This is a genomic window from Siccibacter colletis (assembly GCF_025914095.1).
GTDB lineage: Bacteria > Pseudomonadota > Gammaproteobacteria > Enterobacterales > Enterobacteriaceae > Siccibacter > Siccibacter colletis.
The window spans coordinates 3,949,628-4,064,970 of record NZ_CP074352.1 but is presented as its reverse complement, the minus strand read 5'-3'; the positions used below and the strand labels follow the sequence as shown (position 1 = coordinate 4,064,970).

The window sequence follows — 115,343 nt, the reverse complement described above, 5'->3', positions numbered from 1 at the left end:
CGCGATACCGGCAGCAGCAACTTTGCGCTGCATACCTTCCGCGGCGCGGCGTACTCCACGCCGGACGAGAAGTATGAGAAATATAAATTCGACACCATTGCTGATAACGAAAACCTGAACGTCAACGCCAGCAACGGCTGGGTGGCGATGCTTCAGCAGTATTTCGCTACCGCATGGGTTCCACGCACTGCGGGCACCAACAATTTCTATACCGCAAATCTGGGTAACGGCATTGCGGCGGTTGGCTACAAATCTGCACCGGTACTGGTACAGCCAGGCCAGACAGGCGCGCTGAACAGCACCCTGTGGGTCGGCCCGGAAATCCAGGACAAAATGGCGCAGGTTGCACCGCACCTTGACCTGACCGTTGATTACGGCTGGTTGTGGTTCATCTCTCAGCCGCTGTTCAAGCTGCTGAAATGGATCCACGGCTTCCTGGGCAACTGGGGCTTCGCGATTATCGCTATCACCTTCATCGTACGTGGTGTGATGTACCCGCTGACGAAAGCGCAGTACACCTCGATGGCGAAGATGCGTCTGCTGCAGCCGAAGATTCAGGCCATGCGCGAGCGTCTGGGTGATGACAAGCAACGTATGAGCCAGGAGATGATGGCGCTCTATAAAGCAGAGAAAGTGAACCCGCTGGGTGGTTGCTTCCCGCTGCTGATTCAGATGCCGATCTTCCTTGCGCTGTACTACATGCTGATGGGCTCAGTTGAGCTGCGCCATGCGCCGTTCGCCCTGTGGATCCACGACCTGTCCGCGCAGGACCCATACTACATCCTGCCGATCCTGATGGGCGTGACCATGTTCTTCATCCAGAAGATGTCACCGACCACCGTGACCGACCCGATGCAGCAGAAGATCATGACCTTTATGCCGGTCATCTTCACGGTCTTCTTCCTGTGGTTCCCGTCCGGTCTGGTGCTGTACTATATCGTCAGCAACCTGGTGACCATCCTTCAGCAGCAGCTGATCTACCGCGGTCTGGAAAAACGTGGACTGCATAGCCGCGAGAAGAAAAGCTCCTGATAGCTTGATTCTTTAAGCTGAAACAAGGCGGTCATTTGACCGCCTTGTTTGTTTTTGTCGCCCTGTATTTCGCGCCTAACCCGAAGAGATAATCATGAACCACAACGACACCATCATCGCTCAGGCTACTCCTCCGGGACGTGGCGGCGTGGGTATCCTGCGTATTTCTGGCCTCAAAGCCCGCGAGGTAGCCCAGGCCGTGCTCGGCAAGCTGCCGAAACCGCGCCATGCCGACTACCTGCCGTTTAAGGACGCCGACGGCACGGCGCTGGATCAGGGTATTGCGCTGTGGTTCCCCGGCCCGAACTCCTTCACCGGCGAAGACGTGCTGGAGCTGCAGGGTCATGGCGGCCCGATGATCCTCGACCTGCTGCTTAAACGCATTCTGGCGCTGCCCGGCGTGCGTATCGCTCGCCCCGGTGAGTTCTCCGAGCGCGCGTTTCTTAACGATAAGCTCGATCTGGCTCAGGCAGAAGCCATCGCCGACCTGATCGATGCCAGTTCTGAGCAGGCGGCCCGCTCGGCGCTTAACTCGTTGCAGGGAGCGTTTTCCGCGCGAGTAAACCACCTTGTGGAAGCACTTACTCACCTGCGCATCTACGTCGAAGCGGCTATCGACTTTCCGGACGAGGAGATCGACTTTCTGTCAGACGGCAAAATTGAAGCGCAGCTTAATGCCGTAATGGGCGATCTCGATGCGGTACGCGCCGAAGCGCGACAGGGCAGTCTGCTGCGCGAGGGCATGAAGGTGGTAATTGCCGGGCGTCCAAACGCCGGCAAATCAAGCCTGCTGAATGCGCTGGCGGGCCGCGAGGCAGCGATCGTTACCGATATTGCCGGCACCACCCGCGACGTATTGCGCGAGCATATTCATATCGACGGTATGCCGCTGCATATCATCGACACCGCCGGTCTGCGTGAAGCCAGCGATGAAGTGGAGCGTATCGGCATCGAACGCGCGTGGAACGAGATCGAACAGGCGGACCGCGTACTGTTTATGGTAGACGGAACCACCACCAGCGCCGTTGACCCGGCTGACATCTGGCCGGACTTTATCGCTCGACTGCCAGCGAAGCTGCCGATAACCGTGGTGCGTAACAAAGCGGACGTCACCGGCGAAACGCTGGGCCTCAGCGAAGTGAATGGTCACTCACTGATTCGCCTGTCGGCGCGTACCGGTGAGGGCGTGGACGTGCTGCGTAACCATCTCAAAAGCAGTATGGGCTTTGATACCAATATGGAAGGCGGCTTCCTGGCCCGCCGTCGTCACCTGCAGGCGCTGGAGCAGGCTGCGGCGCATCTCGAACAGGGTAAGGCACAGCTGCTGGGTGCCTGGGCCGGCGAACTGCTGGCCGAAGAGCTGCGCCTGGCGCAGCAGAGCCTGAGTGAGATCACCGGGGAATTTACCTCCGACGATCTGCTGGGCCGCATCTTCTCCAGCTTCTGTATAGGTAAGTAATCACTCACGAACCGCTCCGCCAGCGTGGCGGAGCATCAGGAGGACTGCGATGACGCCCGAGGCGCTGGATGCCCTCTATACGCAAACCTCACGCCAGACGCTGGCAGCGTGGCAGGCACAGCCGGGCAGCGGCGAGGCGATGACCGGTCACTACTACGATACCGACACTCTCGCACCGGTCACAGGTATTCTTCCGGCACCGGGCGAGGCGCTGGCGACGCTGCTGTCAGAGATTAACGCGATGAGTGACGGCGATGCGCTGGCCGACGCGATGCCGGTCAACGGCCTGCATTTCACCTTCCTGCCCATCATGCTGCCGCACTACCGTCCCGGGGAGCTTCCCGAACACCTCGATCTGTTGAAGCGTCTGTGGCAGGAATACTGTACCGCTCAGCCGCTGACCATTTCCCGCCTGCGGCTGGTGGCGCTTCCGTCACAGCTGCTGCTGGCGGGCATTCCGGACCCGCACAGCCTGCGCCAGCGCAGCGCGTTTGCCGATGCATTGCTGAAAACGCCCCTGGCACCGGGCCTGCTGGCGCGGCATGCATCGACATCGCTACCGGCACCTTTCTGGCACAGCACGCTGTTACGCTATCGGGCGCAGCGTCTTCCTGGACCGCTTCGCAGCTACTTTATCCGCCATCAGCATCGTGAATTCGGTAGCGTTAGCGCGCCCGTCAGGCTGGTCATGGCCAACTATAACTGGACGGTGATGCAGCGCATTGCATGATCAATTTTTGTTCGCATTTTATAATTAAAGAATATATATAATACCCTTTTGTAAAGCTGACCCTTGGGTCTTCCCTTCGCGGAGATTCCGCATTAAAAGAAAGCAGGGATTGCAGCATCATCGGCAATCATGGTTTCACAGCATCATCTGACCCAGTCATTCACCGACCATTATCACGGAGCGACAAATGGCAACGCATTTTGCACGAGGGATTATTAACGGCGGGCACCTCGATTCCACCCGGCTCTCTGCCGCTAGCCTGCAACAGGCGCAACAGATGCCGGAGCATCGCCGCGCACGCTTTCTGGCGTCCCGCTCGCTGCTGGCCGAGCTGATGTTTATGCTGTACGGCGTGCACGAGCTGCCGGAGATCGTGGTCGCCAGCAACGGGCGTCCCAGCTTTAGCGATCCTTCGCTGGCCGATTTTTCTCTCGCCTATGCCGGAAATATGGTGGGTGTCGCGATCACCACCGAAGGACGCTGCGGTCTGGATATGGAGTTGCAGCACGCCACCCGTGGATTCCACCATCCACAATCCCACCGCAATCACCACTTCACCAGCAACGAAACCATCTGGATTAACAATCAGAACGATCCGCACGAAGCCGGGGCGCAGCTGGTCACCTTACGTCAGAGCGTGCTGAAGCTGTGCGGGCGCTGTCATGATGAGAGCCAGCCGCTGCAGCTGTTGCCCGGCTCTGGCCGTCTGCGCATGGCCGGCGAGCCTGAAATCGAAGCGCTGAGCGATGCCGAAGATATACTTATCTGGGCGATAGCCGTGACTCCGGCCATTGAGCACGTCAAACTCTGGGAGTTCGACGCGCATAAAGGCTGGAGCAACCTTAGCGAAGTGTTGAAGCAGCGCCCGTCTGCCGAGACGCGCGTGATGCGTTTCACCAGTCTACCGCTGGAAAAAACGCCGATCGCGAACTGATTTTTAACTGACAACATCAGGACGTTTTCTATGGCCGAAAGCATGAAAGTTGTGACGTTACTGGGAAGCCTGCGCAAAGGCTCGTTCAACGCAATGGTCGCTAATACGCTGCCAAAAATCGCGCCGGAAGGCATGACCGTTTCCGCCCTGCCGTCGATCCGCGACATCCCCATTTACGATGCCGACATTCAGCAGGAAGAGGGTTTTCCCGCGTCGGTGGAGGCCATCGCCGAACAGATCCGCGCGGCGGATGGCGTAGTGATCATCACCCCGGAATATAACTACTCGGTGCCTGGCGGCCTGAAAAATGCTATCGACTGGCTCTCACGTCTGCCGGAACAGCCGCTGGCGGGTAAGCCGGTCCTGATCCAGACCAGCTCAATGGGGGCTATTGGCGGCGCGCGCTGCCAGTATCACCTGCGTCAGATCCTGGTGTTCCTCGATGCAATGGTGATGAACAAGCCAGAGTTTATGGGCGGCGTGATCCAGAATAAGGTTGACCCGCAGACCGGCGAGGTCGTGGACCAAAGCACGCTCGATCACCTCTCCGGCCAGCTGACGGCCTTCAGTAAATATATTCAGCGCGTAAAAGCCTGAATCCGGGCCTCCTGCAGGAGGCTTTTTTATTCTCGTAAGATGTGTAAATTTATTTCCTGAATGAATTGTGATTTGTTATAACATCACACTTTATTTTTATCAGGATAGTTTTGTTATGTCTGGGGTTTTATCGCGTCGTCTCGTTGCTATTGATGCGCTGCGTGGTCTGGTGATGCTGCTGATGCTGCTCGACCACGTGCGTGAAACGTTCTTTCTGCATCGTCAGGTGGGCGATCCGATGGACGTCACCACCACCGAACCGGCGCTGTTTATTGGCCGCACGCTGGCGCACCTGTGCGCACCGGTTTTCGTCTTCCTGACCGGCCTCTCGGCGGCACTTTACTGGCAGAAAACCTCATCGCTGAAGAAGACCGCAGAGTTTCTGTTCAAACGCGGTCTCGTGCTGATCCTGCTGGAAATCACGCTGGTTAACTTCGCCTGGACCTTCCAGTTTCCGCCGTCGGTGGTCTATCTGCAGGTGATCTGGGCGATTGGCCTGAGCATGGTGGCGCTGAGCGCACTGATTTGGCTGCCAGCGGGCGTTCTGCTGCCGTTAGCGGTAGTGATTATCGCCGGGCATAACCTGCTGGACGGCATTCATGCCGCGCCGGGCTCTTTCTGGGCCATTCCCTGGGCGATTCTGCACGACCGCGGCTGGATTGAACTGGGTGATGCGATGCGCGTGCGCACCTCCTATCCGGTGCTGCCGTGGATCGGCGTTATTTCGCTGGGCTTCCTCGCCGGGCGCTTCTATCGCGCGGAGATAACAACCCACCAGCGTCAGCGCTTGCTGGCCATGACCGGCGTTGCCGCGCTGGCGGCGTTTGTGGTGCTGCGTCTGATTAACGGCTACGGCGAAAAGCCGTGGGTGAGCGGTGAAAACAGCGTGCAGACGGTGATGAGCTTCTTCAACATCACTAAATACCCGCCGTCGCTGATGTTCCTGCTGCTGACCCTCAGCCTCGGCCTGCTGCTGCTGGCGCTGTTTGAGCGCTTCCAGGATAAACAGCTGCTGGTATGGATTGGCCTGTTTGGTGCGGCACCGATGTTCTTCTATCTGCTGCATCTCTACGTGCTGAAGGCGCTGTATCTGATGGCGGTGGCTATCTGGGGACTGAACCACGGCGAATTCTTCGGCTTCGACACCGTGTGGCAGGTGTGGCTGGGCACCATCGCCCTTGCTGCTGCGCTGGTGGTGCCGGTGCGCCGCTTTGCCGCGTTCAAAGCGCGCCGCCGCGATATCACCTGGCTTAAATACTTCTGATAAAAAAAGCCAGTCGGCAGACTGGCTTCTTCGATATGACGGGCAGCGCAGGCTGCCCTTTTTTATGCCTGATTAATGCGCGTCGATAAACACGATTTTCAGGATGAACAGCAGGGCAACCACCACCACGCACGGACTGAGTTCGCGCAGACGGCCGGTGCCGATCTTCATCACGCAGTACGAGATAAAGCCCAGCGCGATCCCTTCGGTGATGGAGAAGCTGAACGGCATCATGACGGCAGTGATAAACGCCGGCACCGCTTCGGTTAAGTCATCCCACTTCACGCGCGCCAGGCTTGAGGTCATCAGCACGCCGACGTAGATCAGCGCGCCTGCGGCCGCGTACGGCGGTACCATGCCCGCCAGCGGTGACAGGAAGATCACCAGCAGGAACAGCAGGCCGACGACAATGGCGGTCAGACCGGTACGGCCACCGACGGAGACGCCGGAGGAGCTTTCGATATAAGCGGTTACGGAAGACGTCCCGATAAACGAGCCGGCGACTGACGAGACGCTGTCGACAAACAGCGCCTGCTTCATACGCGGGAATTTCCCTTTCTCATCAGCCAGGCCGGCTTTATCGGTGACGCCAATCAGCGTGCCGGAGGAGTCGAACAGGTTTACCAGCATGAAGGAGAAGATCACGCCCGCCAGACCCAGATTGAAAGAGCCAGCCAGATCGACGTGTCCCACCACCGACATCACGCTCGGCGGCGCGGAGACGACGCCCTGGAACTGCACATCGCCCAGCAGCCAGGCCAGCAGCGTGGTCACCACGATAGAAACCAGAACCGCAGCATGAATGTTACGCGACGCCAGAATCGCAATAATGAAGAAGCCCAGCACGCCCAGCAGCACGCTGTGAGAGGTCAGGTTGCCGATGGTTACCAGCGTATCCGGGTTCGCGACGATAACGCCGGCGTTTTTCAGGCCCATCATGCCGATAAACAGACCAATACCGCTGGTGATGCCGACGCGCAGGCTGAGCGGAATATTGGCAATCATCCAGTAGCGCACCTGGAAAATGGTGAGCAGTAGTAAGCCTACCGCGCCCCAGAAAATAGCACCCATCCCAATCTGCCACGGCAGGCCCATCGCACCGACCACCACAAACGCGAAGAAGGCGTTCAGGCCCATTGCCGGTGCCAGCGCTACCGGCAGGTTAGCAAACAGCCCCATCAGGATGCTGCCGCCCGCGGCGATAAGGCAGGTGGTGACAAATACCGCGCTGGTATCCATGCCCGCTGCACCCAGAATCTGCGGGTTAACGAACACGATGTACACCATCGTCAGGAAGGTGGTGAACCCGGCGATCACTTCCGTACGCGCGGTAGTGCCGTGGGCGCGTAATTTAAACACGCGTTCGAGCAGCCCCTTTGAAGCCTGGGCAGTGGGTTGTTGGCTCATTGGTTGGTTCCGAAATCAGGAGGGAAATTGGTCGCTATCCTATACCAAAATGCGACAATAGTGCTGTCTGTCACAGACTTTTTTTCATTGATTTTGCTTATACGGCATCGATTGCGCGGGCCAAAACCGGCTGCGTAAACGTTAAACTTTCGATATCAGGAAAAAACATGTCCAGCATTGATGCACTATTTTTTGATTGCGATGGCACGCTGGTAGACAGCGAAGTGATCTGCTCCCGCGCGTATGTGCATATGTTTGCCCGCGCCGGCATCACGCTCGATCTTGAGGAAGTGTTCAAACGCTTCAAAGGGATAAAACTCTACGAGATCATCGATACCATCAATAATGAACATGGCGTTAACCTGCAAAAAGCAGAGCTGGAACCCGTCTATCGCGCCGAGGTCGCACGGCTGTTCGACAGCGAGCTGGTGGAGATCCCCGGCGCTGCGGCGCTGCTCGATCGCGTAACGATACCGATGTGCATCGTCTCCAACGGCCCGGTCAGCAAAATGCAGCACTCGCTGGGTAAAACCGGCATGCTTGGGCATTTCCCTGACAAACTCTACAGCGGCTACGATATCCAGCGCTGGAAGCCCGATCCGGCCCTGATGCACCACGCGGCAGATGCGATGCGCGTGGACGTAACGAAGTGCATTCTGGTGGATGATTCGGTGGCCGGAGCGCAATCCGGCATCGCGGCGGGAATGCAGGTGTTTTACTTCTGCGCCGATGCGCACAATCCGCCACTCGATCACCCGAATGTGACGCCGTTTACCGACCTGAGCCAGTTGCCTGAGCTGTGGCGCGCGCGCGGATGGAATATCACCCGCTAATGTTGCCCGGCGGGTGCGCAAGCTTACTCGCCCTGCAGCACTGCATCACAGGCAAAAAAAACCTCTCCTGTAGGAGAGGTTTATTGTGGCGCGAGCGCGATGCTTACTCTTTCGGATCTTTGCCCGCCAGCAGCTTGTCCAGCTCGTCGCCGCCAACGTGACGGAAATCCTGCCCCTTCACGAAGTAGAAGATGTATTCGCAGATGTTCTGGCAGCGGTCGCCGATACGCTCAATAGAGCGTGCGCAGAACAGCGCGGTTAATACGCTGGGGATGGTGCGCGAGTCTTCCATCATGTAGGTCATCAGCTGACGCACGATGCCTTCGTACTCCTGGTCCACCTTCTTGTCTTCGCGGTAGATGCGGATGGCTTCATCCAGATCCATACGTGCAAAGGCGTCGAGCACGTCGTGCAGCATCTGCACGGTGTGGCGGCCCAGCGACTCCAGGCTCACCAGCAGCGGCTGATGCTGCTGGGAGAATTTCTCCAGCGCGGTGCGGCAGATTTTGTCTGCCACATCACCGATACGCTCCAGCTCGGCGATAGTTTTGATGATCGCCATCACCAGACGCAGGTCGCTCGCGGTCGGCTGACGTTTGGCAATGATGCGCACGCAGGCTTCATCGATCGCCACTTCCATCATGTTGACCTTCTGGTCACCGTCGATGACGCGCTTCGCCAGCTCGCTGTCCTGATTGTGCATCGCCGTGATGGCGTCAGACAGCTGCTGCTCCACCAGCCCGCCCATGGTCATCACCTGGGTGCGGATGTGCTCCAGCTCAGCGTTGAACTGGCCGGAGATATGTTTATTCAGATTCAGGTTATCCATGATTCCTCCCGTTGCCCGGACGCGTGGTGCCTGTCACAGCGTGGCGACAGGCAGTAGCATCAGAGCCGATCAACCGTAGCGGCCAGTAATGTAATCTTCAGTTTGCTTCTTCTTCGGACGGGTAAAGAGTTCGTCGGTATTGCTGAACTCGATAAGCTCGCCGAGATACATAAACGCGGTGTTATCAGAACAACGCGCAGCCTGCTGCATGTTGTGGGTAACGATAACTACGGTGTAATCCTGCTTCAGCTCGGTGATCAGCTCTTCGATGCGCCCGGTAGAGATCGGATCCAGCGCCGAGCAGGGTTCATCAAGAAGCAGCACTTCCGGGCGAATCGCGATACCGCGGGCGATGCAAAGACGTTGCTGCTGACCACCGGAGAGAGAATACCCGCTCTGGTGCAGCTTATCTTTGGTTTCATTCCATAATGCGGCTTTGGTCAACGCCCACTGCACGCGCTCGTCCATATCGGCACGGGAAAGCTTCTCGAACAGGCGCACGCCAAAGGCGATGTTGTCATAGATAGACATCGGGAACGGCGTCGGCTTCTGGAACACCATGCCCACTTTGGCGCGCAGCAGCGCGATGTCCTGGCTGTGGGTGAGGATGTTCTCACCGTCCAGCAGGATTTCACCTTCGGCGCGCTGCTCCGGGTAAAGCGAATACATTTTGTTAAAGGTACGCAGCAGGGTGGATTTACCGCAGCCCGATGGCCCGATAAACGCCGTCACCTGATTCTTTGCGATATCCAGACTGATGTTCTTCAGGGCGTGGAATTTGCCGTAGTAGAAGTTCAGATCGCGAACCTGAATTTTGTCCGCTGGGGTATCAACAATACTCATCTCAATCTTTCCTCATCCGACGCAGCCTGTGCAGCGCCGCAAAATTAACCGTGTTTACCTTTGGCGAACAGCACGCGCGCCAGGATATTCAGCAACAGGACGCACAGCGTAATAATCAGCACCCCGGCCCAGGCCAGCTGTTGCCACTCGGCAAACGGACTCATGGCGAATTTAAAAATGGTTACCGGCAGGTTAGCGATAGGCTGCATCATGTCCGTGCTCCAGAACTGGTTGGAGAGCGCGGTAAACAGCAGCGGTGCGGTTTCGCCTGCGATACGGGCTACGGCCAGCAGCACGCCGGTGATAATCCCGGAAACGGAGGCTTTCAGCGTAATGGCGGAGATCATCTTCCACTTCGGCGTACCGAGAGCGTAAGCCGCTTCACGCAGGCTGTCCGGCACCAGCTTCATCATGTTCTCGGTGGTACGGATTACGATAGGCACCTGCAGCAGCGCCAGCGCAATCACACCCGCCCAGCCGGAGAAGTGCTCCATCTGCGCCACCACGATGGTGTAGACGAACAGGCCCACCACGATAGACGGGGCAGAGAGCAGAATATCGTTGATGAAGCGGATGACTTCAGCGAGCCATGATTTACGCCCGTACTCCGCCAGATAAATACCCGCCAGGATACCTAACGGCGTACCGATAACCGTGGCCCACAGGATCAGCAGGCCGCTGCCCGCAAGGGCGTTCGCCAGACCACCGCCTGCGGTGTTCGGCGGCGGCGTCATCTCGGTGAACAGCGCCAGCGACATGCCGTCGATACCGCGCGTGACGGTAGAGAACAGGATCCACACCAGCCAGAACAGACCAAACGCCATGGTCGCCATAGAGAGCGTCAGGGCGAGACGGTTCTTCATGCGGCGCTTCGCCTGCATTTTACGGCGCGACTCCGCCAGACCGGCGGTATGTTGAAGTTCTAAGGTAGCCATTAGCGCGCCCCCTCGTTTTTCGCCAGACGCATGATCATGAATTTAGAAATCGCGAGTACGATGAAGGTGATCACGAACAGGATCAGACCCAGTTCCATCAGCGCGGCCACATGCAGACCGGATTCCGCTTCGGCGAACTCATTTGCCAGCGCGGAGGTGATGCTGTTACCCGGCATATAGAGCGAGGCACTGTCGAGCTGGTAGGTGTTACCGATGATGAAGGTCACTGCCATGGTTTCCCCCAGCGCACGACCGAGGCCCAGCATCACGCCGCCGATAACGCCGTTTTTGGTGAACGGCAGCACAATGCGCCAGATCACTTCCCAGGTGGTGCAGCCGATGCCGTAGGCCGACTCTTTCATCATCACCGGAGTTTGTTCAAACACATCGCGCATTACCGCCGCGATGTAAGGGATGATCATGATGGCGAGAATGACGCCCGCCGCCAGGATACCAATCCCGAATGCCGGACCAGAGAACAGCGCGCCAACAAACGGAATATTGGACAGCACGTTGCCGACCGGCTCCTGGAAATACGTCGCGAACAGCGGGGCGAAGATAAACAGCCCCCACATGCCGTACACGATACTCGGAATAGCCGCGAGCAGTTCAATGGCAATACCCAGCGGGCGTTTCAGCCAGGCCGGGGCCAGTTCCGTCAGGAACAGCGCAATACCGAAGCTCACCGGGACGGCGATCAGTAGCGCAATAAAGGAGGTCACCAGCGTGCCGTAGATCGGCACCAGCGCACCGTAGATGTCGTTAGGCGCATCCCACTCTTTGGTCCAGAGGAAGGAGAAGCCAAACTTCTGAATACTTGGCCAGGAGGAGATGATAAGGGAGATGATAATGCCGCCCAGCAGCAATAGCACAATCAGCGCAGCCAGTCTTACCAGCGCGCTGAATATCATGTCACCTTTTTTGCCTGGAGGCGTAAATGCAGGCTTGGTTGCAGCCATAAGTTACTCTTTAGGTTTAGGTACTGACTCTAACAAACTGCCCGGTTGCGTGAGCGTACCGGGCCTGAAAATCAACTATAACATCCTGTTATGCGGGCGGATAACGCATTGTCATCCGCCCCGATACGCTTAGTACAGTGCTTTACCGCTGCTGTCTTTTACGTTGGTTTTCCATGCTGCACGAATCTGCTCAACAACGCTGTCCGGCAGGCTGGCGTAATCCAGGTCGTTCGCTTCTTTGGCGCCGTCTTTGAAGGCCCAGTCGAAGAACTTCAGCACTTCAGCGCCCTGCTCAGGTTTCTTCTGCTCTTTGTGAACCAGGATGAAGGTGGTGGAGGTAATCGGCCACGCATCGTCACCTTTCTGGTTAGTCAGGTCCTGTGCGAAGGATTTGCTCCAGTCCACTTCTTTCGCGGCGTTGGAGAAGCTCTCTTCGGTCGGGCTTACCGGCTTGCCGTCAGCAGAGATCAGCTTGGTGTAAGCCAGGTTGTTCTGCTTAGCGTAAGCGTATTCAACGTAACCGATAGCACCCGGCAGACGCTGTACGAAGGCTGCGATACCGTCGTTACCTTTACCGCCCAGACCGGTCGGCCAGTTAACGGTAGAGCCAGAGCCTACTTTAGATTTCCACTCTTCGTTCACTTTGGCCAGGTAGCCGGTGAAGACGAAGGAGGTGCCTGAACCGTCAGCACGACGCACAACAGCGATGTTCTGAGAAGGCAGTTTCAGACCCGGGTTGAGTTTGGTGATTGCCGCGTCATCCCATTTTTTGATTTTGCCCAGGTAGATGTCACCCAGGGTTTTGCCGTCCAGCACCAGCTCACCGGTTTTGATGCCCGGAACGTTGATGGCCAGCACCACACCACCGATAACGGTCGGGAACTGGAACAGGCCTTCCTGCTGCAGTTTCTCGTCAGACAGCGGGGCGTCAGAGGCGCCGAAATCAACGGTGTTAGCGATAATCTGTTTTACACCACCTGAGGAGCCGATACCCTGGTAGTTCACTTTGCTACCGGTAGCTTTCTGATAGGTATCTGCCCATTTGGCATACACCGGCGCAGGGAAGGTTGCACCCGCGCCAGTCAGGCTTGCCGCTGCGTTAACAGCGAAAGCGCTCAGGGAGAAGGTCGCGGCGACAACAGTTGCGACAGTGGTACGCATGATGTTCATAATGTCTCCTGCAAGGTGTTCGTAAGGTGTTGTTTAGTTTCCACGATGAGCAAAATAGGACAAACAGGTGACAGCTAAATGTACGAAATATGACAGTTTTGTGACAACGGGATCTTGTCGATAAGATTTTTCGTAAAACTATGTCTTTTCAATCAGATAACGAGAAAGATGACGACAGGATGTCGGTAAAATTTTATTTTTATTACAGTGAAAAAATAGCCGAATATGACAGAAAGTCATTTCTGAAGCGCATCTGATGGTGAGAATTGCGGGCGGGGATAAAGATAAAATGCCCCGCTTATTATCAAGCGGGGCGTGAGAATTACTCGACGGTCACCGATTTTGCCAGGTTGCGCGGCTGATCGACGTCGGTGCCTTTAATAAGCGCGACGTGATAGGCCAGCAGCTGCAGCGGAACGGTATAGAAGATCGGGGCGATGCTCTCTTCCACATGCGGCATCTGGATAATGTGCATGTTATCGCTGCTGGTGAAACCGGTATCCTGATCGGCGAAGACAAACAGCACACCGCCGCGGGCGCGTACTTCTTCGATGTTGGATTTCAGTTTTTCCAGCAGCTCGTTGTTCGGCGCCACCACGATCACCGGCATGTCAGCGTCAATCAGCGCCAGCGGGCCGTGTTTCAGCTCCCCTGCCGCGTAGGCTTCAGCGTGGATGTAGGAGATCTCTTTCAGCTTCAGCGCGCCTTCGAGGGCAATCGGATATTGATCGCCACGGCCAAGGAACAGCGCGTGATGCTTGTCAGAGAAGGCCTCCGCCAGCGCCTCGATGCGTTTGTCCTGAGAGAGCATCTGCTCGATACGGTTCGGCAGCGCCTGCAGGCCATGCACGATGTCCTGTTCAATCGCCGCGTCCACGCCTTTCAGACGGCTCAGTTTCGCCACCAGCATCAGCAGCACGGTCAACTGGGTGGTAAACGCCTTGGTAGACGCTACGCCAATTTCGGTGCCCGCTTTGGTCATCAGCGCCAGGTCAGATTCACGCACCAGCGAGGAGCCAGGCACGTTGCAGATCGCCAGCGAGCCCAGATAACCCAGCTCTTTCGACAGACGCAGCGCCGCCAGAGTATCTGCGGTTTCGCCGGACTGCGACAGGGTTATCATCAGGCTGTTACGGCGCACGGCGGATTTACGGTAGCGGAACTCAGAGGCGATCTCCACGTCACACGGCACGCCAGCCAGCGATTCAAACCAGTAGCGCGACACCATACCGGAGTTATATGACGTGCCGCACGCTACGATCTGGATGTGCTCTACCTGCGACAGCAGCGCGTTCGCCTGCGGGCCCAGTTCGCTGAGATCAACCTCACCGTGGCTGATGCGCCCGGTCAGGGTATTTTTGATAGCGTTTGGCTGCTCGTAAATCTCTTTCTGCATGTAGTGACGGTAGATACCTTTATCGCCCGCATCGTACTGCAGGTTGGATTCGATCTCCTGACGCGTGGTTTCCGCGCCAGACTTATCGAACACCTTCACGCTGCGGCGGGTCACTTCGGCAATATCGCCCTCTTCAAGGAAGATAAAGCGGCGGGTCACCGGGAGAAGCGCCAGCTGATCGGAGGCGATAAAGTTTTCCCCCATGCCGAGGCCGATAACCAGCGGGCTGCCGGAACGGGCCGCCAGCAGGGTGCTCGGGTCGCGGGTATCCATGATCACCGTGCCGTAGGCACCGCGCAGCTGCGGGATAGTACGCAGCACCGCTTCGCGCAGCGTACCGCCCTGGGCCAGCTCCCAGTGCACCAGGTGAGCGATAACTTCGGTGTCGGTTTCGGAGACGAAGGTGTAGCCGCGCGCTTTCAGCTCTTCACGCAGCGGTTCGTGGTTTTCGATAATGCCGTTGTGCACTACCACGATATGTTCAGAAACATGCGGGTGCGCATTCCCTTCTGACGGTTCGCCGTGGGTCGCCCAGCGGGTATGGGCAATCCCCGTACCGCCGTGCAGGGCGTGCTCTTCTGCCGCCTGAGCCAGCATCTGGACTTTGCCAAGACGGCGCAGACGCGTCATCCTGCCTTCACTGTCCACCACCGCCAGACCCGCAGAGTCATAGCCGCGATACTCCAGACGACGCAACCCCTCGAGAAGGATCTCAGCAATATCACGTTGCGCGACCGCGCCAACAATTCCACACATAGTTTTTGATTCCTGATTCTGGCATTACGCCACGCGTTGTCTGACGACCTTGTTGCCCTTTTACCGGGCGCCCCGAGCCTTGTAGAGAGTGGGGTTATTATTCTGGTACTGCTGGTGGGCGGGAGATTATGTTATCCCCTCATCCCGGCACGTCGCAGACGCTTTCACATCCCCGACGTGCAAAACGTTCAGCGGGCAGCAAAATGCCGCCCGCCGCGTATTACTTTTTCTTCACCGGACGCTGCCAGCCCTGCTTGTGCACCTGCGGAACGCGGCTCAGCACCAGCTCGTGCTCTGCAACATCGCGCGTCACGGTGGTGCCTGCGGCGATGGTGGCGCCGTTGCCGACGCTAACCGGGGCCACCAGCTGGGTATCGGAGCCGACAAACACGTCATCGCCAATCAGCGTTTTATGCTTGTTCGCGCCATCGTAGTTGCAGGTGATAGTGCCCGCGCCGATATTTACGTTATCGCCAATCTCGGCATCGCCCAAATAGCTGAGATGACCCGCTTTGGAGCCTTTGCCCAGGCGCGCTTTTTTCATCTCAACGAAGTTGCCGACGTGGGCGCCTTCTGCCAGCTCTGCGCCCGGGCGCAGACGGGCAAACGGCCCGATGGTGCAGGCGGCGTCGAGGCGCGCATCTTCCACCACGGTATAAGGGCTGATTTCGCAGTCATCACCGATGACGCTGTTTTTAATCACGCAGCCGGTACCGATCTTCACGCGGTGGCCGAGGGTGACCTGACCTTCGATGATGACGTTAGTGTCGATCTCAACGTCGCGGCCATGCGTCAGCTCACCGCGCAGATCGAAACGGGCCGGATCGAGCAGCATCACGCCGGCAAGCAGCAGTTTTTCCGCCTGCTCTGCCTGATACACGCGCTCAAGACGGGAGAGCTGCAGGCGGTTATTCACGCCTTCCACTTCACTCAGGCGATCCGGGTGCGCAGCAACCACCTCACGGCCTTCCTGATGCGCCATCGCGATCACGTCCGTAATGTAATATTCGCCCTGCGCATTATTGTTGTTCAGCTTGCCCAACCAGCGCTTCAGGTCGGCCCCGTTGGCCACCAGAATTCCGGTGTTGATTTCGTTAATCTGGCGCTGCACGTCGGTGGCGTCTTTATGTTCGACAATGCCGACGACCGCGCCATTCTCACGCACGATGCGGCCATAGCCGGTCGGGTCGTCGAGTTTGACGGTCAGCAGACCAATGCCGCCCTGCGGCTTCGCCTCACGCAGGCGCGTCAGCGTCTCTAAGGTAATCAGCGGCACGTCGCCGTAAAGCATCAGGATGTCTTCGTCATCGGCAAAGAACGGGGCGGCCTGCTGCATCGCGTGTCCGGTACCCAACTGTTCGGCCTGCAATACCCAGTTCAGCGCGTCGCCGCGCAGCGTCTGCTTCAGCAGTTCACCGCCGTGGCCATACACCAGATGCACGTTTTTCGCGCCTGATTTAGTAGCGGTATCAATGACATGCTGAACCATTGGTTTCCCGGCGATACGGTGCAGCACCTTCGGCAGATCGGAATACATGCGGGTCCCTTTGCCAGCGGCGAGGATCACCACGCTTAATGCACTGTTTGACATACGCGTCCTGATTCAAAATTTGGTAAGAAGTAAAACGGTTTCACGTTGAAAATTCTACATATTTTTCAGCATGAAATGGCACCACTGAAAGCGACATTTTTTCGTTATCCACAGGCGTTTTCAGCCCCATCTCAGGCCTTTTCTGCCTGTTCTGAGCGGATAACAAACCGTCCGGGCCGTGAAATTCTCCACAGTGTAGCGCTTTTTTAATTGTCTGAAATTAAGTGCTGCATCCGGAATGAGAAGAAGGGGCAGGTGACGACGGGTTTTATGCAGGCAGAACGCCCGTAGCGCGACGAATAACGGACAAAAAAAATGCCAGTCATCAGACTGGCATTTTCACGTTCAAGCCGGTGTTACATCGCTTTTTTGGTCAACTCGATAACGCGCAGTTTCGCGATCGCTTTAGCCAGTTCAGCAGAAGCCTGGGCATAGTCCACGTCACCGTGGGAGCTACGCACCTGCTCTTCAGCCTTACGCTTCGCTTCCAGGGCTCGCGCTTCGTCGAGATCCTGACCACGAATCGCGGTATCAGCCAGAACGGTCACGCTGCCGGGTTGTACTTCAAGTACCCCGCCGGACAGGTAGATATACTCTTCATGACCGTGCTGCTTAACGATGCGGATCATACCAGGCTTAATGGCAGTGAGCAGCGGGGCGTGGCCCGGGTAAATACCCAGCTCACCTTCGCTACCCGTTACCTGGATTTTTTCCACGGTGCCGGTAAACATCTGTTTCTCAGCACTCACGACATCCAGGTGGTAAGTCATAGCCATGTCACCCTCCGATTAAGGCGTTAAAGTTTTTTGGCTTTTTCCACGGCTTCGTCGATGGAGCCAACCATGTAAAACGCCTGCTCCGGCAGATGGTCGAATTCACCGTCCATGATGCCTTTAAAGCCACGGATAGTGTCTTTCAGCGACACGTACTTGCCCGGAGAACCGGTGAAGACTTCCGCTACGAAGAACGGCTGGGACAGGAAGCGCTGGATTTTACGCGCACGCGCTACAACCAGTTTGTCTTCTTCAGACAGCTCGTCCATACCGAGGATCGCGATGATGTCTTTCAGTTCCTGATAACGCTGCAGGATGGACTGAACGCCACGCGCGGTGTCGTAGTGCTCCTGACCAACCACCAGCGGATCGAGCTGACGGCTGGTGGAATCCAGCGGGTCAACGGCCGGGTAGATACCCAGAGACGCGATCTGACGGCTCAGTACCACGGTTGCGTCTAAGTGCGCAAAGGTGGTGGCTGGTGACGGGTCAGTCAGGTCATCCGCAGGTACGTATACCGCCTGAACGGAGGTGATAGAACCGGTTTTGGTCGAGGTGATACGTTCCTGCAGAACGCCCATTTCTTCCGCCAGCGTCGGCTGATAACCTACCGCGGAAGGCATACGACCCAGCAGTGCGGATACTTCAGTACCGGCCAGGGTGTAACGGTAGATGTTATCGACGAACAGCAGTACGTCACGACCTTCTTCACGGAATTTCTCAGCCATGGTCAGGCCGGTCAGTGCAACGCGCAGACGGTTTCCCGGCGGCTCGTTCATCTGGCCGTAAACCAGGGATACTTTGTCCAGAACGTTGGAGTCGGTCATTTCGTGGTAGAAGTCGTTACCTTCACGGGTACGTTCGCCCACGCCTGCAAACACGGAGTAACCGGAGTGCTCAATCGCGATGTTACGAATGAGTTCCATCATGTTTACGGTTTTACCTACGCCCGCACCACCGAACAGACCCACTTTACCGCCCTTCGCGAACGGACACATCAGGTCGATTACTTTGATGCCGGTTTCCAGCAGTTCCTGAGAGCTGGACAGCTCTTCGTAGGACGGTGCCGGACGGTGAATAGCCCAACGCTCTTCTTCGCCGATGTCGCCTTTCATGTCGATCGGCTGACCCAGCACGTTCATGATACGGCCCAGGGTCGCTTTACCTACCGGGACTTCAATCGGGTGAGCGAGGTCGGCAACATCCAGACCACGACGCAGACCGTCGGAAGAACCCATTGCGATGGTACGTACGATACCGCCGCCGAGCTGCTGCTGCACTTCAAGCACCAGACGCTCATCACCATTTGTTACCTCAAGGGCATCGTACACCTTTGGTACGGCATCCTGAGGGAACTCGACGTCGACCACGGCGCCGATTACCTGGACAATCTTTCCAGTAGCCATCTTGAATCCTCTACGAAATAACCTGGTTAAACCGCGGCGGCCCCCGAGACAATCTCGGTGAGTTCCTGAGTAATGCTGGCCTGACGAGCTTTGTTGTATACCAACTGCAGCTCTTTAATCAGGCTGCCGCCATTATCGGTTGCGGCTTTCATCGCCACCATTCGTGCGGCCTGCTCGCTGGCCAGGTTTTCTACCACGCCCTGATAAACCTGAGATTCCACATAACGACGCAGGAGAGTATCCAGCAGCGCTTTCGGATCTGGCTCATACAGGTAATCCCAGGATTTGCGATTCAACTCTTCATCTTCTGAAGCCGGTAACGGCAGCAGCTGAGTGATGGTTGGAGCCTGAGACATGGTGTTAATAAATTTGTTGCTGACAACGTACAGCTTGTCCAGACGGCCTTCATCATAGGCCTGCAACATCACTTTTACCGGGCCGATCAGTTCGGACAGGGAAGGGTTATCCCCCATGCCAGTTACCTGAGCGACAATGTTGCCGCCTACGGAGTTGAAGAATGACACGCCTTTGGAGCCGATCATTGCGATGTCGCACTGAACGCCTTTATCAGACCACTCTTTCATATCCGCCAGCAGTTTTTTGAACAGGTTAATGTTCAAGCCACCGCACAGACCACGGTCGGTAGACACCACCAGGTAGCCCACGCGTTTTACGTCGCGCTCTTCCAGGTAAGGGTGCTTATATTCCAGATTACCGGTGGCAAGGTGACTGATCACTTTGCGCATGGTATCTGCATAAGGACGGCTGGCCGCCATGCGATCCTGCGATTTACGCATTTTGGAAGCGGCGACCATCTCCATCGCTTTAGTGATCTTTTGCGTGTTCTGGACGCTTGCGATCTTACTACGTATCTCTTTTGCGCCGGCCATGAGCTTCTCCTCAATGCCTTGCGGCTTGCCTTACAGCAAGCCGCCAGACGTTACCAGGACTGGGTTGCTTTGAAGGAATCGAGGATGCTTTTCAGCTTGCCTTCGATTTCATCGTTATAGCCACCGGTCTGGTTAATCTCTTGCATCAGCGGAGCGTGGTCACGGTCAACGTAAGCCAGCAGAGCGGCTTCGAAGCTACCGATTTTCGCCAGTTCCACATCTTCGAGGTAACCGCGTTCAGCCGCGAACAGTACCAGACCCTGCTGAGCAACAGACATTGGCGCGTACTGTTTCTGCTTCAGCAGCTCGGTCACTTTCTGACCGTGGCTCAGCTGTTTACGGGTTGCTTCGTCCAGATCGGATGCGAACTGAGAGAACGCAGCCAGTTCACGATACTGTGCCAGCGCGGTACGAATACCACCGGACAGTTTCTTGATGATCTTGGTCTGAGCAGCACCACCTACACGGGATACGGAGATACCCGGGTTAACCGCCGGACGAATACCGGAGTTAAACAGGTTGGTTTCCAGGAAGATCTGACCATCGGTAATGGAGATTACGTTGGTCGGAACGAACGCAGAAACGTCACCCGCCTGGGTTTCGATGATCGGCAGCGCGGTCAGAGAACCGGTTTGGCCTTTCACTTCACCGTTGGTGAAACGCTCAACGTACTCAGCGCTAACGCGAGATGCACGCTCCAGCAGACGGGAGTGGAGATAGAACACGTCGCCCGGGAATGCTTCACGTCCTGGCGGACGGCGCAGCAGCAGGGAAACCTGACGGTAAGCAACAGCCTGTTTAGACAGGTCATCGTAAACGATCAGTGCATCTTCACCGCGGTCGCGGAAGTATTCGCCCATCGCGCAGCCGGCGTACGGAGCCAGGTACTGCAGCGCAGCGGATTCAGACGCGGTAGCAACCACAACGATGGTGTTAGCCAGCGCGTTGTGTTCTTCCAGCTTACGTACCACGTTAGAAATAGTGGACGCTTTCTGGCCGATAGCGACGTACACGCATTTGATGCCGGAGTCGCGCTGGTTGATGATCGCATCGATTGCCATCGCGGTTTTACCGGTCTGACGGTCACCGATGATCAGCTCACGCTGGCCACGGCCGATTGGAATCATCGCATCGACGGATTTGTAACCGGTCTGTACCGGCTGATCAACGGACTGACGATCGATAACGCCCGGTGCGATAACTTCGATTGGTGAGAAACCATCGTTGTCGATCGGACCTTTACCATCAATCGGCGCACCCAGGGTGTTAACCACACGGCCCAGCAGGCCACGGCCAACCGGAACTTCCAGGATACGACCGGTGCACTTCACTTTCATGCCTTCGGCGAGGTCAGAATACGGACCCATTACCACAGCACCTACGGAGTCGCGCTCCAGGTTCAGTGCGATAGCGTAACGGTTACCCGGCAGTGCGATCATTTCGCCCTGCATTACATCGGCCAGGCCGTTGATGCGGATAACACCGTCACTTACAGAAACAATAGTACCTTCGTTGTGAGCTTCGCTCACAACATTGAACTGAGCAATGCGCTGCTTGATCAGTTCGCTGATTTCGGTGGAATTCAGTTGCATGCTCCAGTCCCCTTAAGACTGCAAGACGTCTGCAAGGCGCTCAAGACGGCCGCGTACGCTACCATCAATGACCATATCACCCGAGCGGATGATTACGCCTGCCATTACAGACTTATCGATTTTGCAATTCAGCTTCACTTTGCGTGACAGACGTTTTTCCATCGCGGCGCTGATTTTCGAGAGCTGGTCTTCACTCAGTACGTTTGCAGAAGTGACTTCAACTTCCGCAGTAGCCTCGCTGGCTTCGCGTAACTCAATGAAAAGCTCAAGAACGTCAGGGAGCGCTTTCAGACGACCATTAGAAGCCATCACCTTGATCAGGTTCTGGCCATTGGCGTCCAGCTGCTCACCACAAATTGCGATAAACGACTCGGCGAGCGTTTCCGGTGCCAGGGCACCGGAGATAAGCTCTGCCATGTAGTCGTTTTTCGTCACCTCGGCGGCGAAAGCCAGCATGTCCTGCCAGCGATCGACACTCTGGTGTTCGACGGCAAAGTCAAAAGCTGCTTTGGCGTAGGGGCGAGCTACAGTTACAAATTCAGACATCAGCCCCTCCCTCCTTACAGTTCAGCGACCAGTTTATCGACGATGTCGCTGTTAGCAGCTTCATCCACGGAACGTTCGATGATTTTCTCGGCGCCAGCAACAGCCAGCACAGCGACCTGCTTACGCAGCTCCTCGCGAGCACGTTTACGCTCGGCGTCAATTTCCGCCTGAGCCTGCGTCACGATTTTGTTACGTTCCTGTTCTGCTTCAGCTTTAGCTTCGTCCAGGATCTGAGAGCGACGCTTGTTCGCCTGCTCGATGATTACCTGGGCTTCCGCTTTCGCTTTTTTCAGCTGGTCGGTCGCGTTGGCCTGTGCAAGGTCCAAATCCTTTTTAGCTCGTTCTGCGGAAGCCAGCCCGTCAGCAATTTCTTTTTGACGTTTTTCGATGGCAGCCATAATTGGCGGCCATACGTACTTCATGCAGAACAGAACGAACAGGACAAACGCGATGGCCTGGCCGAGGATTGTTGCGTTAAGATTCACAGCACAATGCCTCTTTATTAGTTAACGTTCTGATATTGCTTGTAAAAAGCAACGCTCACTACGCGACAGCAAACATCACGTACAGACCCAGACCTACAGCGATCATCGGGATTGCGTCCACCAGACCCATTACGATAAAGAACTGAGTACGCAGCAGAGGAATCAGATCAGGCTGGCGCGCAGCGCCTTCCAGGAATTTACCCCCGAGGATGCCGATACCGATCGCAGCACCGATTGCCGCAAGACCCATCATCACAGCGGCAGCCATGTACAGCAGATCCATATTCAGGTTTTCCATGACAGTCTCCAGTTTGTTTCAGTTAAAACGCAGTAGTGTTGTTTAAAAATTAATGCTCTTCAGACGCCATCGACAGATAGACGATCGTCAGAACCATGAAGATGAAGGCTTGCAGCGTAATGATCAGGATGTGGAAAATGGCCCACGGCACATTCAGGATCCACTGTGACCACCACGGCAACAGACCAGCAATCAGAATGAAAATCAACTCACCGGCATACATGTTGCCGAACAGTCGCAGACCGAGTGATACCGGTTTGGACAGCAGGCTTACCCCTTCAAGGATTAAGTTGACAGGAATAAATGCCCAGTGATTGAACGGCTGCAGCGTCAACTCTTTCGTGAAGCCGCCAATGCCTTTCATTTTGATGCTGTAGAACAGGATGAGGACGAATACGCCCAGCGCCATGGAGAGGGTGATGTTCACGTCAGCAGACGGCACCACACGCATCGCAGGCAGACCAAGGACGTGCTCAGCAAACAGCGGCAGCAGGTCGATTGGCAGTAAGTCCATCAGGTTCATAAGGAATACCCAGACGAAAATCGTCAGGGCCAACGGCGCGATGACCTTGCTCTTGCCGTGGTACATGTCTTTAACGCTGCCATGTACGAAGCCGACAATCAGTTCAACCGCGGTCTGGAATTTGCCCGGAACGCCGCTGGTTGCATGCTTCGCCACACGACGGAACAGCACCAGGAACAACAGGCCCAATACCACCGAGAAAAACATGGAGTCGATGTTGAGCGTCCAGAAGGTGGCCGGGGGGTTATGCGGATCCACCAGTGAGAAGGTACGAAGATCGATCTGAAGGTTATTCAGATGGTGACCTATGTACTCCTGAGGTGATGAGATTTCTCCTGCGGACATGATGCCTCTTACCCTTTGTTGTTAATTACAGCCGGCGCAAGTATCTGAACCACCAGCACCGATAACCAGGTCACAATCAGCGGCAGAAAAACCGCCTTAAAATACACCAGCGCCACCACCAGCAGGGTGAAGGTCGCAATCACCTTTAGCACTTCCCCGATGGCAAATGACCATGCCACGCGGCCCTGTGCGGGTGTTTGCGCCTGATGACGCCAGGCAAAAATCATAAACAATACGTTCGGCAGCCAGACTGCCAGGCCCCCGTAAACTGCAGAGGCGCCCCAGAAAGGGTCTTTGAGGCAAAATAGCACTCCTGCAATCAGCACAGCCAGAAACTGCACCATCAGAAGTTTGCGAGCAACGTTTCCGCTTAATAGCGACACAGCCATAATTTGCTCCTGCTCCCTTTGGGGTAGGTTGCGTGTCGTATAAAACGTTCTTTAACGCTCTGAGTCAAGCATCAAAAAGCGGTCAAATTATACGGGGCGGACTCGTGATTTCAAACAATAAGTAGCAAAAAGGTGAACAAATGTTTAATTAAATTTCGACAGCGCTATTTTTGAAGTTTTCGTGAATCGCAAAATCAGTGCGATAAACTGCAAACTTCATTGAATACCAGGCTACAAAGCGTGCTTAAGATCACATTATAAACACTTAACGGGCATGTTTATTAACATCTCTTCAGAAAGCGTCCGCACCATGCTTTTGATTATTAAGTGAAATATCGAGTACTCTTTTTAAAATACCTCAATACAACATTAAAACGTTTTATTGACATCACTGACAAAGTTTTAACATTTAACTGCAGTTGAATATTTCAATTTTTAGCAGCATGATATTTTCAGAGTTTACTATTTGGTTGATTAGCAAAAAGAGCCACGTTACCTTCTCGAAAAATCACAGTAACAATAAGGTTAATAGCAAAAAGCGTAATCAATGAGAATTAATGTCATTGTTAACATTTTACCAACAACCTTATTTTGTCGATTTATTGACGCGAATTAATTTCTGTTTGCCTTAATTATCACCAGATGGCGATCGCCTTCGAGCTGCGGCACGTTCAGTTTAACGATAGTTTCCACTTCGAACCCGGCAGGAAGCTGGCTGATTTCATCGTCAGGACGCTGGCCTTTCAGCGCATAGAAGCGGCCCTGCTCGCCCGGCAGATGATGACACCAGGTCACCATATCCGTCAGCGATGCGAAAGCACGGCTTATCACGCCATCAAACGGTGGTTCAGCAGGGAAATCTTCAACGCGGCTCTGCACCGGGGTAACGTTCTCCAGCTTCAGCTCGTGCTGCACCTGCTTCAGGAAGCGTACGCGTTTGCCAAGGCTATCCAGCAGCGTGAAATGCGCCTCAGGACGCACAATGGCCAGTGGGATACCCGGCAGGCCCGGTCCGGTACCCACGTCAATGAAGCGCGTACCGTTCATATGCGGCTCAACGACGATGCTGTCCATGATGTGACGGATCAACATCTCGTTCGGATCGCGTACCGAGGTAAGATTATAGGCTTTATTCCACTTGTTCAGCATTTCGACGTAGGCCACCAGCTGCTGCTGCTGATTTTCAGGAAGCGTGATGCCCGCGGCGCTGAGCAGACGGGAGAGTTTGTTTAGCACGTTCGGTACCTGTTGGAAGAGAGATCAGAGTGGAAGCACTCCCCTCACCCGCAGGCGAGGGGACGCGCAATCAGGCGCTACGACGCAGCATGCCTTGTTTTTTAAGCCAGACCAGCAAAATCGAGATCGCAGCAGGTGTGACGCCGGAAATACGTGACGCCTGGCCGATCGAGGACGGTTTATGATCGTTAAGCTTGGCGATCACTTCGTTCGACAGCCCGGATACCTGACGGTAGTCCAGCGTGGCAGGCAGCAGCGTGTTCTCGTTGCGCTGCTGTTTTTCAATTTCGTCCTGCTGACGGGCGATATACCCCTCGTATTTCACCTGGATTTCAACCTGCTCTGCGGCCTGCGCATCGTCCAGACCCGGTGCGAACGGCGTAAGGCCGATCAGCGTCTCGTAGGTCATCTCCGGACGGCGCAGCAGATCTTCGCCGCTGGCCTCGCGTGACAGCGGCGCAGTGAGGTGAGCATTCACTTCTGCAACGTTCTCCGAGGCCGGGTGCAGCCAGGTTGCTTTCAGACGTTGACGCTCGCGCTCGATGTTTTCCAGCTTCTCGTTGAAGCGCGCCCAGCGTGCGTCATCCACCAGCCCGAGTTCGCGGCCAGCTTCCGTCAGGCGCAGGTCAGCGTTGTCTTCACGCAGCATCAGACGATATTCCGCGCGGGAGGTAAACATGCGGTACGGCTCTTTAGTGCCGAGCGTAGAGAGGTCGTCCACCAGCACACCGAGATACGCCTGATCGCGACGCGGCGCCCAGCCCTCTTTCTCGGCAGAGAAGCGCGCAGCGTTAAGGCCAGCCAGCAGACCCTGAGCGGCCGCCTCTTCGTAACCGGTGGTGCCGTTGATCTGCCCGGCAAAGAACAGACCTTCAATGAATTTGCTTTCCAGCGTCGGTTTCAGATCGCGCGGGTCGAAGAAGTCGTACTCGATCGCATAGCCGGGACGCACGATCTTCGCGTTTTCCATCCCTTCCATCGAGCGGACAATCTGCATCTGCACGTCAAACGGCAGGCTGGTAGAGATGCCGTTCGGGTAAATCTCGTTGCTGGTCAGCCCTTCTGGCTCCAGGAAGATCTGATGCGCGTTGCGATCGGCAAAACGCATCACCTTGTCTTCAATGGACGGGCAGTAACGCGGGCCGATCCCTTCGATGATCCCGGCATACATCGGGCTACGATCGAGGTTCTGGCGGATCACATCATGGGTTTTCTCATTGGTGTGCGTGATGTAGCACGGCACCTGACGCGGATGCTGAGAGGCATTACCCATGAATGAAAACACCGGCATTGGGTTATCGCCATGCTGTTGTCCAAGCACGCTGAAATCAATCGTACGGGCGTCAATGCGTGGGGGCGTACCGGTTTTCAGACGATTCACGCGCAGCGGCAGTTCGCGCAGACGACGCGCCAGCGGAATGGACGGCGGATCGCCGGCACGGCCACCGCTGTAGTTGTCCAGTCCGATATGGATTTTGCCGTCCAGGAAGGTGCCTACGGTCAGAACCACCGCTTTGGCGCGGAACTTGAGGCCCATCTGGGTTACGGCACCGACCACACGATCGTTTTCCACAATCAGATCGTCAACCGCCTGCTGGAAGATCATCAGGTTAGGTTGGTTCTCCAGGGCGGTGCGTACTGCCTGACGATAGAGCACGCGATCGGCCTGTGCGCGGGTAGCGCGAACAGCCGGGCCTTTGCTCGCGTTTAGTATCCTAAACTGAATGCCTGCCTGATCGATGGCCTGTGCCATCAGACCGCCGAGCGCATCCACTTCCTTCACCAGGTGTCCTTTCCCAATACCGCCGATCGCCGGGTTGCAGGACATCTGCCCCAGGGTGTCGATATTGTGTGTCAAAAGTAGGGTCTGTTGACCCATACGGGCTGCGGCCATCGCGGCCTCTGTGCCTGCATGACCCCCGCCAATGATGATGACGTCGAAAGGATCCTGATAAAACATGGTTGCCGAACCTCTGCGGTGTTGCGAATTGAGGGTAATGATCCCGGGCCGTGGATTCTACTCAACTTTAGCCCTGCGAGAAAGCAGCGGGATCATCGGGTATTAAAAAGAAGATCTATATATATGGAGATCTTTTCTATTATGATCTCTTATTACGATCGCCTTTCCCTGTGGATAAGCTTGATCCCACGTTGTAGATCAAGCAGATAGTAAGGATCATTTACTGTGAATGATCGGTGATCCCACACCGTATAAGCTGGGATCAAAAATGAGGGTTATGCACAGCTCAAAAATCATACTGCGGTTGTTATTGGGATAACTACGGGTTAATCCAAGCTTTCCAGCAGAGTTATCCACATTCAAACGCCTGGTTATTGTTCGTTTTTGAGTAAATTAATCCAGGATCCCACCCATTCTTCTGCCGGATCCTCGGGAATGTCATGATCGAGGACGTTGATCCTCAGCGTTTCCCCCACCGTTTTTGCCCCACATCCTTTCATCAGCGTCTCGATTTTGTCGATCGCACCGCAGAAGGTGTCATATTCGCGACTGCCAATACCGATTGCACCAAAACGTACGTTGCTCAGATCCGGACGCTGAGCGTCGAGATCATCATAGAAAGGCTGGAGGTTATCCGGTAGATCGCCTGCACCGTGGGTAGAGGTGATGACCAGCCAGGTACCGCTTAGCGGGAGATCTTCAAGCAGCGGGCCGTGCAGCGTCTGGGTGGTAAATCCGGCATCTTCCAGCTTCTCTGCCAGATGCTCTGCTACATACTCTGCGCCGCCAAGGGTGCTGCCGCTAATAAGGGTGATCTCAGCCATGGATACCTGCCTTTGAAGAAACGACGCATAGTGTACTCTGTGAATCGGCTGGGATCTACCTGTGGATAATATGGGTATAGTAAGCAGCGGACGGGATCGAACCGCTGCTGTCGTATTGCAGGAAAGGCTTGTGCTGTCAGGGTTTGATGGTGCGCATGATCGGATTTTGCAGCGAGATCAGCGTCTCCGTTGACTGGATTTCATCAATGGTCTGGATCTTGTTGATAAGTACCTGCTGAAGCGCATCGATGGATCGGCACATCACCTTAATAAAGATGCTGTAGTGCCCGGTGGTGTAGTACGCCTCGGTAACCTCATCCAGACTTTCCAGCTTTGCCAGCGCCGAGGGATAGTCTTTTGCACTCTTAAGGATAATGCCGATAAAGCAGCAGACGTCATACCCAAGCTGCTTCGGGCTGATATCAATGCGCGCTCCGGTAATAATCCCCGCCTGCTTCATTTTTTCAACACGCACGTGAATAGTGCCCGGACTGACGCCGAACTGCTTGGCCAGTTCGGCATAGGCAGTACGCGCATTTGCCATTAACGACTCAAGGATGGCGCGGTCCAGATTATCGATCTGATAATTTTCCATCGGATTTCCTTATGGATAATGTCGATTCATGAATTTAATGGCCTTTAATTTAGCGTATTTAAATGCGATAAGCCTTTTTTATTAATGATTATTGAATGTCAGTGGTTATTTATTGCTTAATCATTGGCAACAGACATCAGGAGTCAATGAAAATGAAATCCGCTTACATCGCAACCCAACGTCAGATCAGCTTTGTTAAATCACACTTCTCTCGCCAGCTGGAAGAGAAGCTGGGGCTGATTGAAGTCCAGGCGCCTATCCTCAGCCGTATCGGCGATGGCACCCAGGACAACCTGTCTGGCTGTGAAAAAGCGGTGCAGGTGCGGGTGAAAACCCTGCCGGAGGCGCAGTTCGAAGTGGTGCACTCCCTGGCAAAATGGAAGCGCAAAACCCTCGGGCAGCATGACTTCAGCGCTGGGGAAGGGATCTATACCCATATGAAAGCCCTGCGCCCGGATGAAGATCGTCTGACACCGGTTCACTCTGTCTATGTGGATCAGTGGGACTGGGAGCGCGTGATGGGCGACGGCGAACGCGATCTGGCTACCCTGAAGCGTACCGTGGAAGCGATCTGGGACGGGATCAAAGCGACCGAAACAGCCGTGAGCGAGCAGTACGGTCTGACGCCGTTCCTGCCGGCGCAGATCCATTTCGTGCACAGCGAAACGCTGCAACAGCGCTACCCGGAACTGGATGCCAAAGGCCGCGAACGCGCCATTGCAAAAGAGCTGGGTGCCGTATTCCTGATCGGCATCGGCGGTAAGCTGGGCGACGGCAAGCGTCACGATGTACGCGCCCCGGATTATGATGACTGGACCACCGCGACCGCTGAAGGCTTTGCCGGGCTGAACGGCGATATTCTGGTGTGGAACCCGGTGCTGGAAGATGCGTTCGAGATCTCGTCGATGGGGATTCGCGTCGATGCGCAGACGCTCAAACGCCAGCTGGCCATCTCCGGCGATGAAGATCGTCTGGCGCTGGAGTGGCACCAGTCGCTGCTGAAAGGGGAGATGCCGCAGACTATCGGCGGGGGCATCGGCCAGTCGCGCCTGACCATGCTGCTGCTTCAGCTGCCGCACATCGGCCAGGTGCAGTGTGGCGTGTGGCCGGCTCAGGTAACAGAGAGCGTCTCCGGCCTGCTGTAATCACCCCCTGATGCGTCGCAGCAGACGGCTTCTCAACCCGGTATCGAAGCGCCAGATATGATCGAAGATGCGCATGATGCCGGGTTTTCCATAGGACGACATCGCCACCGCATGAAAACGGTGCTGCTGCACCCGCTGTAATGTCTTTACGTTCTGCACTACCTCATCCGGCAGCCGCTGGGCAATAAAGTCCGAGATCACCACCGCGTCGGCATCCACGCCGTCACCGCTCTGCATCTTTTCACTGATTGCGCGAAAACAGCTGGCGAGATCGGTACCGCCACGAAAGCGCTGGCTGAGAAAGCGGATCGCCTGTTCCAGCCCATCTTCTCCCGTCAGCTCGTAGCGCACCACTTCGCTGGAGAACAGCATAATGAAGCAGCGTCGGCGATCGGCGAGCGCAATACGCATCAGCGCCAGACAGAACGCTTTGGCGCACTGCTCGTTGAAGCCGCCCATTGAGCCAGAGGTATCCACACAGACGATAAAAGGCCCGCGCGGCTGCTCGTCCATGTCCTGATGCACTACCGGCCGCTGCGAGACTTTTTCACGCCAGGCGTCACCCGCGAGGCGGTAGGTCAGAAGTTGTTTCTCCACCAGCCGGCGATAAAACTCATACTCCAGCTCGGTAATGCCGAGCGTGGCAAGTTCCGGCGGCAGCAGGCGCAGGATGTCATCGCTCTGGTGTAAGCCTTCCACCTGCTCCGGGACGTTCGCCGGCTCGCGCACCAGCGTGCGAAAGGTTTCCATTGGCGCATCGCGAACCGGCACCGATTTCGCCTCGCGGGAGCGCCCCAGCTGCTCGGCCAGCTTCATCAGCTCCGGCTGGTTAGCCAGAAACTCGCCGTACTTCACGATCAGCTGATAATCACCGCGTTTGAGCTTACCGGCGCTCATGTCCCACAGCCTGCCAGCAGCGTGATCGTTCTCGTTCAGCGTGGCATCCAGCTGGCCGCTCAGCGTCATCCGCTCCTGCACTTCGCTGAGCAGCTGTTCGCGCTCCTCTTCTAAAACCTGCTGGCTGAGAGAGGTGGCCTGAACGATGAGACTCAGGCGCCAGCGCTGTAAAAAGAGCGTATGCAGCGCCGGGGTAAAGTGAGGGTTGTTGCCCACCAGCTGTTCTGCCTGCTGGAAAAACGGTGAACCGGTCTGACGCAGCGCGCGCAGCGTCTCGGGGATCTGCACGATAAACTGGCTGGTGGAGAGCAGCTGCACTTTCTGATAGCTCATCACCTCCTGCGCCAGCTCCTGCGGCACGCGGGCGTCGCGCAAGCGGCTTTTTAACTGCTCGCGCCAGCGGGGCAGATCCTGGGTCACGGCATGCTTTAAGCGTGGAAACTTCTCGAAAAACAGCGCCAGTTGCGGAGAGGCGAGCAGGGCGATGATGATCTCCTCAATCATCTCGCCTTCGCTGATGGCCAGAACCACGTTGAGCGTATCAACGGTGATCATTGCCGCGCCTGTTTAATCTGCACCGCCACGTCCTGCAGGCTGGCCTCGATACGCCCCAGCCACTCAGGATGAATAAACAGGCACTTCTGCTGCTCGCTGAAGCTCAGGTGCTGCTGGTGCCAGAGCGTATCCAGCTCGTCCAGTTGCTGGCTGATCTCCTGCGGCAGGTTCTCCGGCGTCTGATGGCCCGGCAACGCCAGCCGCGTACTCTGCAGGCTGACATCGCGGATCACCAGGTACTGTGCGCTGTCCACCTCGAGCGTCAGAAGTTGAGCAAAGCCAATGCCGTTGAGCTTGCCGCGGATCTCACCGCCTTTTTGCAGCCACTGGTTTAACGCTTCACGGGGGAGAGTGATATGGATGACTTCCATATCGTGCAGTTTAAGCGGCTGCTGTAACAACAGCGTCAGGATCTCGCCCTGCACCTCATCGGGCAGAAGGTACTGTGCCCGGCGGGCGAACATGCCGCCCTGCTTCACGACTTTCAGCGCATCGCGATCGCTCTGCTGCTGCTGGAGCTGCATCCGGCGCTGCTGAATGGCACCCAGCCGGGAAAGCATCGCGTGCTGCTGCCATCCATGTCCGGTCATCAATAATTCGAGCTGCTGCTGCATCAGCTGCAGGGTCTCAGCGTCATGCCACAGACAGTCTTTCAGCAGAATAAGATCAATGGGCGCGACGGCGCTGCGGCCCGAGAAAAAGGCGCTCGCCTGCAACAGGTGGATAGCCTTTTTCCAGCGACGGTCAGATACGTAGGGCGCGCCCGGCAGCTCGTTAAGCTGCTGGCGCAGCGTAAAGATCAATTCAAAGACGTGATCCGGCAGGGCAACCTTGCCGATATCCTGCTGCCACTGGTGATATTCCTCGTCGCTAATCTGCAGACCGGGCACCATCGGGATGGCGTTTTCATCCTGCTGGCTTATCAGCATTGAACGGAAATTGCCTTTCTCCTGCACGTTGTCGAGCCACAGACGGATCAGCATCCGGTCATACAGCGCCTCAAGACTGTTGTCGGCTTCCGGCAGTTCGTTGGAAGCGGCAACCAGCAGGCGCATCGGGATTTTCTCCTCGTGCGCGCCGTTGCGAAAACGCCGTTCGTTGATGGCGGTCAGCAGGGTATTCAGAATGGCCGGGCCAGCTTTCCATATCTCATCCAGAAACACGATTTCCGCTTCCGGCAGATAACCCGCCGTCAGGCGCTCATAGCGGCCTTCATCTTTCAGCGCCTGGATAGAGAGTGGACCGAACACTTCTTCCGGCGTGGAGAAACGGGTCATCAAATATTCAAAAGCGCGGGCATGCTGGAAGGCAAATTTGAGGCGGCGGGCAATCAGGCTTTTGGCGATGCCTGGCGGCCCGAGCAGGAACACGCTTTCGCCGCTGAGCGCGGCCAGCAGGCAAAGGCGAATGGCGTGGCTACGCTCAAAAAGCCCCTTCTCCAGCGCCGCGCTGAGACGAGAAATTCTTTCCGCCAGCAAATGTGATTGAGCCATAATGAAATTGCGTCCTTACCCGGTTATAACCTGTGAAAATAAGTATAAATGTTTTGAATTTGAGCAGGTAACAGATTGATGCGACAACAGAGTCTGACGCAGCCACATTAACCATGCCGCACGAAGGGGTACGATTTTTTTACCAATCGTGCATACTGTGCGCCTTTTTGTGGGTTCAGTGGCAACGCATCCACAGCTTTATTACTAAAAGACGGGTCTATGAGTACTGATAAGAAACAATCACTCTCTGCGGTCACGCTTGCGGCTATTGGGGTGGTATATGGCGATATTGGCACCAGCCCGCTTTATACCCTGCGTGAATGTTTGTCCGGCCAGTTTGGCTTCGGCGTAGAACGCGAGGCGGTATTCGGCTTTCTGTCTCTTATTTTCTGGCTGCTCATCATTGTCGTCTCAATTAAATATCTGAGCTTCGTGATGCGTGCTGATAACGCCGGAGAAGGCGGGATCCTGACGCTGATGTCGCTGGCCGGGCGTAATACCTCAGCGCGGATGACCTCGGTGCTGGTGATCATGGGCCTTATCGGCGGCAGCTTCTTCTATGGTGAGGTGGTGATAACCCCCGCAATCTCGGTAATGTCGGCCATCGAAGGCCTTGAAATCGCCGCCCCCTCCCTCGACCCCTATATCGTTCCGCTCTCTATTATTGTTCTCACCCTGCTGTTTATGATCCAGAAGCACGGCACCGGCATGGTGGGCAAACTGTTCGCCCCGATCATGCTGGTCTGGTTCCTGGTGCTGGCGGTACTGGGTGTGCGCAGCATCATGGGCAACCCTGAAGTGCTGCAGGCGCTGAACCCGGCGTGGGCGATTGGCTTCTTTATGGAATACAAAGCCATCTCCTTTGTGGCGCTGGGGGCAGTTGTGCTGTCGATCACCGGGGTGGAAGCGCTCTACGCCGATATGGGTCACTTCGGTAAATTACCGATTCGCGTGGCCTGGTTCTCGGTGGTGCTGCCGTCGCTGGTGCTGAACTACTTTGGTCAGGGGGCGCTGCTGCTGAAAACCCCGGAAGCGATCAAAAACCCGTTCTTCCTGCTGGCACCGGACTGGGCGCTCATTCCGCTACTGATACTGGCGACGCTCGCCACGGTAATCGCCTCTCAGGCGGTTATCTCCGGCGTATTCTCCCTGACCCGTCAGGCGGTACGTCTGGGCTATCTTTCGCCGATGCGCATCATTCACACCTCTGAAATGGAGTCCGGGCAAATCTACATCCCCGCCATTAACTGGATGCTCTATTTCGCGGTGGTGATTGTCATTATCAGCTTTGAGCACTCCAGCAACCTGGCCGCCGCCTACGGGATTGCCGTTACCGGCACCATGGTGCTGACCACTATTCTGTCGACCACCGTGGCGCGTAAAAACTGGCACTGGAACAAGCTGCTGGTGGGGCTGATCCTGGTGGCATTTATGTGCATCGATATTCCGCTGTTCTCCGCGAACCTCAGCAAGCTGTTCTCCGGCGGCTGGCTGCCGCTGAGTCTCGGCCTGGTGATGTTCATCATCATGACCACCTGGAAAAGCGAACGCTTCCGCCTGCTGCGTCGGATGCACGAGCACGGCAATTCCCTGGAAGCGATGATTGCTTCGCTGGAAAAATCTCCGCCGGTGCGGGTGCCGGGTACTGCGGTGTATATGTCGCGCGCGCTGAACGTTATTCCGTTTGCCATGCTGCACAACCTCAAGCACAACAAGGTGCTGCACGAGCGCGTGATTTTCCTGACGCTGCGTACCGAAGATGCGCCTTACGTGCACAACGTGCGCCGCGTAACGATTGAACAGCTGTCGCCCACCTTCTGGCGCGTGGTTGCCAGCTATGGCTGGCGTGAAACGCCAAACGTGGAAGAGGTCTTCCACCGTTGCGGTCTGGAGGGACTGAGCTGCCGCATGATGGAGACCTCGTTCTTTATGTCGCACGAGTCGCTTATCGTCGGCAAGCGCCCGTGGTATCTGCGTCTGCGCGGCAAACTGTACCTGCTGCTTCAGCGTAACGCCCTGCGCGCCCCTGACCAGTTTGAGATCCCGCCGAACCGGGTTATCGAGCTGGGAACCCAGGTCGAAATCTGACGCCTCAACGCCTCCCCTGCGGAGGCGTTTTCATTTGTTAGCACCTTGTTTCACGCCTTAAGGTAAACGTGAGCGAAACGTTTCGATGGCGATCACATTTTCACATTCTGGTGATTGTTTAGTGCGCACCGCTTTCTCTACACTGCCGCCAGCGAAACGTTTCGCTAGTGGAGTGAAAAATGAAAAAAGGCACAGTACTTAACGCAGAAATTTCTTCTGTCATCTCACGTCTTGGCCACACCGATACGCTGGTGGTTTGCGATGCCGGGTTACCCATTCCTCGCGGCACCGATCGTATCGATATGGCATTAACTCAGGGCGTACCTTCCTTTATGCAGGTAGTGGAAGTGGTGACGGCGGAAATGCAGGTTGAGGCTGCTGTTCTTGCCGCGGAAATCAAACAGCATAATCCGCAGCTCCACGAAACGTTGCTTGGTCATATCAGGCAACTGCAGCAACACCAGGGAAACACCATTGATATTCGTTACATCAGTCATGAGCAGTTCAAACAACAAACCGCAGATAGCCAGGCGGTGATTCGCAGCGGGGAGTGTTCCCCGTATGCGAATATCATTCTCTGTGCCGGCGTAACCTTCTGAGGCCGACATGGACGCATTACTGCAACTTAAAGGGATCGATAAATCCTTCCCGGGCGTGAAAGCGCTTTCCGGCGCGGCACTCAACGTCTATCCGGGCCGCGTGATGGCGCTGGTAGGCGAAAACGGTGCCGGCAAATCCACAATGATGAAAGTGCTGACTGGTATCTATCAGCGTGATGCCGGCTCGCTGCTGTGGCTGGGGAATGAAACCACCTTCAGCGGCCCGAAAGCCTCTCAGGAAGCAGGCATCGGCATCATTCATCAGGAACTCAACCTGATCCCTCAGCTCAGCATTGCCGAGAACATCTTCCTCGGGCGTGAATTCGTTAACCGCTTCGGCAAAATCGACTGGAAAGCAATGCATGCCGAAGCCGACAAGCTGCTGCTGAAACTCAACCTGCGTTTCAACAGCCACCGCCTGGTGGGCGATCTGTCGATAGGCGACCAACAGATGGTCGAGATCGCGAAAGTGCTCAGCTTCGAGTCTCAGGTCATCGTTATGGATGAACCGACCGATGCGCTGACCGACACCGAAACCGAATCGCTGTTCCGGGTGATCCGCGAGCTGAAGGCCCAGGGGCGCGGCATCGTGTATATCTCGCACCGCATGAAAGAGATCTTCGAAATCTGCGATGACGTCACGGTGTTCCGCGACGGGCAGTTTATCGCCGAGCGCGACGTCGCCAGCCTGACCGAAGATTCGCTGATCGAGATGATGGTAGGCCGCAAGCTTGAAGATCAGTATCCGCATCTGGATAAAGCACCGGGCGCGGTGCGCCTGAAGGTCGACCACCTGTGTGGCCCAGGCGTGCACGACGTGAGTTTCAGTCTGCGCCAGGGGGAAATCCTCGGCGTCGCGGGCCTGATGGGCGCGGGGCGTACTGAATTGATGAAGGTGCTGTACGGTGCTCTGCCGCGCGCCAGCGGGCACGTAACCCTCGACGGCCGGGAAGTAGTAACCCGCTCTGCGCAGGATGGCCTGGCGAACGGCATCGTCTACATCTCCGAAGACCGCAAGCGCGACGGCCTGATCCTCGGCATGTCAGTGAAAGAAAACATGTCGCTGACCGCGCTGCGCTACTTCAGTCACAACGTCGGTCACCTGCGCCATAAAGATGAACAGCAGGCGGTGAGTGATTTTATCCGTCTGTTTAACGTGAAAACCCCGTCCATGGAGCAGGCGATTGGTCTGCTGTCCGGTGGCAATCAGCAGAAAGTGGCGATTGCCCGCGGCCTGATGACGCGCCCGAAGGTGCTGATTCTGGACGAACCGACGCGCGGCGTGGACGTGGGCGCGAAGAAAGAGATTTATCAGCTCATTAACCAGTTCAAGGCAGAAGGGCTGAGCATCATTCTGGTGTCATCCGAAATGCCGGAAGTATTAGGTATGAGCGATCGCATTATTGTGATGCATGAAGGGCATCTCGGTGGAGAATTCACACGCGAGCAGGCCACCCAGGAAGTGCTGATGGCTGCGGCCGTCGGCAAGCTTAATCGCGTGAATCAGGAGTAAAATGATGACAACCCAGACTGTTTCCGGTCGCCGTTATTTCACCAAAGCATGGCTGATGGAGCAGAAATCGCTGATCGCCCTGCTGGTGCTGATCGCGATTGTCTCCACCATGAGTCCGAACTTCTTTACCGTTAATAACCTGTTCAACATTCTGCAGCAGACCTCGGTGAACGCCATCATGGCGGTAGGGATGACGCTGGTTATTCTTACCTCGGGTATCGACCTGTCCGTCGGTTCCCTGCTGGCGCTCACCGGGGCGGTTGCCGCCTCGCTGGTGGGCATGGAAGTCAACGCGCTGGTGGCCGTGGCGGCCGCGCTGGCAGCCGGTGCGGCAATCGGCAGCGTGACCGGTGTGATTGTGGCGAAAGGGCGCGTCCAGGCGTTTATCGCCACCCTCGTCATGATGCTGCTGCTGCGCGGCGTCACCATGGTGTACACCGATGGTAGCCCGGCGAATACCGGCTTTACTGAGAACGCGGATCTGTTCGGCTGGTTCGGTATCGGACGCCCGCTGGGTATCCCGACCCCGGTCTGGATCATGGCGATTGTCTTCCTCGCGGCCTGGTACATGCTGCACCACACGCGTCTGGGTCGCTATATCTATGCGCTGGGTGGGAACGAAGCGGCGACGCGTCTGTCCGGTATCAGCGTTAATAAAGTCAAAATCATTGTCTACTCCCTGTCCGGCATGCTGGCCGCGCTGGCGGGCGTTATCGAAGTGGCGCGTCTCTCGTCAGCACAGCCGACGGCGGGAACGGGTTATGAGCTGGATGCCATCGCAGCGGTCGTGCTGGGCGGTACCAGTCTGGCCGGTGGGAAAGGCCGCATCGTGGGTACGCTTATCGGTGCGCTGATCCTCGGCTTCCTGAATAACGGTTTGAACCTCTTGGGTGTTTCTTCCTATTACCAGATGATCGTCAAAGCTGTGGTGATTCTCCTGGCGGTGCTGGTTGATAACAAAAAGCAGTAACTCACTACTTCACAGGATCTCTTAACATGAACATGAAAAAGCTGGCTACACTGGTTTCCGCCGTTGCACTGAGCGCCACCGTAAGCGCAAATGCGATGGCAAAAGACACCATCGCTCTGGTTATCTCTACCCTGAACAACCCGTTCTTCGTGTCGCTGAAAGACGGCGCGCAGAAAGAAGCTGACAAGCTGGGCTACAACCTGGTGGTGCTGGATTCTCAGAACAACCCGGCAAAAGAGCTGGCGAACGTGCAGGACCTGACGGTTCGCGGCACCAAACTGCTGCTGATCAACCCGACCGATTCTGACGCCGTCGGTAACGCGGTGAAAATGGCGAACCAGGCCAACATTCCGGTTATCACCCTCGACCGCGCTGCGAACAAAGGCGACGTCGTCACTCACGTTGCTTCTGATAACGTGCTGGGCGGCAAAATTGCCGGTAACTACATCGCTAAGAAAGCGGGCGAAGGCGCGAAAGTGATTGAACTGCAGGGCATCGCCGGGACGTCCGCAGCGCGCGAGCGTGGCGAAGGCTTCCAGCAGGCGGTAGCGGCACACAAATTCAACGTGCTGGCCAGCCAGCCGGCTGACTTTGACCGTACCAAAGGCCTGAACGTGATGCAGAACCTGCTGACCGCCCATCCGGACGTGAAAGCCGTGTTCGCACAGAACGACGAGATGGCGCTGGGTGCACTGCGTGCGCTGCAGACTGCCGGTAAAACCGACGTTATGGTTGTTGGCTTTGACGGCACGCCGGACGGTGTGAAAGCGGTAGAAGACGGTAAACTGGCTGCCACTATCGCGCAGCTGCCGGAGCAGATTGGCGCTACCGGCGTTGACGCGGCAAACAAAGTGCTGAAAGGCGAGAAAGTGACGGCGAAGATCCCGGTTGACCTGAAGCTGGTTATTAAGCAGTAATACGGCGTACTCCTCAGGCGAGCGCTAAATGCCCCGCCTGATAAGACATAAAGAAAAGCATGGCACGCGCCACCGTCCGGTGGCGCATTTCGACTGGATATCCCCATGACCAAAACCGCAGGCAAGCTTGTCGTTCTCGGCAGTATCAATGCCGACCATATCCTTAATCTGCCAGCCTTCCCCACCCCGGGTGAAACCCTGACCGGAAGCCAGTATCAGGTGGCGTTTGGCGGTAAGGGCGCAAACCAGGCGGTTGCCGCCGGGCGCAGCGGGGCGGATATCGCTTTCATCGCCTGCGTGGGAGATGACGATACCGGCGAACGCGTCTGCCAGCAGTTAGTTAATGACAGGATTGATATCGCGCCGGTCAGCACCATTAGCGGTGAATCGACGGGCGTAGCGCTGATTTTTGTGAACGCCGAGGGCGAAAACGTGATCGGCATTCATGCCGGTGCCAATGCCGCACTTTCTCCGGCGCTGGTGGAGGCGCAACAGCCACTGATTGCCAGTGCGGGCGCGCTGCTGATGCAGCTTGAATCCCCGGTCGAGAGCGTGCTGCGTGCTGCGCAGATCGCTCATCAAAATAACACCACCGTGATCCTCAACCCGGCACCGGCGCAGGCACTGCCGGATGAACTGCTGGCGCTGGTGGACATCATCACCCCGAACGAAACGGAAGCCGAAAAGCTGACCGGCATTCGCGTATCGAACGATGAAGAGGCTGCACGAGCCGCACAGGTGCTGCATGCCAAAGGCATCGACACGGTCATCATTACGCTGGGCAGCCGCGGCGTCTGGGCCAGTGTGCAGGGCCAGGGCGCTTGCGTTCCCGGCTTCAAAGTCACAGCCATTGATACTATTGCGGCGGGCGACACCTTTAACGGCGCACTGGTCACCGCGCTGCTGGAAGAGAAACCGCTGCAGGAGGCGATTCGCTTCGCCCATGCCGCTGCGGCCATTGCCGTCACGCGTAAAGGGGCGCAGCCCTCGGTGCCGTGGCGCAGTGAAACCGACGATTTTTTGCGTCAGCAGGGGTAAACCTTGGCCACCATGAAGGATGTCGCCCGCCTGGCGGGTGTCTCCACCTCTACCGTTTCCCACGTCATCAATAACGACAGGTTCGTGAGCGATGCCATTCGGGAAAAGGTGGAGGCTGCGGTTATCAGCCTCAACTATGCGCCTTCAGCCGTAGCGCGCAGCCTTAAGCTGAATCAGACGCGCACCATCGGCATGCTGCTTACCGCCAGCTCCAACCCCTTCTATTCCGAGCTGGTGCGTGGCGTGGAGCGCAGCTGCTTCGAACGCGGTTACAGCCTGGTGCTGTGCAATACCGAAGGGGATGAGCAGCGCATGAACCGCAACCTTGAGATGCTGATGCAGAAACGCGTCGATGGATTGCTGCTGCTCTGTACCGAAACGCATCAGCCTGCGGCAGATATTATGCGGCGCTACCCGGGCATTCCGACGGTGATGATGGACTGGGCACCGCTGGAAGGGCAGTGCGATTTGATTCAGGATAACTCGCTGCTGGGCGGCGATATCGCGACGCAGCATCTTATCGACAAGGGCTATACCCGCATCGCCTGTATTACCGGCCCGCTGGATAAGACGCCTGCACGCCTGCGGCTGGAAGGGTATCGCACCGCCATGGCGCGCGCCGGACTGGCTATCCCCGCAGAGTATGAAGTTACCGCTGACTTCGAGTTTGCCGGAGGCTTCCGGGCGATGGAAACCATTCTTGCCTTACCGGAACGGCCTCATGCGGTGTTTATCAGCAATGATGCGATGGCGGTGGGCGCTTATCAGGCGCTGTGGCACGCCGGCATCGCCATTCCCGGCGATATGGCGCTCATTGGCTACGATGACATTGAGCTTGCCCGCTATATGACCCCGCCGCTGACCACGATTCACCAGCCAAAAGACGAACTGGGTGAACTGGCGATCGACGTGCTTATCCATCGCATGGCGCAGCCTGAACAGGCGCAGCAGCTACTGCAGCTTACGCCGGAGCTGATAGAGCGAGGCTCCGCTTAACTGCGGTGCCGCTCCTTAATCAGATTTCGCCCGTCTTTCGGACGCAGCAGCATAAATACCAGCGACGACACCAGCGTAATGCCACCCATCGTAATAAAGGTGTAGTGAAACTGTTCGATGGTGTTGGCGCTCTCAAAGCCCTCATAAAAGCGCAGTACTGCCGCGCTGACCGCCACCCCGAGACTGATTGAAAGCTGCTGCGTAACCGCCAGCATACTGTTGCCGCTGCTGGCGTTCTCATCGGTAAGATCGGCAAGCGTGATGGTGTTCATCGCCGTGAACTGCGTGGACATCGCCATTCCCAGCACAAACAAGGGCACGAGAAGCATCCAGATAGTCATACCCGGCGACTGCAATGAGAACTGGGCAATCATCAGCCCGATAAAGACCGTAATGCCGACCAGCGTGGTGCGGTAACCGAGCCGGCGCAGCACCTGGGTTACCACTGACTTCGCCAGAATCGACCCCACCGCCGTCGGTGCCATCATGCAGCCCGCGATCAGCGCCGGATAACCAAAACCAACCTGCAGCATCAGTGGCATCAGGAATGGCACGCAGCCGGTGCCCAGCCGCGAAGCGATGTTCCCGGCGATCCCCACGGAGAAGGTGCGGGTCTTAAACATGGGTAGCGAGATCAACGGCGATGGATGGCGACGGGCATGGCGGATATAGGCAAACATCAGCAGTATGCCGCAGACGATGATGGTTAATGCCAGCCAGCTGGCAACCAGCTTCTCCCCGAACAGCTCCATGCCGCTGGAAAACAGCACCAGGCTCAGACCAAACAGCACGAATCCGCTCATGTCGAATTTACGGCGCGGTGTGGTGAAATCCGGCATGTATTTGCGGGCGTAGAACAGGCCTGCCACACCAATCGGGATATTAATCAGGAAGATCCAGTGCCAGCTGGCCCAGGTAACCAGTACCCCACCCAGCATCGGCCCGAGAATCGGACCAACCAGACCCGGCATGGTGACGAAGTTCAGCACGGGGAGCAGTTCACTACGCGGATAAGCACGCAGTAGCGCCAGGCGTGCGACCGGCATCATCATCGCCCCGCCGATGCCCTGAATAATGCGGAAAACGACCAGCTCACCCAGGGAGCTGGAAAGGGCGCAGGCCAGCGATCCCAGCGTAAACAGCGAAACCGCCGTCATAAATACTTTGCGCGTGCCGAAGCGGTCAGCCAGCCAGCCGCTGACCGGAATGAGCATCGCCACCGTCAGGGTATAGCTGATAATGGCGGACTGCATGGCCAGCGGCGAGCGGTTAAGACTCTGGGCGATAGCGGGTAGGGCGGTATTCAGAATGGTGGCGTCCAGCGCCTGCATAAAAAAAGCCATTGCCGCAATCCACGGCAGACCAGACATACTTCGTGCTTTTTTTAAACTCATGCGACTCCTGCCTTTAATGGGAAGGTGTTATCCCTTCAGTAATGGGTTCCTGCAATAATGCCTGACACGCCTTCAACGCGGCTTCACTGTTTCCTTCATTAATAGCATCGACCACAGCGCGGTGCAGATCGAGCTTTATCACGGTGTCCGCCGTGATGGCGGTAAAGTAGTTATAGTAAACGGGGCGGAACAGGCTGGCGAAAGAGGAAAGAAACGGGTTGCCGCTCATGGCATAGATCTGCTCGTGCCACGCCATGTCCACTTCAATCCAGCGGTCGCGTACGAAGGCGTTCTCCAGCGCGGCCATCTCCGCCTGCGTCGTGGTCAGTGCGGCTTTCTGTATCGCTGTACCATTCTGCGCGGCCAGCGCGCAGGCCTGCGGCTCCAGACTATGGCGCATAACCAGGAAGTTTTTCACTACTTCATCAAACTGGGCGTCTGCCATCCACCATGACAGCAACTCTTTATCGAGGAAGTTCCACTGGGCTTCTGGCATGACGCGTGTGCCAATACGTGGCCGCGGAAGGACCATGCCTTTTGCGGTGAGGGTCTTAACCGCTTCCCTGACCGCTGTACGACTGACCCCAAACATCTCTCCCAGCTCTATTTCGCCAGGCAGAATAGTGCCGGGGGCGTAGTCTCCTTTCAGGATCAGGCGAGCCAGTTTCTCCGCCAGCATATAAGAAAGGTTCTTCTGTGCGGCGAGCTGTTGTTCTGAGAGCGACATGAATGCTGGTCCTTAAGCCGTATTTAACGGCGCTAGTATGCCATCAAGGAACTGCGATGGTTGAAGAAACAGCAATAATCACGTTTATGGGCTGTTTTATGACTGAATTGGCGAAAAAAGAAACGAACGAAAACTTTTTTCAGAATAGGGGTTGTCAGGGAAAAAGAACTCCCTATAATGCGCCTCCACTGACACGGAACAACGGCAAACAGGCCGGCCTGTCAGGTGAAGGCAAGCGAAATAAATGCTTGACTCCACAGCGGGATAGCGTAGTATACGCAGCCCGCGCCGCTGAGAAATAAGCGAAGCGGCACTGCTCTTTAACAATTTATCAGACAATCTGTGTGGGCACTCGGGGCACTGATATCTTTCACGTCGAAAGACGAAAAAGCATTATCAAGTCTCAAGAGTGAACACGTAATTCATTACGAAGTTTAATTCTTTGAGCATCAAACTTTAAATTGAAGAGTTTGATCATGGCTCAGATTGAACGCTGGCGGCAGGCCTAACACATGCAAGTCGAACGGTAACAGGAAGCAGCTTGCTGCTTCGCTGACGAGTGGCGGACGGGTGAGTAATGTCTGGGGATCTGCCTGATGGAGGGGGATAACTACTGGAAACGGTAGCTAATACCGCATAACGTCGCAAGACCAAAGAGGGGGACCTTCGGGCCTCTTGCCATCAGATGAACCCAGATGGGATTAGCTAGTAGGTGGGGTAACGGCTCACCTAGGCGACGATCCCTAGCTGGTCTGAGAGGATGACCAGCCACACTGGAACTGAGACACGGTCCAGACTCCTACGGGAGGCAGCAGTGGGGAATATTGCACAATGGGCGCAAGCCTGATGCAGCCATGCCGCGTGTATGAAGAAGGCCTTCGGGTTGTAAAGTACTTTCAGCGAGGAGGAAGGTGGTGAGCTTAATACGCTCATCAATTGACGTTACTCGCAGAAGAAGCACCGGCTAACTCCGTGCCAGCAGCCGCGGTAATACGGAGGGTGCAAGCGTTAATCGGAATTACTGGGCGTAAAGCGCACGCAGGCGGTCTGTCAAGTCGGATGTGAAATCCCCGGGCTCAACCTGGGAACTGCATCCGAAACTGGCAGGCTTGAGTCTCGTAGAGGGGGGTAGAATTCCAGGTGTAGCGGTGAAATGCGTAGAGATCTGGAGGAATACCGGTGGCGAAGGCGGCCCCCTGGACGAAGACTGACGCTCAGGTGCGAAAGCGTGGGGAGCAAACAGGATTAGATACCCTGGTAGTCCACGCCGTAAACGATGTCGACTTGGAGGTTGTGCCCTTGAGGCGTGGCTTCCGGAGCTAACGCGTTAAGTCGACCGCCTGGGGAGTACGGCCGCAAGGTTAAAACTCAAATGAATTGACGGGGGCCCGCACAAGCGGTGGAGCATGTGGTTTAATTCGATGCAACGCGAAGAACCTTACCTGGCCTTGACATCCAGAGAACTTAGCAGAGATGCTTTGGTGCCTTCGGGAACTCTGAGACAGGTGCTGCATGGCTGTCGTCAGCTCGTGTTGTGAAATGTTGGGTTAAGTCCCGCAACGAGCGCAACCCTTATCCTTTGTTGCCAGCGATTCGGTCGGGAACTCAAAGGAGACTGCCGGTGATAAACCGGAGGAAGGTGGGGATGACGTCAAGTCATCATGGCCCTTACGGCCAGGGCTACACACGTGCTACAATGGCGTATACAAAGAGAAGCGACCTCGCGAGAGCAAGCGGACCTCATAAAGTACGTCGTAGTCCGGATTGGAGTCTGCAACTCGACTCCATGAAGTCGGAATCGCTAGTAATCGTGGATCAGAATGCCACGGTGAATACGTTCCCGGGCCTTGTACACACCGCCCGTCACACCATGGGAGTGGGTTGCAAAAGAAGTAGGTAGCTTAACCTTCGGGAGGGCGCTTACCACTTTGTGATTCATGACTGGGGTGAAGTCGTAACAAGGTAACCGTAGGGGAACCTGCGGTTGGATCACCTCCTTACCTTAAAAGATACAACTCCGCAGTGCTCACACAGATTGTCTGATGAAAAGTAACGAGCAAGACGGCTACGAAGTCGTGACACTCCGTGTCCCCTTCGTCTAGCGGTTAGGACTCCGCCCTTTCACGGCGGCAACAGGGGTTCGAATCCCCTAGGGGACGCCACTTGCTGGCTGTGGGTGAAAGACACAACCAACCGATATCTCAAAACTGACTTTCAAGTCACGTTTGAGATATTTGCTCTTTAACAATCCGGAACAAGCTGAAAATTGAAACGACACACTGTTTCTGTTCTCCGTAAACAAGAACAGAAAAAGGTGTGTTCGAGTCTCTCAAATGCTTACAGCACGACGATGAATCGAAAGAAACATCTTCGGGTTGTGAGGTTAAGCGACTAAGCGTACACGGTGGATGCCCTGGCAGTCAGAGGCGATGAAGGACGTGCTAATCTGCGAAAAGCGTCGGTAAGGTGATATGAACCGTTATAACCGACGATGTCCGAATGGGGAAACCCAGTGCAATTCGTTGCACTATCATGTCATGAATACATAGTGACATGAGGCGAACCGGGGGAACTGAAACATCTAAGTACCCCGAGGAAAAGAAATCAACCGAGATTCCCCCAGTAGCGGCGAGCGAACGGGGAGCAGCCCAGAGCCTGAATCAGTTTGTGTGTTAGTGGAAGCGTCTGGAAAGTCGCAGGGTACAGGGTGATACTCCCGTACACAAAAACACACTTGCTGTGAGCTCGATGAGTAGGGCGGGACACGTGGTATCCTGTCTGAATATGGGGGGACCATCCTCCAAGGCTAAATACTCCTGACTGACCGATAGTGAACCAGTACCGTGAGGGAAAGGCGAAAAGAACCCCGGCGAGGGGAGTGAAACAGAACCTGAAACCGTGTACGTACAAGCAGTGGGAGCACCTTTGTGGTGTGACTGCGTACCTTTTGTATAATGGGTCAGCGACTTATATTCTGTAGCAAGGTTAACCGTATAGGGGAGCCGAAGGGAAACCGAGTCTTAATTGGGCGTTAAGTTGCAGGGTATAGACCCGAAACCCGGTGATCTAGCCATGGGCAGGTTGAAGGTTGGGTAACACTAACTGGAGGACCGAACCGACTAATGTTGAAAAATTAGCGGATGACTTGTGGCTGGGGGTGAAAGGCCAATCAAACCGGGAGATAGCTGGTTCTCCCCGAAAGCTATTTAGGTAGCGCCTCGTGAACTCATCTCCGGGGGTAGAGCACTGTTTCGGCTAGGGGGCCATCCCGGCTTACCAACCCGATGCAAACTACGAATACCGGAGAATGTTATCACGGGAGACACACGGCGGGTGCTAACGTCCGTCGTGAAGAGGGAAACAACCCAGACCGCCAGCTAAGGTCCCAAAGTCATGGTTAAGTGGGAAACGATGTGGGAAGGCACAGACAGCCAGGATGTTGGCTTAGAAGCAGCCATCATTTAAAGAAAGCGTAATAGCTCACTGGTCGAGTCGGCCTGCGCGGAAGATGTAACGGGGCTAAACCATGCACCGAAGCTGCGGCAGCGACACTATGTGTTGTTGGGTAGGGGAGCGTTCTGTAAGCCGTTGAAGGTGGACTGTGAGGTCTGCTGGAGGTATCAGAAGTGCGAATGCTGACATAAGTAACGATAAAGCGGGTGAAAAGCCCGCTCGCCGGAAGACCAAGGGTTCCTGTCCAACGTTAATCGGGGCAGGGTGAGTCGACCCCTAAGGCGAGGCCGAAAGGCGTAGTCGATGGGAAACAGGTTAATATTCCTGTACTCGGTGTTACTGCGAAGGGGGGACGGAGAAGGCTATGTTGGCCGGGCGACGGTTGTCCCGGTTTAAGCGTGTAGGTGTGTGCTCCAGGCAAATCCGGTGCACTTTAACACTGAGGCGTGATGACGAGGCACTACGGTGCTGAAGCAACAAATGCCCTGCTTCCAGGAAAAGCCTCTAAGCATCAGGTAACATCAAATCGTACCCCAAACCGACACAGGTGGTCAGGTAGAGAATACCAAGGCGCTTGAGAGAACTCGGGTGAAGGAACTAGGCAAAATGGTGCCGTAACTTCGGGAGAAGGCACGCTGGTGCGTAGGTGAAGCGACTTGCTCGCGGAGCTGAAACCAGTCGAAGATACCAGCTGGCTGCAACTGTTTATTAAAAACACAGCACTGTGCAAACACGAAAGTGGACGTATACGGTGTGACGCCTGCCCGGTGCCGGAAGGTTAATTGATGGGGTTATCCGTAAGGAGAAGCTCTTGATCGAAGCCCCGGTAAACGGCGGCCGTAACTATAACGGTCCTAAGGTAGCGAAATTCCTTGTCGGGTAAGTTCCGACCTGCACGAATGGCGTAATGATGGCCAGGCTGTCTCCACCCGAGACTCAGTGAAATTGAAATCGCTGTGAAGATGCAGTGTACCCGCGGCAAGACGGAAAGACCCCGTGAACCTTTACTATAGCTTGACACTGAACATTGAGCCTTGATGTGTAGGATAGGTGGGAGGCTTTGAAGCGTGGACGCCAGTCTGCGTGGAGCCAACCTTGAAATACCACCCTTTAATGTTTGATGTTCTAACCTGGCGCCGTGATCCGGCGTGGGGACAGTGTCTGGTGGGTAGTTTGACTGGGGCGGTCTCCTCCTAAAGCGTAACGGAGGAGCACGAAGGTTAGCTAATCCTGGTCGGACATCAGGAGGTTAGTGCAAAGGCATAAGCTAGCTTGACTGCGAGAGTGACGGCTCGAGCAGGTGCGAAAGCAGGTCTTAGTGATCCGGTGGTTCTGAATGGAAGGGCCATCGCTCAACGGATAAAAGGTACTCCGGGGATAACAGGCTGATACCGCCCAAGAGTTCATATCGACGGCGGTGTTTGGCACCTCGATGTCGGCTCATCACATCCTGGGGCTGAAGTAGGTCCCAAGGGTATGGCTGTTCGCCATTTAAAGTGGTACGCGAGCTGGGTTTAGAACGTCGTGAGACAGTTCGGTCCCTATCTGCCGTGGGCGCTGGAGAATTGAGGGGGGTTGCTCCTAGTACGAGAGGACCGGAGTGAACGCATCACTGGTGTTCGGGTTGTCATGCCAATGGCACTGCCCGGTAGCTAAATGCGGAAGAGATAAGTGCTGAAAGCATCTAAGCACGAAACTTGCCCCGAGATGAGTTCTCCCTGACCCTTTAAGGGTCCTGAAGGAACGTTGAAGACGACGACGTTGATAGGCCGGGTGTGTAAGCGCAGCGATGCGTTGAGCTAACCGGTACTAATGAACCGTGAGGCTTAACCTTACAACGCCGAAGCTGTTTTGGTGTTGTGTTTGAGAGATTTTCAGCTTGAGACGGATTACGCTTATGGCCGCGAGGCGGTAAGCGAACAGAATTTGCCTGGCGGCTGTAGCGCGGTGGTCCCACCTGACCCCATGCCGAACTCAGAAGTGAAACGCCGTAGCGCCGATGGTAGTGTGGGGTCTCCCCATGCGAGAGTAGGGAACTGCCAGGCATCAAATTAACATACCTGACCAGAACTTCAGGGCAGTTCACTACTCGACAGAGAGTAGGACAAAAGCGAAGCTTTTGAACGTTGCGCAGCAACGGCCCGAAGGGTGAATCGCACAGCGATTCATAAACTGCCAGGCATCAAATTAGCAGTAAACCGGAGTGACATCCGGTGCAGTGACGAAATTCGGTGGAGCGGTAGTTCAGTTGGTTAGAATACCTGCCTGTCACGCAGGGGGTCGCGGGTTCGAGCCCCGTCCGTTCCGCCACCCTTATTTAGGGGCGTAGTTCAATTGGTAGAGCACCGGTCTCCAAAACCGGGTGTTGGGGGTTCGAGTCCCTCCGCCCCTGCCAGAAAATAATCCTTAGCTTAACGGCTAAGGATTTTTTTTGTCTGCGATTTACCTGCCTGACGGGGAGTTAACCCCCGTCCTGTACGTTCAACTCATTGATCCAGAATCGATGTCTTCAGTAATTCTTTGATCTGCGTTTGCTTATCGCTGTTTTGTAACCAGATAGCGTACAACGGTCGAGAAAGCGTCGTGCTGTCCGTTACGCTACGTAATTCTGCTTTCTCGTTGGCCCAGGTGGTCGGTAACCACGTACATCCATTGAGTTCGCTGAGAAACTTAACAGCTATTTCTGCTGAACTGGTTGTTAATACGGGAATGTCGTCGCCGGGGAGCAGCGAAGTTTCGTGCTGCTGAAAATCCGGCCCCCACTCTAAACGCAGGTAGTTCAGATCCGCTTTATTACGTGCCGGTATCGCGCAGTAGAGTGCCAGCGAGAAATGCCCAAGCAGTTGGCTATTAAATTCATCCATCTTGGGCGCTTCTGAAGTGATGAGCAGATCCAGCTGACGTTCATGGAGCTGTTTCACCAGCGACTGACGCTGCGCGATCCGTGCCTCAAACTGCATGCCAGTGTGGGACGTATATAATCGCGTTAACCATTGGGACAACATACACTCCCAAAGGGATGCGCTCGCCCCTATCGACAGTTCATTATGGCGCGAGGTGTGGGCGACCTCTTTTCTTGCCGCCTGCCAGGTGCTCATTAAGGTTTCTGCATACGGCAACAGACGCTCCCCGGCAGTGGTAAGACGTATGTTATTGCGATGCCGGGTAAAGAGATTAACTCCCAGCTGATTCTCAAGTTGGCGAATGCGAAAGCTTACCGCGGATTGGGTCAGGTAGAGCGCTTCTGCTGCCCGCCCGAAATGGCGTGTTCTGCTTACTTCAAGAAACGTTTTCAGCAATTCCGTATCCACAACTCTCTCCGCAAAATTATTTGTCGTTATGATTTAAATGTTTTGTTTTACACTCTGTCAAGCGTAACTAATACTCCGCGCCATAAATAGCCCGGCCAAGAGAATTAGGAGCGTGTAGGATGGCGGAAAGCTTTACGACGACTAATCGATTTTTCGACAACAGATATTATCCACGCGGGTTCTCTCGACATGGTGATTTCACCATTAAAGAGGCGCAGCTGCTGGAACGTCATGGTTATGCTTTCAATGAGCTGGATCTGGGTAAGCGCGAACCCGTAACGGAAGAAGAAGTTCTGTTTGTTGCGGTGTGCCGTGGTCAGCGTGAGCCCGTGACCGAAGCAGAACGCGTGTGGAGTAAGTATATGACGCGTATCAAGCGTCCTAAGCGTTTCCATACCCTGTCTGGTGGCAAGCCACAGATGGAAGGTGTGGAAGACTACACTGAAAGCGATGATTAAAAGAAAGGGCCGAAAGGCCCTTTTTTACGTCATCATCTTTTGCAGGTGGAGCAGCATTCTGTCAATCGCGCGGTAACTCAGCGCTTCCTGCAGGTGAGGGCGACGTATATCACCTTCCAGATTAAGATCGGCAATAGTACGCGCTACCTTAAGTAATCGCTGCCAGGCTCTGACTGATAATCCAAGACGGATGAGCGTCTCTTCAAGCCACTCGGCGTCGGCAGCTTCAAGGCGACAGAATTGCTTGATTCCGGCATTGTCGAGCAAAGCATTAAGGCACTGCTGGCGTGCAAGTTGCTTTGAACGCACCTTTGTTACCCGCAACCTGATTTCAGCGCTACTTTCCCCCCCGTCGCCCGGCTTACTTAACATCCCAGGCGGTAGCAGAGGGATCTCAAGGGATAAATCGAACCGATCCAAAAAGGGTCCGGACAGACGCCCAAGGTAACGCAGAGTCTGTTCAGGGCTGCAACGATTATGATTTCCCTGATAGTGCCCTGTTGGACTGGGATTCATTGCGGCAATGAGTTGGAAGCGCGCGGGATAGCTGACTTTTGCGCGCGTGCGTGAAATATGAACTTTCCCTGACTCGACGGGCTCTCTTAATGCATCCAAAGCCCGGCGCTCAAACTCCGGTAACTCATCCAGAAACAGCACGCCATTGTGCGCCAGTGAAATCTCTCCGGGCATGGGAATAGCTCCACCGCCTACCAGAGCCGTCAACGATGCGCTGTGGTGAGGTGCTCTGAATGGCCGTTGACGCCATTGCCGCTGTAACGCGACCGGATTCACCAGACTCATGATGGCGGCGCTCTCAAGCGCCTCTTCATCGCTCAATGGTGGCAAGATCCCGTTAAGCCGACTCGCCAGCATTGTTTTACCGGTGCCGGGAGGACCAATAAAGAGCAGGTTATGACCGCCAGCGGCTGCAATCTCCAGGGCTCGCTTGCCTTGTTGTTGCCCATACACTTCATTGATATCTTCACAACACGCTTCAGTGCTCAGCGCTGGGGAAACCGGCCTCTCAAGTGAGCCTTTGCCTTCAAGAAACGCGCATACCTCCAGCAGATGTGCTGCAACCATACAGCCGGGTTTATCAATCAGGCCCAGTTCCGATGCGTTTTCCTGAGCGACAACGATCTGCCGCTGTTGCTGGAGTGCCTCCATGGCACATGAGATCGCACCGGGAACGCCGCGCAACGCGCCGGTAAGCGCCAGCTCACCGACAAACTCTGTCTGGCTTAACAGTGAGGTGCTGAGCTGCTCCGAGGCGGCCAGTAACGCGACAGCGATGGGCAAATCGTAACGCCCGCCCTCTTTAGGTAAATCGGCCGGCGCGAGGTTGATGGTGATTTTACGGGCCGGGAATTCATAACCACTGTTGATAATGGCGCTACGCACACGATCGCGCGCTTCCTTTACAGTCGTCTCAGGCAGGCCAACAATAGTCAGGCCCGGCAAACCTGCACTCATATGTACTTCAACGGTAACCAGTGGGGCCGTTACGCCCAACGCAGCTCTGGTAAACACAATGGCGAGAGACATATTCACCTCCTTGTAGCCAATAGCCTGCCTGCCTCTTTTCCTGAAAGATAACTGCATTTATGCGATTTTCTATGGGCATTCCAGTATTAAGAAGTCTATGTTTGCATTTTCAGTGCAATGTGGAATCAACCTCGTAAGAACATAAAAACCAGATTTAGCTCTGCCTACGTCAGGCGAGAAGCAGGCGCCTGGTGATACGTTTTTTTTATGTCTACATTAGACATTGAAAAATAATAGTTTTTCTGTGAATTATTCATGCGTATTGGTTTTTTTCTTGAAAATAATCCTTGTCACTCTGTCAGACACTGTGATAACTCTTTAGACATTACTTCGAACAAGATATGTGACGAACTGAAAATGACAGCCCTTCTACGAGTGATTAGCCTGGTCGTACTAAGCGTGGTGGTGATTATTATCCCACCGTGCGGGGCTGCACTTGGACGAAGAAAGGCTTAGAAATCAAGCCTGAATCAACGAGAACCCCCGCACCGAAAGGTCCGGGGGTTTTTTTATGACCTTAAAACGTAAGTGAGGAGCAGAATATGAGTAGTAGCATAAAACACTGTTTCTCCCGTTGTAGAGCGGGGAACTAACTATGAATGGGGCACAGTGGGTAGTACATGCGTTGCGAGCACAGGGTGTTAATACGGTATTCGGTTATCCTGGTGGCGCAATAATGCCGGTCTATGATGCGCTCTATGACGGCGGCGTGGAACACCTGTTGTGCCGGCACGAGCAGGGCGCAGCGATGGCGGCGATTGGCTACGCGCGGGCTACTGGTAAAACCGGCGTCTGTATCGCTACCTCTGGCCCAGGCGCTACCAATCTCATCACCGGCCTGGCCGATGCGCTACTCGATTCTGTTCCCGTTGTTGCCATCACCGGCCAGGTGGCTTCGCCGTTTATCGGCACCGATGCCTTCCAGGAAGTTGACGTGCTGGGTATGTCGCTCTCGTGTACCAAACACAGTTTCCTCGTACAGTCGCTGGAAGAACTGCCCCAGGTCATTGCTGAAGCGTTCACCATCGCTAACAGCGGTCGTCCGGGGCCGGTACTGGTTGATATTCCGAAGGATATTCAGATTGCCACAGGCGAACTTGAACCGTGGTTATCCACCGTTGAAGATACCTTCTCGCTGCCGCTGGAAGCGATTGAACAGGCCCGGCAGATGCTGACCCAGTCAACCAAACCCATGCTCTATGTAGGCGGCGGTGTAGGGATGGCTCAGGCCGTTCCGGCGCTGCGTGAATTCATCGCGGAAACCGGCATCCCGGCTACCGCAACCCTGAAAGGCCTGGGCGCAGTCGAACCGAATTATCCGTTCTATCTCGGCATGCTGGGCATGCACGGTACCCGGGCGGCAAACCTTGCGGTTCAGGCATGCGACCTGTTGATCGCCGTCGGCGCACGTTTTGATGACCGGGTGACCGGCAAACTTAATACTTTCGCACCGCATGCCAAAGTCATTCACATGGATATCGACCCGGCGGAGATGAATAAGCTGCGCCAGGCTCATGTGGCCTTACCGGGCGATCTCAACGTTATGCTGCCAGCACTGCAGCAGCCGCTGCCAGCTATCGCCGACTGGCGTAACGAGGTGGCGACGCTGCGTGAAGAACATAGCTGGCGCTACGATCATCCGGGGGACGCAATCTACGCCCCGCTGCTGCTCAAACAGCTGTCCGACCGCAAACCTGCCAGTGCGGTTGTGACCACTGACGTGGGTCAGCATCAGATGTGGGCCGCGCAGCATATGTCGTTCACCCGGCCGGAAAACTTTATTACGTCCAGCGGTCTCGGAACGATGGGGTTCGGCCTGCCAGCGGCGGTGGGTGCACAGGTTGCTCGCCCGGATGATACGGTGATCTGCATCTCCGGGGACGGCTCTTTCATGATGAACGTGCAGGAGCTGGGAACCGTAAAACGCAAGCAGCTGCCGTTGAAAATTGTTCTGCTGGATAACCAGCGCCTGGGCATGGTGCGCCAGTGGCAGCAGCTCTTTTTCCAGGAGCGTTATAGCGAAACCACCCTGACCGATAACCCGGATTTCCTCACCCTGGCCAGCGCATTCGGTATTCCTGGTCAGCACATTACCCATAAAGATCAGGTTGAGGCTGCCATCGATACGCTGCTCAACAGCGATGGCCCATACCTGCTTCACGTATCCATCGATGAACTCGAAAATGTCTGGCCGCTGGTTCCACCCGGTGCCAGTAACGCTCAAATGCTGGAGAAATTATCATGACGCAACATCAGATAGCTGTTCAGGCCCGCTTTCGCCCCGAGACCCTGGAGCGCGTACTGCGTGTGGTGCGTCACCGTGGATTCGAAATCTGCGCCATGAATATGGAATCCGCCTCGAGTTCCGGAAATATAAATATCGAATTGACCGTTGCCAGCCCTCGCCCAGTCGAATTACTGTTTAGTCAATTGCGAAAACTGGTCGACGTGGGTCACGTTGAGATCCAGCAACAAACATCATCATCACAACAAATAAGCGCCTGAGCGCAATAGGAATAAAAATGACGACGAAAAAAGCGGATTACATTTGGTTCAATGGCGAGATGACTCCCTGGGGCGAGGCGAAGGTGCACGTCATGTCGCACGCCCTGCACTACGGAACGTCCGTCTTTGAAGGTATCCGTTGCTATGAGTCTCACAAAGGGCCGGTGGTGTTCCGTCATCGTGAGCACATGCAGCGTCTGCGCGACTCCGCGAAAATCTATCGCTTCCCGGTTACTCAGAGCGTCGATGAGCTGATGGAAGCTTGCCGTCAGGTAATCCGTAAAAACAATCTAACCAGCGCTTATATCCGTCCGCTGGTGTTCGTCGGCGATGTGGGCATGGGCGTTAACCCGCCGGAGGGTTACTCCACCGACGTCATCATTGCAGCGTTCCCGTGGGGCGCCTATCTCGGTGCCGAAGCGCTGGAGCAGGGCATCGATGCGATGGTCTCCTCCTGGAACCGCGTTGCACCGAATACCATCCCTACCGCGGCAAAAGCAGGCGGTAACTACCTCTCCTCACTGCTGGTGGGCAGCGAAGCGCGTCGTCACGGCTATCAGGAAGGTATCGCGCTGGATGTAAACGGCTATATCTCGGAAGGCGCGGGCGAAAACCTGTTCGAAGTGAAAGACGGCATCCTGTTTACCCCGCCGTTCACGTCCTCTGCACTGCCGGGCATCACCCGCGATGCCATCATCAAGCTGGCGCAGGATCTGGGTATCGAAGTGCGTGAGCAGGTGCTGTCCCGCGAATCGCTCTACCTGGCGGATGAAGTGTTTATGTCGGGTACCGCGGCGGAAATCACCCCGGTACGCAGCGTGGATGGAATTCAGGTTGGCGAAGGCCGCTGCGGCCCGGTGACCAAACGCATTCAGCAAGCATTCTTCGGCCTGTTTACCGGTGAAACCGAAGATAAATGGGGCTGGCTGGATCAGGTAAACCCATAACCACACTTTCCCGACGTCATCCCTACGGGGATGACGTGATAAGGGATACGGGGCGGCAATGTACCGCCCGGCACAACGACAGACTGGAGTAAAGACATGCCTAAATACCGTTCCGCCACCACCACGCATGGCCGCAACATGGCGGGAGCCCGTGCGCTGTGGCGCGCCACTGGAATGACCGACGCCGACTTTGGTAAGCCCATTATCGCTGTCGTTAACTCCTTTACCCAGTTCGTGCCGGGCCACGTCCATCTGCGCGATCTGGGTAAGCTGGTGGCTGAGCAGATCGAAGCCGCAGGCGGCGTGGCTAAGGAGTTCAATACCATTGCGGTGGATGATGGTATCGCCATGGGCCACGGCGGCATGCTTTACTCGCTGCCATCGCGTGAGCTGATTGCCGACTCTGTAGAGTACATGGTCAATGCTCACTGCGCTGACGCCATGGTCTGTATCTCCAACTGCGACAAAATCACTCCCGGCATGCTGATGGCCTCTTTGCGCCTCAACATTCCGGTCATTTTCGTTTCCGGCGGCCCGATGGAAGCCGGGAAAACCAAACTGTCCGATCAGATCATCAAACTGGATCTGGTGGATGCGATGATTCAGGGCGCGAACCCGAACGTCAGCGACGAGCAGAGCGATCAGATTGAACGCTCCGCCTGCCCGACCTGTGGTTCCTGCTCCGGTATGTTCACCGCCAACTCCATGAACTGCCTGACCGAAGCGCTCGGCCTGTCACAGCCGGGTAACGGCTCACTGCTGGCGACCCATGCTGACCGTAAATCGCTGTTCCTGAGCGCGGGCGAACGCATCGTTGCCCTGACCAAACGCTATTATGAGCAGGACGATGACTCGGCGTTGCCGCGAAATATCGCCAACAAAGCCGCCTTCGAAAACGCCATGACGCTGGATATCGCCATGGGTGGCTCGACCAATACCGTGCTGCATTTGCTGGCTGCCGCGCAAGAAGCCGAAATCGACTTCACCATGAGCGATATCGACAGGCTCTCCCGTAAAGTGCCGCAGCTGTGCAAGGTGGCGCCAAGCACCCAGAAATACCATATGGAAGACGTGCATCGCGCCGGTGGCGTTATCGGTATCCTTGGCGAGCTGGATCGCGCCGGCTTGCTGAACCGGGACGTGAAAACCGTACTGGGCCTGACGCTGCCGGAAACACTGGCGCGCTACGACGTTATGCTCACCCAGGACGAGTCGGTAAAAAGCATGTTCTCCGCCGGCCCGGCGGGCATCCGCACTACCCAGGCATTCTCCCAGGATTGCCGCTGGGATTCGCTGGATACCGACCGCGCCGAAGGCTGCATTCGCTCGCTGGAGCATGCGTACAGTAAAGATGGCGGTCTGGCCGTGCTGTACGGCAACTTTGCCGAAAACGGCTGCATCGTAAAAACCGCTGGCGTGGATGACAGCATTCTTAAGTTCACCGGCCCGGCCAAAGTGTATGAGAGCCAGGACGATGCGGTCGAGGCAATCCTTGGCGGCAAAGTGGTGGCGGGTGATGTAGTAGTGATCCGTTACGAAGGACCAAAAGGCGGCCCGGGCATGCAGGAAATGCTCTATCCGACCACCTTCCTGAAATCGATGGGGCTGGGCAAAAGCTGCGCGCTGATCACCGATGGTCGCTTCTCCGGCGGCACATCCGGTCTTTCGATTGGTCACGTTTCGCCGGAAGCGGCAAGCGGCGGTAACATTGCGCTGATTGAAGATGGCGACATGATTGCCATTGATATTCCGAACCGTGGGATTCAGTTGCAGGTGAGCGACCAGGAGCTGGCGGCCCGCCGTGAAGCTCAGGACGCGCGCGGAGCCGATGCCTGGACGCCGAAAGCGCGTGAGCGTCAGGTTTCCTTTGCGCTGCGCGCCTATGCCAGCCTCGCCACCAGCGCAGATAAAGGCGCAGTACGCGATAAATCGAAGCTGGGGGGCTAAGTATGGCCGAGCCGCAACCCCTTCCCGACGCGCCCGGTGGCGCAGAATACCTGCGCGCCGTGCTGCGCGCGCCGGTATACGAGGTGGTGCAGGTCACCCCTCTGCAAAAAATGGAAAAACTCTCGTCCCGCCTGGAGAACGTCATTCTGGTGAAGCGAGAGGATCGCCAGCCGGTGCACAGCTTCAAGCTGCGCGGTGCCTACGCCATGATTGCCGGCCTGACCGAAGAGCAGAAAGCGCGCGGCGTGATCACTGCCTCGGCGGGAAACCATGCGCAGGGCGTAGCGTTCTCTTCTGCGCGTCTTGGTATCAAAGCGCTGATCGTGATGCCGGTGGCAACCGCTGACATCAAAGTTGATGCGGTGCGCAGCTTCGGAGGGGAAGTATTGCTCCACGGGGCAAACTTTGACGAGGCGAAAGCGAAAGCGGTTGAGCTGGCGCAGCAACAGGGCTTCACCTGGGTGCCACCATTTGATCACCCGGCGGTGATCGCCGGACAGGGCACGCTGGCGCTGGAACTGTTGCAGCAGGACGCGCACCTCGATCGCGTCTTTGTGCCTGTGGGCGGCGGTGGCCTGGCTGCAGGCGTGGCGGTGCTGATCAAGCAGCTGATGCCGCAGATCAAAGTCATTGCCGTCGAAGCCGAAGAGTCTGCGTGCCTGAAAGCGGCGCTGGATGCCGGGCATCCGGTGGAGCTGCCGCGTGTTGGGCTGTTCGCCGAAGGGGTGGCGGTGAAGCGTATCGGGGAAGAAACCTTCCGTGTTTGCCGGGAGTACATTGATGACATCATCACCGTAGACAGCGATGCTATCTGTGCCGCGATGAAAGATCTGTTTGAGGATGTGCGTGCGGTAGCAGAGCCGTCTGGCGCACTGGCACTGGCGGGGATGAAGAAATACATCGCCCGGCACAACATCCGCGGTGAGCGGCTGGCGCACGTGCTCTCTGGCGCTAACGTTAATTTCCACGGCTTGCGCTACGTCTCTGAGCGCTGCGAGCTGGGCGAACAGCGCGAAGCCTTGCTGGCCGTCACCATCCCGGAAGAGCAGGGCAGCTTCCTGAAGTTTTGCCAGTTGCTGGGCGGTCGCTCGGTGACCGAGTTCAACTACCGTTTCGCCGATGCGAAAGATGCCTGTATTTTCGTCGGCGTGCGCCTGAGCCGCGGCCTTGAGGAGCGCCGGGAGATCCTTGCATTGCTCAACGACGGCGGCTACAGCGTCGTGGATCTCTCGGATGATGAAATGGCGAAGCTGCACGTGCGTTATATGGTGGGTGGCAGGCCGTCGCGCCCGCTGCGCGAGCGGCTTTACAGCTTCGAGTTCCCGGAGTCCCCAGGTGCGCTGTTGAAGTTCCTGCACACCCTGGGCACGCACTGGAACATCTCGCTGTTCCACTATCGCAGCCACGGTACCGACTATGGCCGCGTGTTAGCCGCGTTCGAACTGGGCGAGCACGAGCCGGACTTCGAAACCCGGCTCAACGAACTGGGGTATGACTGCCACGACGAAACCAGTAATCCGGCATTTCGTTTCTTCCTGGCATAGCTGGCAAAGCCAAAAAAGGGCGTAAGCCCTTTTTTGTTATGCGCTCTCTTTCCGCTCCTGCACAATCTTCCAGAACGCGCTGACGATCGGCTCATGCAGCTGCTTTTTCTGCACGCATACCCCCAGTTCAAACGGCGTTTTTTCATCGCTGCGCTCCAGAATCATCACGCGATTGCGCACCGGCTCCGGGCTGTTCTCCAGCACCACTTCAGGGATAAGCGCCACGCCGCAGCCCAGCGCCACCATTGAAACCATCGCTTCGTGGCCGCCCACCGTGGCATAGATCGACGGATTGCTGAGCTTCTGGCGGCGGAACCACAGTTCGATACGTCGCCGCACCGGCCCCTGATCCGGCAGGATAAATGGCACCTTTGCCCAGTCGGGCGACGGTTCGGTCACCTGATGGCGCACCGGGCAGGGCAGCGCTGGCGCAATCAATACCACGGCGAGATTCTCCAGCATGGCGAAACCGATGCCCGGCGGCAGGCTCTCCGGTTTACCGGCAATCGCCAGATCGGCTTCGCCGGAATCCACTTTCTCCACCGCATCGGCGGCATCACCGGTAATCAGCTTAATTTCTACCGAGGGATGTTCGGCGCGAAAACGGTCCAGTATCGGCGGCAGGTGGCTGTAGGCCGCTGTCACCGAACAAAACAGGCGCAGCTCCCCGGTCAGGGAGGGGCCTTGTTGCCCAAGGGTGTGACGCATCTGCTGATACTGCAGCAGCGTATGCTGAGCAAACTGGCGCAGCTGCTCTCCGGCCTCCGTCAGTGTTACGGTGCGGTTATCGCGCACGAACAGCGTCTGGCCGAGATCTTCTTCCAGCCGCTGGATCTGGCGTGACAGCGTCGACGGGCTGACGTGCATAGCCCGCGCGCTCCGCCCGAAGTGGCGGCTCTCCGCCAGATGTAGAAAGGTTTTCAGATCGCGTAAATCCACGGCGCAGTTCTCCGGTTTTATGTTGCGTTTTTTGCAATGCCACGTTGTTAATATATCAATTTCAGCAACGAGTTTCCTGTCTTATGATGGGGTCATTCTCGTGAGCACAGACAGGGCTTACGAACCGAACAACAAAGACAACACAACACCCGGAGTACGCGATGGCTAACTACTTTAATACGTTGAACCTGCGCCAGCAGCTGGCACAGCTGGGCAAATGCCGCTTTATGGGCCGCGACGAATTCGCCGATGGCGCAAGCTATCTCAAAGGCAAAAAAGTGGTCATCGTCGGCTGCGGCGCCCAGGGCCTGAACCAGGGTCTCAACATGCGTGACTCCGGCCTCGACGTTTCCTATGCCCTGCGCGCAGAGGCCATCGCCGAGAAACGCGCTTCCTGGCGTAAAGCGACTGATAACGGTTTTAAGGTTGGCACCTATGAAGAGCTGATCCCGCAGGCGGACCTGGTAGTTAACCTGACGCCGGACAAACAGCACTCTGACGTTGTTCGCGCCGTTCAGCCGATGATGAAAGACGGCGCCGCGCTGGGGTATTCCCACGGCTTTAACATCGTTGAAGTTGGCGAGCAGATCCGTAAAGACATCACCGTTGTAATGGTGGCGCCGAAGTGTCCGGGCACCGAAGTGCGCGAAGAGTACAAGCGCGGCTTTGGCGTACCGACCCTGATCGCCGTACACCCGGAGAACGATCCGAAAGGCGAAGGCATGGCGATTGCCAAAGCCTGGGCTGCCGCAACCGGTGGTCATCGTGCCGGCGTGCTGGAGTCCTCTTTCGTGGCGGAAGTGAAATCTGACCTGATGGGCGAGCAGACCATTCTGTGCGGCATGTTGCAGGCGGGTTCCCTGCTCTGCTTCGACAAGCTGGTGGAAGAGGGTACCGACCCGGCTTACGCTGAGAAACTGATCCAGTTCGGCTGGGAAACCATTACCGAAGCGCTGAAACAGGGCGGTATCACCCTGATGATGGACCGCCTCTCTAACCCGGCGAAACTGCGCGCTTATGCACTTTCCGAACAGCTGAAAACCATCATGGCACCGCTGTTCCAGAAGCACATGGACGACATCATCTCCGGCGAGTTCTCCTCCGGTATGATGGCGGACTGGGCGAATGACGATAAGAAACTGCTGACCTGGCGTGAAGAGACCGGCCAGACGGCGTTTGAGAATGCGGCGCAGTATGACGGCAAAATCACCGAGCAGGAATACTTCGATAAAGGCGTACTGATGATCGCGATGGTGAAAGCGGGCGTTGAGCTGGCGTTCGAAACCATGGTGGATGCCGGTATTATTGAAGAGTCCGCTTACTACGAATCGCTGCACGAGCTGCCGCTGATCGCTAACACCATTGCCCGTAAGCGTCTGTACGAGATGAACGTGGTCATTTCCGATACCGCCGAATACGGTAATTACCTGTTTGCTAACGCGGCAGTACCGCTGCTGAAAGAGTTCATGACCACGCTGCAGCCAGGCGATCTGGGCAAAGCCATTGAGAGCGGCGCGGTGGATAACGCCCAGTTGCGCGACGTGAACGATGCCATTCGCCGCCATGAGATCGAGAAAGTGGGGCAGAAGCTGCGCGGGTATATGACCGATATGAAGCGTATTGCTATTACGGAATAATTCCCCGTCGTCTTTTGACCCGCAGCGGTGTTGGCTGCGGTCATACACCCCACCCGTCAGAAGATGCCAGAAACAAAAAGGCCTTCTCTCAGAGAAGGCCTTTTTATTAGTTACGGTACAGCACCTTGATGATGTGATAACCGAACTGGGTGTGCAGCGGGCCGGTCGGCTCCAGCACCGGGCAGGAGAACACTACTTTATCAAACGCCGGCACCATCGCACCCTGCTTGAATTCGCCCAGATGACCGCCCTTTTTACCCGACGGGCAGATTGAGTGCTTTTTCGCCAGCTTCTCGAAGTCGCCGCCGTTTCTGATTTGCTCCAGAAGGTCGTGTGCCAATTTCTCTTCTTTAACAAGGATATGCAGTGCTGCCGCTGTTTTTGCCATGATCGTGCCTTGAGTGGTGTGGATTACGCTGGCTATACTACCACGCTCTTTTTCCCCGTCGTACTTCTGTACCGCCTGAGGGGGACACGCCATTTTCTGACCTTCATCGAGCGACCTTATGCGTTTAAATCCTGGCCAACAACAAGCCGTCGAATTTGTCACCGGACCCTGCCTGGTCCTGGCGGGTGCTGGCTCGGGTAAAACCCGTGTGATCACCAATAAAATCGCCCACCTGATCCGCGGCTGCGGTTATCAGGCGCGTCATATCGCGGCGGTCACCTTTACCAATAAGGCGGCACGCGAGATGAAAGAGCGTGTCGGGCAGACCCTGGGGCGCAAAGAGGCGCGCGGGCTGATGATCTCTACTTTCCATACCCTGGGGCTGGAAATCATTAAGCGTGAGTTCGTCGCGCTCGGGATGAAATCCAACTTCTCGCTGTTTGACGACACCGACCAGCTGGGGCTGATCAAAGAGCTGACCGAAGGCATTATTGAAAACGATAAGGTGCTGTACCAGCAGCTGCTTTCGACCATTTCCAACTGGAAAAATGATCTGCTGACGCCGGCACAGGCCGCCGCGCAGGCGAAAGGCGAGCGCGACCGCATTTTTGCCCACTGCTATAGCCTGTACGATGCGCACCTGAAAGCCTGTAACGTGCTCGATTTTGATGATCTGATTGCGCTGCCCACGCTGCTGCTTCAGCGCAATGAAGAGGTGCGCGAGCGCTGGCAGAACCGCATTCGCTATCTGCTGGTGGACGAATATCAGGATACCAACACCAGCCAGTATGAGATGGTAAAGCTGCTGGTGGGTAACCGGGCGCGCTTTACCGTGGTAGGCGATGATGACCAGTCGATTTATTCCTGGCGCGGCGCTCGTCCGCAGAACCTGGTGCTGCTCAACCAGGATTTCCCGGCGCTGCAGGTCATCAAGCTGGAGCAAAACTACCGCTCCTCTGGCCGCATTCTGAAAGCGGCAAATATCCTGATCGCCAACAACCCCCACGTGTTCGAAAAACGGCTGTTCTCCGAGCTGGGTTACGGGTCAGTGCTGAAGGTGCTCACCGCTAATCACGAAGAGCACGAGGCGGAGCGCGTGACCGGCGAGCTGATCGCCCACCATTTCATCAATAAAACCCAGTACAAGGATTACGCCATCCTGTACCGCGGCAACCACCAGTCGCGGGTATTTGAAAAATTCCTGATGCAGAACCGCATCCCGTATCGTATCTCGGGTGGCACCTCATTCTTCTCGCGTCCGGAGATTAAGGATCTGCTCGCCTATCTGCGCGTGCTGACCAACCCGGATGACGACAGCGCCTTTTTGCGCATCGTTAATACGCCGAAACGTGAGATTGGCCCGGCGACGCTACAGAAGCTGGGCGAATGGGCGATGCAGCGTAACAAAGGTCTGTTTGCCGCCAGCTTCGATATGGGGCTGAGCCAGACGCTGACCGGACGGGGTTATGAGTCCCTGACGCGCTTCACCCACTGGCTGGGTGAAATCGCCCGCCTGGCGGAGCGTGAGCCGGTAGCGGCGGTGCGGGATCTGATCCGCGGCATCGACTACGAATCCTGGCTCTACGAAACGTCGCCCAGCCCGAAAGCGGCCGAAATGCGTATGAAGAACGTCAATCAGCTGTTCAGCTGGATGACGGAAATGCTGGAAGGCAGCGATCTCGACGAACCGATGACGCTGACCCAGGTGGTCACGCGCTTCACGCTGCGCGATATGATGGAGCGCGGTGAAAACGAGGAAGAGCTGGATCAGGTTCAGCTGATGACGCTTCACGCGTCAAAAGGCCTGGAGTTTCCGTATGTTTTCCTCGTCGGCATGGAAGAGGGGCTGTTGCCGCACCAGAGCAGCATCGACGAAGACAACATTGAGGAAGAGCGTCGTCTGGCCTACGTGGGCATCACCCGTGCGCAGAAGGAGCTGTTCTTCACGCTGTGCAAAGAGCGTCGTCAGTACGGCGAGCTGGTACGTCCGGAGCCGAGCCGTTTTCTGCTGGAGCTGCCGCAGGACGATCTGGAGTGGGAAACCGAACGCAAAGTGGTGTCGGCCGAGGAGCGAATGCATAAAGGGCAGGCTAACGTTGCCAATATCCGGGCGATGCTGGCGAAGGCGCGCGATAAAAGCGCCTGACCGAAGTAACGAATGAAACAGTGATAAGCGGCATGCCAGGACGGCGTGCCGTTTTTTATTCGACGTCTAACTGCCAGTGAACGTAGCTCTGCCACAGAGTTTCCTGTAGCAGCAGCTCTTTACCCAGCGGGTGTGCAGCCATCCAGCCTGCGGGCAGCGTCAGGTGCAGCGTGTCGCCATCGGCGTTCAGATCCACTACCGGCAGCGTATCGTCGCGACGGCGGTTGGAAAAGAGGATCGCCAGACGCAGCAGGCGGCAGAGTCGTTCGGCAATGCGCGGCGGCACTGCATTCTGCTGATGCAGGGATGAAATATCGATGGTGTTGGTCTGGTTAAGCAGCAGTGTTGCCAGCAGCTTTTTCTGCGCGGGCGTAAAACCCGGCAAATCAAGGTTACGTACCAGCCAGGCGGCATGAACGGGAGCCTGCTTAAAATCAACGCTCAACCCCATTTCATGCAGTTCACAGGCGTTTTGCAGCATTTCACAGCTAAATTCGTCCAGTTCCCAGGGCTGCTCAACGCTATCAGCAAATTGTGAAGCAAGTCGGGCAACGCGATTTGCCTGTTGCGTGTCGACCATAAAGCGATGCTGAACATTACGCAGGGTGCGGGTACGAATGTCCTGATCTACCGCCAGGTGCAGCATGCCATAGACCAGCCCTTCACGTAATGCACCGCCAGCCAGGGTCATACAGGAAATTTCCAGCTCGGTAAAAATGGCGATGAGAATAGCCAGGCCGCTGGGGAAAACCAGCGCGCGCTCAAGGGTTAAACCCTCGATCTCCAGCTCTTCCAGACGCCCGCACTGGATAGCGCGCTGTTTCAGCTGTTGTAGCTTGGCAAGCGTAATACGCTCATCCATGCCCTGCGCCATCATGATTTCCTGCAGCGCCTGTACGGTTCCTGACGCCCCCACGCACGCTTCCCAGCCGTGGCGACGCAGCTCGTCAGCAACCGGACGAATAACATCACGCGCAGCCTGCTCAGCAGCGGCAAAGTTTTCCTGGGCAAGATGACGATCGGTAAAGAAGCGCTCCAGCCAGGTGACGCAGCCCATCGAAAGGCTAAACAGGGCCGTGGTCTGCGCGCCGTTACCGGTTACCAGCTCAGTACTGGCTCCGCCGATGTCGACTACCAGCCGCTTGTCGGAACCACCGGTGGTATGGGCGACGCCCTGATAAATCAGGCGCGCCTCTTCTTCACCGCTGATGACCTGAACCGGGCAGCCAAGGATGGTTTGTGCCTGTTCCAGAAAAACATCGGCATTTACGGCGAGACGCAGCGTAGCCGTGGCGACGACACGAATGTGGGCGGGGGGAATATCCTGAAGACGTTCAGCAAAGAGACGCAGACACTGCCAGCCACGCTCCATCGCTTCCTGAGAAAGATGGTTTTCGTGGTCCAGCCCGGCGGCCAGACGCACTTTGCGTTTAATGCGAGTCAGTGTCTGGATGCTGCCAGCCACTTCGCGTACCACCAGCATATGAAAACTATTCGAACCAAGATCAATAGCGGCGTACAACGAGGCGGAACTGTGCATAGCGTTTTTTAACCTGTGCGGCGACGGTTACGTGGCGGTCCTGAACGGCGCGGGCCATTACCAGAGCGCGGCGGGCGCGACAGGCGTTTCGGCGGCGGTAGCTCGCTCATCAGCGCATCCGGATTGTATTTGCTCACCGGAATTGAGTGGCCAATGTAGGTCTCAATCGCTGGCAGGTTAAGCGCATACTCTTCGCAGGCGAGGCTGATTGAGTGACCGCTTGCCCCGGCACGGCCAGTACGGCCAATGCGGTGCACGTAGTCTTCGCAGTCGTCCGGCAGATCGTAGTTGAACACGTGCGTTACTGCCGGGATATGCAGGCCGCGGGCGGCTACGTCAGTTGCTACCAGAATATCGAGATCGCCGCGGGTGAACTCTTCCAGGATACGCAGGCGTTTTTTCTGCGCCACGTCGCCGGTCAGCAGACCTACGCGATGGCCGTCAGCTGCCAGATGGCCCCAGATATCTTCACAGCGATGCTTAGTGTTCGCGAAGACGATCGCGCGGTCCGGCCACTCTTCTTCAATCAGCGTCTGCAGCAGGCGCATTTTTTCTTCATTAGAAGGGTAGAACAGCTCTTCTTTAATACGGTGCCCGGTTTTTTGCTCCGGTTCGACTTCCACGTATTCGGCGTTGTTCATCTGTTCGAACGCCAGTTCACGCACGCGGTAAGAGAGCGTCGCGGAGAACAGCATGTTCAGACGTTGGGTAACCGGCGGCATACGACGGAACAGCCAGCGAATGTCTTTAATAAAGCCGAGATCGTACATGCGGTCGGCTTCATCCAGCACCACAACCTGGATTGCGCCAAGGTTGATGTGGTTCTGCTTGGTATAATCAATGAGACGGCCAGTGGTGCCGATAAGAATATCGACGCCGCTTTCCAGCACTTTCAACTGCTTATCGTAGCCGTCGCCGCCATAAGCCAGACCGATTTTCAGGCCGGTTGCCTCGGCCAGCGGTTCGGCATCAGCGTGGATCTGAACGGCCAGCTCGCGGGTTGGCGCCATGATCAGGGCGCGCGGTTGGTTCACCTTGCGGTCTTCGGCCGCCGGGTGAGAGAGTAAGTAATGAAACGTTGACGTTAAAAACGCCATCGTTTTGCCGGTGCCGGTTTGCGCCTGCCCCGCAACGTCACGTCCTGCCAGGGTCAGCGGAAGCGCCAGTGCTTGAATGGGCGTGCAGTTATGGAAGCCTTTCTTTTCAAGGGCTTCGATAACTTTTGCGTGCAGGGCGAAGTCGGCAAACTTCTGTTCAGTCAAGTGTGTTTTGCTCATAGTGCGGTAGAATATCAGCTAACTATTGCTTTACGAAAGCTTATCCGTTGAAATAAAGTCAACCTTTTGTTGGTTTGACTGTGCCATATTATGCGGTTTCGTGTTGCTGTTTTAACCAGAACGGCAGGCGTAACGAGATGGTGCACGGGTTACCAGCCTCTATCTTTACCAACAAGCCAGGCTTATTCCTGTGGAGTTAAATATGAGCGATAAAATTATTCACCTGACTGACGACAGTTTCGACACGGACGTACTTAAAGCTGATGGGTTGATTCTCGTTGATTTCTGGGCAGAGTGGTGCGGTCCGTGCAAAATGATCGCCCCGATTCTGGATGAAATCGCTGATGAATATCAGGGCAAACTGACTGTTGCCAAGCTGAACATTGACCAGAACCCAGGCACCGCGCCGAAATACGGCATTCGCGGTATCCCGACTCTGCTGCTGTTCAAAAACGGTGAAGTGGCCGCCACCAAAGTCGGTGCGCTGTCTAAAGGCCAGCTGAAAGAGTTCCTGGACGCTAACCTGGCGTAAGTAATTCTCTCGTCGGTGCGTGCAGCGTTCCTAAATTATGGGGACCGCTGGACGCCCGGCGTCAGTCGTGCTAACTTAACTTTGACTTCGTTGTAAACATATCTTGTAGTTTGAATCTTGTTTTAGCCGAGACTTCTACCGTCATACCATCAGCGCCTCTGCTGATAAGGCAGAAGTAAGATTCCTGGCTCATCACTCAATCCGTTTTGTCGTTTCAGTTCTGCGTTTTTCCAATGACCAGGCAGCGCAAGGCATGAGCAGATGACCGTTAAACAGGCATGGATGACCCTGCCATACCATTCACATGAATTAGTTCGAGATTTACCCCGAGTTAAAGAACCCACCATTATGAATCTTACCGAATTGAAGAATACGCCGGTTTCTGAGCTGATCACTCTCGGCGAAAATATGGGGCTGGAAAACCTGGCCCGTATGCGCAAACAGGACATCATTTTTGCCATCCTGAAGCAGCACGCGAAGAGTGGCGAAGATATCTTTGGCGACGGTGTGCTGGAGATACTGCAGGATGGATTTGGTTTCCTCCGCTCCGCAGACAGCTCCTACCTCGCCGGTCCCGACGACATCTACGTTTCTCCCAGCCAAATCCGCCGCTTCAACCTCCGCACAGGGGACACTATCTCCGGTAAGATTCGCCCGCCTAAAGAAGGCGAACGTTATTTTGCGCTGCTGAAAGTTAATGAAGTTAACTACGACAAACCTGAGAACGCGCGTAACAAGATTCTGTTCGAAAACCTAACCCCGCTGCACGCAAACTCACGTCTGCGTATGGAACGTGGTAACGGTTCAACAGAAGACCTGACGGCTCGCGTTCTGGATCTGGCATCGCCGATCGGTCGTGGTCAGCGTGGTCTCATTGTCGCGCCGCCAAAAGCGGGTAAAACGATGCTGCTGCAGAACATCGCGCAGAGCATCGCTTACAACCATCCGGACTGCGTGCTGATGGTGTTGCTGATCGACGAACGTCCGGAAGAAGTTACCGAGATGCAGCGTCTGGTGAAGGGCGAAGTGGTTGCGTCTACCTTTGACGAGCCGGCTTCCCGCCACGTTCAGGTTGCTGAGATGGTGATCGAGAAGGCCAAGCGCCTGGTTGAGCACAAAAAAGACGTTATCATTCTGCTCGACTCCATCACGCGTCTGGCGCGTGCCTACAACACCGTGGTACCGGCCTCCGGTAAAGTCCTGACCGGTGGTGTGGACGCCAACGCCCTGCATCGTCCGAAACGCTTCTTCGGTGCGGCACGTAACGTCGAAGAGGGCGGTAGCCTGACCATCATCGCGACAGCGCTGATTGATACCGGTTCTAAGATGGACGAAGTGATCTACGAAGAGTTTAAAGGCACCGGTAACATGGAGCTTCACCTCTCGCGTAAAATCGCAGAAAAACGCGTCTTCCCGGCTATCGACTACAACCGTTCCGGTACCCGTAAAGAAGAGCTGCTCACCACTCAGGAAGAGCTGCAGAAAATGTGGATCCTGCGCAAAATCATTCATCCAATGGGTGAAATCGACGCGATGGAGTTCCTTATTAATAAGTTGGCCATGACCAAGACCAACGACGAGTTTTTTGACATGATGAAACGCTCGTAATATAAAGAAACTCGGGGAACGCCACGCTTTGACGTGGCGTTTTTCGTTTTAGAATATACGCTATAGATCTGAGGCAGTACGGTTTCGGCATTATGGCGATGGACTGCCAGGTAACAGAATTTTTGTTACTTCTAATTGATTGAATGATAAACAAACTGTTCATGGATGAGAGATGATGACCCTTCTGGAAGAAGGGCTTCATAGTTATACTTCACCGGGACATACCTTTTCCAGAGAGCGCGCATTGTGAATTTACTCACTGCTGGTACTGAGTTAATTGGTATCTTTCTGTTCACAACCCTGTTTCTTTTTTTCGCCCGTAAAGTGGCAAAAAGAATTGGTTTAGTCGATAAACCAAATTTCAGAAAACGTCATCAGGGCCTTATTCCGCTGGTCGGTGGGATCTCCGTTTTTGCCGGTATTTGCTTCACCTTTGCTATTGCCGACTACTATATTCCCCACGCCACACTTTATCTGATGTGTGCCGGTGTGCTGGTGCTTGTCGGCGCGCTGGACGATCGCTACGACATCAGCGTGAAAATTCGCGCAACGGTACAGGCCGGGATCGGCGTCGTCATGATGGCGGTGGGTGGGCTATACCTGAAAAGCCTCGGCTATATTCTTGGCCCATGGGAGATGGTATTAGGCCCGTTCGGTTACTTCCTGACGCTGTTTGCCGTGTGGGCCGCTATCAACGCTTTCAACATGGTGGATGGTATCGATGGCCTGTTAGGGGGGCTTTCCTGCGTTACCTTCGGCGCGATGGGCATGATCCTCTGGTTTGACGGGCAGCAAAGCCTGTCAATGTGGAGCTTTGCCATGATTGCCGCCATTCTTCCTTATATCCTCCTGAATCTCGGCGCGCTCGGGCGGCGCTATAAAGTCTTTATGGGTGATGCCGGCAGTACGCTCATCGGCTTTACCGTCATCTGGATCCTGCTCGAAACTACCCAGGGTAAAACGCATCCCATCAGCCCGGTCACGGCGCTATGGCTTATCGCCATTCCGCTGATGGACATGATCGCCATCATGTATCGTCGTCTGCGTAAAGGAATGAGCCCCTTCTCCCCTGACCGTCAGCATATCCATCACTTGATTATGCGAGCCGGATTCACGTCTCGACAGGCTTTTGTGTTAATTACGCTCGCTGCCGCTATTCTTGCAGGAATTGGCGTGGCGGCAGAATATTCAGGAGTTGTGCCGGAATGGGTAATGTTGGCACTGTTCTTGCTAGCTTTTCTGCTGTATGGCTGGTGCATCAAGCGTGCATGGAAAGTGGCTCGTTTCATCAAACGCGTAAAACGCCGCATGCGCCGTAACAGCACTAAAAAACCAACCTTAACCAAATAACACCTGGGGAAGTGATGAAACAACAATTGCCAGGCGCACAACCGGCTGCAGTAGATAACGAACTGGATATTCGAGGCTTGTTTCGCACGTTGTGGGCAGGAAAGTTCTGGATAGCAGGTGTTGCCGTGCTGTTTGCATTAATTGCGCTCGTTTACACCTTCCTCGCGAAGCAGGAGTGGAGTTCAACTGCAATTACCGATCGCCCAACGGTGAACATGCTGGGCGGTTACTATTCGCAGCAGCAGTTCCTGCGCAATCTTGACGTTAAAGCAGAGCTGGCGCCCATCGATCAGCCTTCGGTCATGGATGAAGCGTATAAAGAATTCATCATGCAGCTCTCAGCGTGGGACACTCGCCGCGATTTCTGGTCGCAAACTGATTACTACAAACAACGCAAAGTCGGGAACAATAAGGCGGATGCCGCGCTGCTTGATGAGCTGATTGATAATATTCAGTTCACTCCAGGTGACGTAACGCGCAGCATGAATGACAACGTCAGGCTGATTGCAGAAACTGCCGCTGACGCTAATAACCTGCTACGACAATACGTCGCATTCGCCAGCGAACGTGCCGCTAACCATCTTAATGATGAGCTGAAAGGTGCCTGGGCTGCCCGTACTATCCAGATGAAAGCGCAGGTTAAACGCCAGGAGGCGGTGGCAAAGGCGATCTACGATCGTAAAGTGCACAGCATCCAGCAGGGGCTAAAAATCGCCGAGCAGCAAAATATTTCCCGTAGCGCGACTGACACCCCTGCGGAAGAACTGCCGGATTCGGAACTCTTTATGCTGGGCCGTCCGCTGCTGCAGGCACGTCTGGAAAATCTTCAGGCTGTCGGCCCATCTTTCGATATCGATTACGATCAAAATCGCGCGATGCTTTCGACGCTCAACGTCGGACCTACGCTCGATCCCCGTTTTCAGACCTACCGTTATCTGCGTACACCGGAAGAACCGGTTAAACGCGACAGTCCCCGCCGGGCTTTCCTGATGATTATGTGGGGAACAGTCGGGGCGCTGATTGGTGCTGGTGTAGCGCTGACTCGCCGGCGACCTGCGTAACAACGCTGTCTTAAGATGAAGGCGGGAGCGCCTGCCTTCATCATCTAACTAAAGAGAAACGTTGTGAAAGTACTTACCGTTTTTGGCACGCGCCCTGAAGCCATCAAAATGGCTCCGCTGGTACATGCTCTGGCTGAAGATGCGTTCTTCGACGCCCGGGTTTGTGTCACTGCTCAGCATCGCGAGATGCTGGATCAGGTACTGCATCTTTTTTCTATCGTGCCTGACTACGACCTCAATATCATGAAACCTGGGCAGGGGCTGACAGAAATTACCTGTCGCATCCTGGAAGGATTGAAACCAATCCTGGAAGAGTTTAAGCCGGACGTGGTACTGGTCCATGGCGATACCACGACCACCATCGCTACCAGCCTGGCCGCGTTCTATCAACGCATTCCGGTGGGCCACGTCGAAGCCGGGCTGCGTACGGGCGATCTCTATTCGCCGTGGCCTGAAGAGGCGAACCGCACGCTGACCGGGCATCTGGCAATGTACCATTTTGCCCCCACGGAAAATTCGCGGCAGAACCTGCTCAAAGAGAACGTCGCCGATAAACACATTTTCGTTACTGGCAATACCGTTATTGATGCCCTGATTGCGGTGCGCAACCGGGTTCTGGCCGACGACTCGCTGAAAACGCAGCTTGCCGAGCGCTACCCCTTCCTGTCCAGCGACAAGAAACTGATTCTTGTGACCGGACATCGACGCGAAAGCTTTGGCCGCGGCTTCGAGCAGATTTGTCATGCTCTGGCGGAAGTGGCCGCGAATAACAGCGACGTGCAGATTGTTTATCCGGTACACCTCAATCCCAACGTCAGTGAGCCGGTAAACCGCATTCTTGGACACGTCGATAACGTCACCCTGATCGAGCCTCAGGATTACCTGCCGTTTGTCTGGTTGATGAATCATGCCTGGCTGATCCTCACTGACTCCGGCGGGATTCAGGAGGAAGCGCCATCGCTCGGTAAACCGGTACTGGTAATGCGCGATACCACTGAACGTCCGGAAGCGGTAAAAGCGGGTACGGTACGCCTGGTAGGCACCGACAGCGCACGCATTGTCGCTGAGGTAAACCGACTGCTCAGCGATCCACAGGAATATCAGGCAATGAGCCACGCCCATAATCCGTATGGCGACGGGCAGGCTTGTGAACGCATTTTGCACGCACTTAAAAATAATCGGGTAACGCTATGAGTTTTTCGACCATCTCTGTGATTGGCCTGGGGTACATCGGGCTGCCAACCGCGGCAGCATTCGCGTCGCGTCAGAAGAAAGTGGTGGGCATTGATATCAACCAGCATGCGGTTGACACCATCAACCGTGGTGAAATTCATATTGTCGAACCGGACCTGGATAAGGTTGTTAAAACTGCGGTTGAAGGTGGCTTCCTGACCGCCAGTACCCAGCCCGTAGAAGCTGATGCTTACCTGATTGCCGTTCCGACGCCGTTTAAGGGCGATCATGAACCAGACATGGCGTTTGTTAAATCTGCCGCGGAATCTATCGCGCCGGTGCTGAAGAAGGGCGCGCTGGTTATTCTGGAGTCCACCTCGCCAGTCGGTGCCACGGAACAGATGGCAGAGTGGCTTGCCGCGCTGCGTACCGATCTGAGCTTCCCGCAGCAGGCTGGTGAAGCGGCTGATATCAACGTGGCCTACTGCCCGGAGCGCGTGCTGCCGGGCCAGGTCATGGTTGAGCTGATCAAAAACGACCGCGTGATCGGTGGCATGACCCCGGTCTGCTCCGCGCGCGCCAGTGAGTTGTACAACATTTTCCTTGAAGGCGAGTGCGTAGTAACCAACTCACGTACCGCCGAAATGTGCAAACTGACTGAGAACAGCTTCCGCGATGTGAACATCGCTTTCGCCAATGAGCTGTCGCTCATCTGCGCCGATCAGGGGATTAACGTCTGGGAGCTGATTCGCCTGGCGAACCGTCATCCGCGCGTTAATATTCTCCAGCCCGGCCCGGGTGTGGGTGGTCACTGTATCGCGGTCGATCCGTGGTTCATAGTGGCGCAGAACCCGGACCAGGCGCGCCTTATCCGTACCGCGCGTGAAGTTAACGACCATAAACCGCACTGGGTGCTTAACCAGGTGAAAGCGATGGTTGCTGATTGCCTGACGGCCAGCGGCAAACGCGCCAGCGAAGTGAAAATCGCCTGTTTCGGCCTGGCATTTAAACCCAATATTGATGACCTGCGTGAAAGCCCGGCGATGGAAATCGCAAAGCGCATTGCGAGCTGGCACAGCGGTGAAACCCTGGTGGTCGAGCCGAATATTCATCAGCTTCCGGCTAAACTCGCCGACATCAGCAAACTGGTGGAGCTGACTGAAGCCCTTGAACAAGCAGATGTACTGGTAATGCTGGTGGATCACAGCCAGTTTAAAGCGATCGGCGGTGAACGTATCGAACAGCAATGGATTGTAGACACAAAAGGAGTATGGCGTTGAGAACGATACTCGTCACTGGCGGCGCAGGCTTTATTGGCTCAGCGGTCGTCAGACATATCATCAGTAATACCCAGGATCGCGCGGTGGTGGTGGATAAACTCACCTATGCCGGAAACCTTAATTCATTGACCCCGGTATCCGACAGCGAGCGTTTCACCTTTGAGCAGGTAGATATCTGTGACCGGGCGGCGCTGGATAGCGTCTTTACCCGGTATCAGCCAGACGTGGTAATGCATCTGGCGGCGGAAAGCCATGTGGATCGCTCTATTGACGGTCCGGCAGCGTTCATCGAAACCAACATTGTCGGTACTTATACCCTGCTGGAAGCGGCACGGCAGTACTGGAACGCGCTTGAAGCAGAGAAAAAATCCGCTTTCCGCTTCCACCACATCTCTACCGACGAGGTATTTGGCGATCTGCACGGCACGGATGACTTCTTTACCGAAACCACGCCGTATGCGCCAAGCAGTCCTTACTCGGCTTCGAAAGCCGGGAGTGACCATCTGGTGCGCGCCTGGCTGCGTACCTACGGTCTGCCGACGCTGGTTACCAACTGCTCCAATAACTATGGGCCATATCATTTCCCGGAAAAACTTATTCCGCTGATGATTCTCAATGCGCTTTCCGGGAAGCCGCTGCCGGTCTATGGCAACGGCCAGCAAATCCGTGACTGGCTCTACGTAGAGGATCATGCCCGTGCGCTGTATCTGGTGGCCACCGAAGGGAAGTGCGGTGAAACCTACAATATCGGCGGCCATAACGAGCAGAAAAATCTCGATGTGGTGATGACGCTCTGCGATCTGCTCGAAGAGCTGGTGCCGCAGAAGCCGGCTGGCGTGGCGCACTATCGCGATCTGGTGACCTTCGTTACCGACCGTCCGGGCCACGATCTGCGCTACGCCATTGATGCCTCCAAAATCGAACGCGAACTGGGCTGGCGCCCGGCGGAAACCTTCGAGAGCGGATTGCGTAAAACCGTGCAGTGGTACCTCAATAATGAAGCCTGGTGGAAACAGGTGCTGGATGGCAGCTATCAGGGCGAGCGCCTTGGTCTGAAGGGCTGATACCCGAAGGAGACGCGTATGAAAGGTATTATCCTGGCGGGCGGATCCGGTACCCGCTTACATCCCATTACCCGTGGGGTGTCTAAGCAGCTGCTGCCCATCTACGACAAGCCGATGATCTACTATCCGCTGTCGGTACTGATGCTGGCAGGCATTCGTGAAATCCTGATTATCACTACGCCGGAAGACAAAAGTTCCTACCAGCGTCTGCTCGGCGACGGCTCGGCATTTGGCATTGAGTTGCACTACGCCGAGCAGCCCAGTCCGGATGGGCTGGCGCAGGCCTTTATTATTGGCGAAGCGTTTCTGGCGGGCGAACCGTCCTGCCTGGTGCTGGGCGATAACATCTTTTTTGGTCAATCTTTCAGTCCGAAACTGCGCCATGTCGCATCTCGTCTGGAAGGGGCAACGGTGTTTGGTTACCAGGTGATGGATCCGGAGCGCTTCGGTGTGGTGGAGTTCAACGACAACTTCCAGGCCATCTCGCTGGAAGAGAAGCCAACGCAGCCAAAGTCTAACTGGGCGGTGACTGGCCTCTATTTCTATGACGGTAATGTGGTGGAGTACGCGAAGCGCGTGAAGCCTTCAGCCCGTGGCGAGCTGGAAATTACCGCCATTAATCAGATGTACCTCGACGATGGCAAGCTGACCGTTGAGCTGCTCGGCCGTGGGTTTGCCTGGCTTGATACTGGCACCCACGACAGCCTGATCGAAGCCAGCCAGTTTGTGCAGACCGTTGAAAAACGCCAGGGCTTTAAAATTGCCTGTCTCGAAGAGATTGCCTGGCGTAACGGCTGGCTGAGCGACGAGCAGGTGATGCAGGCCAGCGACGCGCTCAGCAAAACCAGCTATGGCGCCTATCTCAAGGAGCTGCTGCGTGCCCGTCCTCGCCAGTATTGAATCCCTGGAGTGGGAAAACCGCTTTTTTAATATTCACAGCGGTATTGTCCGTTTCTCTGATTCCGCAACGCCGTTAAGCGTGGCGGAATTAGCGCAGTTTCAGCGCGTGCAGGCTAAAGTGCCCGCCTCGCGTACTGACTGGCTGGATGGCCTGCAGCAGCTTGGTTTTCAGCTGGTGGAAGGGGATGTCGATCTCGTGCTGCCGGTTGGCGTGGCTACGCCCGATCCGGGGCTTGATATCGCACTGGAGGCTGATATCCCGGCGCTGCGCCAGCAGGCGGCTACGGTGTTTGCTCAAAGCCGGTTCCGCGCGCCCTGGTATGCGCCAGACGCCAGCGGGCGTTTTTACGCGCAGTGGATTGAGAATGCGGTGCGCGGGCAGTTTGACAATCAATGCCTGGTGGCGCGTGCCAACGATGGCAGCATCCGCGGTTTTGTGTCGATGCGTCAGTTGAATGAGCAGGAAGCGCGTATCGGGCTGCTGGCAGGGCGCGGCGCAGGAGAGACGCTGATGCTGGCGGCGCGCCACTGGTGTGAACAGCGCGCTATCAGCACGCTGCGGGTAGCGACCCAGGCGGGAAATACCGCCGCGTTGCGACGTTATATTCAAAGCGGTGCCACGATTGAGAGCACCGCTTACTGGTTATACAGGTGAAAACATGATCCCTTTTAACGCGCCACCGGTTGTCGGTACCGAAGTTGACTATATGCACTCCGCCATGGGCAGCGGCAAGCTGTGCGGTGATGGTGGCTTTACCCGCCGCTGCCAGCAGTGGATGGAGCAGCGTTTCGGCAGCGCCAAAGTATTACTGACGCCGTCCTGCACCGCCTCGCTGGAGATGGCGGCAATCCTGCTGGATATCCAGCCGGGTGACGAAGTGATCATGCCGAGCTACACCTTTGTATCGACTGCCAACGCCTTTGTGCTGCGCGGCGCGAAGATTGTTTTCGTTGATGTACGCCCGGACACCATGAACATCGATGAAACCCGGATTGAAGCGGCCATCACCGAGAAAACCCGCGCTATTGTCCCGGTCCACTACGCGGGCGTCGCCTGTGAAATGGACACCATTATGGCGATTGCAAAACAGCATAATCTGTTCGTGGTGGAAGATGCGGCGCAGGGCGTGATGTCTACTTATAAAGGCCGTGCGCTGGGTACTATCGGGCACATCGGCTGCTTCAGCTTCCATGAAACCAAGAACTACACCGCGGGCGGGGAAGGGGGAGCCACCCTTATCAACGATCGATCGCTGGTGGAGCGTGCGGAGATCGTGCGTGAGAAGGGGACAAACCGCAGCCAGTTCTTCCGCGGCCAGGTAGACAAATATACCTGGCGCGATATCGGTTCCAGCTATTTGATGTCCGATCTGCAGGCTGCCTATCTCTGGGCGCAGCTGGAAGCCGCTGACCGTATCAACGCGCAGCGTCTGTCGCTATGGCACACCTACTACGACGCGCTGACGCCCCTTGCGAAAGCAGGGCGTATCGAGCTGCCGTCGATTCCCGTTGACTGCCAGCAAAATGCGCACATGTTTTACATCAAGCTGCGCGACGTGGAAGATCGCTCCAACTTTATCGCCTGGCTGAAAGAAGCCGAGATCATGGCGGTATTCCATTACATTCCGCTGCACAGCTGCCCGGCCGGTGAGAAGTTTGGCGAGTTCCACGGCGAAGATCGCTTTACCACCCGCGAAAGCGAGCGTCTGGTACGTCTGCCGCTGTTCTACAATCTGGCAACGGTGGATCAGCGTACCGTGATCAATACCATCCTGAACTACTTCGCCTGATATGTCGCTGGCGAAGGCATCGGTGTGGACCGCCGCGTCCACGCTGGTAAAAATTGCGGCCGGTTTACTGGTAGTTAAGCTGCTGGCGGTATCATTTGGGCCATCGGGTGTCGGCCAGGCGGGCAACTTTCGCCAGCTGGTGACGGTGCTCGGCGTACTGGCCGGGGCAGGTATTTTCAACGGCGTGACCAGGCTAGTGGCGGAGCATCATGATACTCCTGACGCGCTGCGTCGGGCGCTCGGTACCTCCAGTGCGATGGTGCTGGGCTTCTCCACGCTGCTGGCCGCTATTTTTCTGCTGGCTGCGCAACCCATCAGCGTGGCGCTGTTCGGTCACGATGATTATCAGGGGCTGGTGCGTCTGGTGGCGCTGGTGCAGATGGGCATTGCCTGGGCGAACCTGGTGCTGGCGATTATCAAGGGATTTCGTGATGCGTCCGGTAACGCGTTTGCGCTTATCTCTGGCAGCATTATCGGGGTAATCGCTTACTACATTTGCTACCGACTGGGCGGTTATCAGGGCGCGCTACTTGGCCTGGCGCTGGTACCGGCGCTGGTGGTTCTGCCGGCGATGGCGGTGTTAATAAAGCGTGGGCGCGTGCCGCTGAGTTTTCTCATACCTTCCTGGAACAGCGAACTGGCGGCGCACCTCGGTAAATTCACGCTGATGGCGCTGATTACGGCGATCACCATGCCGGTGGCCTACATCATGATGCGTAATCAGCTGGCGGCGCATTACAGCTGGGATGACGTCGGGATCTGGCAGGGAGTCAGCAGCATTTCTGATGCTTACCTGCAGTTTATTACCGCGTCGTTCACCGTGTATCTGCTGCCAACCCTGTCGCGTTTGCAGGACAAGACAGATATCAGCCGCGAGCTGGTAAAATCATTAAAATTCGTTCTGCCTGCGGTTGCGGCGGCAAGCTTCGCCGTCTGGCTGCTGCGTGATGTCGCCATCTGGCTGCTGTTCTCCGAAAAGTTTACCGCCATGCGCGATCTTTTCGCCTGGCAGCTGGTGGGAGATGTGCTTAAAGTGGGCGCTTACGTCTTCGGGTATCTGGTGATTGCGAAGGCATCGTTGCGTTTCTATGTGCTGGCCGAAATTACCCAGTTCGCGCTGCTTTCCGGATTTGCGTATTACCTGATCCCGATGCACGGCGCGCAGGGCGCAGCACAGGCCTATATGGCAACTTACATTATCTATTTCGCCCTTTGCTGTGGCGTGTTTTTACTCTGGCGTAGACGGGCATGACTGCACTGATTCACATTCTGGGATCGGATATCCCACACCACAACCAGACCGTGCTCCGGTTCTTCAATGATGAACTGGCGGCCAGCGGCGCGCACGCGCGTGAATTTATGGTTGTTTCTACCGATCCCTCCTTCGACAACGCTTTCCCGGCGCTCAACGTGCAGCGCTATGCGAACAAAAAAGCGCTGGCCCAGGCGGTTATCGCCCTGGCGCGTGCCGATCGCGCGCAGCGCTTTTTCTTCCACGGTCAGTTCAATACCACGCTGTGGATCGCCTTGCTTACCGGCGGGCTGAAGCCTGCGCAGGTAAGCTGGCATATCTGGGGAGCCGATCTGTATGAAGTTTCCCGCAGCCTGAAGTTTCGTCTGTTCTACCATCTGCGTCGCCTCGCTCAGGGGCGAATCGGCCATGTCTTTGCCACCCGCGGCGACCTGGCGTGGTTTGCGCAGCGCCACCCGCAGGTGCCGGGGTCGCTGCTCTATTTCCCGACGCGCATGGACCCAACGTTAAACGGGGTCGCTCAACCACGCCCGGAGAACGGCCCGCTGACCGTGCTGGTCGGCAACTCCGGGGATCGCAGCAATGAGCACATTGCCGCTCTGCGTGCAGTGCATCAGCAGTTTGGCGACAGCGTCAACGTGGTGGTGCCGATGGGCTATCCCACCGGGAACGAGGCTTATATTAACGAGGTCGAGCAGGCCGGGCGGGCGCTGTTCAGCGGTGAGCGTTTACAGATCCTGCGCGATAAGCTGGAATTTAACGACTATCTGACACTGCTGCGCCGTTGCGATCTCGGGTATTTCATTTTTGCCCGTCAGCAAGGGATCGGCACCCTGTGTCTGCTGATTCAGGCAGGCGTGCCCTGCGTGCTGAGCCGTAAGAACCCGTTCTGGCAGGATATGGTCGAGCAGCATATTCCGGTGCTGTTTACCGGTGATGCGCTGTCAGAGGCAGTAGTGAAAGAAGCCCAGCGCCAGCTGCGCGAGGTGGACGTCAGCCAGATTGCCTTCTTCAAACCCAACTATCTGACCGGCTGGGACGCGGCACTGCGTATCGCGGCAGGAGAGCAAGCATGAGTCTGTTGCAATTTAGTGGGCTGTTCCTGATCTGGCTGCTGGCCTCGCTGTTTATCGGCGCGCAGACGTGGTTTGAGTTCCGCCGCGTGCGCTTTAACTTCAACGTCTTTTTCTCGCTGCTGTTTTTGCTGACCTTCTTCTTTGGGTTCCCGCTAACCAGCATTCTGGTGTTCCGCTTTGACGTCGCGGTGGTACCCGCCGAGGTGCTGATGCAGGCGCTGCTGGCTGCCACCTGCTTCTATGCTATCTATTACGTCACCTACAAAACCCGGTTGCGGGCAGCCTCGTCTGGCGGCGTGCGCAAACCCCTGTTCACCATGAACCGGGTCGAAACCCATCTGACCTGGGTGATGCTGGCCACGGTGGCGCTGGTCAGCGTCGGCATTTTCTTTATGCACAACGGCTTTCTGCTGTTCCGCCTGCACTCGTACAGCCAGATATTTTCCAGCGACGTCTCCGGCGTAGCCCTTAAGCGCTTCTTCTACTTCTTTATTCCGGCGATGCTGGTGGTCTATTTCCTGAAGCAGGATTCGCGCAGCTGGATTTTCTTCCTGGTCAGTACCGTGGCGTTTGGCCTGTTGACCTACATGATTGTCGGCGGGACACGCGCCAACATCATCATTGCCTTCGCCATCTTCCTGTTTATCGGCATTATTCGCGGCTGGATCTCGCTGTGGATGCTGGTAGCGGCGGGCGTGTTCGGCATTGTCGGGATGTTCTGGCTGGCGCTGAAACGCTATGGCCTTGACGTGCGCGGCGACGAAGCGTTTTACACCTTCCTGTATCTGACCCGCGACACCTTCTCACCGTGGGAAAACCTGGCGCTGCTGCTTAACAACTACGACAAAATCGACTTCCAGGGGCTGGCGCCCATCGCCCGTGATTTTTACGTGTTTATCCCAAGCTGGGTCTGGCCGGACCGGCCAAACCTGGTGCTTAACACCGCTAACTACTTTACCTGGGAAGTGCTGAACAACCACTCTGGCCTTGCAATCTCACCAACGCTTATCGGGTCGCTGGTGGTGATGGGCGGCGTCTGGTTTATTCCGCTGGGCGCGGTGGCGGTGGGGTTGATTATTAAATGGTTCGACTGGCTTTACGTCAGGGGCAATGCGGAGCCGAATCGCTACAAGGCGGCGATCCTGCACAGTTTCTGCTTTGGTGCCATCTTCAACATGATTGTGCTGGCGCGTGAAGGACTCGACTCGTTCGTCTCCAGAGTGGTGTTCTTTATGCTGGTATTCGGTGCCTGCCTGATGCTGGCTAAGCTGTTGTACTGGCTGCTCGATACCGCCGGGCTGGTCCATTCGCGGCGCGCAAAAGCGGCCGGGCAACTTTCACAAACGCAAAACGCCTGAAGGGATACACATGACACAACAGGTTACCGCGCCGGTTTATGCGCTGCGCGGCCTTAATTTGCTGGGCTGGCGCAACATGCAGCATGCGCTTGATTACCTCTATTCAGGCGGTTCGCTCAGAAGCGGTACGCTTATCGCGATTAACGCGGAAAAGATGCTGGCGGTGGAACATGACGCGCAGGTAAGGGCGCTGATTGAGGCGGCGGAGTTTAAGTATGCCGATGGCATCAGCGTCGTGCGCTCTATTCGCAAGAAAAACCCCGAGGCGCAGGTGTCACGCGTGGCGGGAGCCGATCTGTGGGAAGCCCTGATGGAACGCGCCGGCAAAGAGGGAACGCCGGTGTTTCTGGTGGGCGGCAAGCCGGAAGTGTTGGCAGAAACCGTCGATAAGCTGCGCCGCCAGTGGAACGTTAATATCGTTGATACCCAGGACGGCTATTTCGCTGCCGACGAGCGCGACGCGCTGTTTGCACGTATCCGCGACAGCGGGGCGCAGATCGTGACGGTAGCAATGGGGTCGCCGCGCCAGGAGTTGCTGATGCGCGACTGCCGTCTGGTACATCCCAACGCGCTTTATATGGGCGTGGGCGGTACCTACGATGTATTTACCGGGCACGTTAAGCGCGCGCCGAAAGTGTGGCAGAACCTCGGCCTGGAGTGGCTTTACCGGCTGCTGTCTCAGCCGAGCCGTATCAAGCGCCAGATCAAGCTGCTGCGCTATCTCGCCTGGCACTACACCGGGCGCCTGTAATCAGCGAAAAACCCTGGGCAGCGCGCGCCAACCGCGCTGCTTATCCTGCCTCCCGCTGCTTTTTTGTACCGCCAGCGCCTTTTTATAACGCTTTATTTGCCATTTCCTCCGTTTTGCGAAACCATTCGGCACACTCAACGCACTGCCGTGGTGATTTTGTGCGCCCGTAAACTATTGCGGCGCAGCATGGCCTGTTATTGAGCTATGGCAACGACCATCAAAATAACCGGTAAAGCCGGAGCAAGCAGCAAACACAACAGAGGATTTATGGCGGAACAAAAAGCGGAGCTACAGCGTGGGCTGGAAGCTCGACATATCGAACTGATCGCGCTGGGCGGCACCATCGGGGTCGGGTTATTTATGGGCGCGGCAAGCACCCTGAAATGGGCGGGGCCATCGGTGCTGCTGGCCTATATCATCGCCGGCCTGTTTGTCTTCTTTATTATGCGTTCTATGGGCGAGATGCTGTTCCTTGAGCCGGTCACCGGTTCATTCGCCGTGTATGCGCATCGCTATATGAGCCCGTTCTTCGGCTATCTCACCGCCTGGTCCTACTGGTTTATGTGGATGGCGGTCGGCATCTCGGAGATTACCGCCATCGGGCTATATGCCCAGTACTGGTTCCCGGAACTACCGCAGTGGATACCGGCGATTATCGCGGTAGGGCTGGTGGCGCTGGCAAACCTGGCGGCGGTGCGTCTTTACGGCGAAATCGAATTCTGGTTTGCGATGATCAAAGTCACCACCATTATCGTGATGATCGTTATCGGCCTCGGCGTTATCTTTTTTGGCTTCGGTATCGGCGGTCAACCGACCGGCTTAGGTAACCTGACAGAGCACGGCGGCTTCTTTGCCGGCGGCTGGAAAGGCTTTCTGACGGCGCTCTGTATTGTCGTCGCCTCGTATCAGGGTGTGGAGCTTATCGGCATCACCGCTGGCGAAGCGAAGAATCCGCAGGTTACCCTGCGCAGCGCGGTCAGTAAGGTGCTATGGCGTATCCTGATCTTCTATGTCGGTGCGATTTTTGTCATCGTGACGCTGTTCCCGTGGAATGAGATTGGCACCACCGGCAGCCCGTTCGTGCTGACGTTCTCCCGAATTGGTATTGTTGCTGCAGCAGGCATCATCAACTTTGTGGTTCTGACTGCCGCGCTTTCCGGTTGTAACAGCGGGATGTACAGCTGCGGCCGCATGCTGTACGCGCTGGCGAAAAATCGCCAGCTGCCGGCAGCGATGGGGAAAGTATCCCGCAACGGTATCCCGGTTGCCGGGGTCGCACTGTCGATCGCGATCCTGCTGATTGGCTCCTGCCTGAACTATATTATTCCGAACCCGCAGCGCGTATTTGTTTACGTTTACAGCGCCAGCGTATTGCCGGGCATGGTGCCGTGGTTTGTGATCCTGATTAGCCAGCTGCGTTTTCGCAAAACGCATCGCGAGGCGATTGCGTCGCATCCGTTCCGCTCTATTTTGTTTCCGTGGACAAACTGGCTGACGATGGCGTTCCTGATCTGCGTTTTAGTGGGTATGGGGCTGAACGAAGATACGCGTATGTCACTGATTGTCGGAGCCATCTTTATGGCGGCGGTCAGCATGGCGTATAAGTTATTTGGTTTACATCGCCATGTAATTACGACGAAAGCGGGCGGATAAGAAGCAAAATGCGCAAAGCATAACCAAACGCGCATTTTCTTCAAAAAAGCACTAGACAGCTGGGCACGAAGTCCGTAGTATCCCCCTCCGCAACGGCGCTACGCGCCCGTAGCTCAGCTGGATAGAGCGCTGCCCTCCGGAGGCAGAGGTCTCAGGTTCGAATCCTGTCGGGCGCGCCATTTAGACAGGCGCTTGAGCTGCGGTGGTACGATGTTAGTGGTACCGCGTAAAAGAATACAGTGGTGGCTATAGCTCAGTTGGTAGAGCCCTGGATTGTGATTCCAGTTGTCGTGGGTTCGAGTCCCATTAGCCACCCCATTATTAAAAGAGTTCTGTGGAATGCGAAGGTGGCGGAATTGGTAGACGCGCTAGCTTCAGGTGTTAGTGTCCTTACGGACGTGGGGGTTCAAGTCCCCCCCCTCGCACCACAACTTAGATTGAACTAAAAATTCAAAAAGCAGTACATCGGCGAGTAGCGCAGCTTGGTAGCGCAACTGGTTTGGGACCAGTGGGTCGGAGGTTCGAATCCTCTCTCGCCGACCAATTTTGAACCCCGCTTCGGCGGGGTTTTTTGTTTTTCGCAATCTTCCTCAGCGTTCATAAGCCCTTCACTTTGTTCTCCTTTCTACTTTTCCTTTCCTTGCTTGTGCAGCACGGCTCGAGTCCATTGTCCTCTTTTAACGACAGCGCAGTACGCCATTGTCTCAATCAGGAGACATATAAGTTAATGATATTAATGGTATTATCAGGATAAGAGGATAACTGTCGTCTGCTGGAGACAGGCCAGCTCGCAGCCAGAGGATAAATAGACAGTTTTCCAGCCCAGCGCGGGCACCAGCTAACGTCTTGTAAATGCTGGCCAAAGACCTGCTGATTTTGAGGATCTACAAACCTGGCACGATCTGTGCAATAATTATTGTGTAGATGCTCATTCCACTTCTTATGTTCGCCTCAGGCCTCATAAACCCAGGAATGACGCAGAGCCGTTTACGGTGCTTATCGTCCACAGACAGATGTCACTGCCCCGCAGTCTCATCAGACACCATGGACATAACGTTGAGTGAAGCACCACATAAGTTGTCTTAGACCTGTTTAGACCTGCCCTCGGGCAGGTCTTTTTTCTGCACGTCATCTTTCACGCACTGGCGGCGTTGACTGCCGGTGAGCAGATATAAAAAACCCCTCCGGAGAGGGGTTGGCGTGTTATTGCGGGGCGTTGTTTTGCAGGGTGAGCAGTAGCCCATCGCGTCGCATGGTGGCGGCCTCTTCCGGCTGGTGCAGTCGGTCAAGGGTGTCGGCAAGCCAGGCGTAGTCGAAGGCATCCGGTCGCTGCTTCAGCGCTGCGCGGAAGGCGAGCGCTGCCTCCTGCCATTCGCCACGCTTCATGCGCAGCTGGCCCAGCGTACTCCACAGCAGCGGGCGATCGCCCAGCGTGCGGATCTGATGACGCAGCGCTTTTTCCAGCTGCTCTGGTTCGCTCGATTTCAGACGCGGCATCAGCAATACCAGACGCTCGTCATACTGGCGCTTCAGGCCGTCGAGAATAATCTCCTGCGCGGTATCGTGATCGTCACACTCAATCAGATGCTCCGCCATTGCCACCTGCAGGGCTGGCTCATGGCGCGTTTTGCGGCTCTGGTTTTTCCACCACAGCTTCAGCCCTTCGCTGCCCTGATCGGCGCGCGCCTGATCCATCATGCCAATCCACGCCTGGCGCTGCAGAGCGATACGATGCTCTTCGTCACCGACCTGCGCTTTTTCCATAGAAGGTATGATATCCAGCAGTGATGCCCAGGCACCGGTATGAATGTACGCCTGTTCGGCCAGGCGCAGCACTTCCGGATGGCGCGGGGAAATCTCCAGCAGCTTATCGATGCCGTGGCGTGCCGCGTGAAACTCGTTGCGGGCCAGCTGCAGGCGAACGCGGGTGATCTCTACCGGGATCGGGTCGTTATCTGACAACTCGGCGGCGCGCTCAAGATGCTGGTTGGCACGGATCTCATCCCCACGCTGCTGCGCGGCTTCTGCGGCGAGCAGGTAGTTCACCACCGGCTGTTCAGCGTGATCGGCATTGCGTGACATCAGTTTCTCAACCTGCTGATAGTCGCCTTCGGCCAGCTTGAGCAGCGCCTGATTAGTCTGCTTGTGCGCGCGACGGCGCTTGCGGCCCATGAACCAGCCGCGGGTATAGGCTCCCGTACGGAACAGGCGGCGCAGCAGCCACTCAACGGCAAACAGCACCACCAGCGACAGCAGCAGAATGATCACCAGCGCGGTGACGCTGGTTTCGATGTTGTAGTTGTCGGTCTGAATCAGCACGTAGCCCTGATGACCAGCCATCATCGGGCCAAGCACGATACCGGCGATCAGCAGCAGAAAGAGCAATAAAACTTTAAGCATGGTTACTCTCCCTGGGCCGGCGCGGCAGGTGCGGGTGCGGCGTCAGTGGCCGGTGCGCTCTGCGCGGTCGGCTGCGCCATCAGATTACGCACGCGGTTCTGCATCAGTTTTTCCAGAATCGGCTGGCTTTGCAGCGCTTCCGGGATATCCATGCGGATGTTCTGCTGGCTCAGGTTATCCAGCTCCTCCAGGAATGCTTTGGTGGAGGCGTCGTCGGTATCGTAGTAAGCACGAACCCACGTCGAGACGTTATCCAGCGCCTGCTTGTAGGTTTCATCCTGATGGCGCGGCACGGCCTGGGCTGCGACCAGCAGACGTGAACGGATGTTTTCGCGCAGGTAAACATCCTGATTTGGTGCCAGCAGCGGCACGTCGGTATCATCGCGGCGACGAATGGTAATAAAGCTGTCCATAAAGTTGTGCCAGCTTTTCACCAGGTTAACGCGCCATTCGCTGAGCGAGCTGGAAAGCTCGCTGCTGTCGGCATCCATCGGCGAGCTGTCGCTGTTGTTGTCGGCCAGACGCAGGTTATCGATCTGATTAGAGAGCTGGTTCACTTTAAGGATGATGCCGTCGTAGTCCACCTGCGTTACCGCAGAGAGGCTGGCGATATCTTCCGTAATGGCACGACGCGCGGTAATCAGGCTTGGATCGTTCATGTCCGCCAGGCTGGCATCGGCGCTTTTCAGCAGCGCGGCGGCGGTGGTGACGTCCTGATCGCTCCACAGCTTACGGCCGGCGAGCTTCACGAGGAAATCCGACTGCGCCAGCAGCCAGGTTTTGGCATCGCTGCCGGAAATAGTGGCAACTTTCTGCTGCACTTCGTCAAGCTGACGCGTCAGCGTCGCCTGCTGGCGATTCGCTTCCTCCAGCTGGCTGGCCTGCTGCTGAAGCAGTTTTTCGAAATCCGCTTTCTGCGACGCCTGCTCTTTTTGCAGCGCGGTTAACTGATTCACCAGCGTATCGTTGGTCGTGCGCTGGGCGGAGGCCTGCTGTTTACCCCAGCTGTAGAGGCCTGCGCCCGCTGCCAGCGCAATAGCGATGGCAATCACGCTCAGCACCAGACCGGTACGGCCCGGCTTTGCCGGTTCCGGTGAACGCGGCGTTTCTGTCGCATCCCTGGTTTCTGCATCCACGGCGGAGATATTCTGTTGTTCCGTCATTATGGCTTCCCGTTATGAGATTTAGAGTAGCGCGCGCAGCAGCGCGTCATTGTCGGCGTTGTCGGCAACCTTAATATCCTGCCAGCCCAGTTCCCGGGCGAGGGTTGCCAGCCGCTCGCTGACTACCACTGCCTTACAGCGCAGTAGCCAGCGGGTGCGATACCACTCAGGCACCAGTCTGAAAAGCTGATGCAGCATCTCACCGCTGGTGATCACCAGAGTATTTACTCCGCGCATCTGCCAGCGATGGGCTTCCTGAGCACCATCGTAAACCTTTTCACAGCGTTGATAACATTCGCAAAACGTCACGTCGGCACCGCGTGCGGTCAGGGTTTCCCCGAGCAGTTCGCGTCCGCCGTTGCCGCGCAGAATCAACGCTTTTCTTCCGATAATATTTTGTAATTCAGGTAATTGTAGCAAGACTTCGCTGATTTCCCGATCGCGGGGATAATTGACCGGTTGCCCGCTCACCTGATGGAGCGCCAGCGCCGTAGAACGGCCTATCGCAAAATAGCGCAGCGAAGCCGGCCATGTGCGGCCCGCACGCGTAAGCGCCGCGTGGGCATGTTCTACCGCATGACGCGATACCATAAACACCAAATCGTCAGGCTGCAGGGCATCAAACAGGGCAGGAAGCTGCATCAGCTCTGCGCCAGGGGCAAATTCAATCAGCGGAAAACTCCAGGCCACCAGACCCTGCATGCGCAGACGACTGACTAACGCTTCACCGTCAGGAGAGGGGCGGGTGACCAGGATACTCATGCCGGACCTTCACCGTCATAGACATCAGCCAGGATTTCACGCGCGCCGTTGTTCAGCAGCTCTTCCGCCAGAGAAACGCCAAGCGCTTCTGCGGATTCAGGTTTGCCGCGACGTTCGCCGCGCACGATTTCAGACCCGTCCGGTGCGCCAACCAGCGCCCGCAACCAGAGTTCACCGTTCACCAGTTCGGCATAGCTGCCGATTGGCACCTGGCAGCCGCCTTCCAGCCGCGTGTTCATGGCGCGCTCAGCGCGCACGCGGATAGCGGTTTCCAGATCGTTGAGCGGGGCGAGCAGGGCGCGGGTCTGTTCATCGTCCAGACGGCACTCAATGCCGACGGCGCCCTGGCCCACGGCGGGAAGTGAAATTTCCGGCGGCAGCGCGGTGCGGATGCGCGCTTCCAGGCCAAGGCGTTTCAGCCCGGCCACGGCCAGTATAATGGCGTCGTAATCACCGCTATCGAGTTTGCTCAGGCGGGTGCCCACGTTACCGCGCAGCGAGCGGATCACCAGATCCGGGCGGCGGGCGGCAATCTGGCACTGGCGGCGCAGGCTGGAGGTACCCACTACGCTCCCCTGCGGCAGTTCATCAAGGCTGGCGAAGCGGTTTGAGACAAAAGCATCGCGCGGATCTTCGCGCTCGCAAATGGTCACCAGACCAAGCCCATCGGGGAATTCGACCGGCACGTCTTTCATTGAGTGCACAGCGATGTCGGCGCGGTTCTCAAGCAGGGCCATTTCCAGCTCTTTGACAAACAACCCCTTGCCCCCTACCTTAGCAAGCGGCGTGTCGAGAATTACATCGCCTTTTGTCACCATCGGCACCAGCTCCACATTGAGGCCGGGATGGCTGTCCATCAGGCGCTGCTTAACGTAGTGCGCCTGCCAGAGTGCGAGAGGGCTTTGTCGGGTGGCAATTCGAATTACTTTGTCTAACATGCTTGTTACCGTCTTTATCGTCCGCTGACCATCCTAACATTGTTAGCGAAACCCTGTCAGTTTTCACGCCGGACGGCGTAAATAGCGAAGGAAGACCACCGCTGCCTTTACGGGTACGCTGTTTAAATCGTGAGCTAGCGCATCTTTCTTTACGGTCAACCAGCAAGGTGTTAAATTGATCACGTTTTAAACCGAAAATCAGCCTGCCATACTATAATTATCAAAGCGTCGAGCTGAGAGTCGGTCTTTTACCGTAATAGTTAAACGCCAGTGCGTCTCGGGTTGCAGTCTGTCCCGTAGCGCCCGGGGCATAACCATCAGGCGATACGTCTTGTACCTCTATATTGAGACACTGAAACAGAGACTGGATGCCATTAATCAACTGCGTGTGGATCGCGCGCTTGCTGCCATGGGGCCTGCGTTCCAACAGGTCTACAGTCTGCTGCCTACACTATTGCATTATCACCACCCTCTGATGCCGGGTTACCTTGAAGGTAACGTCCCCTCCGGTATCTGTCTCTACACGCCTGATGAAACCCAACAGCACTATCTGAACGAACTTGAGATCCGCGACGGCGTGCCGGTGCAGGAAACGCCGAAAGGTGAACTGCCAATCACCGGTGTTTACACCATGGGCAGTACCTCATCCGTCGGGCAGAGCAGCTCTTCAGATCTTGATATCTGGGTCTGCCATCAGTCCTGGCTGGATAACGACGAACGTCTGCTGCTGCAGCGTAAGTGCGGCCTGCTGGAAAACTGGGCGGCATCGCTTGGCGTGGAGGTCAGCTTCTTCCTGATCGATGAAAACCGCTTCCGCCATAATGAGAGCGGCAGCCTCGGCGGCGAAGACTGCGGCTCCACCCAGCACATTCTGTTATTAGACGAATTTTATCGCACCGCGGTGCGTCTGGCCGGGAAGCGTATTCTGTGGAATATGGTGCCGGACGATGAAGAAGAGCACTACGACGACTACGTCATGTCGCTCTACGCTCAGGGCGTGCTGACGCCAAACGAGTGGCTGGATTTAGGCGGCTTAAGCTCGCTTTCCGCTGAAGAGTACTTCGGTGCCAGCCTGTGGCAGCTCTATAAAAGCATCGACTCGCCGTACAAGGCGGTGCTGAAAACGCTGCTGCTGGAAGCCTACTCCTGGGAGTATCCCAACACGCGCCTGCTGGCAAAAGACATCAAACAGCGCCTGCACAATGGCGAGATCGTCTCATTCGGCCTCGACTCCTACTGCATGATGCTGGAGCGCGTTACCCACTATCTGACCCAGATCGACGACATGACGCGTCTCGATCTGGTGCGTCGATGTTTCTACTTAAAAGTGTGTGAAAAACTGAGCCGCGAACGCGCCTGTGTGGGCTGGCGTCGCGAAGTGTTAAGTAGCCTGGTAAAAGAGTGGAACTGGGACGACGCTCGTCTGGAGATGCTTGATAACCGGGCCAACTGGAAAATCGACCGGGTGCGTGAGGCGCACAACGAACTGCTTGATGCGATGATGCAGAGCTACCGTAACCTCATCCGCTTTGCGCGCCGCAACAACCTGAGCGTCTCTGCCAGCCCGCAGGACATCGGCGTGCTGACCCGTAAACTGTATGCCGCTTTCGAAGCGCTGCCGGGGAAAGTGACGCTGGTTAACCCACAAATTTCGCCGGATCTCTCCGAGCCGAACCTGACGTTTATCCATGTACCGCCGGGCCGCGCCAACCGTAGCGGCTGGTATGTCTATAATCGCGCCCCGAGCATGGACTCCATCATCAGCCATCAGCCGCTGGAGTATAACCGCTACCTGAACAAGCTGGTGGCCTGGGCGTGGTTTAACGGCCTGCTGACGTCGCGCACGCGCCTGTTTATCAAGGGCAACGGCATTGTCGATCTGCCGAAGCTGCAGGAGATGGTGGCGGATGTGTCGCACCACTTCCCGCTGCGTCTGCCGGCCCCGACGCCGAAAGCGCTCTACAGCCCGTGTGAAATTCGCCATCTGGCGATTATCGTCAACCTGGAATATGACCCGACGGCGGCATTCCGCAATCAGGTGGTGCACTTCGATTTCCGTAAGCTTGACGTGTTCAGCTTCGGTGAAGAACACAACTGCCTGGTCGGCAGCATCGATCTGCTCTATCGCAACTCGTGGAACGAAGTGCGTACCCTGCACTTCAACGGCGAGCAGGCGATGATCGAAGCGCTAAAAACCATTCTCGGCAAGATGCATCAGGACGCCGCGCCGCCGGACAGCGTGGAAGTGTTCTGCTACAGCCAGCACCTGCGCGGCCTCATCCGCACCCGCGTACAGCAGCTGGTGTCAGAGTGCATTGAGCTGCGCCTCTCCAGCACGCGTCTGGAGCCGGGCCGCTTCAAAGCGCTGCGCGTGGCCGGGCAGACCTGGGGGCTGTTCTTCGAGCGTCTGAACGTGTCGGTGCAGAAGCTGGAAAACGCGATCGAATTCTACGGCGCGATTTCTCATAACAAGCTGCACGGCCTGTCGGTGCAGGTTGAGACCAACCACGTACAGCTGCCGTCCGTGGTGGATGGCTTCGCCAGCGAAGGGATTATTCAATTCTTCTTTGAACCGACGAAAGACGAGAAGGGCTTTAATATCTATATTCTGGATGAAAGCAACCGCGCGGAAGCCTATCACCACTGCGAAGGCAGTAAAGAGGAGCTGGTGCGCGACGTGAGCCGCTTCTACTCCTCGTCGCATGACCGCTTCACCTACGGCTCCAGCTTTATCAACTTCAACCTGCCGCAGTTCTACCAGATTGTGAACGCCGACGGACGCCAGCAGGTGATCCCGTTCCGCAACCAGAGCCTGAATATCGCAGCGCCTGTCGGTCAGGACGATGACGCTGCGTTGTTGCAGCAGTATCAGTCGTAATTAACGAAAGCTGACCGCTTCGCCAGCCTGCTGGCTGGCCGCGTTTTCCAGCACATCCCAGAAATTCTCACCGCTGCGATCGCAGACCCAGTCGTTACCCTTCAGGGAAAAATGGTAGCCGCCGTGCTTGGCCGCCAGCCATACCTGGTGCAGCGGCTCCTGGCGGTTAATGATGATTTTGGTGCCGTTTTCGAAGCTCAGCGTCAGCACGCCGCCGTTGATTTCGCAGTCGATATCGCTGTCGCCATCCCAGTCATCCAGGCGTTCTTCAATGGTCAGCCACAGGCTGTCGGCGAGGCGGTGAAATTCACTGTCGTTCATGTCTGCTTCCTGTTATAGGTGATGGCGGCAAGTATAAAAGGTCTAAAAACGAATAGAAACCACACGCCGCGGCAACGAACCGGTTGTTAAGCAGCAACGCGAAAGGCAAACTCTTGCTTTTCAGGGTTCACCTGCGATGATAGACAGCAGAAAGCATGGACTACAGGCATCCCATAATGAAACAACTTTTCCGTCCGCTGGCGGTTGTGCTGGCGTTATTCACCCTTGCGGGCTGTGGCCTGAAAGGGCCGCTCTATTTCCCGCCGGCTGATAAAAACGCCGCACCGCCAGCGCGTCCGGCTGCAGATGAAACCCAGAGCACGACCCCTGTGCGTAACGATCGCGGTCAGGGCGACAAGCCCACGCAGGTGATTTACTGAGATTAACGTTGTTGATGCCGCGGTACGGAGCACATGATGCAATTCGCTAAAATGCATGGTCTGGGTAACGACTTTATGGTCGTGGACGCGGTAACGCAGAATATCTTCTTTTCACCTGAGCTGATCCGCCGCCTGGCGGATCGTCATCTTGGGGTCGGGTTTGACCAGCTGTTAGTGGTGGAACCGCCCTACGATCCCGACCTTGATTTTCACTACCGCATCTTTAACGCCGACGGCAGCGAAGTGGCCCAGTGCGGCAACGGCGCGCGCTGCTTCGCCCGCTTTGTACGCCTGAAAGGGCTGACCAACAAGCGCGATATCCGCGTCAGCACCGCCAACGGCCGAATGGTCCTGAGCGTCAGCGAAGACGATCTGGTGCGCGTGAACATGGGCGAGCCGGTATTCGATCCGGCGCAGGTGCCGTTTCGCGCCAACAAAGCGGAAAAAACCTACATCATGCGCGCCGCCGAGCAAACGATACTGTGCGGCGTGGTGTCGATGGGAAACCCGCACTGCGTCCTGCAGGTCGACAGCGTCGATACCGCGCCGGTAGAAACGCTCGGCCCGGTGCTGGAAAACCACGAGCGTTTTCCCGAGCGCGCTAATATCGGCTTTATGCAGGTAGTGAACAACGAACATATCCGGCTGCGCGTGTTTGAGCGCGGGGCCGGTGAAACCCAGGCCTGCGGCAGCGGCGCGTGCGCGGCGGTGGCCGTCGGGATCCAGCAGGGGTTACTGGCAGAACAGGTGCGGGTCGATCTGCCTGGCGGGCGCCTCGATATTGCCTGGAAAGGGCCAGGGCAACCGCTGTTTATGACCGGGCCTGCAACACACGTTTATGACGGATTTATACATCTATGAGTAACACCGGGGAACAGCAGCAGAACGTTACGGAACTCGACGATCGGGACGTGGTGGAGTATCTGATGCGGCACCCGGATTTCTTTATTCGCAACGCCGCTCAGGTCGAGCAAATGCGCGTACCGCATCCGGTGCGCGGCAGCGTTTCGCTGGTGGAGTGGCATATGGCGCGCTCGCGCCACCACATCGACCAGCTGCGCGAAAACATGTCGCTGTTAATGGAGCAGGCCCAGACCAACGAAAGCCTGTTTTCACTCGTGTTGACGCTGCAGGGCCAGCTTGCCGCTGCGTCCAGCCTGCAGGATATGCTCAACCGCCTGCACCGTTGGGCGCGTGATATGGGTCTTGCGGGTGCCAGCGTGCGGCTGTTCAGCGACAAATGGCGCATCGGCGCGCCTTCCGGCTTTACCGAACTGGCGCTCAACCGCACCGCTTTCGAACCGCTGCGCATCCAGCGCATGGGCGACGCACAGCACTACCTCGGCTCGCTGAACGGCCCCGAGCTTCTGCTGGTGCTGCCTCAGGCAAAAGCTATCGGCTCGGTGGCGATGTCGATGCTGGGCGGCGATGCGTCGCTCGGGTTGATTATTTTCTCCAGTCGCGATCCGCACCACTACCAGCCGGAGCAGGGGACACAGCTGCTGCAGGAAGTGGCGATGCTGCTGCCGGGTCTGCTGGAGCGCTGGGTTGAACGTGCATGACCGCGCCGTTACTTCAGGAGAGCGTTAAGCGCTTCCTGCGCTATCTTAAAGTTGAGCGTCAGCTCAGCCCGCTGACGTTGCTGAACTACCGCCGTCAGCTGGATACCATCATCGCGATCCTCACCGACATGAAGCTGACGCGCTGGGAACAGTGCGATGCCGCTGCCGTGCGCAGCCTGGCGGTACGCAGCCGCCGCGCCGGGCTGGGGGCCGCCAGTCTGGCCCTGCGGCTGTCGGCGCTGCGCAGCTTCTTCGACTGGCTGGTCAGCCAGGGCGAGCTGAAAGCCAATCCGGCGAAGAGCATTTCTACGCCAAAAGCGGGCCGGCATCTGCCGAAGAATATCGACGTCGATGACATGAACCGCCTGCTGGAGATCGACCTGAACGACCCGCTGGCGGTGCGCGACCGGGCGATGATGGAAGTGATGTACGGGGCCGGGCTGCGTCTCTCAGAACTGGTCAATATGGATTGCGGCCACCTCGATCTCACCACCGGCGAAGTATGGGTTATCGGTAAAGGTAGCAAAGAGCGCCGTCTGCCGGTCGGCCGCAGTGCGGTGGAGTGGGTGGAGCACTGGCTTGACCTGCGCGAACTGTTTGGCCCGGAAGATGACGCGCTGTTTCTCTCAAACCAGGGAAAACGCATCTCCACCCGCAACGTGCAGAAGCGATTTGCCGAGTGGGGCATCAGGCAGGGGCTGAACAGCCACGTGCATCCTCATAAGCTTCGCCACTCGTTTGCGACCCACATGCTAGAATCGAGCGGCGATCTGCGCGCCGTGCAGGAGCTGCTGGGCCACGCCAATCTGTCAACGACGCAAATCTACACCCATCTTGATTTCCAGCACCTTGCAACGGTGTATGACGCAGCGCATCCGCGCGCTAAACGGGGGAAAAAATAATGCGCTTTTACCGCCCGCTGGGGCCAGTTACCGCCCTGACGTTCGATCTCGACGATACGCTCTATGACAATCGCCCGGTCATTTTACGCACCGAGCAGGAGTCGCTGGCGTTCATGCGCAGCTACCATCCCGATCTGAGCCAGTTTGAAGCGGCGGAATATCACCGCCTGCGCCAGGCGTTGCGTGAGGCGGAGCCGGATATCTGTCACGATGTTACCGAATGGCGACGCCGCGCCGTTGAGCGCGCGATGCTGGACGTCGGGTTAAGCCCGGATGCCGCTGCCGCCGGGGCGCAGGCGGCGATGGAAAACTTCGCCAGATGGCGCAGCCTGATTGACGTCCCGCAGGAAACCCACGACACCCTCGCCGCGCTGGCGGAAAAGTGGCCGCTGGTGGCGATCACCAACGGCAACGCTGACCCGCACGCGTTCGGGCTGGGCGACTATTTCAAATTCGTGCTGCGCGCCGGGCCCCACGGGCGTTCAAAACCTTTCGGCGACATGTATGAGCTGGCCGCGCAGAAGCTGGGCGTGGCACCAGGCGAGATCCTGCACGTTGGCGACGACCTCACGACTGACGTCGCGGGGGCGGTGCGCCATGGCCTTCAGGCCTGCTGGATTAACCTGCGCGGCGGCGATCTGATGCAGATTCACGACAGCCGTCTGTTACCCCACCTGGAAATTACACGGTTGGCATCCCTCACCACGCTGATATAATCGCCAGCAGTTCTGTATAAAATACCAGTATTCATCACCGGCGGTGCCAATGGACGTTTCTTACCTGCTCGACAGCCTTAACGATAAACAGCGTGACGCCGTGGCGGCAGCGCGCACCAATATGCTGGTGCTGGCTGGGGCGGGCAGCGGCAAGACGCGCGTGCTGGTGCACCGTATCGCCTGGCTGATGAGCGTTGAGAACTGCTCTCCATACTCCATCATGGCGGTGACTTTCACCAATAAAGCCGCAGCGGAGATGCGTCACCGTATCGGCCAGCTGATGGGAACTACCCAGGGCGGTATGTGGGTCGGCACCTTCCACGGTCTGGCGCACCGTCTGCTGCGTGCGCACCACATGGACGCCGGGCTGCCGCAGGATTTCCAGATCCTCGACAGCGAAGACCAGTTGCGCCTGCTTAAGCGCCTGATCAAAGCGCTGAATCTGGATGAGAAGCAGTGGCCGCCGCGCCAGGCGATGTGGTTTATCAACGGTAAAAAAGATGAAGGGCTGCGCCCGCACCATATCCAGAGCTACGGCAACCCGGTAGAGCAAACCTGGCAGAAGGTGTATCAGGCATACCAGGAAGCGTGCGATCGCGCCGGGCTGGTGGACTTCGCCGAGCTGCTGCTGCGCGCCCACGAGCTGTGGCTCAATAAACCGCACATTCTTAATCACTACCGCGAGCGCTTCACCAATATTCTGGTGGACGAATTCCAGGACACCAACAGCATCCAGTACGCGTGGATCCGTCTGCTGGCGGGGGACACCGGCAAGGTAATGATCGTCGGCGACGATGACCAGTCGATCTACGGCTGGCGCGGTGCTCAGGTTGAGAACATTCAGCGTTTCCTGAACGATTTCCCCGGCGCAGAAACCATCCGTCTGGAACAGAATTACCGCTCAACCAACAATATCCTGAATGCGGCCAACGCCCTGATCGCCAACAACACCGGGCGTCTGGGGAAGGAGCTGTGGACTGACGGCAGCGACGGCGAACCCATTTCACTCTACTGCGCCTTCAACGAGCTGGACGAAGCGCGCTTCGTGGTCAACCGCATCAAAACCTGGCATGAGAACGGTGGCCAGCTGGCCCAGTGCGCCATTCTTTATCGCAGCAACGCCCAGTCGCGCGTGCTGGAAGAGGCGCTGCTGCAAGCGAGTATGCCGTACCGCATTTACGGCGGGATGCGCTTCTTCGAACGCCAGGAGATCAAAGATGCGCTCTCCTACCTGCGCCTCATCGCCAACCGTAACGACGACGCGGCGTTTGAGCGCGTGGTGAATACCCCGACACGCGGCATCGGCGATCGCACGCTGGACGTGGTGCGTCAGACCGCCCGGGAACGACAGCTGACGCTGTGGAGCGCCTGCCGCGAGCTGCTGCAGGAGAAAGCGCTGGCCGGTCGCGCTGCCAGTGCCCTGCAGCGTTTCCTGGAGCTGATCGACGCCCTGGCCCACGAGACGGTTGATATGCCGCTGCACGTCCAGACCGATCGGGTGATTAAAGACTCCGGCCTGCGCCAGATGTATGAGCAGGAGAAAGGTGAAAAGGGCCAGACCCGTATCGAAAACTTAGAGGAACTGGTGACGGCAACGCGCCAGTTCAGCTACAACGACGAAGATGAAGACCTGATGCCGCTGCAGGCGTTTCTCTCCCACGCTGCGCTGGAAGCGGGGGAAGGGCAGGCGGATACCTGGCAGGACGCGGTGCAACTGATGACCATGCACTCCGCGAAAGGGCTGGAATTCCCGCAGGTATTCATCGTCGGAATGGAAGAAGGGATGTTCCCGAGTCAGATGTCGCTGGATGAAGGCGGTCGTCTGGAGGAAGAACGCCGTCTGGCCTACGTGGGCGTGACTCGCGCCATGCAGAAGCTGACCCTGACCTACGCGGAAACCCGCCGGCTTTATGGCAAAGAGGCCTATCACCGTCCGTCGCGCTTCATCGGCGAGCTACCGGAAAACTGCGTGGAAGAGGTGCGTTTGCGCGCCAGCATCAGCCGCCCGGTAAGCCATAAACAGATGGGCACGCCGATGGCGCAAAACGATTCCGGCTATAAGCTCGGCCAGCGCGTGCGTCACCCGAAATTCGGCGAAGGCACCATCGTAAACCTTGAAGGCAACGGCGAGCACAGCCGCCTGCAGGTGGCCTTCCAGGGGCAGGGGATCAAGTGGCTGGTTGCCGCTTATGCGAAGCTCGAAACCGTGTAAGTCATCGTAAATTCACATAATTCTCCGCCCGTCTGCTACCCTTTATGTATTACGGGCATTTATTATTCTTTGGCGCCCCCGTTGCGTGTTGACGCTGGTTTTTCGCTGGCGTAACATGCGCGCACGATTACGCTAAGAGGACATTCGCCTTGGACACACCCAGTAGATACTGGCTCAACCTGTCATCCAGGAACAACTCCTAAGGCTATCTCCTCGCGCTGATGGCCTTAGTGGTTGTCAGCGACCTGTTATCCCCTTCTCGTCGCGCTGAGTCAGACTGTCAATGGTCTGAAACCTTACGTTTCTGTGTGCCCACCGAACTGTCCGATAATTTTTTGCATTGGGAGTCCCGGTCATGCTGAGCGCATATCAACTGGAAAAAAACCGTCTTTCACGCCTCGAATCCGATGAGAAGCAGCTTCTCGCTGCCTCCGTATGGGTCGATCTGGTCGAGCCGGACGACAGCGAGCGTCAGTACGTTCAAACCGAGCTGGGTCAGAACCTCGCCACTCGCCCGGAACTGGAAGACATCGAGGCGTCGGCGCGTTTCTTCGAAGACGAAGACGGTTTGCACATTCACTCTTTCTTCTTCTTCGAAGATGCGGAAGGGCACTCCGGTAACTCAACCGTGGCCTTTACCATTCGCGAAGGGCGTCTCTATACCCTGCGCGAGCGCGAACTGCCGGCGTTTCGCCTGTACCGCATGCGCGCCCGCAGCCAGGAGATGATGGACGGCAACGCCTACGAGCTGCTGCTCGACCTGTTTGAAACCAAAATCGAACAGCTGGCGGACGAAATTGAAAACATCTACAGCGATCTGGAAAAGCTGAGCCGCGTCATCATGGAAGGTCATCAGGGCGATGAATATGACGAAGCGCTCTCGACGCTGGCCGAGCTGGAAGACGTGGGCTGGAAGGTGCGTCTGTGCCTGATGGATACCCAGCGCGCCCTGAACTTCCTGGTGCGTAAAGCGCGTATTCCTGGCGGACAGCTTGAGCAGGCGCGTGAGATCCTGCGCGATATCGAATCCCTGCTGCCGCACAACGAATCCCTGTTCCAGAAGGTGAACTTCCTGATGCAGGCGGCGATGGGTTTTATCAACATCGAGCAGAACCGCATCATCAAGATCTTCTCGGTGGTCTCGGTGGTGTTCCTGCCGCCGACGCTGGTGGCCTCCAGCTACGGGATGAACTTCGAGTTTATGCCAGAGCTGAAGTGGAGCTTCGGCTACCCCGGTGCAATCATCCTGATGCTGCTCGCCGGACTGGCGCCGTATCTCTACTTCAAGCGCCGTAACTGGCTGTAAAAACAGGGAGCGAAAGCTCCCTTTGATGTTTTCTGTGCGGCGCTTTTTATCTGATACGCGATCTACGTTGCGTGTATATCGCATCCATCACGAAGACCGCCAGCGCGATCCAGATAAAGGCGAAGGTCACTATCTTATCGGCACCCGGCACTTCGTCGTAGAACAGCACCGCCAGCAGGAACATCAGCGTCGGACCAATGTACTGGAAGAAGCCGAGCGTGGAGAGACGCAGGCGCGTTGCGGCACCGGTGAAGCACAGCAGAGGAATGGTGGTCACCACACCGGCAGCGATCAGCAGCAGGTTGAGCGACATCGGGTTGTTGCCCATGTGGCTGGTCGGGCTGTCGGCGTAGAAGAACAGGTAAAACGCCGCGACCGGCAGCAGCCACAGGGTTTCAAACAGCATACCGACCTGCGCCTCGACGGCGATCTTCTTGCGCACCAGACCATAGAACGCAAAGCTGAAGGCGAGGCCCAGGGCGATGATCGGCAGCGAGCCGAAGGTCCAGAGCTGTACCAGTACGCCGCCCACGGCCAGCAATACCGCGACCCACTGCATACGGCGGAAGCGTTCGCCCAGGAACACCATCCCGAGCAAAATATTCACCAGCGGGTTGATGAAGTAGCCGAGGCTAGCTTCAAGCATATGATGGTTATTCACGGACCAGATAAACAGTAGCCAGTTACCGCCAACCAGTACCGCACTCAGCGCGAGGGCGAACACTTTTTTCGGGGTCTGGAACAGGCGCTTGATCTGCCCCCACTGGCGCGTAATGGCGATCAGCGCCACCATAAAGAAGAACGACCAGATAACGCGGTGGGTCAGGATCTCATCCGCCGGAACGTAGTGAATGAGCTTGAAATAGGCCGGGGCGATACCCCAAATAAAATAAGCGGCCAGCGCGAGTAACACGCCCTGCCGCGTCTGCTTAGCATCCATGAAAACAACTCGTCGTAAAATCGTGGAGGCATCTTATCATTCAGCGCAGATTTACCCTACCTACCCCACCATGTAGGTTGCGGTGGCGCTGGCGATATGGCGCTGCTCTTCATTATGCAGTTCGACGCGGGCCACCGAGACTTTATTCCCGGCGCGCAGCAGCGTGCTGGTTGCGGTGAAGCGCGTACCGCGGCCGGGGCGCAGGTAGTCCACGCGCAGATCGATAGTGCCCATCTTTGACAGGCGCTGACGCAGTTCCTCTTCGGTGATACTCTCGTGGCGCGTCAGCGTACTGCCGACGCACACCAGCCCGGCGGCCACGTCCAGCGCCGAGGCGATCACGCCGCCGTGCAGAATGCTTTGCGCCCAGTTACCCACCATCATCGGCTGGTTACTGAAGGCGAGCTGCGCGAACGCCGGCTCGTAGCGCTCCAGTTCGAGGCCCAGAGCGCGGTTAAACGGCATATGATAGACGAAGATTTCACCGACAAGTTGTAACGCCTGGTCGGCGCTCAGGGTGGTAGACATGGTGCATCCTTAGACCAGCAAACAGCATTGGTTAATAGAATGTTGATTTTATGATTATGATTTGTTGGTTTCCACTTTAAGAAACGATAACCGCGCAGATATGCCGGAAATATGTAGAATAGCTCGCAGTAAATAATAACTACGCAATAATCAGGTTCGGGAGAACATTCAGATGCGTTCGTTTCTGGGTTTTGTAATGGCAGCAATTCTGCTGCCCTGCGCCGCTCTGGCACAGGAAGCCACGATTAAAGAAGTCCATGATGCGCCTGCGGTACGCGGCAGTATCATCGCTAACCTGCTGCAGGAGCACGACAATCCGTTCACGCTCTATCCGTATGAAAGCAACTATCTGCTCTATACCGTCACCAGCGATCTGAATAAAGAAGCTATCGGCTCCTATGACTGGTCAGATAACGCCCGTAAGGACGAAGTTAAATTCCAGTTAAGCCTGGCGTTCCCGTTCTGGCGCGGCATCATGGGGCCGAACTCGGTGCTGGGCGCATCCTATACCCAGAAATCCTGGTGGCAGCTCTCCAACAGCGGCGAATCGTCCCCGTTCCGCGAAACCAACTATGAACCGCAGCTGTTCCTCGGGTTCGCAACGGACTACCGCCTGGCGGGCTGGACGCTGCGCGACGTGGAGTTTGGCTACAACCACGACTCTAACGGTCGCTCAGACCCGACCTCACGCAGCTGGAACCGTCTCTATACCCGCCTGATGGCGCAAAACGGTAACTGGCTGGTGGAAGTGAAGCCGTGGTACGTGATGGGCAGCACCGATGACAACCCGGATATCACGAAGTATATGGGCTACTACCAGCTGAAGCTGGGCTACCAGATTGGCGACGCGATCCTCAGCGCGAAAGGCCAGTACAACTGGAACACCGGCTACGGCGGTGCGGAGCTGGGCCTGAGCTATCCGGTCACAAAACACGTGCGTCTCTATACCCAGGTGTGGAGCGGCTACGGAGAATCGTTAATCGATTACAACTTTAACCAGACACGCGTCGGTGTCGGGGTTATGCTTAACGATCTGTTCTAAAGCATTGCAGTTTCTGACGCAGGCGCTGAAAATAGCGCCTGTTTTATTTTTAGGTAGTGGGGTAAGCGTGGCGCAGGCGGAAGTTATGAATCAGGAATCGCTGGCTCGACAGGTTTTGCAGGAAACCTTCGGCTACCAGCAGTTTCGCCCGGGCCAGGAAACCATCATCAATACCGTGCTCGGCGGGCGCGATTGTCTGGTGGTGATGCCTACCGGCGGCGGTAAGTCACTGTGCTATCAAATCCCGGCGCTGGTCAACGACGGCCTGACGGTGGTGGTATCGCCGCTCATCTCGCTGATGAAAGACCAGGTCGATCAGCTGCTCGCCAACGGCGTGGCGGCGGCCTGCCTCAACTCTACCCAGAGCCGCGACCAGCAGCTTGAGGTGCTGGCCGGCTGCCGTACCGGCCAGGTCCGCTTACTCTATATCGCGCCCGAGCGGTTGATGATGGATAACTTCATCGACCAGCTCAGCCGTTGGCCGCTGGCGATGGTCGCGGTGGATGAGGCGCACTGTATTTCCCAGTGGGGCCACGATTTCCGCCCGGAATATGCCGCGCTGGGCCAGCTGCGCGAGCGCCTGCCGAACGTTCCCTTTATCGCACTGACCGCCACCGCGGACGACACCACGCGTCTCGACATCGTCCGGCTGCTCGGTTTGCACGATCCGCTGATTCAGATCAGCAGCTTCGACCGCCCGAATATCCGCTACATGCTGATGGAGAAGTTTAAGCCGCTCGATCAGCTGATGCGTTACGTTCAGGAGCAGCGCGGTAAATCCGGCATTATCTACTGCAACAGCCGGGCGAAAGTGGAAGACACCGCCGCGCGTCTGCAAAGCAAAGGCATCAGCGCCGGTGCCTATCACGCCGGGCTGGAGCCGCAGGTGCGCGCCGATGTGCAGGAAAAATTCCAGCGCGACGATCTGCAAATTGTGGTGGCAACCGTGGCGTTCGGTATGGGGATCAACAAGCCCAACGTGCGCTTCGTGGTGCACTTCGATATTCCCCGCAACATTGAATCCTACTACCAGGAAACCGGACGCGCCGGGCGCGACGGCCTGCCTGCGGAAGCAATGCTGTTTTACGATCCGGCGGATATGGCCTGGCTGCGCAAATGTCTCGAAGAGAAACAGCCTGGTCCGCTGCAGGATATTGAACGCCACAAGCTCAACGCGATGGGCGCGTTTGCCGAAGCGCAAACCTGCCGCCGTCTGGTGCTGCTTAACTATTTCGGTGAAGGTCGTCAGCAGGCCTGTGGCAACTGCGATGTTTGCCTCGATCCGCCGCGCCGCTACGACGGGCTGGTGGACGCGCAGAAGGCGCTCTCCTGCATCTACCGCGTCGGCCAGCGCTTTGGCATGGGTTATGTCGTGGAAGTGCTGCGCGGTGCGAATAACCAGCGCATCCGCGAGCTGGGCCACGACAAGCTCAAAATTTACGGCGAAGGCCGCGATCACACCACCGAGCACTGGGTGAGCGTCATCCGCCAGCTCATTCACCTGGGCGTAGTGACGCAAAACATCGCTGCGCATTCGGCGCTGCAGCTCACTGAAGCGGCGCGTCCGTTCCTGCGTGGCGAGGCGCCGCTGATGCTGGCCGTGCCGCGCGTCGTGGCGCTGAAACCGCGCGTGGCGCAGAAGTCCTACGGTGGTAATTACGATCGGAAGCTGTTCGCCCGGCTGCGCAAACTGCGCAAGGCCATCGCGGATGAAGAGAATATCCCCCCTTACGTGGTGTTCAACGATGCCACGCTCATTGAGATGGCGGAGCAGATGCCGGTGTCACCGGGTGAAATGCTGGGTATCAACGGCGTCGGCACCCGCAAGCTGGAGCGCTTTGGCCGCGAGTTTATGGCCTGCATCCGCAGCCACGTTGATGGGGACGATGAAGAGTAGCCACGTTGGCCCGAACGTGGCAGGATAGCCCCCTTCACTTTTTTCCGCGAGTCATGTTTATGTTGATGCTGTTCCTGACGGTGGCGATGGTGCATCTCGTTGCCCTGCTGAGCCCCGGCCCCGATTTCTTTTTCGTCTCTCAGACGGCGGTCAGCCGTTCCCGTAAAGAAGCCATGATGGGCGTGCTGGGTATTACCGCAGGCGTCATGATCTGGGCGGGCGTGGCGCTGCTCGGCCTGCACTTAATCCTCGAAAAAATGGCGTGGCTGCACAACATTATTATGGTCGGCGGTGGGCTTTATCTGTGCTGGATGGGCTATCAGATGCTGCGCGGTGCGCTGAAGAAGGGCGAGCCGGCGACCGATGCTCCGGCGGTTGAACTGGCGCACGGCGGACGCAGCTTTGTTAAGGGGCTGCTGACCAATCTGGCGAACCCGAAAGCTATCATCTACTTCGGCAGCGTCTTCTCGCTGTTTGTCGGCGACAGCGTAGGCAGCGCCGAGCGCTGGGGCATCTTTGTGCTGATTGCTGTGGAAACCCTGGCCTGGTTTAGCCTGGTGGCCAGCCTGTTTGCGCTGCCAAAAATGCGTCGCGGCTATCAGCGGCTGGCGAAATGGATCGACGGCGTCGCCGGCGTACTGTTTGCCGGATTTGGTATCCACCTGATTATCTCGCGCTGAACCGCGCACGTTAACGCTGAATCACAACGCCCGCCTGCTGCGGGCGTTGTCGTTTTCATCAGCCGCGATCGTCTTTCGGGCCGAGGAAATAAAAGCCGAACGGCAGCGAGCCGAGAATGGTAAAGACGATGGTATAGATAAAGGTCCAGATGCCCTGCATGATGAACAGTGACACCGGCCAGTTTTCCATCGGCAGGTTGTACTGGTCCTCGACGCCTTCAAACGTCACCGTCGAAATGACGGACCCGGCGATCAAAAAGACAATAACCAGGCAGAGAAGGAATTTCTTTCCTTCCGGGGTGCGTAATTTTTCCCGCATGGGTTCTCCGATAGCTGCACGTCGTTGCGAAGCCGACACTGTATAGCCTGTTGGTCAGAAAATCGACCCGCAATCAGTGAGAACGTGCGGTCGCCAGCAGCGCGCCTATCGCCATAAACAGCGAACCGAACACCCGGTTCAGCGCCTTCATCTGGCGCGGGCCTTTGATCCAGGCCGCAATGCGGGTGGCGAGTGTGGCGTATCCGATCATCACAATGATATCCACCACCACGGTAGTGACGCCCAGCACCACATACTGCATCACCTGCGGCTGCTGCGGGACGATGAACTGCGGGAACAGCGCGGCAAGAAACACGATGCTTTTCGGGTTGGTCAGGTTCACAAACACCGCGCGCTTAAACAGCCGCCCGCGCGACTGGGTATGGGCCAGGGTATTGAGATCGAGCGCGCCAGCTGCGCGCCACTGCTGGATGCCGAGCCAGATAAGGTACGCCGCGCCCGCCCACTTCAGTATTTCAAACGCCAGCAGCGAGCGTGAGAACAGGGTGCCCAGCCCGACGCCCACCAGGACGATATGAATCGCCAGCCCGGTCTGCAACCCGGCGATTGACGCCGCCGCGCCGCGATAGCCGTGACTGATGGCGGTGGTCATGGTGTTAATCGCCCCGGAGCCGGGAGATACGCTTAAAATCACCGAGGTAAGAAGATAGGCAAACCACCAGTCGAGGGTCATGTCTGATTCCTGGATGTACACTTTTATGCCACAATACGCTATTGCTTGTAGTTGTGCTACGAATCACAGAAAAGCGTTTAACTCACGATAATACGGCGCAAATCACCCTATGTTTCAGCACAAATCCGAATGGAAATCGCGGGAGGACGCGTTCGCTGCGTTCACCATGGGGCCGCTGACCGCGTTCTGGCAGCAGCGTGAAGAGGGCGAACTGACGGGCGTAGACGGGATACCGGTGCGCTTCGTGCGTTTCCGTGGCGTCAACAACGATCGGGTGGTGGTGATCTGCCCGGGTCGCATCGAAAGCTACGTGAAGTATGCCGAGCTGGCGTACGATCTCTTCCACTGCGGGTTCGATATTCTGATTATCGATCACCGCGGCCAGGGCCGTTCCGGGCGGATGCTTGATGATACCCACCGCGGTCATGTGGTGAACTTCAGCGACTACGTCGATGACTTTGCCGCCTTCTGGCAGCAGGAAGTGGCTGCCGGGCCGTGGCGTCAGCGTTTTATTCTGGGTCATTCCATGGGCGGTGCTATCGCCACGCTGTTTTTGCAGCGTCAACCGGATGCCTGCGACGCCATTGCGCTCTGCGCGCCGATGTTTGGCATCGTAATGCGTCTGCCAGAGTGGATGGTGCGTCAGATCCTCGACTGGGCGGAGGGCCACCCCCGGGTACGCGACGGTTATGCCATCGGCACCGGTCGCTGGCGAGCGTTGCCGTTCAGCGTCAATATTCTGACCCACAGCCGCCAGCGCTACCGGCGCAATCTGCGCTTCTATGCCGATGAGCCACGGCTGCGCGTGGGCGGGCCGACGTATCACTGGGTGCGCGAAGGCGTGCTGGCCGGGGAGCAGGTGATGGCAGGTGCCACTGCCGTCACGACCCCGATGCTGCTGATTCAGGCCGAAGAGGAGCAGGTAGTGGATAACCGCATGCACGACCGCTTCTGCGAGCTTCGCGCCGCGGCAGGCTACCCGTGTGAGGGGGGTAAACCTTACGTCATAAAAGGCGCATACCATGAGATCCTGTTTGAGAAGGACGCGATGCGTGCAGTTGCACTCCATGCCATTGTCGGGTTTTTTGACCGGCACCGTTAATCTACTGCGGCCCGCCCGCATCGCATTTACTATCAGAGGTTGAATTATTCTTATGTATCAGGTTGTTGCGTCCGATTTAGATGGCACATTGTTATCCCCCGAACATCGCCTTACGCCCTATGCGAAAGAGACGCTGCGCCTGCTGACGTCACGCGGTATCCACTTTGTTTTCGCCACCGGTCGTCACCATGTTGACGTCGGCCAGATCCGCGACAACCTCGAAATCGAAGCCTACATGATCACCTCGAACGGCGCGCGCGTGCACGATACCGCCGGTAATCTGGTCTTCACGCATAACCTCGATCGCGATATCGCCGCTGACCTGTTCGGCATGATGCATAACCACCCGGACATCATTACGAATATCTACCGCGACGACGAGTGGTTCATCAGCCGCCACCGTCCCGATGAGATGCGCTTCTTCCAGGAAGCGGTGTTCCAGTACTCGCTCTATGAGCCGGGCCTGCTGGAGCCGGAAGGGATCAGCAAAGTGTTCTTTACCTGCGATACCCACGAAACGCTGCTGCCGCTGGAGCAGGCGATCAATGCCCGCTGGGGCGACCGCGTTAACGTCAGCTTCTCAACCCTGACCTGCCTGGAAGTGATGGCGGGCGGCGTGTCGAAAGGCCACGCGCTGGAAGCAGTATCCAAAGCAATGGGCTATAACCTCGCGTCCTGCATCGCCTTTGGCGATGGCATGAATGACAAAGAGATGCTGTCGATGGCGGGGAAAGGCTGCATCATGGATAACGCCCATCAGCGCCTGAAGGATCTGCTGCCCGAGCTGGAAGTGATTGGCAGCAACGCCGACGACGCGGTGCCGCGTTACCTGCGTAAGCTGTTCCTCGACTAAACGTCCAGCATGACGAGTGGTTAATGTTAAGCCACTCGTCAACCAAATAGTCGCACGCGTTTATTTTTGCTTCGCTACAATGCCCTCTCATCAACATGAGAGATTCTTGCCGTGGCGCTACTGATCATCACCACCATCCTCTGGGCCTTTTCGTTCAGCCTGATCGGCGAATATCTGGCGGGGCAGGTGGACAGCTATTTTTCCGTTCTGATGCGCGTCGGTCTGGCCGCACTGGTGTTCCTGCCGTTTTTACGCGTTAAAGGCCACAGTCTGAAAACCCTGAGCCTGTATATGCTGGTGGGCGCGATGCAGCTCGGCATCATGTATCTGCTGAGCTTCCAGGCCTATCTCTACCTCACGGTCTCTGAATTCCTGCTGTTTACCGTCCTGACGCCGCTCTATATCACGCTGATTTACGATCTGCTGAGCAAGCGCCGTCTGCGCTGGGGCTATCTGCTGAGCGCCGGGCTGGCGGTGATTGGTGCAGCGATTATTCGCTACGACCAGGTCAGCGACCACTTCTGGATTGGCCTGATTCTGGTGCAGCTGGCAAACATCAGCTTTGCAATCGGCATGGTGGGCTACAAACGCCTGATGGAAACGCATCCGATGCCGCAGCACAGCGCGTTTTCCTGGTTCTACCTCGGGGCGTTTATCATCGCGGCGCTGGCGTGGGTGGTGATGGGCAATCCGCAGAAGCTGCCAACCACTGGCCTGCAATGGGGCATTCTCATCTGGCTGGGTGTGGCGGCTTCAGGTATCGGCTACTTCATGTGGAACTACGGGGCGACGCAAGTTGATGCCGGAACGCTCGGCATCATGAACAATATGCATGTGCCTGCCGGGCTGCTGGTCAACCTCGCCATCTGGCACCAGCAGCCGCACTGGCCGAGCTTTATCCTTGGAGGGGCAGTGATAGTGGCGTCACTGTGGGTCCATCGCCGGTGGGTCGCTCCGCGCTCTTCACAAACGGCAGATGTTCACAGGCGTGATTCCGCGCAAAGCGAATAAACGCTTCTGCAGCCGGCTGACGCTGTTCGCCATCGCGCACCGCCGCGTACAGCCGGCTCCATAAGCCTTCGCCCAGGGTTCGGGTAACCACCAGGCCCTGGCGCTCAAAACTCTCCACCACCCAGTGCGGCAGCGCCGCAATGCCCATGTTCGCCGCCACCATCTGGATCAGCAGCAGGGTGTTATCCACGCTTTTCAGCGACGGGCTGACTCCAGCCGGCTGCAGGAAGTGCCGCCAGATATCGAGCCGGCCACGCTGCACCGGGTAGATCAGCAGCGTCTCACTGGCAAGATCGTCCGGCGTGATGTGCGGGTTCGCCGCCAGCGGATGATCCGGCGCCAGCACCAGCCGCACTTCAAAATCAAACATCGGCGAGTAGTGCAGACCGCTGCGCGGTAGGATGTCTGACGTCAGAACAATATCCAGCTCGCCCTGTTGCAGCGCTGGCTGCGGGTCGAAGGTCACGCCCGATTTAAAGTCCATCTCCACCTGCGGCCACTGGCGGCGGAAATTCTCCAGCGCGGGCGTCAGCCACTGAATACAGCTGTGGCACTCAATGGCGATGCGCAGCCGCGTCTGCTGCGGCTCATGACAGGACTGCAACGCGCGGCTTATCTGCGGCAGAACCTGTTCGGCCAGCTGCAGCAAAATTTCGCCCTGCGGCGTGAAGCGCAAAGGCTGACTCTTGCGCACGAAGAGGCGGAATCCGAGCCGCTGTTCCAGATCGCTGAACTGGTGCGACAGGGCCGACTGGGTCTGATGCAACGTGGCCGCCGCTGCCGCCAGAGAGCCGCAGCTTCGCAGTGCCTGAAGCGTTCGCAGGTGTTTAATCTCGATCATGAAAGTCCTTCACTTCGCCATGAACAATTTGCGCTTGAGGAATATACAGTAACCGCGAATTATAGCGGTGTAAACATCTGGACGTCTAAACCACCGGATTAAACTGAATCCTAAGAGGCAAAACAATGACTATCTATAATCACACCCTCGGTTTCCCCCGCGTCGGCCTGCGTCGCGAACTGAAAAAAGCACAGGAAAGCTACTGGGCGGGTAACAGCACCCGTGAAGAATTACTGGCGGTGGGCCGCGAGCTGCGTGCCCGCCACTGGGAACAGCAAAAACAGGCCGGCATCGACCTGCTGCCGGTGGGCGATTTCGCCTGGTACGATCACGTTCTTACCACCAGCCTGCTGCTGGGCAACATTCCCGCGCGTCACCAGAATAAAGACGGCTCCGTCGATATCGACACCCTGTTCCGCATTGGCCGCGGCCGCGCACCGACCGGCGAACCGGCGGCGGCGGGTGAAATGACCAAATGGTTCAACACCAACTACCACTACATCGTGCCGGAGTTCACCAAAGGCCAGCAGTTCAGCCTGAGCTGGACCCAGCTGCTGGACGAGGTGGACGAAGCGCTGGCGCTCGGCTATCAGGTGAAGCCGGTACTGCTGGGCCCGGTAACGTACCTGTGGCTGGGTAAAGTGAAGGGCGAGCAGTTTGACCGTCTGTCACTGCTGAATGACATTCTGCCGGTGTATCAGCAGGTGATCGCCGAGCTGGCGAAGCGCGGCGTGCAGTGGGTGCAGATTGATGAACCGGCACTGGTACTGGAGCTGCCGCAGGCGTGGCGTGATGCCTTTAAACCGGCGTATGACGCGCTGACAGGCCAGGTAAAACTGCTGCTGACCACCTACTTTGAAGGCGTAACGCCGAATCTTGATACCATCGCTGCACTGCCGGTACAGGGCCTGCACGTGGATCTGGTGCATGGTAAAGACGACGTGGCGCAGCTTCACCAGCGCCTGCCGGCTGACTGGCTGCTTTCGGCTGGCGTGGTTAACGGGCGTAACGTCTGGCGCGCCGATCTGACGGAAAAATATGCTCAGCTCCAGGCCATCGTCGGCAAACGTGAATTGTGGATCGGGTCATCCTGCTCGCTGCTGCACAGCCCGATTGACCTGAGCGTTGAGACGCGTCTGGATGCCGAAGTAAAAAGCTGGTTCGCCTTTGCGCTGCAAAAATGTGAGGAGCTGGCGCTGCTGCGTGATGCCCTGAATAGCGGCGATACCGCCAAAATCACTGCGTGGAGCGCCCCGATTCAGGCACGTCGCCACTCCAGCCGCGTCCACAACCCAGCGGTGGAGCAGCGTCTGGCAGCCATCACGGCCAAAGACAGCCAGCGCCAGAGCGACTACCAGCAGCGTGCCGCCGCCCAGCGCGAACGTTTCAACCTGCCGGCATGGCCGACCACCACTATCGGTTCCTTCCCGCAGACCACTGAGATCCGCGGCCTGCGTCTGGACTTCAAAAAAGGTAACCTCGACGCCAGCAACTACCGCACCGGCATCGCGGAGCACATCAAGCAGGCCATCGTTGAGCAGGAGCGCCTGGGGCTGGACGTGCTGGTTCACGGTGAAGCCGAGCGTAACGACATGGTGGAATACTTCGGCGAGCACCTCGACGGCTTCGTGTTCACCCAGAACGGCTGGGTGCAGAGCTACGGTTCCCGCTGCGTGAAGCCGCCGGTGGTGATTGGCGACATCAGCCGCCCGGAAGCGATCACCGTTGAGTGGGCAAAGTACGCCCAGTCCCTGACCGACAAACCGGTCAAAGGCATGCTGACCGGGCCGGTCACCATCCTCTGCTGGTCGTTCCCGCGCGAGGACGTCTCCCGCGAAACCATCGCCCGACAGATTGCCCTGGCGCTGCGCGACGAAGTCCAGGATCTGGAAGCGGCAGGTATCGGCATCATCCAGATTGATGAGCCAGCGCTGCGCGAAGGGCTGCCGCTGCGTCGCAGCGACTGGGATGCCTATCTGAAGTGGGGCGTGGAAGCATTCCGTATCAATGCTGCCGTGGTGCGCGACGATACCCAGATCCACACCCACATGTGTTACTGCGAGTTCAACGACATCATGGGTTCCATTGCTGCGCTGGATGCGGACGTAATCACCATTGAAACCTCGCGTTCCGACATGGAGCTGCTGGAATCGTTTGAGGAGTTCGAATACCCGAACGAAATCGGACCGGGGGTGTATGACATTCACTCGCCGAACGTACCGAGCGTGGAGTGGATTGAAGCCCTACTGCAAAAAGCGGCGCAGCGTATCCCGGCGGAGCGTCTGTGGGTGAACCCGGACTGCGGCCTGAAAACCCGCGGCTGGCCGGAAACCCGCGCCGCGCTGGCGAACATGGTGAAAGCCGCGCAGAACCTGCGCACGGCGTAATAACCTGAGCGCGCCAGGGATGGCGCGGCAGTTAACCCGGCAACGGGCAGGGTAGGTGCGCAATGTACCTGCCCTGGAGTCGTACCGGGCTGGCTGTACCCACCCACCGTAACCCATCTAACCCTGAATCTGTTACTCCCGCCCGAACCACTGATTTTTTTTCTGCTTCATCACGGCGAACTGCTTTGGCGTCGGCGGCCGGTCGCTTATCACGAAATCAAAATCCCCCACGCTGCCATTCTGGCAGATAGCGCTGCGACCAAACTTGGTGCTGTCCACCACCAGCACGCTCACTGCCGCACTGGCGACCAGCGCCTGACGCGCCGCGACCTCATCATCGTTATAGTCATACAGCTCACCCGCCTCGCCGATCCCCCCTACCGACACCACCCCGGCGTCCACCCGGTAACGGCTAAAAAAGGACTGGGCATCGCTGCCGATCACGTCCAGGTCGCGTTTGCGCACGCGTCCGCCCGCCACCGTCAGCTCGCAGGTGGCGAGACGACTCAGCGCGTCGGCGGCATGCAGGTTATTGGTAAACACCGCCAGCCGGGTTTCCGACGGTAGCGCCCGGGCCACCATCTCCACCGTAGTGCCGGTGCCAAGAAAGCAGCTCATGTAGTTCCCCAGCAGCACCGCCGTGCGCTCGCCGATCCAGCGCTTGCCCTGAATGTTGACGATCTCCCGCTGCTGATAGCCGATGTTTTCGCGGGCGAAAGGGGCCACCATGCCATGACGCCGCAGCAGCAGGCCGCCAGCGGTCAGCATTCGCAGATCGCTGCGCACGGTTTGCAGCGAGACACCAAAGTGCTGCGCCAGTTGCTCAATACTGCTCTCGCCATGCGCCGTCACCAGTTCGACGATCGCCGTGCGGCGGGATTCAGGGGTCATTGTTCGCTCCTCGTGGCACCCTTTTTTCGTCATCCTGACACGCGAATGTGAAAATATTACTACGAAAAAAACTGGTCATATTTTTGTCAGATTCCCCTGTTTTAATCATCACAACGAAAACAGAGGGGATACACTATGAGTAAGCACCTTGCGTTGGCCGCCGTTGTCATGACTGCATTAAGCGCACCGGCTTTCGCCGCATCCACACTGACGCTCTACACCAGCCAGCCGAACGAAGACGCGCAGATGACCGTCAGCGCATTTGAAAAAGCGCATCCGGACATCGAAGTGAAGTGGATCCGCGACGGCACCACCAAGCTCACCGCGCGCCTGCAGGCTGAACTCGCCGCAGGCGGTGCCGCCCCGGACGTGCTGCTGATCGCCGACAGCGTCACGATGGAATCCCTCAAAAAGCAGGATTTACTGACGGCGTATCGCTCTCCCGAGGCCAGCCGCTACGATGCCCAACTGTTCGACCCGCAGGGCTACTACTACGGCACCAAGCTCATCACCACCGGCATCGCGTATCACACCCGAGCGCCGGTGAAGCCCGCCTCCTGGCAGGATCTGCTGAAGCCTGAACTGAAAAACATGACCACGCTGCCAAGCCCGCTTTACTCCGGTGCGGCGCAGATCCACATGGCGACGCTGATGAACGATCCGCAGCTTGGTTTTGCCTGGTACCAGAAGCTGAAAGCCAACGGCGCGATGCCGCAGAGCGGTAACGGCGGCGTGATGAGCGCGATTACCTCCGGCAGCAAAGCCTACGGCGTGCTGGTGGATTACATGGCGATCCGCGAGAAAGCGAAGGGCGCACCGATTGATTTCGTGTTCCCGAAAGAGGGCGTCAGCATTGTTACCGAGCCGGTAGCGATGATGAAAAACGCGAAGAATCCCGAAGGTGCGAAAGCGTTTATCGACTTCGTACTGTCGGATGAAGGCCAGCGGCTGGTGCTCAAGCAGGGTTATCTGCCTGCCGATCCGAAGCTGCCAGCCCCGCAGGGCTTCCCGGCACGCGACAGCATCAAACTCATGCCGTTCGACCCGGCGAAAGCGCTGGCGGATACCGACGCCAACAAAAAACGCTTCGCCGATCTGTTTGGAAACCGCTAGTTGATGACCAGCATGACCCTCCGTCAACCTGCCAGCAGCGGCCCGCCGAAAGGGCTGCTCTGGCTGTTACTCGTCCTGGTCGCGCTGCTCAGTCTGCTGCCGAGCCTGCGACTGCTGGTCTCGGCTCTGCTTGACTGGCAGCAGGGTAGTAACAGCAGTCTCGGGCGCGTCCTGAGCAACCCGGCGACCTGGACGGCGCTCTACAATAGCCTCTACACCAGCGGGCTGGGAACGCTACTCTCCCTGCTGCTGGGCGGCCTGTTTGCCTTCTGCCTCGCGCTCACCAACATCCGGCTCAAGCGGACATGGGTATTTCTGTTTATGCTGCCGATGATGATCCCGCCGCAGGTGACCGCCCTGAGCTGGCTGCAGCTCTTCGGCCCGAGCAGTATCGTGCTGACCAGCCTCGGCATCGCACCGTCGTTCGGTAGTACCAATCCCCTTTATTCTGCCGAAGGCATCGCCCTGCTGCTGGGCATTCAGCACGCGCCGCTGGTGTTCCTGGCGCTGCGCACCCAGCTCCAGTGCCTGCCGAAAGAGCAGATCGAAGCCGCACGGCTCAACGGTGCCTCGCTGTGGCGCGTGTTTATCGACATCGTGCTGCCGCTGTGCCGCACTGCGCTCTGGGCCGGCGCGGCTATCGCGTTTGTCTCCGCGCTGGGCAACTTTGGTATTCCGGCGATGCTCGGCATTCCCATCTCTTATTTTGTCTTGCCGATTCAGATCTACCAGTCGCTGTCGAGCTTCGGACCGTCCATGCTGAGTGACGTCGCGGCGCTGTCGGTGCTGATGGGCGTGCTGGCAATCGGCATCGTGTCGCTGCAGGGCTACTTACAGCGTCGCCACACGCTGCCGCTGATTGGCATGGCTGGCCGGGCGCTCGATTTTCAGCTGGGAAAATGGCGGCTGGTGACTGAGCTGCTGCTCGGCACGTTGCTGTTCGCCATCCTGGTGGCACCGCTGCTGGCGCTGATCACCACCTCGCTGGTACCGACGCTGGGCGTGCCGCTGAATGCGCAGACCCTGACGTTTAACGCCTACCACGCGATGCTGGAGAGCGGGAGTGCCACCTGGCGGGCGCTGAGCAACAGCCTGCTGCTCTCGGTATCGGCGGCGCTGGTTCTGATGCTGCTGAGCCTGCCGCTGGCATGGCTGCTGGTGCGGTTTCCGACGCACCCACTGCGCTGGCTGCACAGCGCCATCGATATTCCCTACACCCTGCCGGGCGTGGTGCTGGCGATCGCCTGCATTCTGCTGTTTGCCCGCCCGCTGCCGCTGATCGGCATCAGCCTGAGCGGCACGCTGCTGATTATCTTCTTCGCCTATCTGGCGCGCTTTCTCACCGTCTGCCTGAAGCCGCTGCACAACAGCATGCTGCAGCTCGATCCGGCGATGGAAGAGGCTGCCAGCCTGGCGGGCGCTAACTTCTCTCAGCGCCTGCGCCACATTGTGCTGCCGCTGCTGGCTCCCGCCGCGTTCGCCGGTGCGCTGCTGGTGTTCCTTACCGCCGTCAATGAGCTGACCGTGTCGGCGCTGCTGTGGAGCGCGGGCAAAGAGACGCTTGGCGTGGTGATTTTCAACCTTGATGAGAGCGGCGATAAGGTGCTGGCCTCCGCCATTTCAGTACTGGTGGTGGCCCTCGTGGCGCTGGTGATGTTGATGTTAAGCGGTCTTGGCCGCTATCTACCCAAAGGAGTTATTCCGTGGCAGAACTGAAACTGGAGCGCCTGAGCAAGACCTTCGGCGACCAGACCGTGGTGCGCGATCTCAGCCTGACCATTCCTGAAGGCGCGTTTACCGCGCTGCTCGGGCCGAGCGGCTGCGGCAAAACCACCACGCTGCGTATTCTGGCCGGGCTGGAGCGCCTGTCGCAGGGACGCCTGATGCTGGGCGACCGGCTGCTGGCCGACGCTACCACCCACCTGCCGCCGGAAGCGCGCAACATGGGCATGGTGTTCCAGTCCTACGCATTGTGGCCGCACATGACGGTGGCAGAGAACGTGGGCTACCCGCTGAAGTTAAAAAAGGTAAACGGCGCGGCGCGACGTAAGCAGGTGATTGACGCTCTGGAGGTGGTTGAGCTGGCGGCGT

Annotated in this window: 101 protein-coding genes, 7 tRNA genes and 3 rRNA genes (2 of these 111 running past the window's edge); 69 read left to right on the top strand and 42 right to left on the bottom strand. The window is 56.9% G+C overall.

From position 1 onward, the window contains the following. The 6 genes from yidC to KFZ77_RS19390 all read left to right on the top strand — a co-directional run. Positions 1-1,032, top strand: the 3' portion of a protein-coding gene (yidC, locus tag KFZ77_RS19415; RefSeq protein WP_031522259.1) for a membrane protein insertase YidC. The gene continues 612 nt to the left of window position 1, outside the view; only the last 1,032 of its 1,644 coding nucleotides appear in the window; the start codon falls outside the window, past its left edge; the stop codon is at positions 1,030-1,032. Between the two features lie 94 nt (positions 1,033-1,126). Beyond that, on the top strand, positions 1,127-2,491 hold the full coding sequence (mnmE, locus tag KFZ77_RS19410; RefSeq protein ID WP_264385104.1) for a tRNA uridine-5-carboxymethylaminomethyl(34) synthesis GTPase MnmE: 1,365 nt from the start codon (positions 1,127-1,129) through the stop codon (positions 2,489-2,491). Between the two features lie 49 nt (positions 2,492-2,540). Further along, positions 2,541-3,221 carry a hypothetical protein gene (locus KFZ77_RS19405; protein WP_264385103.1) on the top strand — a complete coding sequence of 227 codons (681 nt, stop codon included), beginning with the start codon at positions 2,541-2,543 and terminating at the stop codon, positions 3,219-3,221. A 187-nt stretch (positions 3,222-3,408) separates the two neighbouring features. After that, complete coding sequence (locus tag KFZ77_RS19400) at positions 3,409-4,155, top strand: 4'-phosphopantetheinyl transferase family protein (RefSeq protein ID WP_264385102.1); 747 nt, start codon at positions 3,409-3,411, stop codon at positions 4,153-4,155. Positions 4,156-4,185: 30 nt separating this feature from the next. Further along, a complete protein-coding gene (locus KFZ77_RS19395) occupies positions 4,186-4,752 on the top strand; it encodes an NADPH-dependent FMN reductase (protein ID WP_264385101.1) in 567 nt (188 codons plus the stop codon). A gap of 115 nt (positions 4,753-4,867) precedes the next feature. Then, positions 4,868-6,016, top strand: coding sequence for a DUF1624 domain-containing protein (locus KFZ77_RS19390; protein ID WP_264385100.1), 1,149 nt, complete (start codon positions 4,868-4,870; stop codon positions 6,014-6,016). 72 nt (positions 6,017-6,088) lie between these two features. Here the strand turns inward: KFZ77_RS19390 and KFZ77_RS19385 are convergent, their stop codons facing one another. After that, the gene (locus tag KFZ77_RS19385) at positions 6,089-7,423 is read right to left on the bottom strand and encodes an NCS2 family permease (protein ID WP_264385099.1); all 1,335 of its coding nucleotides are present in this window, start codon (positions 7,421-7,423) and stop codon (positions 6,089-6,091) included. Between the two features lie 167 nt (positions 7,424-7,590). Here KFZ77_RS19385 and yieH point away from each other — a divergent pair, with 167 nt between their 5' ends. Further along, on the top strand, positions 7,591-8,256 hold the full coding sequence (gene yieH / locus KFZ77_RS19380; protein WP_264385098.1) for a 6-phosphogluconate phosphatase: 666 nt from the start codon (positions 7,591-7,593) through the stop codon (positions 8,254-8,256). Positions 8,257-8,359: 103 nt separating this feature from the next. Here the strand turns inward: yieH and phoU are convergent, their stop codons facing one another. From phoU to asnC, 20 genes are all read right to left on the bottom strand, one after another. Beyond that, entirely contained in the window at positions 8,360-9,085 is a 726-nt protein-coding gene (gene phoU, locus KFZ77_RS19375; protein WP_024549252.1) for a phosphate signaling complex protein PhoU, read from the bottom strand. A 69-nt stretch (positions 9,086-9,154) separates the two neighbouring features. Continuing rightward, entirely contained in the window at positions 9,155-9,928 is a 774-nt protein-coding gene (pstB, locus tag KFZ77_RS19370; RefSeq protein ID WP_031522274.1) for a phosphate ABC transporter ATP-binding protein PstB, read from the bottom strand. A gap of 44 nt (positions 9,929-9,972) precedes the next feature. Beyond that, positions 9,973-10,863: a phosphate ABC transporter permease PstA gene (gene pstA, locus KFZ77_RS19365; RefSeq protein ID WP_031522275.1), complete on the bottom strand. Its 891-nt coding sequence runs from the start codon at positions 10,861-10,863 to the stop codon at positions 9,973-9,975. After that, positions 10,863-11,822, bottom strand: a complete 960-nt coding sequence (pstC, locus tag KFZ77_RS19360; protein ID WP_031522277.1) for a phosphate ABC transporter permease PstC — start codon at positions 11,820-11,822, stop codon at positions 10,863-10,865. Before pstC ends, pstA begins: the two co-directional genes overlap by 1 nt. A 129-nt stretch (positions 11,823-11,951) precedes the next feature. Then, positions 11,952-12,992 (bottom strand): phosphate ABC transporter substrate-binding protein PstS, encoded by a 1,041-nt coding sequence (pstS, locus tag KFZ77_RS19355; protein ID WP_031522279.1) that lies wholly within the window; start codon positions 12,990-12,992, stop codon positions 11,952-11,954. A 322-nt stretch (positions 12,993-13,314) separates the two neighbouring features. Next, entirely contained in the window at positions 13,315-15,144 is a 1,830-nt protein-coding gene (gene glmS / locus KFZ77_RS19350) for a glutamine--fructose-6-phosphate transaminase (isomerizing) (RefSeq protein WP_264385097.1), read from the bottom strand. Positions 15,145-15,364: 220 nt separating this feature from the next. Beyond that, complete coding sequence (glmU, locus tag KFZ77_RS19345; protein ID WP_264385096.1) at positions 15,365-16,735, bottom strand: bifunctional UDP-N-acetylglucosamine diphosphorylase/glucosamine-1-phosphate N-acetyltransferase GlmU; 1,371 nt, start codon at positions 16,733-16,735, stop codon at positions 15,365-15,367. Positions 16,736-17,091: 356 nt separating this feature from the next. Further along, entirely contained in the window at positions 17,092-17,511 is a 420-nt protein-coding gene (locus tag KFZ77_RS19340; RefSeq protein WP_031522285.1) for a F0F1 ATP synthase subunit epsilon, read from the bottom strand. 20 nt (positions 17,512-17,531) lie between these two features. After that, the gene (gene atpD, locus KFZ77_RS19335; RefSeq protein ID WP_031522287.1) at positions 17,532-18,914 is read right to left on the bottom strand and encodes a F0F1 ATP synthase subunit beta; all 1,383 of its coding nucleotides are present in this window, start codon (positions 18,912-18,914) and stop codon (positions 17,532-17,534) included. Positions 18,915-18,940: 26 nt separating this feature from the next. Next, the gene (atpG, locus tag KFZ77_RS19330) at positions 18,941-19,804 is read right to left on the bottom strand and encodes a F0F1 ATP synthase subunit gamma (protein ID WP_031522289.1); all 864 of its coding nucleotides are present in this window, start codon (positions 19,802-19,804) and stop codon (positions 18,941-18,943) included. A 50-nt stretch (positions 19,805-19,854) separates the two neighbouring features. Beyond that, positions 19,855-21,396 (bottom strand): F0F1 ATP synthase subunit alpha, encoded by a 1,542-nt coding sequence (gene atpA, locus KFZ77_RS19325; RefSeq protein ID WP_031522291.1) that lies wholly within the window; start codon positions 21,394-21,396, stop codon positions 19,855-19,857. A 12-nt stretch (positions 21,397-21,408) separates the two neighbouring features. Beyond that, the gene (gene atpH, locus KFZ77_RS19320) at positions 21,409-21,942 is read right to left on the bottom strand and encodes a F0F1 ATP synthase subunit delta (protein WP_031522293.1); all 534 of its coding nucleotides are present in this window, start codon (positions 21,940-21,942) and stop codon (positions 21,409-21,411) included. A gap of 14 nt (positions 21,943-21,956) precedes the next feature. After that, positions 21,957-22,427 carry a F0F1 ATP synthase subunit B gene (atpF, locus tag KFZ77_RS19315; protein ID WP_031522295.1) on the bottom strand — a complete coding sequence of 157 codons (471 nt, stop codon included), beginning with the start codon at positions 22,425-22,427 and terminating at the stop codon, positions 21,957-21,959. A gap of 58 nt (positions 22,428-22,485) precedes the next feature. Beyond that, complete coding sequence (gene atpE, locus KFZ77_RS19310) at positions 22,486-22,725, bottom strand: F0F1 ATP synthase subunit C (protein WP_000429386.1); 240 nt, start codon at positions 22,723-22,725, stop codon at positions 22,486-22,488. A gap of 49 nt (positions 22,726-22,774) precedes the next feature. Continuing rightward, on the bottom strand, positions 22,775-23,593 hold the full coding sequence (atpB, locus tag KFZ77_RS19305) for a F0F1 ATP synthase subunit A (protein WP_031522296.1): 819 nt from the start codon (positions 23,591-23,593) through the stop codon (positions 22,775-22,777). An 8-nt stretch (positions 23,594-23,601) separates the two neighbouring features. Next, positions 23,602-23,982 carry a F0F1 ATP synthase subunit I gene (gene atpI, locus KFZ77_RS19300; protein ID WP_264385095.1) on the bottom strand — a complete coding sequence of 127 codons (381 nt, stop codon included), beginning with the start codon at positions 23,980-23,982 and terminating at the stop codon, positions 23,602-23,604. Positions 23,983-24,594: 612 nt separating this feature from the next. Further along, on the bottom strand, positions 24,595-25,218 hold the full coding sequence (gene rsmG / locus KFZ77_RS19295) for a 16S rRNA (guanine(527)-N(7))-methyltransferase RsmG (RefSeq protein WP_264385094.1): 624 nt from the start codon (positions 25,216-25,218) through the stop codon (positions 24,595-24,597). A gap of 70 nt (positions 25,219-25,288) precedes the next feature. Continuing rightward, positions 25,289-27,178 (bottom strand): tRNA uridine-5-carboxymethylaminomethyl(34) synthesis enzyme MnmG, encoded by a 1,890-nt coding sequence (gene mnmG / locus KFZ77_RS19290; protein ID WP_264385093.1) that lies wholly within the window; start codon positions 27,176-27,178, stop codon positions 25,289-25,291. Between the two features lie 371 nt (positions 27,179-27,549). Then, on the bottom strand, positions 27,550-28,002 hold the full coding sequence (gene mioC / locus KFZ77_RS19285; protein ID WP_031522302.1) for an FMN-binding protein MioC: 453 nt from the start codon (positions 28,000-28,002) through the stop codon (positions 27,550-27,552). A 136-nt stretch (positions 28,003-28,138) separates the two neighbouring features. Further along, positions 28,139-28,597 (bottom strand): transcriptional regulator AsnC, encoded by a 459-nt coding sequence (asnC, locus tag KFZ77_RS19280; protein WP_031522303.1) that lies wholly within the window; start codon positions 28,595-28,597, stop codon positions 28,139-28,141. A 152-nt stretch (positions 28,598-28,749) separates the two neighbouring features. Between asnC and asnA the strand changes: the two genes are divergently transcribed. Further along, entirely contained in the window at positions 28,750-29,742 is a 993-nt protein-coding gene (asnA, locus tag KFZ77_RS19275) for an aspartate--ammonia ligase (RefSeq protein ID WP_031522304.1), read from the top strand. Here asnA and viaA read toward each other — a convergent pair whose 3' ends face one another. Both viaA and ravA read right to left on the bottom strand, forming a co-directional pair. Continuing rightward, a complete protein-coding gene (gene viaA / locus KFZ77_RS19270) occupies positions 29,743-31,194 on the bottom strand; it encodes an ATPase RavA stimulator ViaA (RefSeq protein WP_264385092.1) in 1,452 nt (483 codons plus the stop codon). It lies immediately after the preceding gene. Next, on the bottom strand, positions 31,191-32,687 hold the full coding sequence (gene ravA / locus KFZ77_RS19265; protein ID WP_264385091.1) for an ATPase RavA: 1,497 nt from the start codon (positions 32,685-32,687) through the stop codon (positions 31,191-31,193). Before ravA ends, viaA begins: the two co-directional genes overlap by 4 nt. Before the next feature lie 219 nt (positions 32,688-32,906). Between ravA and kup the strand changes: the two genes are divergently transcribed. The 7 genes from kup to rbsR all read left to right on the top strand — a co-directional run bounded on the left by kup (position 32,907) and on the right by rbsR (position 40,808). Continuing rightward, entirely contained in the window at positions 32,907-34,775 is a 1,869-nt protein-coding gene (kup, locus tag KFZ77_RS19260; protein ID WP_031522308.1) for a low affinity potassium transporter Kup, read from the top strand. Positions 34,776-34,954: 179 nt separating this feature from the next. Further along, positions 34,955-35,374, top strand: coding sequence for a D-ribose pyranase (gene rbsD, locus KFZ77_RS19255; RefSeq protein ID WP_031522310.1), 420 nt, complete (start codon positions 34,955-34,957; stop codon positions 35,372-35,374). Positions 35,375-35,381: 7 nt separating this feature from the next. Then, positions 35,382-36,887, top strand: coding sequence for a ribose ABC transporter ATP-binding protein RbsA (gene rbsA, locus KFZ77_RS19250; RefSeq protein WP_031522316.1), 1,506 nt, complete (start codon positions 35,382-35,384; stop codon positions 36,885-36,887). Between the two features lie 4 nt (positions 36,888-36,891). Continuing rightward, entirely contained in the window at positions 36,892-37,857 is a 966-nt protein-coding gene (gene rbsC / locus KFZ77_RS19245) for a ribose ABC transporter permease (RefSeq protein ID WP_031522318.1), read from the top strand. A gap of 26 nt (positions 37,858-37,883) precedes the next feature. Further along, complete coding sequence (gene rbsB, locus KFZ77_RS19240) at positions 37,884-38,774, top strand: ribose ABC transporter substrate-binding protein RbsB (RefSeq protein ID WP_031522319.1); 891 nt, start codon at positions 37,884-37,886, stop codon at positions 38,772-38,774. Between the two features lie 105 nt (positions 38,775-38,879). Beyond that, on the top strand, positions 38,880-39,812 hold the full coding sequence (gene rbsK, locus KFZ77_RS19235) for a ribokinase (protein WP_264385090.1): 933 nt from the start codon (positions 38,880-38,882) through the stop codon (positions 39,810-39,812). 12 nt (positions 39,813-39,824) lie between these two features. Beyond that, positions 39,825-40,808 (top strand): ribose operon transcriptional repressor RbsR, encoded by a 984-nt coding sequence (gene rbsR, locus KFZ77_RS19230; RefSeq protein WP_264386219.1) that lies wholly within the window; start codon positions 39,825-39,827, stop codon positions 40,806-40,808. On the opposite strand, the gene mdtD is transcribed toward rbsR, so the two are convergent. Both mdtD and KFZ77_RS19220 read right to left on the bottom strand, forming a co-directional pair. Continuing rightward, entirely contained in the window at positions 40,805-42,202 is a 1,398-nt protein-coding gene (gene mdtD, locus KFZ77_RS19225) for a multidrug transporter subunit MdtD (protein WP_264385089.1), read from the bottom strand. The genes rbsR and mdtD overlap by 4 nt on opposite strands. 13 nt (positions 42,203-42,215) lie before the next feature. Next, entirely contained in the window at positions 42,216-42,929 is a 714-nt protein-coding gene (locus KFZ77_RS19220; protein ID WP_264385088.1) for a FadR/GntR family transcriptional regulator, read from the bottom strand. Between the two features lie 56 nt (positions 42,930-42,985). On the opposite strand from KFZ77_RS19220, the gene KFZ77_RS19215 reads away from it, so the two are divergent. The 7 genes from KFZ77_RS19215 (at position 42,986) to KFZ77_RS19185 (ending at position 48,777) form a co-directional block, all read left to right on the top strand. Beyond that, positions 42,986-43,231 carry a hypothetical protein gene (locus KFZ77_RS19215; protein ID WP_264385087.1) on the top strand — a complete coding sequence of 82 codons (246 nt, stop codon included), beginning with the start codon at positions 42,986-42,988 and terminating at the stop codon, positions 43,229-43,231. Between the two features lie 156 nt (positions 43,232-43,387). Beyond that, positions 43,388-44,929 (top strand): 16S ribosomal RNA (locus tag KFZ77_RS19210). Positions 44,930-45,016: 87 nt separating this feature from the next. After that, positions 45,017-45,091, top strand: a tRNA-Glu gene (locus KFZ77_RS19205). A gap of 219 nt (positions 45,092-45,310) precedes the next feature. Continuing rightward, positions 45,311-48,216, top strand: a 23S ribosomal RNA gene (locus KFZ77_RS19200). Positions 48,217-48,311: 95 nt separating this feature from the next. Next, positions 48,312-48,427 (top strand): 5S ribosomal RNA (gene rrf, locus KFZ77_RS19195). The 16S, 23S and 5S rRNA genes sit together here with 3 tRNA genes alongside, the layout of an rRNA operon. A 188-nt stretch (positions 48,428-48,615) precedes the next feature. Then, positions 48,616-48,692, top strand: a tRNA-Asp gene (locus tag KFZ77_RS19190). A 9-nt stretch (positions 48,693-48,701) separates the two neighbouring features. Beyond that, positions 48,702-48,777: transfer RNA gene (locus KFZ77_RS19185), tRNA-Trp, on the top strand. Between the two features lie 91 nt (positions 48,778-48,868). Here the strand turns inward: KFZ77_RS19185 and hdfR are convergent. Beyond that, positions 48,869-49,693 (bottom strand): HTH-type transcriptional regulator HdfR, encoded by an 825-nt coding sequence (hdfR, locus tag KFZ77_RS19180; protein ID WP_264385086.1) that lies wholly within the window; start codon positions 49,691-49,693, stop codon positions 48,869-48,871. A 119-nt stretch (positions 49,694-49,812) separates the two neighbouring features. Between hdfR and KFZ77_RS19175 the strand changes: the two genes are divergently transcribed. Further along, positions 49,813-50,151 (top strand): DUF413 domain-containing protein, encoded by a 339-nt coding sequence (locus KFZ77_RS19175; RefSeq protein WP_031523799.1) that lies wholly within the window; start codon positions 49,813-49,815, stop codon positions 50,149-50,151. A 24-nt stretch (positions 50,152-50,175) separates the two neighbouring features. Here the strand turns inward: KFZ77_RS19175 and KFZ77_RS19170 are convergent, their stop codons facing one another. Beyond that, on the bottom strand, positions 50,176-51,696 hold the full coding sequence (locus KFZ77_RS19170) for a YifB family Mg chelatase-like AAA ATPase (RefSeq protein WP_264385085.1): 1,521 nt from the start codon (positions 51,694-51,696) through the stop codon (positions 50,176-50,178). A gap of 357 nt (positions 51,697-52,053) precedes the next feature. On the opposite strand from KFZ77_RS19170, the gene ilvL reads away from it, so the two are divergent. The 6 genes from ilvL (at position 52,054) to ilvA (ending at position 58,639) form a co-directional block, all read left to right on the top strand. Continuing rightward, complete coding sequence (gene ilvL / locus KFZ77_RS19165) at positions 52,054-52,152, top strand: ilv operon leader peptide (protein WP_072002048.1); 99 nt, start codon at positions 52,054-52,056, stop codon at positions 52,150-52,152. Positions 52,153-52,291: 139 nt separating this feature from the next. After that, positions 52,292-53,941, top strand: coding sequence for an acetolactate synthase 2 catalytic subunit (gene ilvG, locus KFZ77_RS19160; protein ID WP_264385084.1), 1,650 nt, complete (start codon positions 52,292-52,294; stop codon positions 53,939-53,941). Beyond that, on the top strand, positions 53,938-54,201 hold the full coding sequence (gene ilvM / locus KFZ77_RS19155; RefSeq protein ID WP_031523794.1) for an acetolactate synthase 2 small subunit: 264 nt from the start codon (positions 53,938-53,940) through the stop codon (positions 54,199-54,201). Before ilvG ends, ilvM begins: the two co-directional genes overlap by 4 nt. 17 nt (positions 54,202-54,218) lie before the next feature. Continuing rightward, positions 54,219-55,148 (top strand): branched-chain amino acid transaminase, encoded by a 930-nt coding sequence (locus KFZ77_RS19150; RefSeq protein WP_031523792.1) that lies wholly within the window; start codon positions 54,219-54,221, stop codon positions 55,146-55,148. 96 nt (positions 55,149-55,244) lie between these two features. Then, positions 55,245-57,095, top strand: a complete 1,851-nt coding sequence (ilvD, locus tag KFZ77_RS19145) for a dihydroxy-acid dehydratase (RefSeq protein WP_264385083.1) — start codon at positions 55,245-55,247, stop codon at positions 57,093-57,095. Between the two features lie 2 nt (positions 57,096-57,097). Next, positions 57,098-58,639, top strand: a complete 1,542-nt coding sequence (gene ilvA / locus KFZ77_RS19140; protein WP_264385082.1) for a threonine ammonia-lyase, biosynthetic — start codon at positions 57,098-57,100, stop codon at positions 58,637-58,639. Positions 58,640-58,675: 36 nt separating this feature from the next. Here ilvA and ilvY read toward each other — a convergent pair whose 3' ends face one another. Further along, entirely contained in the window at positions 58,676-59,578 is a 903-nt protein-coding gene (ilvY, locus tag KFZ77_RS19135; RefSeq protein WP_031523786.1) for an HTH-type transcriptional activator IlvY, read from the bottom strand. 161 nt (positions 59,579-59,739) lie between these two features. Between ilvY and ilvC the strand changes: the two genes are divergently transcribed. Continuing rightward, entirely contained in the window at positions 59,740-61,215 is a 1,476-nt protein-coding gene (gene ilvC / locus KFZ77_RS19130; protein WP_031523785.1) for a ketol-acid reductoisomerase, read from the top strand. Between the two features lie 106 nt (positions 61,216-61,321). On the opposite strand, the gene ppiC is transcribed toward ilvC, so the two are convergent. Continuing rightward, positions 61,322-61,603 (bottom strand): peptidylprolyl isomerase PpiC, encoded by a 282-nt coding sequence (ppiC, locus tag KFZ77_RS19125; protein ID WP_031523783.1) that lies wholly within the window; start codon positions 61,601-61,603, stop codon positions 61,322-61,324. A gap of 118 nt (positions 61,604-61,721) precedes the next feature. Here ppiC and rep point away from each other — a divergent pair, with 118 nt between their 5' ends. Further along, the gene (rep, locus tag KFZ77_RS19120) at positions 61,722-63,749 is read left to right on the top strand and encodes a DNA helicase Rep (protein WP_031523781.1); all 2,028 of its coding nucleotides are present in this window, start codon (positions 61,722-61,724) and stop codon (positions 63,747-63,749) included. Positions 63,750-63,804: 55 nt separating this feature from the next. Here the strand turns inward: rep and gppA are convergent, their stop codons facing one another. Both gppA and rhlB read right to left on the bottom strand, forming a co-directional pair. Beyond that, entirely contained in the window at positions 63,805-65,289 is a 1,485-nt protein-coding gene (gene gppA, locus KFZ77_RS19115; protein WP_264385081.1) for a guanosine-5'-triphosphate,3'-diphosphate diphosphatase, read from the bottom strand. An 8-nt stretch (positions 65,290-65,297) separates the two neighbouring features. Further along, a complete protein-coding gene (rhlB, locus tag KFZ77_RS19110) occupies positions 65,298-66,566 on the bottom strand; it encodes an ATP-dependent RNA helicase RhlB (protein ID WP_031523777.1) in 1,269 nt (422 codons plus the stop codon). Between the two features lie 202 nt (positions 66,567-66,768). Here rhlB and trxA point away from each other — a divergent pair, with 202 nt between their 5' ends. The 19 genes from trxA to KFZ77_RS19015 all read left to right on the top strand — a co-directional run bounded on the left by trxA (position 66,769) and on the right by KFZ77_RS19015 (position 83,957). Then, entirely contained in the window at positions 66,769-67,098 is a 330-nt protein-coding gene (trxA, locus tag KFZ77_RS19105) for a thioredoxin TrxA (protein WP_006179218.1), read from the top strand. A gap of 348 nt (positions 67,099-67,446) precedes the next feature. Beyond that, positions 67,447-68,706, top strand: coding sequence for a transcription termination factor Rho (rho, locus tag KFZ77_RS19100; protein ID WP_023479599.1), 1,260 nt, complete (start codon positions 67,447-67,449; stop codon positions 68,704-68,706). A gap of 246 nt (positions 68,707-68,952) precedes the next feature. Beyond that, entirely contained in the window at positions 68,953-70,056 is a 1,104-nt protein-coding gene (gene wecA, locus KFZ77_RS19095) for a UDP-N-acetylglucosamine--undecaprenyl-phosphate N-acetylglucosaminephosphotransferase (protein WP_031523772.1), read from the top strand. 14 nt (positions 70,057-70,070) lie between these two features. After that, positions 70,071-71,117 (top strand): ECA polysaccharide chain length modulation protein, encoded by a 1,047-nt coding sequence (gene wzzE / locus KFZ77_RS19090; RefSeq protein ID WP_031523771.1) that lies wholly within the window; start codon positions 70,071-70,073, stop codon positions 71,115-71,117. A gap of 63 nt (positions 71,118-71,180) precedes the next feature. Then, positions 71,181-72,311 carry a non-hydrolyzing UDP-N-acetylglucosamine 2-epimerase gene (gene wecB, locus KFZ77_RS19085; protein ID WP_031523770.1) on the top strand — a complete coding sequence of 377 codons (1,131 nt, stop codon included), beginning with the start codon at positions 71,181-71,183 and terminating at the stop codon, positions 72,309-72,311. Then, positions 72,308-73,570, top strand: coding sequence for a UDP-N-acetyl-D-mannosamine dehydrogenase (gene wecC / locus KFZ77_RS19080; RefSeq protein ID WP_264385080.1), 1,263 nt, complete (start codon positions 72,308-72,310; stop codon positions 73,568-73,570). Before wecB ends, wecC begins: the two co-directional genes overlap by 4 nt. Next, positions 73,567-74,634 (top strand): dTDP-glucose 4,6-dehydratase, encoded by a 1,068-nt coding sequence (gene rffG, locus KFZ77_RS19075; protein ID WP_031523768.1) that lies wholly within the window; start codon positions 73,567-73,569, stop codon positions 74,632-74,634. Before wecC ends, rffG begins: the two co-directional genes overlap by 4 nt. Before the next feature lie 18 nt (positions 74,635-74,652). After that, positions 74,653-75,534, top strand: coding sequence for a glucose-1-phosphate thymidylyltransferase RfbA (gene rfbA / locus KFZ77_RS19070; protein WP_031523767.1), 882 nt, complete (start codon positions 74,653-74,655; stop codon positions 75,532-75,534). Continuing rightward, positions 75,512-76,189 (top strand): dTDP-4-amino-4,6-dideoxy-D-galactose acyltransferase, encoded by a 678-nt coding sequence (gene rffC / locus KFZ77_RS19065; RefSeq protein ID WP_031523766.1) that lies wholly within the window; start codon positions 75,512-75,514, stop codon positions 76,187-76,189. Before rfbA ends, rffC begins: the two co-directional genes overlap by 23 nt. A 4-nt stretch (positions 76,190-76,193) precedes the next feature. Further along, positions 76,194-77,324, top strand: coding sequence for a dTDP-4-amino-4,6-dideoxygalactose transaminase (rffA, locus tag KFZ77_RS19060; RefSeq protein WP_031523764.1), 1,131 nt, complete (start codon positions 76,194-76,196; stop codon positions 77,322-77,324). A gap of 1 nt (position 77,325) precedes the next feature. Next, positions 77,326-78,576 (top strand): lipid III flippase WzxE, encoded by a 1,251-nt coding sequence (wzxE, locus tag KFZ77_RS19055; protein ID WP_031523762.1) that lies wholly within the window; start codon positions 77,326-77,328, stop codon positions 78,574-78,576. After that, a complete protein-coding gene (locus KFZ77_RS19050) occupies positions 78,573-79,652 on the top strand; it encodes a TDP-N-acetylfucosamine:lipid II N-acetylfucosaminyltransferase (RefSeq protein WP_264385079.1) in 1,080 nt (359 codons plus the stop codon). The genes wzxE and KFZ77_RS19050 overlap by 4 nt, the downstream gene beginning before the upstream one ends. Then, the gene (gene wzyE / locus KFZ77_RS19045; protein ID WP_264385078.1) at positions 79,649-81,010 is read left to right on the top strand and encodes an ECA oligosaccharide polymerase; all 1,362 of its coding nucleotides are present in this window, start codon (positions 79,649-79,651) and stop codon (positions 81,008-81,010) included. Before KFZ77_RS19050 ends, wzyE begins: the two co-directional genes overlap by 4 nt. Positions 81,011-81,020: 10 nt before the next feature. Further along, the gene (gene wecG / locus KFZ77_RS19040) at positions 81,021-81,761 is read left to right on the top strand and encodes a lipopolysaccharide N-acetylmannosaminouronosyltransferase (RefSeq protein ID WP_031523757.1); all 741 of its coding nucleotides are present in this window, start codon (positions 81,021-81,023) and stop codon (positions 81,759-81,761) included. A 267-nt stretch (positions 81,762-82,028) separates the two neighbouring features. Next, positions 82,029-83,414 (top strand): bifunctional threonine/serine APC transporter ThrP, encoded by a 1,386-nt coding sequence (gene thrP, locus KFZ77_RS19035; protein ID WP_264385077.1) that lies wholly within the window; start codon positions 82,029-82,031, stop codon positions 83,412-83,414. Between the two features lie 102 nt (positions 83,415-83,516). Continuing rightward, a tRNA-Arg gene (locus KFZ77_RS19030) sits at positions 83,517-83,593 on the top strand. A gap of 63 nt (positions 83,594-83,656) precedes the next feature. Continuing rightward, positions 83,657-83,732: transfer RNA gene (locus KFZ77_RS19025), tRNA-His, on the top strand. 23 nt (positions 83,733-83,755) lie between these two features. Further along, positions 83,756-83,842, top strand: a tRNA-Leu gene (locus KFZ77_RS19020). A gap of 38 nt (positions 83,843-83,880) precedes the next feature. Beyond that, positions 83,881-83,957: transfer RNA gene (locus KFZ77_RS19015), tRNA-Pro, on the top strand. 660 nt (positions 83,958-84,617) lie between these two features. Here the strand turns inward: KFZ77_RS19015 and hemY are convergent. The 4 genes from hemY to hemC are packed head-to-tail and all read right to left on the bottom strand — an operon-like array spanning position 84,618 to position 88,677. Beyond that, positions 84,618-85,814, bottom strand: a complete 1,197-nt coding sequence (gene hemY / locus KFZ77_RS19010; RefSeq protein ID WP_031523753.1) for a protoheme IX biogenesis protein HemY — start codon at positions 85,812-85,814, stop codon at positions 84,618-84,620. Positions 85,815-85,816: 2 nt separating this feature from the next. Then, a complete protein-coding gene (gene hemX / locus KFZ77_RS19005) occupies positions 85,817-86,977 on the bottom strand; it encodes a uroporphyrinogen-III C-methyltransferase (protein WP_264385076.1) in 1,161 nt (386 codons plus the stop codon). Positions 86,978-86,998: 21 nt separating this feature from the next. Continuing rightward, positions 86,999-87,739: a uroporphyrinogen-III synthase gene (hemD, locus tag KFZ77_RS19000; protein ID WP_264385075.1), complete on the bottom strand. Its 741-nt coding sequence runs from the start codon at positions 87,737-87,739 to the stop codon at positions 86,999-87,001. Beyond that, positions 87,736-88,677 carry a hydroxymethylbilane synthase gene (gene hemC, locus KFZ77_RS18995; protein WP_031523746.1) on the bottom strand — a complete coding sequence of 314 codons (942 nt, stop codon included), beginning with the start codon at positions 88,675-88,677 and terminating at the stop codon, positions 87,736-87,738. Before hemC ends, hemD begins: the two co-directional genes overlap by 4 nt. 331 nt (positions 88,678-89,008) lie before the next feature. Here hemC and cyaA point away from each other — a divergent pair, with 331 nt between their 5' ends. Beyond that, positions 89,009-91,555 (top strand): class I adenylate cyclase, encoded by a 2,547-nt coding sequence (gene cyaA, locus KFZ77_RS18990; RefSeq protein ID WP_031523745.1) that lies wholly within the window; start codon positions 89,009-89,011, stop codon positions 91,553-91,555. Here cyaA and cyaY read toward each other — a convergent pair whose 3' ends face one another. Further along, the gene (gene cyaY / locus KFZ77_RS18985) at positions 91,556-91,876 is read right to left on the bottom strand and encodes an iron donor protein CyaY (protein ID WP_264385074.1); all 321 of its coding nucleotides are present in this window, start codon (positions 91,874-91,876) and stop codon (positions 91,556-91,558) included. Between the two features lie 176 nt (positions 91,877-92,052). On the opposite strand from cyaY, the gene lptM reads away from it, so the two are divergent. From lptM to corA, 8 genes are all read left to right on the top strand, one after another. After that, positions 92,053-92,256: an LPS translocon maturation chaperone LptM gene (lptM, locus tag KFZ77_RS18980; protein ID WP_031523741.1), complete on the top strand. Its 204-nt coding sequence runs from the start codon at positions 92,053-92,055 to the stop codon at positions 92,254-92,256. Positions 92,257-92,292: 36 nt separating this feature from the next. Beyond that, complete coding sequence (gene dapF / locus KFZ77_RS18975; RefSeq protein ID WP_031523739.1) at positions 92,293-93,117, top strand: diaminopimelate epimerase; 825 nt, start codon at positions 92,293-92,295, stop codon at positions 93,115-93,117. Beyond that, positions 93,114-93,818 (top strand): DUF484 domain-containing protein, encoded by a 705-nt coding sequence (locus KFZ77_RS18970; protein ID WP_264385073.1) that lies wholly within the window; start codon positions 93,114-93,116, stop codon positions 93,816-93,818. The genes dapF and KFZ77_RS18970 overlap by 4 nt, the downstream gene beginning before the upstream one ends. After that, a complete protein-coding gene (gene xerC, locus KFZ77_RS18965) occupies positions 93,815-94,720 on the top strand; it encodes a tyrosine recombinase XerC (protein ID WP_264385072.1) in 906 nt (301 codons plus the stop codon). The genes KFZ77_RS18970 and xerC overlap by 4 nt, the downstream gene beginning before the upstream one ends. Next, positions 94,720-95,436: a 5-amino-6-(5-phospho-D-ribitylamino)uracil phosphatase YigB gene (gene yigB / locus KFZ77_RS18960; RefSeq protein WP_031523734.1), complete on the top strand. Its 717-nt coding sequence runs from the start codon at positions 94,720-94,722 to the stop codon at positions 95,434-95,436. Before xerC ends, yigB begins: the two co-directional genes overlap by 1 nt. Before the next feature lie 49 nt (positions 95,437-95,485). Continuing rightward, positions 95,486-97,648: a DNA helicase II gene (gene uvrD, locus KFZ77_RS18955; protein ID WP_264385071.1), complete on the top strand. Its 2,163-nt coding sequence runs from the start codon at positions 95,486-95,488 to the stop codon at positions 97,646-97,648. Between the two features lie 149 nt (positions 97,649-97,797). After that, positions 97,798-97,851, top strand: coding sequence for a YsgD/CorL family protein (gene ysgD / locus KFZ77_RS18950; RefSeq protein WP_219927035.1), 54 nt, complete (start codon positions 97,798-97,800; stop codon positions 97,849-97,851). A 152-nt stretch (positions 97,852-98,003) separates the two neighbouring features. Continuing rightward, positions 98,004-98,954, top strand: a complete 951-nt coding sequence (gene corA, locus KFZ77_RS18945) for a magnesium/cobalt transporter CorA (protein ID WP_031523730.1) — start codon at positions 98,004-98,006, stop codon at positions 98,952-98,954. A gap of 46 nt (positions 98,955-99,000) precedes the next feature. Here the strand turns inward: corA and rarD are convergent, their stop codons facing one another. Next, a complete protein-coding gene (gene rarD, locus KFZ77_RS18940; protein ID WP_264385070.1) occupies positions 99,001-99,894 on the bottom strand; it encodes an EamA family transporter RarD in 894 nt (297 codons plus the stop codon). 60 nt (positions 99,895-99,954) lie between these two features. Beyond that, positions 99,955-100,422 (bottom strand): acyl-CoA thioesterase YigI, encoded by a 468-nt coding sequence (yigI, locus tag KFZ77_RS18935; protein ID WP_264385069.1) that lies wholly within the window; start codon positions 100,420-100,422, stop codon positions 99,955-99,957. Between the two features lie 172 nt (positions 100,423-100,594). Here yigI and pldA point away from each other — a divergent pair, with 172 nt between their 5' ends. The 3 genes from pldA (at position 100,595) to rhtC (ending at position 104,041) form a co-directional block, all read left to right on the top strand. Further along, positions 100,595-101,464 (top strand): phospholipase A, encoded by an 870-nt coding sequence (gene pldA / locus KFZ77_RS18930; RefSeq protein WP_264385068.1) that lies wholly within the window; start codon positions 100,595-100,597, stop codon positions 101,462-101,464. Between the two features lie 67 nt (positions 101,465-101,531). Beyond that, positions 101,532-103,361: an ATP-dependent DNA helicase RecQ gene (gene recQ, locus KFZ77_RS18925; RefSeq protein WP_264385067.1), complete on the top strand. Its 1,830-nt coding sequence runs from the start codon at positions 101,532-101,534 to the stop codon at positions 103,359-103,361. Between the two features lie 59 nt (positions 103,362-103,420). Then, complete coding sequence (gene rhtC, locus KFZ77_RS18920) at positions 103,421-104,041, top strand: threonine export protein RhtC (RefSeq protein WP_264385066.1); 621 nt, start codon at positions 103,421-103,423, stop codon at positions 104,039-104,041. A gap of 58 nt (positions 104,042-104,099) precedes the next feature. On the opposite strand, the gene KFZ77_RS18915 is transcribed toward rhtC, so the two are convergent. Next, positions 104,100-104,360: a DUF2534 family protein gene (locus tag KFZ77_RS18915; RefSeq protein WP_264385065.1), complete on the bottom strand. Its 261-nt coding sequence runs from the start codon at positions 104,358-104,360 to the stop codon at positions 104,100-104,102. Positions 104,361-104,433: 73 nt separating this feature from the next. Continuing rightward, positions 104,434-105,054, bottom strand: coding sequence for a homoserine/homoserine lactone efflux protein (gene rhtB, locus KFZ77_RS18910; RefSeq protein ID WP_031523718.1), 621 nt, complete (start codon positions 105,052-105,054; stop codon positions 104,434-104,436). A 109-nt stretch (positions 105,055-105,163) separates the two neighbouring features. Here rhtB and pldB point away from each other — a divergent pair, with 109 nt between their 5' ends. The 3 genes from pldB (at position 105,164) to KFZ77_RS18895 (ending at position 108,020) form a co-directional block, all read left to right on the top strand. Beyond that, positions 105,164-106,156 carry a lysophospholipase L2 gene (gene pldB, locus KFZ77_RS18905; RefSeq protein ID WP_264385064.1) on the top strand — a complete coding sequence of 331 codons (993 nt, stop codon included), beginning with the start codon at positions 105,164-105,166 and terminating at the stop codon, positions 106,154-106,156. A 52-nt stretch (positions 106,157-106,208) separates the two neighbouring features. Then, entirely contained in the window at positions 106,209-107,009 is an 801-nt protein-coding gene (gene yigL, locus KFZ77_RS18900) for a sugar/pyridoxal phosphate phosphatase YigL (protein ID WP_264385063.1), read from the top strand. A 111-nt stretch (positions 107,010-107,120) separates the two neighbouring features. After that, on the top strand, positions 107,121-108,020 hold the full coding sequence (locus KFZ77_RS18895) for a carboxylate/amino acid/amine transporter (RefSeq protein ID WP_264385062.1): 900 nt from the start codon (positions 107,121-107,123) through the stop codon (positions 108,018-108,020). Here KFZ77_RS18895 and metR read toward each other — a convergent pair. Beyond that, a complete protein-coding gene (gene metR, locus KFZ77_RS18890) occupies positions 107,905-108,861 on the bottom strand; it encodes an HTH-type transcriptional regulator MetR (RefSeq protein ID WP_072002047.1) in 957 nt (318 codons plus the stop codon). The two genes, KFZ77_RS18895 and metR, sit on opposite strands and share 116 nt — an antisense overlap. Positions 108,862-108,986: 125 nt before the next feature. Here metR and metE point away from each other — a divergent pair, with 125 nt between their 5' ends. Next, positions 108,987-111,248: a 5-methyltetrahydropteroyltriglutamate--homocysteine S-methyltransferase gene (metE, locus tag KFZ77_RS18885; RefSeq protein WP_264385061.1), complete on the top strand. Its 2,262-nt coding sequence runs from the start codon at positions 108,987-108,989 to the stop codon at positions 111,246-111,248. 132 nt (positions 111,249-111,380) lie between these two features. On the opposite strand, the gene KFZ77_RS18880 is transcribed toward metE, so the two are convergent. Next, a complete protein-coding gene (locus KFZ77_RS18880) occupies positions 111,381-112,139 on the bottom strand; it encodes a DeoR/GlpR family DNA-binding transcription regulator (RefSeq protein ID WP_264385060.1) in 759 nt (252 codons plus the stop codon). 135 nt (positions 112,140-112,274) lie between these two features. Here KFZ77_RS18880 and KFZ77_RS18875 point away from each other — a divergent pair, with 135 nt between their 5' ends. The 3 genes in view from KFZ77_RS18875 to KFZ77_RS18865 are tightly spaced (at most 12 nt apart) and all read left to right on the top strand, a layout consistent with a single transcriptional unit that may run on beyond the window. After that, positions 112,275-113,252 (top strand): ABC transporter substrate-binding protein, encoded by a 978-nt coding sequence (locus KFZ77_RS18875; RefSeq protein WP_264385059.1) that lies wholly within the window; start codon positions 112,275-112,277, stop codon positions 113,250-113,252. Between the two features lie 12 nt (positions 113,253-113,264). Beyond that, positions 113,265-114,968 carry an ABC transporter permease gene (locus KFZ77_RS18870; RefSeq protein WP_264385058.1) on the top strand — a complete coding sequence of 568 codons (1,704 nt, stop codon included), beginning with the start codon at positions 113,265-113,267 and terminating at the stop codon, positions 114,966-114,968. Beyond that, positions 114,956-115,343, top strand: the beginning of a protein-coding gene (locus tag KFZ77_RS18865) for an ABC transporter ATP-binding protein (RefSeq protein ID WP_031523701.1). Its footprint extends 638 nt past the window's final position; only the first 388 of its 1,026 coding nucleotides appear in the window; it begins with the start codon at positions 114,956-114,958; the stop codon falls past the right edge of the window. Before KFZ77_RS18870 ends, KFZ77_RS18865 begins: the two co-directional genes overlap by 13 nt.

What these genes read in the sequence shown, in the direction of transcription:
- rfbA (WP_031523767.1), top strand. Translation starts at nt 74,653, where the DNA reads ATGAAAGGTATTATCCTGGCGGGCGGATCCGGTACCCGCTTACATCCC.
- KFZ77_RS19340 (WP_031522285.1), bottom strand. Translation starts at nt 17,511, where the DNA reads ATGGCTATGACTTACCACCTGGATGTCGTGAGTGCTGAGAAACAGATG.
- KFZ77_RS19050 (WP_264385079.1), top strand. Translation starts at nt 78,573, where the DNA reads ATGACTGCACTGATTCACATTCTGGGATCGGATATCCCACACCACAAC.
- atpH (WP_031522293.1), bottom strand. Translation starts at nt 21,942, where the DNA reads ATGTCTGAATTTGTAACTGTAGCTCGCCCCTACGCCAAAGCAGCTTTT.
- KFZ77_RS19390 (WP_264385100.1), top strand. Translation starts at nt 4,868, where the DNA reads ATGTCTGGGGTTTTATCGCGTCGTCTCGTTGCTATTGATGCGCTGCGT.
- atpA (WP_031522291.1), bottom strand. Translation starts at nt 21,396, where the DNA reads ATGCAACTGAATTCCACCGAAATCAGCGAACTGATCAAGCAGCGCATT.
- pstA (WP_031522275.1), bottom strand. Translation starts at nt 10,863, where the DNA reads ATGGCTACCTTAGAACTTCAACATACCGCCGGTCTGGCGGAGTCGCGC.
- KFZ77_RS19400 (WP_264385102.1), top strand. Translation starts at nt 3,409, where the DNA reads ATGGCAACGCATTTTGCACGAGGGATTATTAACGGCGGGCACCTCGAT.
- ilvC (WP_031523785.1), top strand. Translation starts at nt 59,740, where the DNA reads ATGGCTAACTACTTTAATACGTTGAACCTGCGCCAGCAGCTGGCACAG.
- thrP (WP_264385077.1), top strand. Translation starts at nt 82,029, where the DNA reads ATGGCGGAACAAAAAGCGGAGCTACAGCGTGGGCTGGAAGCTCGACAT.
- KFZ77_RS18915 (WP_264385065.1), bottom strand. Translation starts at nt 104,360, where the DNA reads ATGCGGGAAAAATTACGCACCCCGGAAGGAAAGAAATTCCTTCTCTGC.
- ilvG (WP_264385084.1), top strand. Translation starts at nt 52,292, where the DNA reads ATGAATGGGGCACAGTGGGTAGTACATGCGTTGCGAGCACAGGGTGTT.
- rbsC (WP_031522318.1), top strand. Translation starts at nt 36,892, where the DNA reads ATGACAACCCAGACTGTTTCCGGTCGCCGTTATTTCACCAAAGCATGG.
- phoU (WP_024549252.1), bottom strand. Translation starts at nt 9,085, where the DNA reads ATGGATAACCTGAATCTGAATAAACATATCTCCGGCCAGTTCAACGCT.
- KFZ77_RS18875 (WP_264385059.1), top strand. Translation starts at nt 112,275, where the DNA reads ATGAGTAAGCACCTTGCGTTGGCCGCCGTTGTCATGACTGCATTAAGC.
- wecC (WP_264385080.1), top strand. Translation starts at nt 72,308, where the DNA reads ATGAGTTTTTCGACCATCTCTGTGATTGGCCTGGGGTACATCGGGCTG.
- KFZ77_RS18970 (WP_264385073.1), top strand. Translation starts at nt 93,114, where the DNA reads ATGAGTAACACCGGGGAACAGCAGCAGAACGTTACGGAACTCGACGAT.
- uvrD (WP_264385071.1), top strand. Translation starts at nt 95,486, where the DNA reads ATGGACGTTTCTTACCTGCTCGACAGCCTTAACGATAAACAGCGTGAC.
- glmS (WP_264385097.1), bottom strand. Translation starts at nt 15,144, where the DNA reads ATGTGTGGAATTGTTGGCGCGGTCGCGCAACGTGATATTGCTGAGATC.
- atpG (WP_031522289.1), bottom strand. Translation starts at nt 19,804, where the DNA reads ATGGCCGGCGCAAAAGAGATACGTAGTAAGATCGCAAGCGTCCAGAAC.
- xerC (WP_264385072.1), top strand. Translation starts at nt 93,815, where the DNA reads ATGACCGCGCCGTTACTTCAGGAGAGCGTTAAGCGCTTCCTGCGCTAT.
- ilvM (WP_031523794.1), top strand. Translation starts at nt 53,938, where the DNA reads ATGACGCAACATCAGATAGCTGTTCAGGCCCGCTTTCGCCCCGAGACC.
- yieH (WP_264385098.1), top strand. Translation starts at nt 7,591, where the DNA reads ATGTCCAGCATTGATGCACTATTTTTTGATTGCGATGGCACGCTGGTA.
- metE (WP_264385061.1), top strand. Translation starts at nt 108,987, where the DNA reads ATGACTATCTATAATCACACCCTCGGTTTCCCCCGCGTCGGCCTGCGT.
- KFZ77_RS19385 (WP_264385099.1), bottom strand. Translation starts at nt 7,423, where the DNA reads ATGAGCCAACAACCCACTGCCCAGGCTTCAAAGGGGCTGCTCGAACGC.
- lptM (WP_031523741.1), top strand. Translation starts at nt 92,053, where the DNA reads ATGAAACAACTTTTCCGTCCGCTGGCGGTTGTGCTGGCGTTATTCACC.
- atpB (WP_031522296.1), bottom strand. Translation starts at nt 23,593, where the DNA reads ATGTCCGCAGGAGAAATCTCATCACCTCAGGAGTACATAGGTCACCAT.
- pldA (WP_264385068.1), top strand. Translation starts at nt 100,595, where the DNA reads ATGCGTTCGTTTCTGGGTTTTGTAATGGCAGCAATTCTGCTGCCCTGC.
- rhtC (WP_264385066.1), top strand. Translation starts at nt 103,421, where the DNA reads ATGTTGATGCTGTTCCTGACGGTGGCGATGGTGCATCTCGTTGCCCTG.
- wecG (WP_031523757.1), top strand. Translation starts at nt 81,021, where the DNA reads ATGACACAACAGGTTACCGCGCCGGTTTATGCGCTGCGCGGCCTTAAT.
- corA (WP_031523730.1), top strand. Translation starts at nt 98,004, where the DNA reads ATGCTGAGCGCATATCAACTGGAAAAAAACCGTCTTTCACGCCTCGAA.
- atpD (WP_031522287.1), bottom strand. Translation starts at nt 18,914, where the DNA reads ATGGCTACTGGAAAGATTGTCCAGGTAATCGGCGCCGTGGTCGACGTC.
- ppiC (WP_031523783.1), bottom strand. Translation starts at nt 61,603, where the DNA reads ATGGCAAAAACAGCGGCAGCACTGCATATCCTTGTTAAAGAAGAGAAA.
- cyaY (WP_264385074.1), bottom strand. Translation starts at nt 91,876, where the DNA reads ATGAACGACAGTGAATTTCACCGCCTCGCCGACAGCCTGTGGCTGACC.
- asnC (WP_031522303.1), bottom strand. Translation starts at nt 28,597, where the DNA reads ATGGAAAATTATCAGATCGATAATCTGGACCGCGCCATCCTTGAGTCG.
- KFZ77_RS18870 (WP_264385058.1), top strand. Translation starts at nt 113,265, where the DNA reads ATGACCCTCCGTCAACCTGCCAGCAGCGGCCCGCCGAAAGGGCTGCTC.
- asnA (WP_031522304.1), top strand. Translation starts at nt 28,750, where the DNA reads ATGAAATCCGCTTACATCGCAACCCAACGTCAGATCAGCTTTGTTAAA.
- KFZ77_RS19175 (WP_031523799.1), top strand. Translation starts at nt 49,813, where the DNA reads ATGGCGGAAAGCTTTACGACGACTAATCGATTTTTCGACAACAGATAT.
- KFZ77_RS19215 (WP_264385087.1), top strand. Translation starts at nt 42,986, where the DNA reads ATGGTTGAAGAAACAGCAATAATCACGTTTATGGGCTGTTTTATGACT.
- ravA (WP_264385091.1), bottom strand. Translation starts at nt 32,687, where the DNA reads ATGGCTCAATCACATTTGCTGGCGGAAAGAATTTCTCGTCTCAGCGCG.
- rbsK (WP_264385090.1), top strand. Translation starts at nt 38,880, where the DNA reads ATGACCAAAACCGCAGGCAAGCTTGTCGTTCTCGGCAGTATCAATGCC.
- trxA (WP_006179218.1), top strand. Translation starts at nt 66,769, where the DNA reads ATGAGCGATAAAATTATTCACCTGACTGACGACAGTTTCGACACGGAC.
- ilvA (WP_264385082.1), top strand. Translation starts at nt 57,098, where the DNA reads ATGGCCGAGCCGCAACCCCTTCCCGACGCGCCCGGTGGCGCAGAATAC.
- hemY (WP_031523753.1), bottom strand. Translation starts at nt 85,814, where the DNA reads ATGCTTAAAGTTTTATTGCTCTTTCTGCTGCTGATCGCCGGTATCGTG.
- rarD (WP_264385070.1), bottom strand. Translation starts at nt 99,894, where the DNA reads ATGGATGCTAAGCAGACGCGGCAGGGCGTGTTACTCGCGCTGGCCGCT.
- pstC (WP_031522277.1), bottom strand. Translation starts at nt 11,822, where the DNA reads ATGGCTGCAACCAAGCCTGCATTTACGCCTCCAGGCAAAAAAGGTGAC.
- KFZ77_RS19220 (WP_264385088.1), bottom strand. Translation starts at nt 42,929, where the DNA reads ATGTCGCTCTCAGAACAACAGCTCGCCGCACAGAAGAACCTTTCTTAT.
- KFZ77_RS19170 (WP_264385085.1), bottom strand. Translation starts at nt 51,696, where the DNA reads ATGTCTCTCGCCATTGTGTTTACCAGAGCTGCGTTGGGCGTAACGGCC.
- rhtB (WP_031523718.1), bottom strand. Translation starts at nt 105,054, where the DNA reads ATGACCCTCGACTGGTGGTTTGCCTATCTTCTTACCTCGGTGATTTTA.
- atpE (WP_000429386.1), bottom strand. Translation starts at nt 22,725, where the DNA reads ATGGAAAACCTGAATATGGATCTGCTGTACATGGCTGCCGCTGTGATG.
- viaA (WP_264385092.1), bottom strand. Translation starts at nt 31,194, where the DNA reads ATGATCACCGTTGATACGCTCAACGTGGTTCTGGCCATCAGCGAAGGC.
- rep (WP_031523781.1), top strand. Translation starts at nt 61,722, where the DNA reads ATGCGTTTAAATCCTGGCCAACAACAAGCCGTCGAATTTGTCACCGGA.
- rbsR (WP_264386219.1), top strand. Translation starts at nt 39,825, where the DNA reads ATGAAGGATGTCGCCCGCCTGGCGGGTGTCTCCACCTCTACCGTTTCC.
- hemC (WP_031523746.1), bottom strand. Translation starts at nt 88,677, where the DNA reads ATGTTAGACAAAGTAATTCGAATTGCCACCCGACAAAGCCCTCTCGCA.
- pstB (WP_031522274.1), bottom strand. Translation starts at nt 9,928, where the DNA reads ATGAGTATTGTTGATACCCCAGCGGACAAAATTCAGGTTCGCGATCTG.
- ilvL (WP_072002048.1), top strand. Translation starts at nt 52,054, where the DNA reads ATGACAGCCCTTCTACGAGTGATTAGCCTGGTCGTACTAAGCGTGGTG.
- dapF (WP_031523739.1), top strand. Translation starts at nt 92,293, where the DNA reads ATGCAATTCGCTAAAATGCATGGTCTGGGTAACGACTTTATGGTCGTG.
- hemD (WP_264385075.1), bottom strand. Translation starts at nt 87,739, where the DNA reads ATGAGTATCCTGGTCACCCGCCCCTCTCCTGACGGTGAAGCGTTAGTC.
- yigL (WP_264385063.1), top strand. Translation starts at nt 106,209, where the DNA reads ATGTATCAGGTTGTTGCGTCCGATTTAGATGGCACATTGTTATCCCCC.
- wzxE (WP_031523762.1), top strand. Translation starts at nt 77,326, where the DNA reads ATGTCGCTGGCGAAGGCATCGGTGTGGACCGCCGCGTCCACGCTGGTA.
- rbsD (WP_031522310.1), top strand. Translation starts at nt 34,955, where the DNA reads ATGAAAAAAGGCACAGTACTTAACGCAGAAATTTCTTCTGTCATCTCA.
- mioC (WP_031522302.1), bottom strand. Translation starts at nt 28,002, where the DNA reads ATGGCTGAGATCACCCTTATTAGCGGCAGCACCCTTGGCGGCGCAGAG.
- hemX (WP_264385076.1), bottom strand. Translation starts at nt 86,977, where the DNA reads ATGACGGAACAACAGAATATCTCCGCCGTGGATGCAGAAACCAGGGAT.
- glmU (WP_264385096.1), bottom strand. Translation starts at nt 16,735, where the DNA reads ATGTCAAACAGTGCATTAAGCGTGGTGATCCTCGCCGCTGGCAAAGGG.
- rbsA (WP_031522316.1), top strand. Translation starts at nt 35,382, where the DNA reads ATGGACGCATTACTGCAACTTAAAGGGATCGATAAATCCTTCCCGGGC.
- KFZ77_RS19405 (WP_264385103.1), top strand. Translation starts at nt 2,541, where the DNA reads ATGACGCCCGAGGCGCTGGATGCCCTCTATACGCAAACCTCACGCCAG.
- rhlB (WP_031523777.1), bottom strand. Translation starts at nt 66,566, where the DNA reads ATGAGCAAAACACACTTGACTGAACAGAAGTTTGCCGACTTCGCCCTG.
- atpI (WP_264385095.1), bottom strand. Translation starts at nt 23,982, where the DNA reads ATGGCTGTGTCGCTATTAAGCGGAAACGTTGCTCGCAAACTTCTGATG.
- mnmE (WP_264385104.1), top strand. Translation starts at nt 1,127, where the DNA reads ATGAACCACAACGACACCATCATCGCTCAGGCTACTCCTCCGGGACGT.
- rbsB (WP_031522319.1), top strand. Translation starts at nt 37,884, where the DNA reads ATGAACATGAAAAAGCTGGCTACACTGGTTTCCGCCGTTGCACTGAGC.
- yigB (WP_031523734.1), top strand. Translation starts at nt 94,720, where the DNA reads ATGCGCTTTTACCGCCCGCTGGGGCCAGTTACCGCCCTGACGTTCGAT.
- yigI (WP_264385069.1), bottom strand. Translation starts at nt 100,422, where the DNA reads ATGTCTACCACCCTGAGCGCCGACCAGGCGTTACAACTTGTCGGTGAA.
- pstS (WP_031522279.1), bottom strand. Translation starts at nt 12,992, where the DNA reads ATGAACATCATGCGTACCACTGTCGCAACTGTTGTCGCCGCGACCTTC.
- mdtD (WP_264385089.1), bottom strand. Translation starts at nt 42,202, where the DNA reads ATGAGTTTAAAAAAAGCACGAAGTATGTCTGGTCTGCCGTGGATTGCG.
- wzyE (WP_264385078.1), top strand. Translation starts at nt 79,649, where the DNA reads ATGAGTCTGTTGCAATTTAGTGGGCTGTTCCTGATCTGGCTGCTGGCC.
- mnmG (WP_264385093.1), bottom strand. Translation starts at nt 27,178, where the DNA reads ATGTTTTATCAGGATCCTTTCGACGTCATCATCATTGGCGGGGGTCAT.
- metR (WP_072002047.1), bottom strand. Translation starts at nt 108,861, where the DNA reads ATGATCGAGATTAAACACCTGCGAACGCTTCAGGCACTGCGAAGCTGC.
- KFZ77_RS18880 (WP_264385060.1), bottom strand. Translation starts at nt 112,139, where the DNA reads ATGACCCCTGAATCCCGCCGCACGGCGATCGTCGAACTGGTGACGGCG.
- pldB (WP_264385064.1), top strand. Translation starts at nt 105,164, where the DNA reads ATGTTTCAGCACAAATCCGAATGGAAATCGCGGGAGGACGCGTTCGCT.
- gppA (WP_264385081.1), bottom strand. Translation starts at nt 65,289, where the DNA reads ATGCACAGTTCCGCCTCGTTGTACGCCGCTATTGATCTTGGTTCGAAT.
- ilvD (WP_264385083.1), top strand. Translation starts at nt 55,245, where the DNA reads ATGCCTAAATACCGTTCCGCCACCACCACGCATGGCCGCAACATGGCG.
- wzzE (WP_031523771.1), top strand. Translation starts at nt 70,071, where the DNA reads ATGAAACAACAATTGCCAGGCGCACAACCGGCTGCAGTAGATAACGAA.
- rho (WP_023479599.1), top strand. Translation starts at nt 67,447, where the DNA reads ATGAATCTTACCGAATTGAAGAATACGCCGGTTTCTGAGCTGATCACT.
- KFZ77_RS19395 (WP_264385101.1), top strand. Translation starts at nt 4,186, where the DNA reads ATGGCCGAAAGCATGAAAGTTGTGACGTTACTGGGAAGCCTGCGCAAA.
- rffA (WP_031523764.1), top strand. Translation starts at nt 76,194, where the DNA reads ATGATCCCTTTTAACGCGCCACCGGTTGTCGGTACCGAAGTTGACTAT.
- kup (WP_031522308.1), top strand. Translation starts at nt 32,907, where the DNA reads ATGAGTACTGATAAGAAACAATCACTCTCTGCGGTCACGCTTGCGGCT.
- KFZ77_RS19150 (WP_031523792.1), top strand. Translation starts at nt 54,219, where the DNA reads ATGACGACGAAAAAAGCGGATTACATTTGGTTCAATGGCGAGATGACT.